A 113,608-nucleotide genomic window follows, 5' to 3' on the forward strand; every position below is an offset into this window, starting at 1 on the left:
TCAGCTCGGGGGTGCTCATGTCTCTCCCAGCAGTTTCTCGATGAATTCCCGCGACAGCCGGGGCGTGAGGGCCTGCGACCGGATGAGGTTGTAGCGCATCTCCAGGATCTGCACCTGCCTCGGATCGGTGATCAGCCCGCTGATGAGCTGAACCTCGTTGTGCCCGACGGTCTTTCCGTCCTTGAGCTTAAGGATGCGGTGTGAGCCACCGAGGCCCGCGTGCTCTTCCGCCTCCGTCGGCATGACCTGGATCTCGACATGCCGCAACTGGCTCAGCTCAAGCAGGTGTTCGAGCTGGCGTCGCAGGACCATTCTGCCCCCGGTCCGCCGCCGGAGCGTCGCCTCTTCCTGGACAAAGGTCAGCAGCGGAGCGGGGCGGCGGTCGAAGACCACCTGCCGGGCCATCCGAGCGGCCACCAGGCGCTCGATGTCGTCCTCCGCGTACGCGGGCCGCCGCTGTGCGTACAGCGCGCGGGCGTACTCCTCCGTCTGGAGCAGCCCGTGGATCACCACCCCGGCATACGCGCCGAGCTCGATCGCCTCCGCCTCCAGCTTCGCCAGGTCGCGGACCTTCCTCGGATACCGCGCCTCCTCCACGTCCTTCTTCATCGCCGAGACCTTGCCGTTCGCCCCGACGGCTGCGTCCGTTTTATCTAGGAACTCCGGCTTGGGAATGCGCTTCCCGCCCTCGACCTTGAAGACGAGGTTCTCGCTGTACCCGATGATCGAGCCCAGCTCGGCGGCGCGTAACCCGGCTTCCTCGCGCCACAGCTTGATCTGCCGGCCCACGGCCGCGATGACCGCGCCGGAGTCGTCCTCCAGGCCGAACTCCCGGTCCTCTTCGGTTCCGTCGATCATCTGCCGTCCCGCCTTCATCCCGTGCGCCCGCGCGGCGGGCACCGTACGTACGGGGACAGGCCTGTACACACCAGGGACAGTGACGGTCCGTACCCGTGTCAGTCCTTCTCAGCGTAGATACGGGCGGCCACGCTGAGTGACGTGAACCGAAAAATCACCCACCCGCGTGCACGCACCGGACAGTTCGCCGTGCAGCTCTCCGCCACCCGCCGGGGCGCCCGGCTCGCCCGCCTCCTCGCCACCGAGCAACTGCGTTCCTGGGGGCTGCCGCTGGAGGACGCGAGCCTCGTCATCGGCGAGCTGGCCACCAACGCGGCGCTCCACGGATACGTCCCCGGGCGCGACTTCCGCATCCTGCTCAGTGTGTACGGCGACGTGCTGCGGATCGAGGTCGCCGACACGCGGGGTGACCGCCTCCCGGAGAAGCGGGATGCGGGCGCCGACTCCGAGGGCGGGCGCGGGCTGTTGCTCGTCGAGGCGTTGTCGGTGCGGTGGGGTACGGAACACGGGCCGTTCCCGCGCAAGACGGTCTGGGCCGAGGTGGCGCTCACCGGATCGTGACGGTCGCGATCCGGTGGGGTGGGAGAGGTCGCCGGGAGCGTGGGGCACCGCGTCGCGGTCCGCCGCGACGCGGTGACCCACGACGTAAAGGCTTTTAAGTACTTGTCTTTGAGTACGGGAGAAATAACCCGACCCAACCCCCTGGTCACTCGCATGGGTGAAGTGTGCCAACCGGGCTGGATTTATGACCTGTTGGCGGGCATATGCTCACGTTGACCACAACATCAGACATTGAGACGGCCCCCGGCCGGGACTGGCATCCCGACCGAAGGCCTGACCAACGAGGAAGCGGAGACTTCCCGATGGATACCCAGCAGGTTAGCGCGCCCCCGCGCGCCCCGTCCGCCGGTGTCGTACACATCAACATCCGGCTCACCGACGGCTACACGATCATCTCCAACCGGCTCTCCCAGCACCGGGGCATGTCCCTGCTGGCGATCGGCCTCGGCACCCACATTCAGTCGCTGCCCGCCGGGCGGCGCGTCGGCGTCAAGGCGCTGGCCGCTATCTTCCCGGAGAGCGAGGTCCGTATCGCCGCCGCGCTACGGGAGTTGGAGCGGCACGGGTTTCTGCGCCGGACCCGGGAGCGCGGCTGCGGTGGCCGATTCGCCACGCGTACGGAGTCGTACAACCACCCGGAGGCGGCGGCCCGGGGCGCGGTGAGGGCGGTGCCGGAGGTCGCTCCTGTGCCCGTGCCCGTGGCCGTGACGGAAGCCGTGGCCGTGGCCGTGACGGAAGCCGTGCCCGTGTCTGAGCCCGTAGCAGAGCCCGCGCCCGTGCCCCGTCTCGTGCCGCCGCCCACCGCGCCCAAGCCGCCGCCCCGGCCGCTGCCCGTCCCGTGCGAGCCCAGCGCCGCGTTGTCCGCCGAGGCCGCGCGGCTGCTCGCCGGGCTGCACGTCGGCGCGCCCCTCTTCGTCCTCTCCGGGGCGGACGTGGAGCGGCTCACCCCGGGCGTCGCCGCCTGGCTGGAGCGCGGGATGCGGCCGGAGGCCGTACGGGCGGCGCTCACCGATGATCCGCCCGTACCCCTCCGGCACCCGGCGAAGCTGCTGCGGCACCGGCTCATCGCGCTGCTGCCGCCGCCCCGGGCCGCCGCCGTGCCCGTCGTGCCCCTCCAGACCTGCGACGACTGCGACCGCGCCTTCCGGTCGTCCGTGCCGGGGTGCTGCGGGGAGTGCCGCGAGATCCGTGCGTACGGCGGCGAGCCGTCCCTGCTCAGTGCGTGAGGTCAACGGCCCGCCGCCCAGCTCCCGTTCAGTCGATCTGCGCGCAGACGTCGGTCTTGGACAGCACCGCGCCGGTCACCGTCTTGACGCGGTCCGCGCTCCACTGGAGCTTGTAGGCGCCGTTGACCAGCCACATGCCCCGGGGCAGATTGCCCTCGCCCACGCCGAGCAGCACCGGGCCGAGGATGTGCCAGCGCTGGGCCCCGTCGGCGTACTCGTCGATCAGGGCGACACCGCTGGAGTCGGCGTCGTAATAGGCCCCGGTCTCCTTGTTCGTCACCCGGACCACGAGGTCGCCCTTGTAGATGCTGCGCGTCACGTCCTCGGCGGGCGCGGGCAGTTCGCGGCGGACGACCTCGTCCACGATGGGCTCGCCGTGGATGGGGAAGGCACACCGCTCTCCCGCCGGTACGTCCCACGGGTCCGAGGGGGCCGGTTCCCAGCCGGATCCCTGCGGAGCGGCCTTGGCCGGGGCCGCCGCCGCGACGGGGGCCGTGCCGAGCGCCACCACGGCCAGGCAGGCCGCGCCGAGAGCGCCGAGAACGATGCTGCGCATGTGAACTCTCCATAGGTCGGGATCGGGTGATCGGGTGATCGCGTGTTGCTCGTGGTGCTGTTCGTGCTGTGTTCGTGCTGTTCGCCGAAGGATGCTCCGGGGGGCTCACCAAAGACTCACCACGACGGACCCGCCACGACACAGGCGCAGATGTAGGCAAGGTCTGGCCTTGCGGGCGGCGGCAGTTGGATGCTTTGCCGATGGAATTCCAGTTGCTCGGACCCTTCGCCGCGCGGCACGGGGGGCGCCCCGTACTCGCGGGGCTGCGCCGCCAGGAGCGGTGCCTGCTGGCCGTCCTCCTCCTGGAGGCGGGCCGGACCGTACCCACCGGCCGGCTCATCGACCTGCTCTGGAACGGCGAGGCCCCGGCCGGGGCCCGTTCCACCGTGCACACGTACATCGGCAGGCTGCGCGCCTCCCTCGGGCCCGACGGCGTGCACCTGGAGACCCGCAACGACGGCTACTTACTCCGTGCCGACGACCATGTGATCGACACCCGGAACTTCGAGGACGGGGTACGGGAGGCCGCGGCGGCCGTGGACGACGAGGAGCGGGTGCGCCGCTACGACCGGGCGCTGGCGCTGTGGCGCGGCGAACTCCTCGCCGACGTCGCGGCCGACGCCCTGCGCGACCGGATCGGCCGGCGGCTCGCCGCGCTGCGGCTCTCGGCGGCGGAGGAACGCGCCCGGCTCCTGCTCTCGCTCGGGCAGTACGAGCGCGTCGCCGCCGAACTGCCCCCGCTCGCCGAGGAGCACCCCGAACGCGAACGCCTCGTCGCGGACAGCATGGTCGCCCTGCACCGCAGCGGCCGGTCGGCGGAGGCGCTCCAGCTCTACCGGGCCACGCGCAGCGCCCTGCGGTCCGCCTTCGACGCCGAGCCCGGCGAGGAGCTGCGCACCCTGTACGAACGGGTCCGCCGCGACGACCCGGCCCTGCGGCAGGCCGCGACGCCCACGTACGCCGTCCGGGTGCGCGGGGAGTGGCTGCCGTGGAACACCAGCGGCGATCCGGCCCTGGAGTTCTGCAACACCTACGCCGGGTGGGGCGGCGAACGGCGGGCCGGTTCGGAGTGGCTCTGCGGCTACCGCACGCTCGTGGTCTGGGCCGGGCACCTGGACCTCGTCGACGAACGTACGGTCGTCCGGCTGCTGCGCACCGCGGAGGAGCGGCCCGAGGAGGCGGGCGCCGTGCTGGCGGCGGCACGGGGGTTCCGGAGCGCGCTGTACGGGTGCCTCACGCAGGAGCCGGGCCCGGGTGGCGGCGGGGCCTTCGGCCGGGCCGCCGAGGTGATCCAGGAGGCCATGCGCCACGCGTCCTTCGTCCGGGGTGAGGACGGTCTCGGGCGCTGGAGACCCCATCCGGAGTCCGGGCTCCGGCTTCCGCTGTACGCCGTGGCCCAGCGCGCCGCGGACCTGCTCGCCCACCCGCGCCGCCTCACCGTCCGGGTCTGCCCGGGGAAGGACTGCGGGTGGCTCTTCCTCGACGCGGGCGGCCGCCGCCGCTGGTGCAGCATGGGCGTCTGCGGGCGGGCCGAGCCGGTGGGGGAGAGCCGGCGGGTGCCGTCGTGCTGAGGCCCGTGGAACCTTCCTGCCCAGGGTCTGCGAAAAAAGATGTCGGCGGCGTGTCGATCGGCGCCGGTCCCGTTCGTCGTCATCGTGTAGGGCGACCCGCACGGCGGGCGCGACACACAGGCGACAGGAGCCGATCATGAAGTACATGCTGCTGATCCACAGCGGGGCCGTCGACGAGCAGGGCGGTGCGCCCGAGTGCACCGTCGAGGACTGGATGGCCTACGACAAGGCCGTACGCGACGCCGGGATCCACGTCTCCGGGGAGTCGCTGGCCGATCTGGTGACCGCGACCACCGTGCGGGTCTCGCCGACGGGGGAGCGGACCGTGACGGACGGGCCGTTCGCCGAGACCCGGGAGCTGCTGGGCGGGTTCCTCGTGATCGACGTGCCCGACCTGGACGCCGCCCTCGACTGGGCCGCCCGCTGTCCGGGCTCGCGCGACGGCGGCTCGGTCGTCGTCCGGCCGGTCGCGGACTTCGGGGCCTGAGAACCGTGGCGGACGAGGACGCCCCGGCGGGGCAGGCCGGGGTCGCCGTCGAGGCGGTGTTCCGGGAGGAGCGCGGGCTGCTGCTCGCCTCCCTCGTCCGCCGGTTCGGCGACCTCGACCTGGCCGAGGAGGTGACGTCCGAGGCGATCGAGGCCGCCCTGCGGCACTGGCCCACCGAGGGCGTCCCCGCCCGGCCCGGGGCCTGGCTGCTGACGACCGCGCGGCGCAGGGCCGTGGACCGGCTGCGGCGCGACCAGGCGTACGCCGCCCGGCTCGCCGTCCTGCGGGCCGACGCGGAACGGGCGGAGGCCGTCGCGCCCGCGCCGGACGTCGCCGGTGAACTGCCCGACGACCGGCTCCAGTTGTTCTTCACCTGCACCCACCCCGCCCTCGCTGCCGAGGACCGCGCCGCCCTGACCCTGCGCTGCCTCGCCGGGCTCACCACACCGGAGGTGGCGCGCGCCTTCCTCGTACCGACGGCGACCATGGCCCAGCGCATCGTGCGGGCCAAGAAGAAGATCCGCGAGGCCCGCATCCCGTTCCGGGTGCCCGGCCCCGACGAACTGCCGGAGCGGCTGCCCGGAGTGCTCCAGGTCGTCTACTCGGTCTTCACGGAGGGGTACGCGGCCAGCTCCGGGCCCCGTCTCCAGCGGCTCGACCTGGCCGAGGAGGCGATCCGGCTGGCCCGGATACTGCACCGGCTGCTGCCCGCCGAGCGGGAGAGCGCCGGGCTCCTCGCGCTGCTGCTCCTGGTCCACGCCCGGCGCGACGCGCGGACCGGGCCGGAGGGCGAGCCGGTGCTGCTGGAGGACCAGGACCGGGGGCGCTGGGACCGGCCGATGATCGAGGAGGGGCGTGCCCTGGTCGTCCGGGCGCTGACCGGCGGACCGGCCGGGCCCTACGGGGTGCAGGCCGCCATCGCCGCCCTGCACGACGAGGCGGCGGACGTGGCGGGCACGGACTGGCCGCAGATCGTGGCCCTGTACGACGTGCTCCTCACGCTCACCCCGTCGCCCGTGGTGGCGCTCAACCGCGCCGTGGCGGTGGCGATGCGGGACGGACCCGAGGCGGGGCTCGCGCTGCTGGACGCGCTGGCCGAAGAGCCCCGGCTGCGGGCATACGCGCCGTACGCGGTGGCGCGCGGCGATCTGCTGAGCCGGCTGGGGCGGGACGGCGAGGCCGCCGAGGCGTACCGGGAGGCGCTGGAACGCGCGGGCACCGGGCCGGAGCGGGCCGCCCTGCGACGGAAGCTGGGGGAGTAGGGGGCGGTGTTGCCCGGCTCTACAACAGGACGAACACCACCGTCACCGCGAACGCCACCGCCAGCACCCCGTACAGGCCGGTCTTCCACTTCGGCATCTCGTACGTCTCACCGGCCAGGGCCGCCGCCCTGATCCTCGGCAGCTCCGGCTTGAGCGCCAGCACCAGCAGCGCCACGGCGAGCATCGAGGCGGAGAACATGATCAGCGCCTCCACCTCCGCGTGGTCGCGTACGCCGGCGGCGCCCAGGACGGTGATGCCGCCGAGGACGGGTGCGATCAAGGAGAGGAGCGTGGCCTTGCCGTTCCTGAAGGTGAAGTGGACCGCCGCGAGCAGCACCGCGGAGGTCGCCAGTGCCACGAGCCACCATTGCGCCGTCGTCAAGCTCTCTGCCTGCACGCTTCTTCTCCCGTCCGTTCAGTTGTCCAGTGTCCCGTGTGCGGTGCGGGTGGGCGGCGCCGTGTCCGGTGCCGCCCACCCGCCTCGATCAGCCCCCGGTCAGCTCCAGTTCAGCAGCCCGATGGCCGCCGTCGTGGTGTCCTCCAGGAAGCCGGACACCTTCATGCCGACGTCGTCCGCGATGCCCGCCAGGCTGCTGCCGACCTTCTTGGACACATGGGCCACGGCTCGGCCCTTCCCGAAGAACAGGGCGCTCAAAGCGAACGTGCCCAGATTCTTCTTGAAATCGTCCGTGCCCCAGCTCGCGATGACGTTCACACCGCCCGCCAGCAGGGAGACCCCGCCCGCGACGAGCGAGATGCCACCGAGGATCGCGGCCGCGCCCTGGCCGACGACCGGGATCCAGCCGACCGCCAGGGCCAGACCGCCCGCACCGGCCGAGATCGTACCGGCGATGGTGCTGACACGGCCGGAGTACTTGATCCACTGGTCCTTGGTCAGACCGAGGAACTCACCGTCCTCCTCCGCCTTGTTCTTGTCGTTGTCGGCGCTGTCGGCCGGGTTCTTGCCGCTCTGCGCGTCCTCCTTCGCCTTGCGTTCCGCGGCGGCCGCGGCGGCGGCGATCTCCTGCTGCCGCTTCTCGCGGGCGATGCGGTGCGCGTCGGAGGCGACCGCGGCCGCCTCCGACGCGTCCTTGCCCGCCTGCTCGGCGGAGGCGCGGGCGCTCGCCGCGGACTGTGCGGCGGAGGCGGCGGAGGCCTGGGCCCGGCCGGCGGAGGAGTAGGCCTGGTTCATGGAGTAGTTCGCGGCCCGGGCGGCGGACCGTGCCACCACGGCGGCGCTCTCGGCGCGCTGGGCGGAGGCGGCGGCACGCGCGGCCGAGGCGTCGGCCGCCTCGGCGTTGTTGCGCGCCTTGGTGGCCGCGTCCTCCGCGGCCTTGGCGTAGCCCTTGGCCTTGTCCGCCCAGTCCGCCGCCTCCTCGGCCGCCTGCCGGGCGTCAGCCGCCGCCTTGGAGGCGCGCGCGGCGTCCTCCAGGGCCCGCTGGGCGATCTGCGCGGCGTGCGCGATGGCGGCCCGGATCGCGGCGACGTGCGCCTCGGCGTCGTGGTCGAGGCGGGCGACGTTGAACTGGTCGTGCGCCACGAAGGACCGCCGCATGAGGGCGGACCCCTCCAGGACTACCTTGGCCGCCGAACGGAGGTAGGCCCCGCCCTCGTTGAGGATCTTGAAGACCTCGACGGTGTCGTCTTCCTTGACCGCCTCGACGTACTCCGTGCTCAGGAAGCGGAACAGCGCCTCCGGGCTGCCGTCGGCGAGGGCCGCCTCCGCCTTGGCCTTGACCGCGCGGCCGGGGTCCTGGCCGAGGATCGTGAAGATCTTGACGCGGTTCTCGGTGGCGGCCGAATCGGTCATGCCCGCTTCGAGGAACGCGCTCGCCGCGTCGGGGTCCTCGCTCTTCAGCGCCACATGCGCGCCGGCCGCGACATCCGGCGCCGCCATCTCGGCCAGGGCCAGGACCGTCTCGCGGTCGTCCTGCCGCTGGGCCGCCGGGCGGTCGACGTCGATCCAGTTGAGGATCTCGTAGTCGCCCGCCGCGAGGGCGAACTCCGCCGCCTGGCGCGTCCATGTCCCGTGGCTGTCGAGGAGTTTGACCGCCGCCTGGCGGCCCGTGGACACCGCCCGCGGCTGGTCCCCGGCGGTGAGGGCCTCCTGCGCCTGCGCGACGAGATCGCGGATCTCCTGCGCCATCTGGTCGTTCTGGGTGCGCTGGGTGGCGATCCGGTCCAGGGCCTCCTGCTCCTGGGCGGCCTTGAGGCGGGCCGCGACGATGCCGACCTCGGTGTCCTGCTCGATGCGTTCGGCCTCGGCCACGCGGGCCGCCGCCTCGACGTCCGTCGCCTCCTTGACGGCGTCGGCCGCGGTGTTGGCGGCCTTCACGGCCTCCTCGGCGAAGAGCCGGGAGCGCTTCGCGTACTCGATCGCCTGGCCGGCGTGCTTGGCCGCGTCCTCGGCGGCGTCGGCGGCCTTCTCGGCGTGCGCGGCGGCGGAGTTGGCCGCCTTGTGCGCGGCGGATGCCGCTGCCGCGGCCTTGTCCGCCAGCGACCGGGAGAGCGCGGCCGCCCGGGTGGCGCGGGCCGCCTGGGCGTTGGCGTCGGCGGCGGCCTCACGGGCCTTGCGGGCCTCGGCGGTGGCGGCGCCGGCGGCGTTGGCCGCGTCGGCGGATGCGCTGGCGGCGGCCGCGGCGTTGCCGGCCGCGGAGGCGGCGGCGGCACCCGCCGCCGAGGCCTGCGTGGAGGCTATGGAGGCCTGGTCGGCGGCCTTCGCCGCGGTGCGCGCCTTCGCTGCGGCGTCCCGGGCGCCCTTGGCCGCCGAGAGCGCGGCGGAGGCCTTGGAGGCGTCACCGGAGGCGGCGATGGCCGCGTTGTAGGCGCGGGAGGCCGCGCGGCCGGCCACGGCGGCCGCCGCTGCCGCCGCCTGTGCGGCGTTCGCCGCCCGCTGCGAGGCGGCCTGCGCGGACCGCGAGGCGCTGATCGCGGTCTGTGCCGCGCGGGCGGCCCCGCGTGCCGCGTCGGACGCCTTGTTGGCGGCCGCCGCCGACTTGCGTACGTCGTTCTGCGCGGCCTTGGCCTCGGCCGCCGCGATCAGCGCGGCCTCCTTGGCCTTGACCGCGGCTTCCTTCGCCTGCTCGGAGGCGGCGACGGCCTTGTCGGTCTTGAGCCGGGCCTGCTTGCCCTCGCGCTCGACGATCGACACGAGCTGGTCGATCGTGGCCGTTTCCTCGTCGCGCGCCCGGGCGATGTGCTGACCGGTGTTCAGGAACCACTGGATCGCCTTCGCGGACCCGTCCTGCAGCGCGCGCTGCGCGTACTCCTTCACCTGGGGCGAGGCGGTGGCGAGGATCTTGAAGACCTCGACCTGCTCGTCCTCCTCCTGGCCGTCGAAGCGGGTTTCCAGGAGGAACTTCTCCAGCGACTCCTGGGTGTCCGCGTTCAGCGCGGTGTTCGCACGGCTCTTGGTGCCCGTGCCGCCGCTCTCCATGACCCGGAGGACCTCGGCCCGGAGGTCGGTCTTGAGCGGCGCCAGATAGCCGTCCTTGAGGTAGGCGGCGATGGCCTCGTCGCCGCCGGACAGCGCCCGGCTCGCCGCCGTCTGGACGGACCGGCCCGCCCAGGCGAGGCCCTGGAACACGGCCACCCGGTTGTCCTCGGCCCTGGCCGGGGCGAGTTCGCCCGACAGGAACGCCGCGATCCGGGCGTCGTTGCCGAGCAGCGCGGCGGCGGCGGCCTCCCGTACGGCCCGGCCACCGGTCAGGTACGCCCACAGGACCTGGCCGCGGTCGGTGTCCGGGAGGTTGTCGGGCAGATCGGAGGCGGCGCCCGCGGCATACGCCGGGGCCCCGGACAGGACGAGCGATCCGGGTACGGCGGCGACGGCGGTCATCGCGGAGAGCGTGGTGAGGATGCGGCGTCTGCTCCACATGGTGGGTGGCACGACGGAATTCCTTTCGGTGTGGGAACGCTGGACGCGCCGCTCACTCGGGTGAGGGCGCTGATGGCGTTACGCACGGCGGCATGGCGGCACAGCCCCGCGGCTGTCCTGCCGTCGGCGCTCTTTCGGGGTGTGTGCCGGTCGCTAGCCGGAGGTGACGATCTCCACGAGCATGTGCTCGTGGCCTGCCGGGTCGGCCGTCTCGCCCACCGGGGCCCAGGAGTTGGCCGCCTCGACCACCCCGGACAGGGTGCACGCGGCCAGGGCGGACTTCAGTACGCGCCTTCTCAAAACCCCTCCTCGCATCACCGGAAGGTGTCCCGAGCCCCCTGCTCGTACCCCGCTGTCACCTTCCGGGTGGGCTCAGCCCAACAGCTGCCGCACCCGAAGGCAAGCAAGGCACGTACGGCATAGGCGACATGAGAGGAAGGGGAGTGTGAGCTTCACCACAATGCTGAAAAGGTTGTATGAAGATCAGCGTCGATCGCGTCACGAAGTATTCAAGAGGCCCGGAATCCGCCTTCCGGCCTTAGGGTGCCGTTATGTGCGGAATCGTGGGTTATGTCGGTGGGCAGTCGGCGCAGGACGTCGTCGTCGCGGGACTCAAGCGCCTCGAATACCGGGGCTACGACTCGGCGGGTGTCGCCGTTCTCGCGGACGGCGGGCTGGCCGCCGCGAAGAAGGCGGGCAAGCTCGTCAATCTGGAGAAGGAGCTGGGGGACCGGCCGCTGCCGGCCGGTCGGACCGGCATCGGACACACCCGCTGGGCGACGCACGGAGCGCCCACCGACGTCAACGCCCACCCGCACCTGGACAACGCGGGCCGGGTCGCCGTCGTGCACAACGGGATCATCGAGAACTTCGCCGCGCTCCGCCGCGAACTGACCGGGCGCGGGCACGCCCTGGAGTCGGAGACGGACACCGAGGTCGTCGCGCATCTGCTGGCCGAGGCGTTCTCGGCGGGCGGAGACCTCGCGGACGCGATGCGGCAGGTGTGCCGGCGGCTGGAGGGGGCCTTCACCCTCGTCGCCGTCCACGCGGACCAGCCCGACGTCGTCGTCGGCGCCCGGCGCAACTCCCCGCTCGTCGTGGGCGTGGGGCAGGACGAGTGGTTCCTCGCCTCCGACGTCGCCGCCTTCATCGCGCACACCCGCTCCGCGATCGAGCTGGGCCAGGACCAGGTCGTCGAGCTGAGCCGCGAGGGCGTCACCGTCACCGGCTTCGACGGAGAGCTCGCCGAGGTGCGCGAGTACCACGTCGACTGGGACGCCTCCGCCGCCGAGAAGGGCGGCTACGCCTCCTTCATGCTCAAGGAGATCGCCGACCAGCCGCAGGCCGTCGCCGACACCCTCCTCGGCCGGATCGACGGCGAGGGCGCGCTCCACCTCGACGAGGTGCGCATCCCGGACACCGAACTGCGCGAGGTCGACAAGGTCGTCATCGTCGCCTGCGGCACCGCCTTCCACGCCGGGATGATCGCCAAGTACGCCATCGAGCACTGGACCCGGCTGCCCTGCGAGACCGAACTGGCCAGCGAGTTCCGCTACCGGGACCCGATCCTGGACCAGCGCACCCTCGTCGTCGCCATCTCCCAGTCCGGCGAGACCATGGACACCCTGATGGCGCTGCGGCACGCCCGCGAACAGGGCGCGAAGGTGCTCGCCATCTGCAACACGAACGGCTCCACCATCCCGCGCGAGTCCGACGCCGTCCTCTACACGCACGCCGGACCCGAGGTCGCCGTCGCCTCCACCAAGGCCTTCCTCACCCAGCTCGTCGCCTGCTACCTGGTGGCGCTCTACCTCGGCCAGGTGCGCGGCACCAAGTGGGGCGACGAGATTCGTACGGTAGTGCGCCAGCTCTCCGCCGTCCCCGGCGAGGTCGACCGCGTACTGGAGACGATGGAGCCGGTGCGCGAGCTGGCCCGGTCCCTCGCCCACCACGACACCGTGCTGTTCGTCGGCCGGCACGTCGGCTACCCGGTCGCCCTCGAAGGCGCGCTCAAGCTCAAGGAACTCGCCTACATGCACGCCGAGGGCTTCGCGGCAGGCGAGCTGAAGCACGGGCCGATCGCGCTCATCGAACAGGGGCTGCCGGTCGTCGTCATCGTGCCGTCGCCGCGCGGGCGTTCGGTCCTCCACGACAAGATCGTGTCCAACATCCAGGAGATCCGGGCCCGGGGCGCGCTCACCGTCGTCGTCGCCGAGGAGGGCGACGAGGCCGTCGTCCCGTACGCCGACCACCTCATCACCGTCCCCGCAACGCCTACGCTGCTTCAGCCGCTGGTCGCCACCGTGCCGCTCCAGGTCTTCGCCTGCGAGCTCGCGACGGCCCGCGGCAACGAAGTGGACCAGCCGCGCAATCTGGCGAAGTCCGTGACCGTGGAGTGAACCGGGGCGCGCGTCCCGGGTGATGGGGATGGCGAGGGTGGGTTCGTGATCATCGGAGTCGGCATCGATGTGGCCGAGATCGAGCGGTTCGGCGCGGCGCTGGAGCGCACGCCCCAGTTGGCCGACCGGCTCTTCGTCGGGAGCGAGCTGACGCTGCCGAGCGGCGAGCGGCGCGGTGTCGCCTCGCTCGCCGCCCGGTTCGCCGCGAAGGAGGCCCTGGCCAAGGCGCTCGGCGCACCGGGCGGGCTGCTCTGGAGCGACGCGGAGGTCTGGGTCGAGGAGAGCGGGCAGCCCCGGCTGCGGGTACGCGGCACGGTCGCCGCCCGCGCCGCCGAACTGGGCGTGCGCGGCTGGCACGTCTCGCTCAGCCATGACGCGGGCGTCGCCTCGGCGGTGGTGATCGCCGAGGGGTGAGCACCCGCACGGCCGAACCGGTCGCCACGCCCCGCGGGGGTGGCGTCGGCCCGGGTGATCGCGGAGGGTTGGACCCATGCGACGTGCCTACAGCGTGGAGACCGTACGGGCCGCCGAGGCCGCCCTCATGCAGCGGCTGCCGGAAGGCGCCCTGATGCAGCGCGCCGCCGCCGGACTCGCCGTGGCCTGCGGCGATCTGCTGCGGCGCAACGGCCGGGTGTACGGGTCCCGGGTGCTGCTCCTGGTCGGCAGCGGCGACAACGGCGGCGACGCGCTGTACGCGGGCGCCCGCCTCGCCCGCCGGGGCGCGGGCGTGCGGGCCCTGCTGCTCGCCCCCGACCGGGCGCACCCCGGCGGCCTCGCCGCGCTGCTGGCGGCCGGCGGACAGATCGTCGACGGGCCGGACGGGCTCGGCGTGCTCGACCTCGTGGTGGACGGCATCACCGGCATCGGCGGGCGCGGCGGGCTGCGCGAGGACGCCGCCGAACTGCTGCACGCGGTGACCCGGGACCGTACGCCGGTCCTCTCCGTCGACCTGCCGAGCGGGGTGGAGGCCGACACCGGGGAGGTGCACGGCGACGCGGTCCGGGCGGACGCCACGGTCACCTTCGGCACCTACAAGCCCGGCCTCCTGATCGACCCGGCCGCCGAACACGCGGGGGCGCTGCGGCTGGTGGACATCGGGCTCGGGCCTGAGCTGCCCGAGCCGCCGGACCTGGAGGCGCTCCAGTACGCGGACGTCGCGGCGCTGCTGCCGGTGCCGGGCGCGGAGAGCGACAAGTACCGGCGCGGCGTCGTCGGTGTGGTCGCCGGGTCCGAGCGCTACCCGGGCGCGGCGGTCCTCGCGGTCGCGGGCGCGCTGCGCGGCGGGGCCGGGGCCGTGCGGTACGTCGGACCGGGCGCGGACGCGGTGATCGCCCGGTTCCCCGAGGCGCTGGTGCACGCGGGGCCGCCGTCGAAGGCCGGGCGGGTGCAGGCCTGGGTGGTCGGACCGGGGCTCGGCGACGGGCGGGGCGCGGAGGCGGCCGTCGCCGATGTGCTGGCCGCCGACGTGCCGGTGCTCGTCGACGCGGACGGGCTGCGGCTGCTGGACGCGGAGACCGTACGCACCCGGACCGCCCCGACCGTTCTCACCCCGCACGCGGGGGAGGCCGCCGCGCTGCTCGGCACGGCCCGCGAGGAGGTGGAGTCCGGGCGGCTCACCGCCGTGCGCGAACTGGCCGCCCGCTACCGCGCCACCGTGCTCCTCAAGGGCTCCACGACCCTGATCGCGGAGGCCCGCGACACCCCCGTACGGGTCAACCCGACCGGTACGTCCTGGCTGGCCACGGCGGGCAGCGGCGATGTGCTCTCCGGTCTGACCGGCTCCCTGCTCGCGGCCGGGCTCGCCCCGCGCGACGCCGCGTCCGTCGGCGCCTTTCTGCACGGGCTCGCCGCCCGGCACGGCTCGGACGGGGCCCCGGTCTCCGCGCAGGACGTCGCGGACGGCATCCCGGCGGCCTGGCGCGACGTGCGGGCGGGGTGAGCGGGGGCGATGGTGGAGAGCGTGAGTGAATCCGTACGCGTACGCAGGGCGTACGACCCGGTCGAGGACGGCGACGGCACCCGGGTCCTGGTCGACCGGCTCTGGCCCCGGGGCGTCTCCAAGGAGCGGGCCGCGATCGACGTATGGCTCAAGGACGTCACGCCGTCGGACGAGCTGCGCTCCTGGTACCACCACGACCGCGCGGACCGGCACGAGGAGTTCGTCGAGCGCTACCGCGCAGAGCTGGACGACCCGACGCACACCGAGGCGGTCGAGCAGCTCGTCGGCCTGGTGCGCGAGGGCGGCCCGGTCACCCTGATCACGGCGGCCAAGGACGTGGCCGACAGCCATGTCCCGGTCCTGGTCGACCACCTCAAGCATGTGATGAAACGTACATAAGCCCGGATACCGGCGTGCACTGCCCGGGAGGTGGCGGGTGCCTCTGAGAGACTGGGCGCGATGAACGAGACAGCGTCCCTGAGAGCCCGTGCCGAGATCGACCTCGCCGCGCTGCGCGCCAATGTGCGCGTCCTGCGCGAGCGGGCGGCCGGTGCGCAGCTCATGGCCGTGGTGAAGTCCGACGGGTACGGGCACGGGGCGGTGCCCTGCGCCAGGGCCGCGCGGGAGGCCGGGGCGACCTGGCTGGGCACCGCGACCCCGCACGAGGCGCTCGCCCTGCGGGCGGCCGGACTCGACGGCCGGATCATGTGCTGGCTCTGGACGCCCGGCGGCCCCTGGCGCGAGGCGATCGAGGCCGACCTCGATGTGTCGGTCGGCGGTATGTGGGCGCTGCGCGAGGTCGTCGCCGCCGCCGGAGCCGCGGGCCGCCCGGCCCGCGTCCAGCTCAAGGCCGACACCGGCCTCGGCCGGGGCGGCTGCCAGCCCGCCGACTGGCCCGAACTGGTCACCGAGGCGCTCGCCGCCGAGCAGGCCGGACGGGTCCGGATCACCGGCCTGTGGTCGCACTTCGCCTGCGCCGACGAACCGGGCCACCCCTCGATCGCCGCCCAGCTCGACGTCTACCGCGACATGGTGGCGTACGCCGAGAAGGAGGGCGTGGAGCCCGAGGTGCGGCACCTGGCCAACTCCCCGGCCACGCTCACGATCCCCGAGGCGCACTTCGACCTCGTCCGGACGGGCATCGCGATGTACGGCATCTCGCCCGCCCCCGAGCTGGGCACCTCCGCCGACCTCGGGCTGCGCCCCGTGATGACGCTCGCCGCGTCCGTCGCCCTGGTCAAGGACGCCCCGGCCGGACACGGCGTCAGCTACGGCCACCACTACCGCACGAGCACCGGGACGACCCTCGGCCTGATCCCCGTCGGCTACGCGGACGGCGTCCCGCGCCACGCGTCGGGCCGGGGCCCCGTCCTGGTCGGCGGGCGGCGGCGCACGGTCGCGGGCCGGGTCGCCATGGACCAGTTCGTCGTCGACCTCGACGGCGACCGGCCCGAGGCGGGCGCGGAGGCGGTGCTGTTCGGGCCCGGCGACCGGGGCGAGCCGACCGCGCAGGACTGGGCGGAGGCCGCCGACACCATCGCGTACGAGATCGTCACGCGCATCGGCACCCGGGTGCCCAGGGTGTACGTGAACGGGACGGCCGATCCCACCGATCCGGCCGATCGCACCGATCCGACCGGGGGCGGACAGCAGTGAGCGAGAGCAGCGCGGAGGCCGTGGTGGCCGCGACCGCGAACGTGGCCGGCGCGGCCGGTGCGGCGGGCTGGCGCCGGGCGGGGATCGCCGGGGCCGCGATAGGGGTGCTCGCCGCGGGCGCGGCGGCCGGGGTCGCCGTCGAGCGGCTCACCGTCGGGCGCGGCATGCGCAAGAAGGCCCGTCTCGCCCTGGACGCCACCGGGCCCTACGGATCGCTGCGCGGTACGCCGGGCCGGGCCGTCGCCGACGACGGCACCGAGCTGTACTACGAGGTCGACGAGGTGGAGGACGCGCAGGCGACGGCCGACGAGGGCGCCTCCGGCACCCGCCGCCGTCGCCTCTTCGGACGCCGGGCGCCCGCCCCGGTCACCGTCGTCTTCAGCCACGGCTACTGCCTCGGCCAGGACTCCTGGCACTTCCAGCGGGCCGCGCTGCGCGGTCTCGTCCGCTGTGTCTACTGGGACCAGCGCAGCCACGGCCGCTCCGAGCGGGGCCGGGCCCAGGCGGACGGGGTGCCGGTCGGCATCGACCAGCTCGGCCGCGACCTCAAGGCGGTCATCGACGCGGCGGCCCCCGAGGGCCCGCTGGTGCTGGTCGGGCACTCCATGGGCGGCATGACGATGATGGCGCTGGCCGACCAGTACCCGGCCCTGATCCGCGACCGGGTCGCCGCCGTCGCCCTGGTCGGCACCTCCGGCGGCAGGCTCGGCGAGGTCAACTTCGGGCTGCCGGTGGCGGGCGTGAACGCGGTGCGCCGGGTGCTGCCCGGGGTGCTGAAGGCGCTCGGCTCGCAGACGGAGCTGGTGGAGAAGGGCCGGAGGGCCACGGCGGACCTGTTCGCCGGGCTGATCAAGCGGTATTCGTTCGGCTCGCGGGACGTGGACCCGGCGGTCTCCCGGTTCGCGGAACGGCTGATCGAGTCCACCCCGATCGATGTGGTCGCCGAGTTCTACCCGGCCTTCACCGACCACGACAAGAGCGGCGCGCTGCCCGCGTTCCGGGACGTGCCGGTGCTGATCCTGGCCGGGGACAAGGACCTGGTCACCCCCAGCTCGCACAGCGAGGCCATCGCGGACGTCCTGCCCGACGCCGAGCTGGTGATCGTGCCGGACGCCGGGCACCTGGTGATGCTGGAGCACCCGGAGACCGTCACGGACCGGCTGGCCGACCTGCTCGTACGCAGCGGCACGGTGCCGGCCGCTAACGTTGGCGGACATGGAAGCACCGCACAACAGCCCGGCCGCTGAGACCGCTCCGGAACCCGCGGGGACGACGGCTCCCGAGGCCGTCGCCGTGACGCTCACCGTCACCTCCCCCGAACAGATGCAGGACCTGGGCCGCCGCCTCGCCCGGGTGCTGGCCCCCGGCGACCTGGTCATGCTCACCGGCGAGCTGGGCGCCGGGAAGACGACGCTGACCCGCGGCCTCGGCGAGGGCCTCGGCGTGCGCGGCGCGGTCACCTCGCCCACCTTCGTCATCGCCCGCGTCCACCCCTCCCTGGTCCAGGGCCCGGCCCTGGTCCACGTCGACGCCTACCGCCTCGGCGGCGGCCTCGACGAGATGGAGGACCTGGACCTGGACGTGTCGCTGCCGGAGTCGGTGGTGGTCGTGGAGTGGGGCGACGGCAAGGTCGAGGAGCTGGCCGAGGACCGCCTGCGGGTCCTCATCGACCGCGCGACCGGCGACACCGACGACGAGCGGCGCGAGGTGACCCTGGTCGGCATCGGGGCGCGGTGGGCGGGGCTGCGGGAGGACCTGGCGTAACGCCCGGTCCGTGACGTCAGGCTCTACCCTTCCCGACAAGCCGTCGGTAAATTGTTGCGCGGGGGACCGTGGTCGTGGTCACATGGGTACGAGACGTGGTTAGGTTTACCTAACCACGCCCTCCACCGGAGCACCCAGGAGGCATCCATGCCGACGCCCGAGCGCGCAGCGCGACCGCAGCCGCGACCGACTCCGTCCGCCCTGTCGATGAGAGACCTGCTGGCCTCGTGCGCCGCGGCCACCGCCGTCTCCACCCCGCCGAGCGGGGCGCGCAACGAGCCAGAGGAAACGGGCGCCGGTGACGCCCGCGGCGCGGTGCCCCCGCCGGCCAGGCGCGACGCCGCGTAACGGACCCGGCAGCGATCCGCCGGACGCCGCCCACGGACGGACGGCAGCGATCCGCCGGGCGCCGACTACGGGACGACAACGACCTTCGCGCCGACCGTCGCGAAGGTCCACATCGCGTTGCCGTCCGCGCGCTTCATCCGGACGCCGCCGGTCTTCGACGTCGGGTCCGGGCTGGCCATCGAGCCGTCCTGGGCCGCGCTGAAGCCGATCGCCACCTCGTCCACGTTCGCGAAGCGGACCACGTGCTCGATCGGGACGCCGTCCGAGCCCTGGACCGTGCCCGAGCGCGAGGTGACCTGGTGGACCCCGGGCGGCGGGCTGACGGGGCTCGGCATCACGGTGAAGGTGCGGATCGCCTTGTTGTTCTCGTCGACCAGCCACACCCGGCGGTCCTTCAGCGCGTACACGACGCGCTCGCCCTTGCCGGAGGCGGCCGGGACCGCCAGCGGGTCGGCCGGGGGCTTCGGCTTGGCGGAGGGCTGCGCCGAGGCCGCGGCGGACGTCTTCGGGCCGGGCGTGGACGCCACCGAGTCGGGGGCGTTCGCCGAGGCCTGGTAAGCGAGGAAGGCGACCGCGGCGACCGCCGCCGCAGTGAGCCCGGCCACGATTCCCGAGCTGCTCCTTGCCACCGTGAACTCCCCTTTCGGCGCCGCCTGCCGCATGTCGTACAAGCGTTTACGTCGTACCCGCGGATACCCGGTGACGGTAGCAGCAGCGCGTGCGCGGACCGGGACGCCGTACGGACGCCGTACCGCCGTCGGCGGAGCCGTAGGCTGTTTGCGTGCTCTTGCTCGCCATGGATACCGCCACGCCCGCCGTCACCGTCGCCCTGTACGACGGTACGTCCGTCATCGCCTCCTCCGGACAGGTCGACGCCCGCCGCCACGGGGAGCTGCTGCTGCCCGCCGTCGACCGGGTCCTCGCCGAGGCCGGGACGAAGCTCGACGCCGTGACGGACGTGGTCGTGGGCGTCGGCCCCGGCCCGTACACCGGCCTGCGGGTCGGCCTGGTCACCGCCGCCACCTTCGGCTCCGCCCTCTCCGTACCGGTCCACGGTCTGTGCACCCTGGACGGGATCGCGTACGCCGCCGGGCAGGAGGGCCTGGCGGGGCCGTTCGTCGTGGCGACGGACGCGCGCCGCAAGGAGGTCTACTGGGCGCGGTACGAGGACGCCCGCACCCGTACGGGCGAACCCGCCGTCGACCGGCCCGCCGACATCGCCGGAGCCCTCGCCGGGCTCCCCGTGGTCGGCGCGGGCGCGCGGCTCTACCCGGAGTCCTTCCCGGACGCGCGCGGCCCCGAGCACGTGGCCGCCGGGGCGCTCGCCGCGCTCGCCGCCGAGCGGCTGGCCGCCGGACAGGAGCTCCTGGAGCCGCGGCCGCTCTATCTGCGCCGGCCCGACGCCCAGGTCCCGAAGAACTACAAGGTGGTCACCCCGAAGTGAGCGCCGCCACCGCCGTACTGCGCGAGATGCGCTGGTGGGACATCGCACCGGTGCTGGAGCTCGAACACGCGCTGTTCCCGGACGACGCCTGGTCGCCCGGCATGTTCTGGTCCGAGCTGGCCCACGCCCGCGGCCCCGGCGCCACCCGCCACTACGTCGTCGCCGAGGAGACCGCCACCGGCCGGATCGTCGGCTACGCCGGGCTCGCCGCCCTCGGCGACCTGGCCGACGTCCAGACGATCGCGGTCAGCCGCGAGGCCTGGGGCACCGGCCTCGGCTCCGAACTCCTCACCGACCTGCTGAAGGCCGCGACCGCCTTCGAGAGCGCCACCGTGCTGCTCGAAGTGCGGGTCGACAACACCCGCGCGCAGAAGCTGTACGAGCGCTTCGGCTTCGAGCCGATCGGCTTCCGGCGCGGCTACTACCAGCCGGGGAACATCGACGCGCTCGTCATGCGCCTGACCATGCAAGAGCAAGCCGTGCACGAGCACGCACCAGAGACCGGGACTGAATGATGGCTGCCGACGAACCCCTCGTACTCGGCATCGAGACCTCCTGCGACGAGACCGGCGTCGGCATCGTGCGCGGCACGACCCTGCTCGCCGACGCCGTCGCCTCCAGCGTCGACACCCACGCCCGGTTCGGCGGCGTCGTCCCGGAGATCGCCTCCCGCGCCCATCTGGAGGCGATGGTCCCCACCATCGAGCGCGCCCTGAAGCAGGCGGGCGTCAGCGCCCGCGACCTCGACGGCATCGCCGTCACCTCCGGGCCCGGGCTCGCGGGCGCCCTGCTCGTCGGCGTCTCGGCCGCGAAGGCGTACGCGTACGCGCTCGGCAAGCCGCTCTACGGGGTCAACCACCTCGCCTCGCACATCTGCGTCGACCAGCTGGAGCACGGCCCGCTGCCCGAGCCGACGATGGCCCTGCTGGTCAGCGGCGGGCACTCGTCCCTGCTCCTGGCCCCCGACATCACCAGCGACGTCCGCCCGCTCGGCGCGACGATCGACGACGCGGCGGGCGAGGCCTTCGACAAGATCGCCCGGGTGCTGCATCTGGGCTTCCCCGGCGGGCCGGTCATCGACCGGCTGGCGAAGGAGGGCGACCCGAAGGCCATCGCCTTCCCGCGCGGTCTGACCGGCCCGCGCGACGCCCCGTACGACTTCTCCTTCTCCGGCCTCAAGACGTCGGTGGCGCGCTGGATCGAGGCGAAGCGCGCGGCGGGCGAGGAGGTGCCGGTACGGGATGTGGCGGCGTCCTTCCAGGAGGCCGTGGTGGACGTGCTCACCCGCAAGGCGGTCCGGGCCTGCAAGGACGAGGGCGTCGACCACCTGATGATCGGCGGCGGCGTCGCGGCCAACTCCCGGCTGCGCGCCCTGGCCCAGGAGCGCTGCGAGCGGGCCGGGATCCGGCTGCGGGTGCCGCGCCCCGGGCTCTGCACCGACAACGGGGCGATGGTCGCGGCGCTCGGCGCGGAGATGGTCGCCCGCAACCGGCGCCCCTCCGACCTGGAGCTGTCCGCCGACTCCTCGCTGCCGGTGACGGAGCCGCACGTCCCGGGGACCGCGCACGCGCACTCGCACGACCACGATCACGTGCACGAGATCAGCAAGGACAACCTGTACTCATGAGCGGCGACGCGACCATCGTCCTGATGTGGGAGGCCCGGGCCGTGGAGGGCAGGGGCGGCGAGCTCCTGGAGTGGGCCCGCGCCCGGGCCGCCGAGCTGGCCCGCGAACCCCGCCGCCGCGAACTCCTGCGCGCCCCGCAGGACCGGGTGCTGGTGATGACGTGGTGGCAGGACGCCTCGTACGCCGACGACCTGCCCGAACTCCCCGAGCCCGACGCCGCCCTGATCACCCGCCCGGTGCACCGCTGGCGCTTCGAGTCCGTGGGCTGAGCGGCGGAGCCCGCCGGGGGCCTCAGGCTCCCGCGCCCCGGGTTCCGCGCCGGATCAGGCCGTCCACGATCGCGTCCAGCTCCTCGACGGTCTCGTAGTCGGCGGCGTACTCCCGCCAGCGGTCCTTGACCCCGGTGAGCCGGGGCAGCTCCGCCGCGTCCTCCTCGGTGATCATCTCCGGGAAGAACTCCCGGCGCGAGGGGTTCTCCGCCCGGCGGGCCGCCGCCCTGCGGAAGACCAGGTCGCCGTAGACGTAACTCCAGATCGTCCGGTACGCCCGCACCGAGCGGGCCGGTGAGAGGCCGCAGGCGAGCGCGCAGTCGACGATCTCCTCCACCATCCACAGGGCGTTGCGGTCGGTCAGCTCGCCCAGCGCCAGGACGTCCAGCACCCAGGGGATCCGGCCGATGATGTCGTGCATGTGCGCGGCCACCGCCACGATCCGCTCGCGCGGGTCCTCGGGCAGCTCCGGGCGCGGGAACGCCGCCGCCGTGCCGGACAGGGTGAGCATCAGCAGCTCGTCCTTGTCCTGCACGTAGTGGTAGAGCGCCATCGGCGTACTGCCCAGCTCCTTCGCCACCCGCCGCATGGACAGCGCGGCCACGCCCTCCTCCTCGACGATGCGGCGCGCGGTGGCGACCATCACGGCCGGGTCCAGCCGCCGGGGCCGCCCCACTGGCCGCCCGGACGCCCCGGTCTTCTTCTTCGTGGTCTTCTTCTCGGTCTTCTCGCTGCCTGACACCTGGGCATTCTCCCCTCACGGCTCCCTCTCCGTACCGGCGCGTCTATTTTCTATACGTGTATGGTAATTCTCGATCGAGGGACACACCGAGAAACACATCGGGAAACACATCGTGGGGAAGGGGACGTCATGGGCGGGACGACGAAGGAACCGGGCGCGGGGGAGCGGCACGCGCGATGGCTGCTGGTGGTGGCGCTCACCGTGCAGTTCCTGGTGTCGCTGGACATGTCGGTGGTGAACGTCGCGCTGCCCGACATCCGCAGCGACCTCGGCTTCGGCGGTGACGGGCTGCTGTGGGTCGTGAACGCCTACGCCCTCGCCTTCGGCGGGCTCCTCATGCTCGGCGGCCGGCTCGCCGACCTGGCTGGCCCCCGCCGCGTCCTGACGGCGGGTCTGGTCCTGTTCGGACTGGCCAGCCTGGCGGGCGGTCTCGCCTGGTCGCCCGGTTCGCTGGTGGCGGCGCGCGCGGTGCAGGGCGTCGGCGCGGCGGCCCTCGCCCCGGTGGCGTTCGCCCTGATCACCCTCGCCTTCCCGGCCGGGCCCGCCCGGTCCAGGGCGCTCGGACTGTGGGGCATGGCGGGCGCGGCGGGCGGCGCGGTCGGGGTGCTGGCGGGCGGCGTGCTCACCGACGCGACCGGCTGGCGGTCCGTGATGCTGGTCAACGTGCCGATCGTCGCCTTCGCCCTGGCCGCCGCCGCGCGCACCGGCTCCGTCGGCGGGCAGCGGCGGACCGGGGCCCGGCTGGACGTCGCCGGGGCGCTGCTGGCCACGGCCGGGACGACGCTGCTGGTCCTCGGACTGGTGCGGACCTCGGACCACGGCTGGTCCTCGGCGACCACGCTCGCCTCCCTCGGCGCGGCGGTCGTCCTGCTGGCCGCCTTCGTCGCCGTCGAACTGCGGACCGCCTCCCCGCTGCTCCGGCCCGGCCTGCTGAAGGGGCGGCCGGTGCTGACCGCGAACCTGTTCTGTCTGCTGCTCGCCTCGGCCCAGTTCGGCGCGTTCTACTTCGTCTCGCTCTACATGCAGCTGGTCCTCGGATTCGGGCCGACCGCCGCCGGGTTCGCGTTCCTGCCCTTCTGCGTGGGCGTCGTCGCGGGCTCGGTCCTCGCCACCCGCGCGGTCGCCGTGCTCGGCATCCGGCGGCTGATGACGGTGGGCGCGACGCTGGCCGCGCTCGGGATGGGCTGGTTCGCGGCGACCGCCACGGTCGACGGCGGCTTCCTCGTCTCCATCCTCGGCCCGTCGCTGGTCTGCTCCTTCGGGATCGGCCTGTGCTTCGTCCCGCTCGGCACGGCCGCGACGACCGATGTGGCCCCCGGCGAGACCGGCATGGCCTCCGGGCTGCTCAACAGCTCGCGGCAGGTCGGCGGCTCGCTCGGCCTCGCGGTCCTGGTCACCATCGCCGCCCAGGTCACCGGCGGCTCCACCGGTCTCACCGAGCTGTCCTCGGGGTACGCGGCCGCCTTCTGGGCCGCCGCGGGCCTGCTGGCGGCGGCCGCGCTGGCGGCGTACGTCCTGCTGCCGGCGGAGCGCCGGACCGGGGCGGCGGGCCCGGCGGCCGTGGAGCCGGACAGCGGCGCGGCCGCCCGCTGAGCCCGTACGGGTGCGGGTCCGGGCGGGTCCGATGAGTTCGGGCGGCGGGCCGGGTCTACCTTCCACGACGTCCGGGCCGCCCGGCCCGGACGGGTGGACGGCCCGAGGAGCAGACCATGCAGAAGATCACCCCCTGTCTCTGGTACGACGGCCAGGCCAAGGAGGCGGCCGAGCACTACGTCGCGATCTTCGGCGGCGACTCCCGGATCGGGGACATCACCTATTACGGCGAAGAGGCCCCCGGCAGGACGGGTTCCGTGCTCACCGTCGACTTCCGGCTCGCGGGCCAGGACTTCATCGGGCTCAACGGCGGACCGCAGTTCCCGTTCACCGAGGCGATCTCGCTCTCCGTCGACTGCGCCGACCAGGCCGAGGTGGACCGGTTCTGGGCGGCGCTCTCGGAGGGCGGCGAGGAGGGGCCGTGCGGCTGGGTCAAGGACAAGTTCGGGGTCTCCTGGCAGGTCGTCCCGAACGAGCTGCAACGGCTGGTCACCGGCCCGGACAAGGAGCGGGCGCAACGTGTCGTCAAGGCCATGCTCGGCATGGGCAAGCTGGACGTCCAGGCGCTGCGCGACGCCTGACCGCATCGCGTCGGTAGTGTTCTGCGCATGCCACGCCGTGCCCCGCTGCCGCCCCCTCCGCCGCCCGCCGAGATCCGCTCCTGGCCCGACCGCGAGGCGATGCTCGCCGACCGGGCGGTGGTCCTGGGCGAGCTGGTGAAGATGCACGTGGGGCCGGGGCGGCTGGGGCTGCTGTGGATGTGGGCGGCGCTCGCCGCGATCGGCTGGAGCCTGGTGGGCACCGGGATCGTCATGTTCGAGCAGGCGATCGACCTGGTCGACTTCGTCAGCGTCATCGGCGGCGCCGTCAGCCTGGTCATCGGTGCGGCGGTCCTGATCCCGGCCGTCGTCTTCCTCTGCGTCGGCGTCTCCCGGGACCGGAAGGTCCGCACGCTGCTCACCGCCTGGGGCGCGCTGGCGCGCGACCCGGAACGCGACCGGCGGCTGCGGCTGCCCGGGACGAGCCTCACCTGGCTGCTGCTGTCGTTCGGCCTGGGCGCGGTGGGGCTGGCCCTGTGCGTCATCGGGCCCGCGAGCGCCCGGCCCGGCCGGGACACGTACGGGCTGGTCGCCCTGATGATGGGCCTCGGCATGGTCGCCTGGCTGACCGCGCTGATCGGCGCGGTCACGGCCCTGGCGCACCGCCGCTGGGTGGTGGGCGTCCTGATGGGCAGCGGGGCGGAGTCCAACCCCGGGGGTGCGGGGTCGGCGGCCGCGCCGGAGTCCGGGCCCGAACGCCCGCCCTATGTCCGCACCGGCGGGCCCGGCCACCGCTGATCCAGCCCGTCCGGCGTTTGAGGACGGAACCCTTCGCCTGGTGGGCGAGCCCCTTACGGGCCCCGTGGCAGGGGAGACCCTTGTCCGCACCCGGGACGTGCTCGACGGTTCCGTCCTCAAACGCCGGACGGGCTGGGTGGGCCCGCCGGACGGGCCGGGTGGGTCCGCCGGGCGGCGGTCGAAGCGCCCGGCTCACCCCAGCGGGTGGCCGATCAGCATCGTCGGAGCCCCCGCCACCCGGGTCAGGAACACCGTCACCGCGTTCGGTCCGGCGAGCTTCATCCGGCGGCGCAGCTCCTCCGGCTCGACCGCCGAACCGCGCTTCTTGACGGTCAGTACGCCGACCTCCCGCTCCCGCAGCAGCGCCTTCAGCTTCTTCATGTTGAAGGGCAGCCGGTCGGTGATCTCGTACCCGGCGACGTACGGGGAGGAGTACGGCTCGTCGCTCGTGACGTACGCGATCGTCTCGTCCATCAGCCGCCCGCCGCACCGCTCCACGATGTCGGCGACCAGATGGGCCCGGATCACCGCGCCGTCCGGCTCGTACAGATAGCGCCCGACCGGGCCCACCGGCGGGGCGGGCAGCGGGGCCGGGGCGGTCAGGGTCGCCCCGGAGGGCAGCAGCGTGGCCCGGAACGCACCGGGCGCGAAGCCCTCCCCGTACCAGAGCACCGCCTCCTTCACATCGCCGCCGTCCGAGATCCACTCGGCCTCCGCCTCCGGGCCGATCGCCTCGTGCGGGATGCCCGGGGCGATCTTCAGCGCCGCCCTCGGAGCCTTCAGCGCGGCGGCCGTCGCCCAGGACAGCGGCGGTGAGTACGCCTCCGGATCGAAGATCCTGCCCCGGCCGCCGCGCCGGGCCGGGTCCACGAAGACCGCGTCGTACGGGGCGGTGTCGATCTCCGTGACATCGGCGCACCGCACCTCGATCAGCCCGGCAAGGCCGAGCGCCTCGGCGTTGGCGCGGGCCACCTCGGCGGTCAGCGGGTCGCGGTCCACGGCCAGTACGGAGATCCCGGCGCGGGCCAGCGCGATCGCGTCGCCGCCGATGCCGCAGCACAGGTCGGCCACGCTCCGCACGCCGAGCCCGGCGAACCGGGCGGCGCGGTGGGCGGCGACCGAGGTGCGGGTGGCCTGCTCGACGCCGTTGGGCGTGAAGTACATCCGGTGGGCGTCCTCGGCCCCGAACTTCGCCACCGCCCGCTGCCGCAGCCGGGCCTGGCCGAGCGCCGCCGACACCAGCTCCGCCGGGTGCGTACGGCGCAGCCGGGTCGCGGTGGCCAGCTCGTCGGCGGGGTCGTGGTCGCGCAGAGCGGCCAGCAGCCGCTCGCCCTCGGGGGTGCGCAGCGCGGCGAAGGCGGCGCGCGCGGGGTCGTCGGACGGGGCGGCGGGGGTCGATGCGTTCACCCGGTCCATTGTGGCCGGTGTCCCGGTGTGGGCCGGCCGGGGGACGGCGCCGGTCCGCTCGCGGTGTCGGGGCCGGAGACGGGGCGACGGCTGGCAGGATGCGGCGCCATGCAGCTAGTACGACAAAACGAAAAATCAGCCATGAAGCGGCACAGATCGGGCGTCGTCGTGCTGGCGGCCCTGCTGGCCGCCGCCGTCGCCTCCGGATGCGCGGCGGAGACGGGCGCCAGCGGTACGGGAGCCCCCGGCGGACCCGCGAAGCCCGCCGCCGGCCAGCAGGGCGAGGCCGCCCCGCAGGCCGGTCCGGCCCGCGCCCTCGACACCTACGCGGAGGCGCTCAGGAAGAAGCAGGCCGCCCGGGCCGTCGCCGCGAAGAAGTGGGGCCTCGCCAAGACCCCGCTCGCGGCCCCCGAGCCGCCGAAGACGAAGCCGGTCATCACCACCCGCAAGGGCTTCGAGGTCCGGGACGACAAGGGGCTGCCGCCCGTCTTCACCACCGTCCCCACCAAGGAGAAGATCGTCTTCCTGACGATGGACGACGGGGCGGAGAAGGACCCCGAGCTGCTGCGGATGATGACCGAACTCTCCATCCCGTACAGCGCGTTCCTCAGCGACTACGTCACCAGCGACGACTACGGCTACTTCAAGAAGATGCAGCAGCGCGGGGTGACCATCAGCAACCACACCCTCAACCACCGCTATCTGCCCGGCCTCTCCTACGCCGAGCAGAAGCGGGAGATCTGCGGCCAGCAGGAGAAGATCCTCAAGCACTACGGGAAGCGGCCGACCCTCTTCCGCCCGCCCTACGGCAACTACAACCGCGACACGCTCGTCATCGCCAAGTCCTGCGGGATCACCGCCGTACCGCTGTGGTCCTCCGAGGCCTTCCCCGACCACATGGAGTGGCGCGAGTGGGACCGGGACCTGCACCCCGGCGACATCGTCCTCACCCACTTCCGGGGCAAGGGGGACTGGAAGGGCTCGATGCCCGACATGATCCGCCGGGTCATGAAGACCATCACGGACAAGGGGTACGCGGTGGCGAAGCTGGAGGACTACGTCTGACCGGAGCCCTTCCCCGCACACCGGCCGCGAATGCGCGCTCAGCCTCCGCTGCGCGCGCATTCGTCGTTGCCGCCGCCGCTGCGGCAGGGCGGGGAGTTCCAGGTGGGAGCCGGTTCCGGAGCCTCCCGGCCGCTTCCCTGCACGGCGGACGCCAGGACCGTGACGCCCAGCGCCACCGCGACCACCACCTGCGTCCCGCCGGACCAGTACCACCCGCTCCGCAGCAGCCCCACGGCGACGCAGGCGACCAGGAGGGTCAGGACGACCAGAACGACGATCGGCGTCCAGTCCGTGCCTGGGTCCGCGGGCGGAGGCGCGGACACCTTGCCCTCGGCCGCCCCGCGCGACCGCGCCAGGCCCCGCAGCCCCAGCCACAGCGCCAGCAGCGCACCGAGCGCCACCTCCGCGACCACCAGCAGCAGGCCCGCCAGCAGATCCGCGCACCCGCCCGGCTCCGGCGACTGCCGCCGCGATGCGGCTCTCTCGGCGGGGCGTCCCGGCAGGCGGCTCTCGGCAGGCGTCATCTCCGTACCGTCGTACGGAACACCGCGCTCCGTCCCCACGTTGTCCGGACGGTGACCCGACGGAGCCCTGATCGAGCCTCGATCGGGACGGCGCGAGGGTGGTGAATTGGCACTCCGCTTGACCGAGTGCTAATCGCGGTCATAGTCTCGGGTCTGGCACTCCCCACTGGAGAGTGCCAGCACCACCTTTGCGCGACAGGGCAGGTCCGGCACCCGCGACGACGGATCGGTCTGGTCGCCGCCCACAGACTGTTAAACCCCGTGAGATCTCCGAAGGGGGAGACCGGATCGTGTCGACCACCAGCTCCAAGGTTGCGATCAAGCCGCTCGAGGACCGCATTGTGGTCCAGCCGCTCGACGCCGAGCAGACCACGGCTTCCGGCCTGGTCATTCCGGACACCGCGAAGGAGAAGCCCCAGGAGGGCGTCGTCCTCGCCGTGGGCCCGGGCCGCTTCGAGAACGGCGAGCGGCTTCCGCTCGACGTCAAGACCGGCGACGTCGTCCTGTACAGCAAGTACGGCGGCACCGAGGTGAAGTACAGCGGCGAGGAGTACCTCGTCCTCTCGGCCCGCGACGTCCTCGCGATCGTCGAGAAGTAACTCACCCACGTTTGCTTGTGTTCTGCGCCCCTGGCCCCCTGCGAAATAACTAGCCGGGCGGCGAGGGGCGCAGTTCATTTTGAGAGGGATACAGCCCATGGCGAAGATTCTGAAGTTCGACGAGGACGCCCGTCGCGCCCTTGAGCGCGGCGTCAACAAGCTTGCCGACACGGTCAAGGTGACGATCGGCCCCAAGGGCCGCAACGTCGTCATCGACAAGAAGTTCGGCGCTCCCACCATCACCAACGACGGTGTCACCATCGCGCGCGAGGTCGAGCTCGACGACCCGTACGAGAACCTCGGTGCCCAGCTCGTCAAGGAGGTGGCGACCAAGACCAACGACGTAGCGGGTGACGGCACCACCACCGCGACCGTCCTGGCCCAGGCGCTCGTCCGCGAGGGTCTGCGCAACGTCGCCGCCGGCGCCTCCCCGGCCGCCCTGAAGAAGGGCATCGACGCCGCCGTCAAGGCCGTGTCCGAGGAGCTCCTCTCCACGGCCCGCCCGATCGACGACAAGTCCGACATCGCCGCCGTGGCCGCGCTCTCCGCGCAGGACACCCAGGTCGGCGAGCTCATCGCGGACGCGATGGACAAGGTCGGCAAGGACGGTGTCATCACCGTCGAGGAGTCCAACACCTTCGGTCTGGACCTGGAGTTCACCGAGGGCATGGCCTTCGACAAGGGCTACCTGTCCCCGTACATGGTGTCCGACCAGGAGCGTATGGAGGCCGTCCTCGACGACCCGTACATCCTGATCCACCAGGGCAAGATCGGCTCGATCCAGGAGCTGCTGCCGCTCCTGGAGAAGGTCATCCAGGCCGGCGCCTCCAAGCCGCTCCTGATCATCGCCGAGGACGTCGAGGGCGAGGCGCTCTCCACTCTCGTCGTCAACAAGATCCGTGGCACCTTCAACGCCGTCGCGGTGAAGGCCCCGGGCTTCGGCGACCGCCGCAAGGCCATGCTCGGCGACATCGCCACCCTCACCGGTGCGACCGTCATCGCCGAGGAGGTCGGCCTCAAGCTCGACCAGGCCGGTCTGGACGTGCTCGGCACCGCCCGCCGCGTCACCGTCTCCAAGGACGACACGACCATCGTCGACGGCGGTGGCAACACCGAGGACGTCAAGGGCCGCGTCAACCAGATCAAGGCCGAGATCGAGTCCACGGACTCCGACTGGGACCGCGAGAAGCTCCAGGAGCGCCTCGCGAAGCTGGCCGGCGGCGTGTGCGTCATCCGCGTCGGCGCCGCCACCGAGGTGGAGCTCAAGGAGAAGAAGCACCGCCTCGAGGACGCCATCTCCGCCACCCGCGCCGCGGTCGAGGAGGGCATCGTCTCCGGCGGTGGCTCCGCCCTCGTCCACGCCGTGAAGGTCCTGGAGGGCAACCTCGGCAAGACCGGCGACGAGGCCACCGGTGTCGCGGTCGTCCGCCGCGCCGCCGTCGAGCCGCTGCGCTGGATCGCCGAGAACGCCGGCCTGGAGGGTTACGTCATCACCTCCAAGGTCTCCGAGCTCGACAAGGGCCAGGGCTTCAACGCCGCCACCGGCGAGTACGGCGACCTGGTCAAGGCCGGCGTCATCGACCCGGTCAAGGTCACCCGCTCCGCCCTGGAGAACGCCGCGTCCATCGCGTCGCTGCTGCTCACGACCGAGACCCTGGTCGTCGAGAAGCCGGCCGAGGAAGAGGCCGACGCCGGTCACGGCGGCCACGGCCACTCCCACTAGTACGGCCCCGTACCTTCCGGTACGGCCGAGGCCCGGTACCCCCGTCGCTGGGGCACCGGGCCTCGGTGCGTTCCGGGCGGCCTACGCCCTGCGCGCCAGGTCGTCCGGGGTGACCGGGTCCGCGAACGGCAGCCCGCTCGCGTACCGCGCCACCTCGTCCAGCGCGCAGTCCGCCAGCCGGTGGATCTCGTCGCCCAGCGAACCCGCGACATGCGGTGTCAGCAGCACGTTCGGCAGGTCGTACAGCGGCGATCCGGGCGGCGGAACCTCCGGCTCCGTCACATCGAGCACCGCGTTCAGCCGCCCCGACACCAGCTCCGGCAGCAGCGCGTCCTCGTCGATCAGCGAACCGCGCGAGGTGTTGATCAGCGTCGTCCCGTCCGCCATCGCCGCGAGCTGGGCGGCACCGATCAGATGCCGGGTCGCGGGCAGCTCCGGCGCGTGGACCGAGACGATCCGGCTCCGGGCACAGAGCTCGTCCAGGCCCGCCTTCGCCGCGCCGAGCCGTGCCGCCGCCCCCGCGTCCACGTACGGATCGAAGAGCAGCACGTCCAGGTCGAACGGGCGCAGCAGCTCGATCACCCGGCGGCCGATCCGCGAGGCGCCCACGATGCCCACGCACCGCCGGTAGTTGCCGTGCCCCGCCAGCTCCGCCCGCCAGTCGTGCGGGGCGCGCAGCCGCCGGTAGCGGTGGGCGGCGGGCAGCACGTTCTTCCCGGCGAACAGGATCGCGGCCAGCGTGTACTCCGCGACCGGCAGCGCGTTGGCCCCGGCCGCCGAGGTGACCCGGATGCCCCGCTCCCAGCAGGCCGGGGTGATGTGGTGCTTGACGCTTCCCGCCGCGTGGACGACGGCCCGCAGCCGGGGTGCGGCGGCGAGGACGCCGGCGGTCAGCGGGGGCGCGCCCCAGCAGGTGATGAGCAGCTCCGCCCCGGCGAGCGCGGCCGCCACCTCGGGTTCCGGGTCGGTCAGCCGGTGCGCGACGAGCGCCGGGTCGGTGTCCACGAGCGCGGTGAGCCGCTCCCGTTGTACGGGGGTGAAGAGGCGGTCCGCGATGCCGGGGCCCATGGCGAGGAGGGCGGTGGGGGTGGGTGTCACTTCAGGCTCCCTGCGGTCAGGCCCGCCTTCCAGTGCCGCTGGAGCAGGACGAAGGCGATGATCAGCGGCGTGACGGCGAGGAGCGAGCCGGTCACGACCATCGGGTAGAACGCCGGGTCGGCGTTGGCGTTGCTGTGCCAGTTGTAGAGGCCCAGGCTCAGCGGATAGAGGTCCTTGTCCGAGAGCATCACCAGCGGCAGGAAGAAGTTGTTCCAGATCGCGGTGAACTGGAAGAGGAACACCGTCACGAACCCCGGCATCACCATCCGCAGGCCGACCGACCAGAAGGCGCGCAGCTCACCGGCCCCGTCGATCCGGGCGGCCTCCAGGACCTCGTCGGGTATGTAGCCCGCGCTGAAGATCCGGGACAGATACACGCCGAACGGGTTGACCAGCGCCGGGATCAGCACCGCCCAGTAGGTGTTGACGGTGCCGGTCTCGACCGCCAGCAGATACAGCGGCAGGGAGAGGGCGGTGGAGGGCAGCAGCACACCCAGCAGCACCAGGGCGAACAGCTTCTCCTTGCCCCGGAAGCGGTATTTGTCGAAGGCGTACCCGGCGGCGACGCTGACCAGCGAGCAGCCGAGCGCCCCGACGCCCGCGTACAGCAGCGAGTTGCCGTACCACCGGAAGTAGATGCCGTCCTGGTAGGACGTCAGCTCGGAGAGATTGTGTCCGAGGTCGAAGCCCTCGAAGGAGAGGACATCGCCGCCCAGCAGATTCCCGGCGTCCTTGGTGGCCGCCGTCAGCAGCCAGATCAGCGGGAACAGCGTGTACACGGCGGCGATCAGCAGGACGACGTTGACCGCCGTCTTCGACAGCCATCGGCCGGAGGTCATCGGCGTGCCTCCTTCCTGCGGTTGGCGAAGCGCGTGACGACGAAGGACAGGGCGGCGGCGACCAGGGCGATCAGGACGGACGCGGCGGCGGCGAGACCGTAGTCGTTGCGTTCGAAGGCGGCGCTGTACGCGTACATGTTCGGGGTCCAGGTACTGGTCACCGCCGAGCCCGAGCCACGGCTGAGGATCAGCGGTTCGGTGAACAGCTGGAGCGAACCGATGATCGTGAAGAGCAGGACCATCACCAGCGACGAGCGGATCAGCGGGAGCTTGATGGAGAAGGCGATCCGCCAGTTGCCCGCGCCGTCCACGGTCGCGGCCTCCAGCAGCGAGCGGTCCACGGCCTGGAGGGCGGCGTAGAAGATCACCACGTTGTAGCCGAGCCACTGCCACAGCGCGATGTTCACGATGGAGGGCAGCGTGCCCTCGGAGGAGAAGAAGTCGAAGCCGAAACCCCCGGCCTCCATGGCGGCGACGACCGGGCTGAGCTGCGGGGTGTAGAGGTAGATCCAGATCAGCGCGGCGATCAGGCCGGGGATGGCGTGCGGCAGGAACAGCGCCAGCTGGAAGAAGCGGCGGGCGCGGGCCAGCGCGGTGTCCAGCAGCAGCGCCAGCACGATCGCGCCGCCGCCCATCAGCGGGATGTAGAACGCGCAGTAGCCGAGCAGTACCCAGAAGCCGTCGCGGAACGCCTGGTCGCCCAGGGCCGTCGCGTAGTTGCCGAGCCCGTCGAAGACGGTACGGGGACCGTCGAAGCCCAGGCCGGACTGTTTCTCGGTGAAGAGGCTGAGCCAGAGCGCGTAGCCGACCGGGACGATCATCGCCACGGTGAACAGCGCGAAGAAGGGGGCCAGGAGCGTGCCCGCCGCCAGCCGGGTCCGGGCACGTGAGCCGATGACCTTCGGGGGGCGTCCCCCGGCGTCGCCGTTCATGAGCCCTCCGCCACCTTCAGGCCGCGCTTCCTCAGGTCGGCGACGGTGGCCTCATGGGCGCGCCTGAGCGCGCGCGGCAGCGTCGAGCCGCCGCCGACGACCTCGCCCAGCTCGTCGCCCAGCGCGGAGTTGGTCGCCCCCGGGCTCGGGCCCCACACCCAGTCGGGCCCGATGGACCTGCCCGCCTCCTCGAACAGCCCGTACAGGTCCTGACCGCCGTAGAAGCCCGTGTCGAAGGCCTTCCTCGCGATCGGCACCATGGCGGGGGAGGCGGGCAGGGCGCTCGATGTGCTCGCCCCGATCCGGGCGTTGATGGCGTCCTCGTGCGTCGACATCCACAGCGCGAACTCGACGGCGGCCGCCGTCCTGGTGCTGCCCTTGCTGACGGCGAACGTGGAACCGCCGATCATCCCGCTGGCCGGCCGGTCCGCCTCCTGGCTCGGCAGCCGTACCGCCGCCCACTTGCCCTTCTGCTCGGGCACGATGCCCGCGAGCACGCCCGCGCTCCAGGACGCCCCGAGGTAGCCGACGGTGGTGCCCTGCTTGAGGGAGCCGGTCCACTCGGGGCTGAACGAGGAGGCGGTGGAGACGAGCCGGTCGTCGATCAGGCCCTGCCAGTACGCGGCGGTGCGCTCGGAGGCGGGGTCGGTGGTGTCGATCCGCCAGGCGTCCGTCCCGGCCCGGAACCACTGCGCGCCCGCCTGCCACGCCATGGCCTGGAAGAACGTCGGGTCGTCGGGGAAGAAGGTGGCGATCCGGGTCTTCGGGGCGGCCTTCTTCACCTGCTCCGCCGCGACCCGGAAGTCGTCCCAGGTGGCGGGCGGTTCGATGGAGTGCTCGGTGAAGAAGTCCTTGCGGTAGTAGAAGATCTGCGGCGCGGCGTCGAAGGGGACGGCCCAGTTCTTGCCGCCGAGCGTCGTCATCTCGATCGTCTGCGGCAGGAACTTCTTCTTGACGTCCTCGGTCAGATAGGGGCTGATGTCCTGCAGCGACCCCTGGCTGACGAACGCGGACAGCTGCGGATACTCGATGGAGAGCAGATCGGGGGCGATGCCCGCCTTCACCGCGTTGGCGATCTTGGGGTAGCCGCCGAGACCGCCCGAGGGTATCTCCTCGAACTTCACCCGGATCGTGTCGTGGGTGGCGTTGAACGCGTCCACGACCTCCTGGGACCCCTTCGTCCACGCCCAGAAGGACACGGTCACCGGGTCGTCGGCGGTACCTCGGGCGCGGGAGTCGTCGGCGCCGCCGCACGCCGTGACGACGGCGAGAGCGGTGGCGGCGCCGACCAGCGCATGGACGGGACGGGACCAACTGCGGCTCACGGCATGGCTCCTGTACGGGCGGACGGTACGAGCTGGGTAGCCGCGATATTTCGATTCCGCCTGAGCGAAGTCAAGAGCGAAAGATTGAATGATCGAATAATGATCGATCCGGGAAGGGGTGAAGAGGGTCAGACCGCCGCAAGACGGTCGGCGTCGCCCGCCCCCGGCCGCCCGCAGGACTCCCGCACCCGCAGCGCCGGCAGCAGCGCCACCCGCCGCCGGGGCGAAGGCCCGTCCCCGCCCGGATACCGGGGCCCGGCCAGCCGCTCCACCAGCAGCTCCGCCGCGCTGCGCCCCACCTCCCGCTTGGGCGGGGCCACCGCGCTCAGCGGGGTGTCGGCCAGCGCCGCCACCTCGTCGTCGTACGTGATCAGCGCCAGGTCCCCGGGGACCCGCACCCCCAGCTCGGCCAGCCGGCGCACCAGCCGGATGGCCTCCTCGTCGTTGTGGACCAGCACCGAGCTCGCCCGCCCCTCGCGCACCGCGGACCGCACCGCCTGCGCCGACCGCTCGAAGAGCGCCGGATCACGGTCGGCGGAGACCGTCGCGATCAGCGGTTCCGTCCCGGCGAGGCCCAGCGCGGCCAGCGCCCGCGTGAACCCGGCCCGTACCGCCAGGGCCGTCGGGCTGTCCGAACGGGCCACCAGCATCGGCGTCCCGTGCCCCAGCCGCACCAGGTGCCGAACGGCGAGCAGCACCCCGTGCGCATGGTCCGAGCCCACCTGGTCCAGGCCCTCCAACGGGCTGCCGGGCGCGCCCTTCCGCTCCACCAGCACCTTCTCGCCCGGCAGCCGGGCTATCCACTCGCCGTACCGCTCCGGGTGGTCCGGCTCCGTCCAGCTCGGCGCCAGCAGCAGCCCCTGCGCCCCGGCCGCCAGCAGCCCGGCCGCGTGCGCGGCGTCGTCCTCGGGGCGGTAGTCGGTGACCCGTAGGATCAGCCGCGCGCCGAGCCGGGCGGCCGCCTCGTGGGCGCCCCGGATCACCTCGGCGAAGTAGTAGGCGGCGGCCGGGGCCAGCATCCCGATCACCGGGCCGCCGCCCGCCGGCGTACCGGCCGGGCCCCGGTCGGCGGGCCAGGACACCGAACCGTGCGCCCGCTCCAGCAGCCCCCGGGAGGCCAGCGCCTCGACATCGCGCCGGGCGGTGACCGTGGCGACGCCGAGCCGGTCCGCCAGATCGGAGACCCGTACGGTGCCGCGCTCGCGCACCAGGTTCAGCAGCCGGTCATGACGTTCAGCAGCACCTTCGCGCACGGAGACAGCCCCCTGGAGCAGAATGATCGAACCCTGAGCAACGGGCGATCATTCGATCACAGGGCGGCCGGACGCGGGAGGGGCGGGACCCACCCGTACCGCGCGTACCGGGGCGGCCGGACGCGGGAGGGGCGGAGCGACTCCCGTACCGCTCCTGCCCTACTGCGGGCCGTACTTGCGCCCCGTCCGCGAGGTCACCCCGCCGAGCAGCCCGCGCGGGGTCACCTTGACCAGCCCCATCAGCGCCTTGTAGCGCGGGTCCGGGATCGACACCGTCTTGCCCTTGGCCAGATCCGCCAGCGCCGAGGACACCAGCTTGTCCGCGTCCAGCCACATCCAGTTCGGGATGTTGTCCGTGCCCATCCCGGCCCGCTCGTGGAACTCCGTCCGTACGAACCCGGGGCACAGCACCATCAGCCGCACCCCCGAACCGGCCAGATCCCGCGCCGCGCCCTGGGTGAACTGCACGACCCACGACTTCGACGCCCCGTACGTACCGCGCGGCACGAACGCGGCGACGGACGCCACGTTGACGACCCCGCCCCGGCCCCGCTCCCGCATCCCGGCGACGGCCGCCGAGGTCAGCCGCAGCACCGCCTCGCAGTGCACCTTCAGCATCGTCAGCTCATCGGCCATGGACACCTCAAGGAAGCGCCCCTTGTTGCCGAACCCGGCGTTGTTGACCAGCAGATCGATCGGATGCGTGCGCTCCGCGAGCCGCTTCTCGACCGCCTCGATCCCGCCGTCCGTGGACAGGTCGGCGCTCAGCACCTCGGCCTCGATGCCGTGCCGGTCGTGCAGCTCCGTGGCCTGCTCGCGCAGCCGTGCGGTGTCCCGCGCCACCAGCACCAGATTGTGCCCCTGGGCCGCGAGCCGCCGCGCGAACGCGGCCCCGATACCCGCCGTCGCGCCCGTGATCAGTGCAGTCGTCATACGCGGCACGTTAGTGCCCCGCCCGGCCCGGGACGACACCCGCCCGGCCCGGCCGGGGGAGACCCCGCGGTCCGGGTCAGGGCGACCCCGGGGCGAAGGACAGCATGCGGGCCTCGCGCACGGGTTCGCGGTCCTCGTCGCCGCTCATGTGCGTCGAGGTCAGGACGAGCCGACCGTCGACGTAGGCCGTGTGCCCCATGGACATCTCGTACTCCCACTTCGCGGTCGCCACCGGGTGCTTCACGACGTTCGTCTCCGTGCCGGCACCGCGCGGGCCCATCAGGAAGGTCCGGCCCGGGCTGCTCGGTCCGGCCGCCTCGTAGATGAGCATCGACGTGCCGCCCTCCGCGCGCAGCGGATAGAGCCTCCGGAGCCGGTTGTCCTTGATCCCCCACAGGAACTTCCCGGTCTTCACGTCGTACGCGCCGACCTGGTCCTGGCCGCCCAGCATGATGAGGCCCTTGTCGACCGAGGCGCCCCGGCAGGGCTGGATCTCACCGCCCGACCCGGTTCCGGCGCACTCCTCGAAGCCCTTGTCCCGGGCGTCGAAGGTGACACGGTGCTTGCCCTTGGGGTCCAGGACCGTGATCCGCCAGTCGGACGTGGTGTCCTTGTCGTTGTAGATGGTGAAGACGACCGGATCCATGGAGATCAGACTGCCGAACCGCCAGCCGGTCTTCATCCGGTAACGCCACAGCACCTTGCCGGTGCCCGGGTCGAGTTCGCGCAGCTGGCCGTAGTTCTTGCCCCGCTCGACGGCGATCATGCACTCGGAGCTCACCAGGAGCCGGGCCGGGCCGCCCGCCACATCGTCGGGGACGCACTTGTCCTTGTTCTCCCGGGGGATCTCGTAGAGCTTGCTCCCGTCGGCCATCCGGTAGGTGATGGCCACCATGCCCCGGGCGACGGACAGGACATCGCCACTGATGGCGCTGTAGACGATGAACGCGCTCCGCTCGTCACCGGGCTCGTCGAGCTCCTTGTGCCACCCCTGCTTCCCCGTCTTCAGATCGATCATCTGCATCTGGTTGCAGAGATTGCTCCGCTCGTTGTCGGGCCGCTCGTTCCGGAAGACCACGACCTTGCCGTCGGGCGTCGGGTTGGCCGGTGTCTCGCACACGGCGGAAGGGAGCGTCACGGTCCAGACCTCGGCGCCGTCCGAGAGCCGGTAGGCGGTGACCTTCCGGTGCAGCGCCTGGACGGCGGTGTCACCGACGATCCACAGGTCATGGACGACGTTGATCTGCTTGGGCAGGTCGGTTTTGTCGTCGGCGATCCACGCCGCCGCCTCACCCGGCTTCCGTGCCGCCGCGACCTCTTCCGTCGTCGGAATGTGGCTCAGCTCCGGGGCGCCGGCCGCGGGCGTACCGGACGGGGACGCCGGTCCGGAAGGGCCGGGCGACTTCTTCGCCACGGGCTTCGTGGGCTCGTCCCGCCCCCGGTCGGTGATGGCGTACACCCCGCCCGCCACCACCACGAGCACCAGCGCGACGATCGCCGCGACGACCGGCCCCCGGCCGAACCATCGACGACGCGGCGGCGGGGGAGGAGGCGGTCCGTAGGCGTCAGCCGAGGCGTAGGGGTTGCCGGGAACGGGCTGCTGCGGGTCGGGCATGGTCTTCCCCCTGAGACGTGCCACGCGGCGCGAAAGCTGCTTCTCGGACGCAAGGTCCCTGGTGGTGGACGCGCCGCGGGCCGGTCCAGTTCCCGCTCAACGCCCCCGGACATCGCGAGGAGTGACGCCACGTCACCGAACCGGGGCGCCGTCCTCGTACGGGAGCGTCCCGCCCGGCCTCAGCCCTGCTGCGCGGCGTACTCCCGGGCCTTGCGCAGCGCCTCGGGGTGCAGCGCCTCCCCGGCGGCCAGCAGCAGGGGCAGCAGGGTGCGTTCGGTGGTCACGGCCCGGAACTGCAGGGCGGCGGTCACCTCGTGGCCGGGCCGGTGCACGATCTCGATGGAGTCGCCCGCGCGGACGGTCCCGGGCTCGATCACCCGCAGATACGCGCCGGTGACGCCCTGCTGGGTGAACCGCCGGACCCACCCCTTCTCGCCGAGATGGTGGGCGAAGGTCCGGCACGGAATGCGGCCCGAGGTCACCTCCAGCACCAGGTCCGCGCCCACCCGCCAGCGCTCGCCGATCAGTGCGCCGCTGACGTCGAGCCCCAGCGTCGTGAAGTTCTCGCCGAACGCGCCGTTGGCCAGTTTCCGGCCACCCAGCTCCCGCTCCCAGGCGTCCAGCTCCTCCCGGGCGAAGGCGTACACCGCCTGGTCGCTGCCGCCGTGATGGCGCAGGTCGCACACCGCGTCACCGGCGAGTCCGCTGCCGCCGACGCCCTTGGGACCGGGGTCGCCCACCTCGACCGGGCCCTCCACCGGTCGCTTGTCGATCCCGGTGAGCCCTCCGGGCCCGTCGGCCTGCGCGGAGTGGCGGGGTTGGCCGGTATTCACGGTCAGCAGCTTCATACGATCACGCTAGCCGCCCCCGATCCCAAAGGGCCACCTCATTAATTCGCCCCGCCTCCAAGATTTTCTTATGCTGGAGGGGTGATCGAAGCTCGCCACCTCCGTGTCCTGCGCGCCGTGTCCACCACCGGCTCGTTCTCCGCCGCCGCCCGCGAACTCGGCTGCACCCAGCCCGCCGTCAGCCAGCAGATGAAGGCCCTGGAAGCCTCCGCGGGCACCACGCTGCTGATCCGCACCGGACGCGAGATGCGCCTCACCCAGGCCGGCGAGGCGCTGGTGCGGCACGCCTCCGGCATCCTCGCGGGGCTGACCGCCGCCGAGGAGGAGGTGGCCGCCATCGCCGGACTGCGGGCCGGCCGGGTCCGGCTGGTCTCCTTCCCCAGCGGCAGCTCCACCCTGGTGCCGGGGGCGCTGGCCGCCCTGCGTGCCGAACACCCCGGGACCCGGGTGTCGCTCGTCGAGGCCGAGCCGCCGCGCTCGGTGGACCTGCTGCGCGAGGGCGACTGCGACATCGCGCTGGCGTTCCGTTACGGGGCGACCGGCGGCGAATGGGACGACCTGGTGGTCCGGCCGCTGCTCACCGACCGGCTGATCGGCCTGGTCCCGGACGGGCACCGGCTGGCCGGGGCGGCGAGCGTGTCCATCGGCGAGCTGGCCGAGGAGTCGTGGATCGCGGGCTGCCCGCGCTGCCGCCGGCAGCTGGTCGAGGTCTGCGAGGAGTCCGGGTTCACCCCGCGCATCGACTTCGCCACCGACGACTACCCGGCGGTGATGGGCCTCGTCGGGGCGGGGCTCGGGGTGGCGGTGCTGCCGGAGCTGGCCGTCGAGTCGGTACGCCCCAAGGGGGCCAGGGCGGTGCCGGTCGAGCCCGCGATCGAGCGGGAGATCGTCGCCCTGACCCTGCCGGACCTGGCCCGGGTCCCGGCGGTGGCGGCCACGCTGGACCAGCTGGCGCGGACGGCCGCGCGCTGAGACCGCGCGGGGCCGCGGCGCCCGCCGGGCCCCGCGGCCCACGGGCGGTGAGGGGTCCGGTCCCGCTGCGGCTGGTCGCGGGCCGGATGGCTGAAGGTGTCGAAGAAACGTTTCTGCGTTCAGTGACCGCGTACGGGTGTCAGGTGGCGCCGGGGCCGTTGGCGGAGGCCCCGGAGGGCGCCGCGGTGATCAGCCGGGTTCTGGCCCGGCCCATCAGCTCTTCGCGTTCGTCCTCCGTCAGGCCGCCCCACACTCCGTAGGGCTCCCTGACGGCCAGGGCGTGCGCCGCGCACTCGGCTCGTACCGGGCAGCGCATGCACACCTCCTTGGCGGAGGTCTCGCGGGCGCTCCGGGCGGCGCCGCGCTCACCCTCCGGATGGAAGAACAGGGAGCTGTCCACGCCTCGGCAGGCGGCGAGCAGCTGCCAGTCCCACAGGTCTGCGTTGGGTCCGGGAAGGCGGGAGAAATCTGCCATTGCTTGTCCCCTCGGAGCTGTGCTGCGTCGGAAGCGGCATCCTCGACCGTCTGTGATCGACGGCCTGCGGTGTTCGGACCGTCGGTGATCGGTGTGACCGAAGTCTCGACCGTACATCTACGGTGCTAGTAGATGTAAATATGACTGATTGCGAATCTAGCCACAGACACCCTCTAAAGGGAAGAAAAGCTGCCAAATAGGGCATGCCAGAGAGTGAAGATTCGGTTGACGGGTGAATCAACCGTGCCGTTCTCCTCCGTACACGGGCCTTCACGTAGAGTGCCGAACCCGACCGCCCGACCCGTAACTCTTTCGAGTGACCGTCGTTAAGAGAACGGATGCGGTTGACGGATATCCGGCTCGGGCACATGTCCGAGGGGGTCAACCGCACAGGTGACGACTTGTACCAGCCTGGAGGCTCAAGGTGACGCGCATCAGCTGCGGAGGACGGTCATGACATCCGTCCTCGTCTGCGACGACTCCCCGCTTGCCCGAGAAGCGCTCCGTCGCGCGGTGGCCACCGTGCCCGGCGTCGAGCGCGTGACGACGGCGGCCAACGGCGAGGAAGTCCTCCGCCGCTGGGGTGCCGATCGTTCGGATCTGATTCTGATGGACGTACGCATGCCCGGTCTGGGGGGTGTGGAGACGGTCCGGCGGCTGCTCTCCGCCGACCCCGGGGCCCGGATCATCATGCTGACCGTCGCCGAGGACCTGGACGGCGTCGCGCTCGCGGTCGCCGCCGGGGCCCGCGGGTATCTGCACAAGGACGCCTCGCGCGCCGAGCTGCGGGCCACCGTCACCCAGGCGCTGGCCGACCCGACGTGGCGGCTCGCCCCGCGCCGACTGCGGTCCGCCGAGATGGGGGCGGCCCCGACGCTCACCGCGCGCGAGATCCAGGTGCTCGAAGGCATGAGCCACGGCCGCTCCAACGCGGAGATCGGCCGTGAGCTGTTCCTCTCCGAGGACACGGTCAAGACCCATGCCCGACGCCTGTTCAAGAAGCTCGGGGCCTCGGACCGCGCCCATGCGGTGGCCCTCGGATTCCGCTGGGGCCTGGTCCGCTGACGACCGGCCCGGGCCGCGCCCCGTCCGCACACCGGCGGACGGGGTCACGGAGCGGGCCGCCGGTTCCACACCCCGTATCCGGGCGCCCGCACAGTGGTGCCATGTGACGCTTCCCGGCCGATGACGCATCCTTGAGTCGTGGAGTTCCTCAGGAACGATTCGGTCGAGCGGAAGGGGAGGGCGCAGGACATGACATCCGGCGCACCCGCTCATAACGCTTCGGTGCACAACTCGGGACGCGATGGAGCGGACCTGACGGCATCAGGGCACCATGGTCCGATGCGCGACGACGAAACCACGGTGATCGGTGCCCTCGTGCACCGGGCCGTCGACGGCGACGCGCAGGCCACCCATGATCTGCTGGCTCATGTACACCCCCTCGCCCTGCGCTACTGCCGCTCCCGGCTGAACCGCCTTCCCGGTGATGCTCGCCACTTCGTGGAGGACCTGGCGCAGGAGGTCTGCGTCGCGGTGCTGATGGCGCTGCCGCGCTACAAGGACACCGGCAGGCCCTTCGAAGCCTTCGTCTTCGCGATCGCCGGCCACAAGGTCGCCGACCTCCAGCGCGCCGCGATGCGCCACCCCGGGTCGACCGCCGTCCCCTCCGACGAGATGCCGGAGCGGCCCGACGACTCCCTCGGCCCGGAGGAGCGCGCCCTGCTCAGCAGCGATGCCGCCTGGGCCAAGAAGCTCCTCGCCAACCTCCCGGAGAACCAGCGCGAGCTGCTGGTCCTGCGGGTCGCGGTCGGGCTGACCGCGGAGGAGACCGGACAGATGCTCGGGATGTCGCCCGGTGCGGTCCGGGTCGCGCAGCACCGCGCGCTCAGCAGGCTCCGGGCGCTCGCGGAGCAGTAGCGACGCCCGTTCCGACCCTCGCCGGGGGCTCTGTAGGAAGCTACAGAACGGCCAAGTGATCTTGATCGTGGAATGAGACACCCGTGGAGCCCGTTAGCATGGACATCCGCACCGATCAAGGCCATTTGGGGAAGGTGTCATGACTGCAAACGTCGACGGAGTGCCCGAGAAATTCGCGACGCTCGGGTTGACCTACGACGACGTGCTGCTGTTGCCCGGCGCGTCCGAGGTCCTGCCCAACGCGGTCGACACCTCGACCCTCATCTCGCGCAACGTCCGGGTGAACATCCCCCTGCTGTCCGCCGCCATGGACAAGGTGACCGAGGCCCGCATGGCGATCGCCATGGCCCGTCAGGGCGGCGTCGGCGTGCTGCACCGCAATCTCTCGATCGAGGACCAGGTGAACCAGGTCGACCTGGTCAAGCGGTCCGAGTCCGGGATGGTCACCGACCCGATCACCGTGCACCCCGACGCCACGCTCGGCGAGGCGGACGCGCTCTGCGCGAAGTTCCGCATCAGCGGTGTCCCGGTCACCGACGCCGCGGGCAAGCTGCTCGGCATCGTCACCAACCGCGACATGGCCTTCGAGTCGGACCGTACGCGCCAGGTGCGCGAGGTCATGACGCCGATGCCGCTCGTCACCGGCAAGGTCGGCATCTCCGGCGTCGAGGCCATGGAGCTGCTGCGCCGCCACAAGATCGAGAAGCTGCCGCTGGTCGACGAGGCGGGGCTCCTCAAGGGCCTCATCACGGTCAAGGACTTCAAGAAGGCCGAGCAGTACCCGAACGCCGCCAAGGACGCCGAGGGCCGACTGCTCGTCGGCGCGGCCGTCGGCGCCAGCCCCGAGGCGCTGGAGCGCGCGCAGGCGCTCGCCTCCGCCGGGGTCGACTTCCTCATCGTCGACACCTCGCACGGCCACAACAGCAACGCCCTCGCCTGGATGGCGAAGATCAAGTCGAGCGTCGGCGTCGACGTCATCGGCGGCAACGTCGCCACCCGCGACGGCGCCCAGGCGCTGATCGACGCCGGTGTCGACGGCGTGAAGGTCGGCGTCGGACCCGGCTCGATCTGTACCACCCGCGTGGTCGCCGGCATCGGCGTCCCGCAGGTCACCGCGATCTACGAGGCCGCGCTCGCCGCCCGTGCCGCGGGCGTCCCGGTGATCGGCGACGGCGGCCTCCAGTACAGCGGCGACATCGGCAAGGCACTGGCCGCCGGCGCGGACAGCGTGATGCTGGGCAGCCTGCTGGCGGGCTGCGAGGAGTCGCCGGGCGAGCTGATGTTCATCAACGGCAAGCAGTTCAAGTCGTACCGCGGCATGGGCTCGCTGGGCGCGATGCAGTCCCGCGGCCAGGGCCGGTCGTACAGCAAGGACCGCTACTTCCAGGCCGAGGTCTCCTCGGACGACAAGCTCGTCCCCGAGGGCATCGAGGGCCAGGTGCCCTACCGAGGCCCGCTGGCCAACGTCCTCCACCAGCTCGTCGGCGGCCTGCGCCAGACCATGGGCTACGTCGGCGCCGCGTCCGTCGACCAGATGGAGAGCAAGGGCCGCTTCGTCCGGATCACCTCGGCGGGTCTCAAGGAGAGCCACCCGCACGACATCCAGATGACGGTAGAAGCACCGAACTACAGCAGGAAGTAACGCATCACCGCAGGTGAGGGGCGGACCGGAGTTCCCGGTACCGCCCCCAGGGCGCGCCCGGCGGATCAGGCCGGGGCCACGACGCCTGGCACGGCACCTCGCGGCGTTGCCGAAACGCCCGAATCGCTCCGCGATGAGGACGTTCCAGCGCCTTGCGATGCACCGCACCAGACGCCGCGGCCTGACCAGCCTGATCCGCCGGGCGCGCCCTGCTGTGCGTCGGGGATACTGGTCAGCGCAGACGTAGAGGGAAAGGCCACACATCGTGACTGAGATCGAGATCGGGCGCGGCAAGCGCGGCCGCCGGGCATACGCATTCGACGACATCGCCGTCGTTCCGAGCCGCCGCACCCGGGACCCGAAGGAGGTCTCGATCGCCTGGCAGATCGACGCCTACCGCTTCGAGCTGCCGTTCCTGGCCGCTCCCATGGACTCCGTGGTCTCCCCGCAGCACGCCATCCGGATCGGCGAGCTCGGCGGCCTGGGCGTGCTGAACCTGGAAGGCCTGTGGACCCGGCATGCCGACCCGCAGCCGCTGCTGGACGAGATCGCCGAGATGCCGGTCGAGTCCGCGACCCGCCGGCTCCAGGAGATCTACTCCGCCCCCATCCAGGAGGAGCTGATCGGGCAGCGCATCAAGGAGGTGCGCGACTCCGGCGTCGTCACCGCCGCCGCGCTCTCCCCGCAGCGCACCGCCCAGTTCTCCAAGGCGGTCGTCGACGCGGGCGTCGACATCTTCGTCATCCGCGGTACGACGGTCTCCGCCGAGCACGTCTCCGGCGCGGCCGAGCCGCTGAACCTGAAGCAGTTCATCTACGAGCTGGACGTCCCGGTCATCGTCGGCGGCTGCGCCACGTACACCGCCGCCCTGCACCTGATGCGGACCGGTGCGGCCGGTGTCCTCGTCGGCTTCGGCGGCGGCGCCGCGCACACCACGCGCAACGTCTTCGGCATCCAGGTCCCGATGGCCACCGCCGTCGCGGACGTCGCCGGCGCCCGCCGCGACTACATGGACGAGTCCGGCGGCCGGTACGTGCACGTCATCGCGGACGGCGGCGTCGGCTGGTCCGGCGACCTGCCGAAGGCCATCGCCTGCGGCGCCGACGCCGTGATGATGGGCTCCCCGCTGGCCCGCGCCACCGACGCGCCGGGCCGGGGCCGGCACTGGGGGATGGAGGCCGTCCACGAGGACGTGCCGCGCGGCAAGCTGGTCGACCTCGGTCCGGTCGGGACGACGGAGGAGGTCCTCACCGGCCCCTCGCACACCCCCGACGGCTCGATGAACATCTTCGGCGCCCTGCGCCGCGCGATGGCCACCACCGGCTACAGCGACCTCAAGGAGTTCCAGCGCGTCGAGGTGACGGTGGCGGACTCGCAGCACCGCCGCTGATCTCCCGTACGTACGGATACGGAAGGGCCCGGACCGTCACGGTCCGGGCCCTTCCGTATGGTCCCGCCGGGTGTCAGCCGGCCTTCTTGGCGCCACCGATGGCGGCGACCGCGGCGAGGCCGAGGAAGAGGTAGGTCATGAAGTCGGCCTCCTGCGACCAGGCTTCGGTCACGGTGTCGAAGTGGTCGCCGATGACCTCGGAGAACGGGATCTGCGCCAGGTCGGAGAGGACCATCGAGATGCCGACGAGCTGGCCGAGGTAGACGGCGCCGATCGAGAAGACCGCCGAGGCGGCGATGACCGCCGGGTTGGAGCCGCCGACCTTGCTCGCCGCGAAGCCGACCAGGAAGCCGACGCCGACCGCCGCGTAGCCGACCTCGCGCTCGATGGAGCCCGCGATCACGCCGTACAGGATGCCCGCGACGAGCGCCGCGCCGAGCGCGACCAGCACACCGAGCAGGACGTTGTTACGGGCCGGGGGCGCCGGGGTGAAGGGCGCGCCGCCGCCGAACGGGACGCCCTGGCCCGGCTGCTGGCCCGCGAACGGGTTGCCGGTCGGGGCCGGGGGCTGCTGGCCGTACGGGTTGCCGGTCGGCGCGGCGGGAGCGGGCTGACCCGGCTGGCCGGCGTACGGGTTGCCCTCGACGGGCTGACCGCCGTAGGGCTGCTGGGGCTGGTTCGGCGGCTGCACGGGCTGACTCACGGTGGAACTCCCCCTGGGGCGGCTGCGCACGAGTGTGCGTGGTGCGCACGTCTGTGCGCTCTGTGACGCCGCAGGGTAGCAGTACGCACAGGATTCGGTCACCGGCAATCTTTTTCGGCCGCCGCGCACCGCCCTCAGAGCCGGTGCGCGGCCCCCGCCGGAGTGGCTCCCCGGGTGTCCAGGAGGAGTTGGGCCTTGACCGCGAGGCCCTGGAGGTCGTAGGTGCGGTGCTGCTGGAGCAGGACGGTCAGATCGGCGGCGGCCGCCGCCTCGTACAGCGAGTCGGCGCGCGGGACGGGGCGTTCGCGCACCCGCCAGTCCAGGACGTGCGGGTCGTGGTAGCCGATCTGGGCGCCCATGTCCATCAGCCGGGTGGCGATCTCCCGGGCGGGTGCGGCCTCCTGGTCGGCGCTGTCCGGCTTGTAGGTGACGCCGAGGAGCAGGACGCGCGCGCCCCGGACGGACTTGCCGTGCTCGTTCAGGAGGGTGGCGCAGCGCTGGATGACGTAACTGGGCATCCGGTCGTTGATCTCCTGCGCCAGCGAGACCATCCGCAGCGGGTGTCCGGGCGTGCGGGTGCTGTAGGGCAGGCAGCCCGGGTCCACCGGGACGCCGTGGCCGCCGACGCCGGGTCCGGGGCGGAAGGGCTGGAAGCCGAACGGCTTGGTCTCGGCGCACCGGATGACGTCCCAGAGGTCGACGCCGAGGTCGTGGCAGAGCACCGCCATCTCGTTGACCAGCGCGATGTTGACGTGCCGGAAGTTGGTCTCCAGCACCTTCGTCATCTCCGCCTCGCGCGGTCCGCGGGCCCGGACGACCTTGTCCGTGAGCCGTCCGTAAAAGGCGGCGGCCGACTCGGTGCAGGCGGGGGTGAGGCCGCCGATGACCTTGGGGGTGGAGGCGTAGGTGTGGGTGCGGTTGCCGGGGTCGAGCCGGCTGGGGGAGCAGGCGAGGTGGAAGTCGCGTCCGGCGAGGAGCCCGGAGCCCTCTTCGAGGAGGGGGCGCAGGAAGGTCTCGGTGGTGCCGGGCGGCACGGCGGACTCCAGCAGCACGGTGGTGTGCGGGCGCAGCCGGGCGGCCAGGGCGCGGGCGGCGTCGCCGAGGGCGGTGAGGTCGACGGTGCGGTCGGGGCCGAGGGGGGTGGGGGAGCAGATCACGGCGGTACGGATCCGGCCCAGCTCGGCGGCGTCGGTGGTGGGCCGGAAGCCGCCGGAGAGCATGCGGCGGATCTCGGACGCGGTGAGGGTGCCCTCGACGGGGCTGCGGCCCGCTCCGAGCTCCGCGTAGGGGCGTGGGTCGGGGTCGTAGCCGACGGTGTCGATTCCGGCGGTGACGGCGGCCCGGGCGAGCGGCAGGCCGAGGTGACCGAGTCCGATGACGGCGAGGTCTGCGGGCATACAGGAAGACCCCCTAAGTGCGGAGAGCGAAGATCGCAACTGCTGTGGACAGCGCAATGTCAGACTAGGCGTAAATATGACCTATATGTCGCATTACGTGGTTCCGGACGCCCGGGTGTTGTCCACAGGCGGTGGCTGAACTCGGGGAGCGCGGACAGAATCGAGGGGTGGACACGGGCGGCCGGCCCCTCGGCCGGGTGGCACTCCCGTGTCCGACCACCCCGATCCACCGGGAGGCAGCAGTGAGGACAGCGACACTGGGACCCGCCGAGCGCACCGCCGCGCTCGCCGCCATGGCCGAGCGCGAACTGGACGTGCTGGTCGTAGGAGCGGGCGTGGTCGGCGCGGGCACGGCGCTCGACGCCGCCACGAGAGGCCTCTCCACCGGCCTGGTCGAGGCGCGCGACTGGGCGTCCGGCACATCGAGCAGGTCGAGCAAGCTGATCCACGGCGGCCTGCGCTATCTGGAGATGCTCGACTTCGCCCTGGTCCGGGAGGCCCTCAAGGAGCGCGGGCTGCTCCTGGAGCGGCTCGCCCCGCACCTGGTGAAGCCCGTGCCCTTCCTCTACCCCTTGCAGCACAAGGGCTGGGAGCGGCTCTACGCCGGCTCCGGCGTCGCGCTGTACGACGCGATGTCGGTCTCCTCCGGCCACGGCCGGGGCCTCCCCGTCCACCGCCACCTCTCCCGCAAGCACGCCCTGCGGGTCGCCCCCGCGCTGAAGAAGGACGCCCTCGTCGGCGCCCTGCAGTACTACGACGCCCAGATGGACGACGCCCGCTTCGTCACCGACCTGGTGCGCACCGCCGCGTCCTACGGCGCCCGGGTGGCGAACCAGGCCCGGGTCGTCGGCTTCCTCCGCGAGGGCGAACGGGTCGTGGGCGCGCTCGTACGGGACGTCGAGAGCGGCGAGGAGTACGAGGTCCGGGCCAAGCAGGTGGTCAACGCGACCGGCGTGTGGACCGACGACACCCAGGGCCTCATCGGCGAGCGCGGACAGTTCCACGTCCGGGCCTCCAAGGGCATCCACCTGGTCGTCCCCAAGGACCGCATCCACTCCTCGACCGGCCTCATCCTGCGCACCGAGAAGTCCGTCCTCTTCGTCATCCCCTGGGGCCGGCACTGGATCATCGGCACCACGGACACCGACTGGGACCTGGACAAGGCCCACCCGGCCGCCTCCAGCGCCGATATCGACTACCTCCTCCAGCACGTCAACTCCGTCCTGAACACCCCGCTGACCAGGGACGACGTCCAGGGCGTCTATGCCGGACTGCGCCCCCTGCTGGCCGGCGAGTCGGACGCCACCAGCAAGCTGTCGCGCGAGCACACGGTGGCCCACCCGGCCCCCGGCCTGGTCGTCGTGGCGGGCGGCAAGTACACGACGTACCGGGTCATGGCCAAGGACGCGGTCGACGAGGCGGTGCACGGACTCGACCAGCGCGTCGCCGCCTGCGTCACCGAGGACACCCCGTTGCTGGGGGCCGAGGGGTACAAGGCCCTGTGGAACGCGCGCGCCCGGATCGCGGCCCGCACCGGACTCCATGTCGCCCGGGTGGAGCATCTGCTCAACCGGTACGGCTCAATGACGGAGGAGATTCTGGAACTGATCGTCGCCGACCCCGTTCTGGGTGAACCGCTGCCCGCCGCCGACGACTATCTGCGCGGCGAGATCGTCTACGCGGCCTCCCACGAGGGCGCCCGCCATCTGGACGACGTGCTGACCCGGCGCACCCGGATCTCCATCGAGACCTTCGACCGGGGCACCCGCAGCGCCCGGCTCTGCGCGGAGCTGATGGCGCCGGTGCTGGGCTGGGACGAGGGGCGGATCGACCGGGAGGTCGAGCACTACGAGAAGCGGGTGGAGGCCGAGCGCGAATCGCAGCGGCAGCCCGACGACCTCACGGCGGACGCGGCCCGGCTCGGCGCACCGGACATCGTGCCGATCTAAGGGCGCCCTCTTCGGGGCCCGTCTGCCCGAGGAGCCCCGGACGGCGGCCACCGCCTGTTGCCTCCGGGGCAGTTGGGCCCCGCCGGTCCCGTGGGGCGGGGCGGCGGGGCGGTCCGGCCTGGACGGGGAGGCCGGGTTGGTAGGAGGCTGTGGGAGATTCCTCTACGAGCCGCGGCGCGGCGGACCCCGGACCCGGCACCAGGACCGGTCCCGGGGTGAGGGACAATGAACGCTCTGCCAGGGCGGGTTGATCGCAGAGGGGACGCATGTCGGAGGCGGAGCAGTCACGGGAGCCCCAACGGGACAAGAACGGTCGGCTCCTCGCGGGGCGCTACCGGCTCGGTGAGGTGCTCGGCCGGGGCGGCATGGGTACGGTCTGGCGCGCCGACGACGAGACGCTCGGCCGCACGGTCGCGGTCAAGGAACTGCGGTTCCCCTCGGCGATCGACGAGGACGAGAAGCGCCGGCTGATCACGCGCACCCTGCGTGAGGCCAAGGCGATCGCACGGATCCGCAACAACAGCGCGGTGACCGTCTACGACGTGGTCGACGAGGACGACCGCCCGTGGATCGTCATGGAACTGATCGAGGGCAAGTCGCTCGCCGAGGCCATCCGCGAGGACGGCACGCTGACGCCGAAGCGGGCCGCCGAGGTCGGGCTCGCCATCCTCGACGTGCTGCGCTCGGCGCACCGCGAGGGCATCCTGCACCGCGATGTGAAGCCGTCCAACGTGCTGATCTCCGAGGACGGGCGCGTCGTGCTCACCGACTTCGGCATCGCCCAGGTCGAGGGCGACCCGTCGGTCACCTCCACCGGCATGCTCGTCGGCGCCCCCTCGTACATCTCGCCGGAGCGCGCGCGGGGTCACAAGCCGGGCCCGCCCGCCGACCTGTGGTCGCTCGGCGGACTGCTGTACGCGAGCGTCGAGGGCTGCCCGCCGTACGACAAGGGCTCGGCCATCGCCACGCTCACGGCCGTGATGACCGAACCGCTCGACCCGCCCAAGAACGCCGGTCCGCTCACCGAGGTCATCTACGGGCTGCTCGCCCGGGACCCCGAGCAGCGCCTCGACGACGCCGGAGCACGGGCGTTGCTCAACGACGTCATCAACGCCCCCGACGTGCCCGCGCCGGCCCCCGCCGACTCCACCCAGATCATGGCCATCCCGCCGGCCCCCGCCGCCGACCTCCTCGTCAAGCGGACGCCGAAGCAGCCCAAGGCCCCGAAGCCGCCGAAGCAGTCCACCGGCTCGGGCGAGTCCGGCGAGGGCGCCCGCGACCGGCTGCGCGGAGCCCTGCGCTCCGTGCGCAACGCGAAGACCCCGGCCGTGGCGGCGGGCGCGGCCGCGGCGTCGGCGAGCTCTCCGGCCGCCGCCGCCACCGGTTCGCCCGTCGCCCCGCCCAAGCCGCCGTCCCCGCCCGGGACTTCCACCCCGGGCGCGCAGTCCGGCACGGCCACCCCGGCGGCCGGGAAGGGAGCCGTCGCGGCCCCCGCCGCCCCGAAGTCCACGGCGACGGCGAGTGCTTCCGTACCCGGGCAGCGCCCGCCCGCCACGCCCGCGTCCACGCGTGCCTCGATCACCGACGTGGTGCCCCGCCGCACCCTCGCGATCATCGCGGCCGTCGTCGCGCTGGCCATCCTCGGCACGATCCTCGCGCTCACCCTCGGCGACGGCGACGCGGACAAGGGCGGCAAGGACAACACCGCCGCGTCGGCCGGAGCCTCGGCCGGCGGCGCCGACGACAAGGGCGACACCGGCGGCGGTTCGGCCGGGGAGAAGGGCGACGGCCAGAAGGAGGGCCAGGGCAAGGAGGACGGCCGGGCCTCCGAGGACCCGTCCGGCGAGGGCTCCGACGACCCGAAGGGCGACGACCCCGAGGGCGACGAGGGCGACGGTCCGGGCGCGGGCGACTCCCTGCCCGCCGGCTACGAGAAGGTCACCGACACCCGGTTCCACTTCACCATGGCGATGCCCGGCGACTTCAAGCGCACGGGCATCGCGGGCACCAACTCCGGCGGCATCTACAACGCCGCGCAGGGCAGCTTCCCCCGGGTCCAGGTCGACTTCAACAGCTCGCCCAAGGACGACGCGGCGGCCGCCTGGCGCGGGGCCGTCGGCAGCGCCAAGGTCCTCAGCGACGGGTACAAGCACGGCAGCATAAAGAAGGTCGAGTACAACGGCTATCCGACCGTCGCGGACTGGACGTTCGAGCGCAACCACAACGGCGTCCGGGTCCGGGTGCTCAACCGCGGCTTCAAGGTCGACGCCAAGCGCGGCTACTCGATCATGATCAGCTGCAAGATCGACGAGTGGGACGGCGACGAGTGCCGGACGCTGCGCGAGACGGCGTTCGCCACGTTCACGCCCACGGACTGACCGCCGGGCGCGCCCGATCCGGGCCGGTGTGAAACGTTTGTGCGGGCCGGGTTGGCACGACCCGGCCCGTCGGCCCGTGTTGCCACGTATCGTAAGAGGCCGGAGACCGTACGCAGCCGGAATCACTGGTCAATTGCCCGCCAAATGACCGTAACTGACGGATACGTGCTCCTCTGACGGCCGGGGGAACAGCGCGCTCTGGGGAGGCGTCGTGGACGACTACGCGGGTCGGGTGCTTGCCGACCGCTACCGCCTTCCGCTGCCCCCGTCCGATGGGTACGAACTGGCCGAGACCCGGGCGTTCGACACCTACAGCGGCCAGGAAGTCCTGGTCCGCCAGGTGCCGTTGCCCGAGATCGTCGACGCGGAGGTGCTCGACGCCGACGGGCGGACCTCGGCGTCCGGACGTGCCACCGGGCGGGCGGTCCGCCGCAGCACGGACCCCGCGGTCCGGCGGGCGATCGAGGCCGCGCAGGCCGCCGCCCAGGTGCCCGACCACCCCCGGCTCGACCAGGTCTTCGACGTGTTCGCCGAAGCGGGTTCGCTCTGGATAGTCAGCGAGCTCGTCGCGGCCCGCCCGCTCGCCGCCCTCCTCGCCGAACGCCCCCTCAACCCCTACCGGGCCGCCGAGATCGGCTCCGACGTGCTCACCGCCCTGCGGGTGCTGCACGCCCACGGCTGGACCCACCGCAACATCACCGTGCGCACGGTCCTGGTCTGCGACGACGGCCGCGTCATGCTCACCGGCCTCGCGGCGGGCGCCGCCGAGGAGGCGCTCTGCGGGTACGCGCCCGAACCGCGGCCCGACACCGACCCGGTGGCCGCCCCGACGACGTACGGCATCCCGGCCGTCGAGCCCGCCCCGCCGAGGGAGCTCGGCGGTGCGTACGCGCTGCCACCGGCCAGGAGCGACGCGGACGCGGAGTACGCGGCCGTCCAGGAGTACGCCGAGCACGGGAGCGGCGAGGTCGACGGCGACGGCGGCGGTCAGGGGCGCGAGGGCCGGGAGTTTCCCGTTCCGCCGCTGCCGCAGGGGTACGCGCCGCACCGGGGCGACGCCCGGTACGACGACGGCCGGTACGACGACGGCCGGGGCGATGGTCGGTACGACGATCGGTATGACACCGGCCGGTACGACGAACGCCACGATCTGCCGTCGGGCCGCGAGGCCGGACCCGTGCCGGAGCAGCGCACCGACGGGCAGGAGATCGTCCCGCGCCCGGCCGCCCCCGCCGTCCCGTACACCGCCGTACCGCCCGCCGAGCCGGGCGCCGCGAGCGCCGCCCAGCTGCGGGCCGCCCGCGCCGGAGCCATCGCCGCCTACCGGGCGGGCGCGCGGGCCGCCGCCCGGGTCACCGAGGACCGGCAGCAGGCCGACCGCACCCCGGCGGACCTCACGAAGCCGCCGCGGCCCGGGGGCGATACCGCCCCGGAGGCCGGCAGCGCCGGATCCGTACCCGGCACCGGCACCACGGCCCCGGGCGCGGGCACGGACACCGGCACCGGCACCGGCGACACCACCACCGGCACCGCTCCCGACAGCACCACCACCGGCACCGGCGCCCTCCCCGTCCAGCCCCCGGCCCCCGGAGCCCCCGCCACGCCCCGGCTGACCGCCCCCTGGGGCAGCCCCGCCGACGACCCCTACGACGACGAGGACGACGAGGACGACGAAGAGGGCCCCCGGCCGCCCGGCCGGCGCGTCCACCTCGCGGGGACCTGGGACGACGGGCCCGGCGCGGGGCGGCCCGTCCCCGCCGGCGGCTCCGGCGCGGACGCGCTGCGCGCCGACTCCCGGCGGCCCGGACCGCCGGCCCCCGCTCCCAAGCAGCTCGCCCGCACCGCCCCGTCCCCGTCCCGGGCCTGGGAGGACGCCGTCGCGGGCGGCGAACCCGCCGACTACCGCGGCCCCACCACCCCGCTCGCCGCCGAACGCGCCCGTCAGGCACGGATCGCCGTGGTCGGAGCCGTCACCGAGCGCTGGGCCCCCGAGCAGGCGGGCCCGGTCCACGACAACTGGCAGCTCGCGCCCCCGATCGGCCCCTCCACCGACCTGTGGGCGCTCGGCGCGCTGCTCTACCGCGCCGTCCAGGGCCACGCCCCCTACCCCGAGGAGAACGCCGCCGAGCTCGTCCAGATGGTGTGCGGCGAGCCGCCCGCCTTCGCCGAGGAGTGCGGCCCGCTGCGGCCCGTCGTCGAGTCGCTGCTGCGCCAGGACCCCACGGAGCGGCCGGACTTCGAGGAGCTGCGCGGCTGGCTGCGCTCGCTGGTGCGCTCCGCGCCGGAGCCGGAGGCGGGCGCCGACGTCGTCCCGCTGCCCGCGCCCGACGCAACCCGGCTCCCCGTCGTCCGCCGCAGGGGCGAGCTGGTCCGCCGGCGCCGGGGCCGGTTCGGCGGCGGCGCCGCGCACGGAAAGCACCGGCAGGGGAAGCGTCAGCAGCCGCCCAAGCAGCGCGGCGGCAAGCAGCATGACCGGCACGACTCGTTGCTGCCGCCCGACCGGTCCGTGCGGATGCCCGTCGAGGCCTGGGAGGAGGAGCGTCCGGCCCGCGCGCCGCGTGCGCCCAAGGGGCCCCGGGTGCTGCGGGAACCGCCGCGCCGGGGCGAGGGTTCGTCCTCGCCGCGCAGTCTGGGCCGGCTGCTGCTCGTCCTGATCCTGCTGCTGATGGCCGCCGCCGTCGCGTACGCGGTGATGTTCCTGCCGAAGCAGGGGGAGGGCGAGGACGGCGGAGCGCCGGCATCGCCCACCGGCTCCGCCGCACCGCCCGCCGCCTCCGGCGGGCCCGAGCCGTCCGCCTCGTCGGACGGGTCGTCCGACGCCGGCTCGCAGCAGCCGCAGACCAGCCGGTCGGCCGTCGCGCTCGCCTCCGGCTACACGCTCCGCAAGGACGCGGAGGGCTTCGAGATCGGCGTACCGAAGGACTGGCAGCGCAGCCCCGCCAACGCGGACCGTCAGATCCGCTACGGCAGCGACGGGTTCACCCTGCTCGTGGTGCCCGGCCGGGACACGGTGAAGGCGGGCGGCAGCGATCCGCTGGACTACCAGCGGAACAAGGAGCCCGAGCTCCAGCCGTTCCGCGACTCCAGCTGGTCCTCCTCCTCCGGGCTGCGCCGGGTCGACGTCGGCCGGCAGGCCATGGCCGAGGGGCAGTTCACCTGGCAGGAGAGCGGCGGGCGTGAGGTGTACGTCCGTAATCTCGCGATGATCGTCGACGGCAGGTACCACGTCATCCAGGTCATCGGGCCGGAGAACGACCGCGACAAGGTCACCGAGATCTACGAGCAGGCCATCGCCTCGTACCGGGTCGGAGCCTGACCGCACGTCATCGTCACCGCGCCGCCACGGGCGTTGTGCGGTGTCGACAACCATCACAGTGCGGTCTCGTGGGCGATCCCCGGTTCCGCCTTTCCGTTCCGCCTCCGTAATCTGGCAAGCCGAGGAACGGGGCGGGGACATCACGTGGATCGATCACAGGGCACGGACGCGGGACTGGTGCTGGCGGGGCGCTACCGGCTGGGCGAGGTCCTGGGCCGGGGCGGCATGGGCAAGGTCTGGCGCGCCCACGACGAAGTGCTGCACCGCACCGTCGCCGTCAAGGAGTTGACCGCCGGGCTGTACGTCGCCGAGGCCGACCGGCTCGTCCTGCACGCCCGGACGCAGAAGGAGGCACGGGCGGCGGCGCGCATCACGCACCCCGGCGTCGTCACCGTCCATGACGTGATCGAGTACGACAACCGCCCCTGGATCGTCATGCAGTACGTCGACGGGCCCTCGCTCGCCGACGCGGCCAAGGAGAGCGGCGAGGTCGCCCCGCGCGAGGCGGCCCGCATCGGCCTGCATGTGCTGAGCGCCCTGCGCGCCGCCCACGGGGCCGGGGTGCTGCACCGCGACGTCAAGCCGGGCAACGTCCTGCTGGCCCGCGACGGTCAGGTGCTGCTGACCGACTTCGGGATCGCCGCGATCGAGGGCGACTCCACCATCACCCGGACCGGCGAACTGGTCGGCTCCATCGACTACCTGGCACCGGAACGGGTACGCGGCGGCGACCCGGGACCGGCCTCCGACCTCTGGTCGCTGGGCGCCACGCTGTACACGGCGGTCGAGGGCACCTCCCCGTTCCGCCGTACCTCCCCGATCTCCACCATGCAGGCCGTCGTCACCGAGGAGCCGCCCGCCCCGGTCAACGCCGGTCCGCTCGGCGCCGTGATCGTCGCGCTGCTCCGCAAGGACCCGGCCGACCGGCCCACGGCCGCCGAGACCGAGCAGATGCTGCTGGACGCCATGGAGGGCCGCGAACCCCGCGCGGCCCAGGCGCATGTGCCGACCCAGCGCTTCGGCGAGGACGCCCGCTACGGCTACCCGGACGCGAACGGCCCCGGCGGCGCGAACGGCTCCCGCCCCTCCGACGGCTCCGACGGCGCCACCGCCCGGCTGTCCGGCGCGGCCCCCGCCACGACCGCGCCGCCCGCCACCGGCCCGGACCACGCGCACCCGGCCACCGGCCCCGCCTCCGCCCCGGTGACCCGGCGCGCCGGATCCCGGTGGCGCACGGTGCTCGTCGTGGTCGTCGCCGCGGCCGTGCTCGGGGGCGCGGGCGGGCTGTTCGCGATGAAGTACGGGGACGGCTCGACCCCGGGCGGCACGGACGGCGGTACGTCCGCGGGCCGTACCCCGCCCGCGAAGCAGACCACCCCGGAGCCCACCGACCCCGCCCGGGGCGCACCGGAGATACCCGACGGCTGGCACCGGGTCGACGACCCGGCGGGGTTCAGCCTGGTCGTGCCGAAGGACTGGACCCGGCAGTACGAGAACGGCCAGATCGACTACACCCCGGACGGCGGGGCCCACCGGATCCGCATCAGCGTCGACCCGGACCCGGACTTCGACCATCCGTATCTCCATATGGAGAACATGGAGGAGCAGCTCTCCGAGCGGCTGCCGGGCTATCAGCGGATCGGGATGGAGAAGAACACCTTCCGCGACCGGCCGGGCGCCCTCTGGGAGTTCACCTGGAACGAGACCAAGGACCATCCGGGACTCCGGCACGGCATCGACCAGATGTACTACGGCTCCTCCGGCGGCCCCGAGTACGCGCTGTACCTCACCGCCCCGCAGGAGGGCTGGGAGGAGAGCCGGAAGAAGTTCGACATCATGCTGCGCAGCTGGAGCGCCCCGAAGACGTGACCGCGGGCGCCCGATGCCCGGCCCGGGTTGCTGTACGGTCACGGCTCTGCATCCGCCGGCCGCCCCCGGTGGTGCCCGGCCCGGCGCGTGAACCAGGATGGGCGCATGACAGATCACGGGGGACGGGCGAACGAGCCCACCAGCTACGGACTCCAGCCACCGCACGCACCGGGCGGCTCCGGCGCGCAGCATCCCGCGCCCCCGGCGTACATTCCTTCCCCGACCGCCCCGGCGAGCGCCCCCGACCATGCGGCGAACCGCCTCATCGGCGGCCGCTACCGGCTGCTGGCCCGGCTCGGGCACGGCGGGATGGGCACGGTGTGGCGGGCGCACGACCAGGTCGTCGACCGCGAGGTGGCCGTCAAGGAACCGCGCGTACCGGAACACCTCGGCGAGCGTGAACACAGCACCGTGCACCAGCGCATGCGGCGCGAGGCGCGGGCCGCCGCCCGGATCGACCACCCCTCCGTCGTCACCGTCCACGACGTGGTGGTCGAGGACGGCAAGCCGTGGATCGTCATGGAGCTGGTGCGCGGCCCGTCGCTCGGCGACCGCCTCCAGGAAGGCACCCTGGACCCCCGCGAGGCGGCCAGGATCGGGCTCGCGGTCCTCGACGCCCTGACGGCCGCCCACGCGATCGGCATCCTGCACCGGGACGTCAAGCCGGACAACGTCATGCTCGGCACCGGCGACCGGGTCGTCCTCACCGACTTCGGGATCGCCCAGGTCGAGGGCGAACAGCAGCTCACCGAGACCGGCGCGTTCGTCGGCTCGCCCGAGTACATCGCGCCGGAGCGGGTCCTCGGGCAGCGCCCCGGGCCGGAGTCGGACCTGTGGTCGCTGGGCGTCGTGCTGTACGCGGCGGTCGAGGGGATGTCCCCGTACCGCCGCTCGCACACCCCGGCCACCCTCCAGGCCGTGCTGTCCGCCGAGCCGCAGGTGCCCGCCCGCGGCACGGGCGCGTTCGGCACGCTCGTGATGCAGCTGCTCCGCAAGGACCCGGCCGCCCGCCCGCCGGCCGCCGAGGTCCGCCGGACGCTCCAGCAGCTGGCAGCCCCGGCCCCGGCGCCGGTGACCTCCCCGTACGGACCGGTCCCGGCGGGCGGTGGCGGCGGCAGCAAGTGGGTGCCGCCGGTGCTGCACCGCAACCGTGTCGCCCAGTTCGCCCTCGGCGGCGGGGCGCTGGCGGTGGTCGTCGCACTCGTGCTGGTCCTGCTGAACCCGTTCGCGGGCGACGGACCGCCCGAGAACTGGCAGATCAGGCCGGAGAACGAGGTCCTGTCGGCGGACGTGGCCGTGCCGGAGGAGTACAAGCGGGTCCAGGACGACGACGGCGAACTGGTCTGGTACGCCGACCCCAGCGGCGTCTTCGAGATCGACTTCTGGCACCGCGCCCCGAAGAGCGACGACACCACCGACGACAACCCCGGGGCCGACGCGGCGGCCCGCGAGGCGTACTACGAGAAGGGCGGGGCGAACACCACCCAGATGGAGGACGCCACCGTCACGTACAAGGACGCCACCCACCAGGGGCGGAAGGCGGTCGAGATGAGCACCGAATACACCCCGTACGCCTCCTCCGCCGACGACCCGGTGCGCTACCGCTTCCGGGAGCTGCTGATCCCCGGCGAGAAGGAGAGCGACCCCTACTGGCACGTGCGGGTGCGGATGCCCGCGAAGGGGCAGGCGGCGAAGGACGGCGACGCGATCTTCACCGAGGTCACCGAGGGGCTGAAGATCCACGCTTCCTGAGGGCGCCGGAAAATTCGCGCTCCCCGGGCGTCACGCACCGGACGCCGCCGGGCGGTCGGCCGTATAGCCACTGATCAGCGGTTATGTCGCCAGCGATCACTGGCTCGTTCGGGGCGGGCGTCGGACGGCGGTGGCGGGTCCTGTGAAAAACTGTTACCCACGGGTACCCAAAGGCTGCGGCTGGACATACTCTCGGCCTCATGACGGACTCGCAGGCCCCTGACGCCCCTCTCGGTACGAACCCCGTGGCGGTCGCCCCCGCCGGTGTGCGCACCGCCGCCGACGTGGTCACCCCTGAGGTGATCGCCCAGCTGACCCGTGGCGTCGTCGGGTCGGGCCGCACCGCCAACCACACCCCCTTCACCGGGGAGAAGCTGGCCGACCTGCCCGAGTCCACCCCCGAGGACGTGGCCACCGCCTTCGACCGGGCCCGCGCCGCCCAGCCCGTCTGGGCCGCCGTCCCCGTACGGCAGCGGGCCGCCGTCCTGCTGCGTTTCCACGACCTCGTCCTCAGCCGTCAGTCCGAGGTCCTCGACCTCATCCAGCTGGAGACCGGCAAGGCCCGTCTGCACGCCCACGAGGAGGTGCAGGCCGTCGCCGTCGCCGCCCGCCACTACGGGCGCAAGGCCGCCTCCTACCTCAAGCCCCGCCGCCACACCGGCGTCGTCCCGACCCTCACCAAGGTCACCGAGCTGCGCCAGCCGCGCGGCGTCGTCGGCCAGATCGCCCCCTGGAACTACCCGCTCGAACTCTCCGTCGGCGACGCCCTGCCCGCGTTCGTCTCCGGCAACGCCGTCGTGATGAAGCCCGACACCGAGACCGCGCTCACCGCCCTGTGGGCCCGTGACCTGCTGATCGAGGCCGGACTGCCCGCCGAGGTCTTCCAGGTCGTCCTCGGCGAGGGCCCGGTCGTCGGCCCCGAGGTCGTCGGTCGCGCCGACTACGTCTCCTTCACCGGCTCCACCCGCACCGGCCGCGAGGTCGCCGTCGGCGCCGCCTCCCGGCTGGTCGGCGTCTCCCTGGAGCTCGGCGGCAAGAACGCCATGCTCGTCCTGAAGGACGCCGACGTGGAGAAGGCCGCCGCCGGAGCCGTCCGCGCCTGCTTCTCCTCCGCAGGACAGCTCTGCATCTCCATCGAGCGGCTGTACGTCCACGAGTCGATCGCCGACGACTTCGTGCAGCGCTTCGCCACCCGCACCAAGGCCATGCGGCTCGGCAACGCCCTCGCGTACGGGGCCGACATGGGCTCCCTCGTCGGCGAACGCCAGCTGGAGACCGTCACCCAGCACGTCGACGAGGCCGTCGAGAAGGGCGCGACCCTCGTCGCCGGCGGCGTCGCCCGCCCCGACATCGGCCCGCTCTTCTACGAGCCGACCATCCTCGACGGCGTGGAAGCGCCGATGTCCGTCTGCTCCGAGGAGACCTTCGGGCCGGTCGTCGCCATCTACCGCTTCAGCGACGAGGACGAGGTGATCGCGCTGGCCAACGCCACCCCGTACGGCCTCAACTCCAGCGTCTGGACCACCGACTCCCGGCGCGGCCACCAGGTCGCCGCCCGGCTGCGCACCGGCACCGTCAACATCAACGAGGGGTACGCCCCCGCCTACGGCAGCGTCCAGTCCCCGATGGGCGGCATGAAGGAGTCCGGCCTCGGCCGGCGGCACGGCTCCGAGGGCATCCTCAAGTACACCGAGGCCCAGACCGTCGCCCAGCAGCGGCTGATCCCGCTCGCGCCCGCCTTCGGGATGGACGACGAGAAGTACGCCGCGTTCATGACCCGCAGCCTCAAGGCGATGAAGGCGTTCCGGCTGCGCTGAGCGCCCGCCGAAACGTCGTAACCCTGCCCTTTTCGTACCGAGGAGCGCCATGTCCCAGGACAGCCCTGCCCAGAAACAGCCCGTGAGCCATGTCCCGGCCGAGGACGACGCCGCGTACGACTACGACGTCCTGGTCGTCGGCTCGGGCTTCGGCGGCGCGGTGTCGGCGCTCCGGCTCACCGAGAAGGGCTACCGCGTCGGCATCCTGGAGGCGGGCCGCCGCTTCACCCCCGGCACGCTCCCCAAGACCTCCTGGGACCTGAAGAACTACCTCTGGGCCCCGGCGCTGGGCCTCTTCGGCATCCAGCGCGTCCACCTCCTCGGCAACGTCATGGTGCTCGCCGGGGCCGGGGTCGGCGGTGGGTCGCTCAACTACGCCAACACGCTGTACGTGCCGCCCGCCCCGTTCTTCGAGGACCGCCAGTGGGCCTCGATCACCGACTGGCAGGACGAGCTGAAGCCGTACTACGACCAGGCCCGCCGGATGCTCGGGGTCCGCCTCAACCCGACCATGACCCCCTCCGACATCCACCTCAAGTCCGCCGCCGAGGCGATGGGCGTCGGCGACACCTTCCATCTGGCCCCGGTCGGCGTCTTCTTCGGTGACGGCAAGGACGCCGACGGCACCGCGAAGGCCAAGCCGGGCGGCACCGTCCCCGACCCGTACTTCGGCGGCGCGGGCCCCACCCGCAAGGCCTGCACCGAGTGCGGCGAATGCATGACCGGCTGCCGCCACGGCGCGAAGAACACCCTCAACGAGAACTACCTCCACCTCGCCGAGAAGGCCGGAGCGGTCATCCACCCGATGACCTCCGTCGTCGGGATCACCGACGATCCCGAGGGCGGCTACCGGGTCCTCACCGTCCCCACCGACCGCCGCCGCAGGGCGAAGCCCACGAAGCTGCGGGCCCGCAAGATCGTCGTCGCGGCCGGCACGTACGGCACCCAGACCCTGCTGCACGCCATGAAGGACCGCGGCCTGCTGCCCCGGCTCTCCGCGAAGCTCGGCGAGCTGACCCGTACCAACTCCGAGGCGCTCGTCGGCTCCCAGACCAGCGACCGCCGCTACCGCAAGAAGCACGGCATCGCGAAGGCCGACTTCTCGCAGGGCGTCGCGATCACCTCCTCGATCCACCCCGACGACAACACCCACATCGAGCCCGTCCGCTACGGCAAGGGCTCCAACGCCATGGGCGCGATGTCGATCCTCCAGGTCCCCTACGGGGCCCACCGGGTGCGCGGCTGGCTCGCCAACATGGTCAAGCACCCCACCCTCGCCGCCCGTTCGCTCTCCAACCGCCGCTGGTCCGAGCGCACCATCATCGGCCTGGTCATGCAGTCGCTGGACAACTCCCTGACCACGTACCGCAAACCGGGCGGCATCGGAAAGGGCCTGCTCACCGCCCGCCAGGGCCACGGCGCGCCCAACCCGACCCAGATACCGGAGGCCACCCGCAGCGCCACCCTGCTGGCCGAGGAGATCAACGGCTTCGCCGGGTCCAACGTCGGTGAGCTGATGGGCACCCCGCTCACCGCCCACTTCCTCGGCGGCTGCCCGATCGGCGCGAGCGCGGAGGAGGGCGTCATCGACCCGTACCACCGCCTCTACGGCCACCCCGGCATCAGCGTCGTCGACGGCTCCGCGGTCTCCGCCAACCTCGGCGTCAACCCCTCGCTGACCATCACCGCCCAGGCCGAGCGCGCGATGTCCTTCTGGCCCAACAAGGGCGAGGCGGACCCGCGCCCCGAGCAGGACGCGGCCTACGAGCGGCTCACCCCCGTCGAACCGCTCGCGCCCGCCGTGCCCGAGGAGGCGTTCGGCGCGCTGAAGCTGCCGTTCCTGGGCCTGCCCGTGGTGCCGCCGAAGGGGACGACGGAGGCCGGGGCGGATGTGAAGGGCGTCGGGAACACCCCCGTGTCCCGTCCGTGACCGTGCCCCGGCGTCCGTGACCGTACCCAATCCGTGATCTTGGGGAGGGCAACTGTTCGGGGAGCTGCGCGGTCGAACCCGTACCGCGACATCTGTCACAGCAGCCACACAGCTCCAGCCGAGTCCCCGAGGTCACCGATGACACGCTGTTCCCCGCGAACCGTGCTGCACCGCGCAGCCGGCTCGCTCGCCGCCGCAGGCCTGCTGGCCGCCGCCTCGCTCACCGGGGCGGCCGCCCCGGCGCAGGCCGCCGAACTCCCGGCGCTCGTCCTCGGCGGCCCCGCCGAGACCGCCCTGTACCCGTACCCGGAGAGCGGTGCGCCGCCGCAGTCCACGGTCGGCTTCACCGTCAACAACCCGGGCGGGGACGAGAAGGACGACGAGTACGAGACCGAGTTCACCGTCACCTTCGACCTCAGCGGCATCGCGGGCGTCGCCGACACGGAGGTGAAGGACACCTCGGACTGCAAGATCACCGGCACGAAGGCGGTCTGCAAGGACTACGGCATCTGGGCCGGCCTCCGGGGCATCGACGACCTCCTCCTCTCCGCCGCCGAGGGCAGTGAGGTGGGCGACTCCGGCACGATCACGGTGACCGGACAGTCGAAGGGCGCGACCTTCACCCCGTTCACCACCAAGGTCACCATCGGCGGCCCCGACCTCATCATGGAACAGCTGCCCTTCAAGGAGCAGACGAACCCGGGCGACAAGCAGCAGGCCCCGATCACCTTCACCAACCGGGGCACCCGCGCCGCCGACGGCGTCCTCCTCAACCTGGTGTACTCCCGCGGCCTCGACATCCCCGAGCGCTACTCCAACTGCGAGTACACCGAGGACGACCCGGCCTCCCGCGGCATCGGCTGGACCACCGCCCTCTGCTCGGTCGAGGGCTCCTTCGAGGTGGGCGAGACGTACACCCTGGCGACCCCGCTGACCATCGAGGTCACCGACCGCGCCTACTACGACATGTTCGTCTACGGCATCCACGAGGACGGCGCCGCCCAGCGCGCCGCCCAGCGCGCGGGCGCCCCCTTCGAGCGCGGCTCCGGCAGCGTGCTGAAGGCGGTCCCGGCGAAGGCGAAGAAGAGCGCGCCCGCCGCCCGGGGCGGGGACCTCGACCCCTGGGACAACGAGCACGAGGCCGACTTCCGTACGAAGAACACGGCCGACTTCGTGGCGTACGGCGACAAGGTGGCCGGGGCCGAGGGCTCCACGGTCAAGGCCGAGATCGGCTTCCGCAACGAGGGACCGGCCTGGATCGGCTACATCCGTTCCGGCGAGGCCGTCGCCACCCTCGACTTCACCGTCCCGCAGGGCGCGACCGTCACCGCGAAGCCGGACCTCTGCCGCGCGGTGACCGCCGACGGCGGCCATCTGGAGGACCAGAAGAGCCCCGCGCCGCGCTACACCTGCACCACCACCCCCATCGTGAAGGACGGCGGCGGCCTCGACCTGCCGTTCGAGCTGCGGATCGACAAGGGCATGGTCGGTGCGGCGGGCGCGGTCACTGTCCGCAGCCCCTGGCTCGTGAACCCGAAGCTGCCGTTCGACCCGGAGACCGACAACAACACGGCGTACCTGATCCTGAACGGTGAGGGCGACGGCTCCGACTCCGGCGGTGCGACGGTCGGCGGCGACGGCGGCTCCGGCGAGCCGTCCACCCCGCCGACCTCCGCCCCGGACCCGGCGGAGAGCCCGTCCACTCCCGGCCCCTCGGCCTCCACCACGTCCGGTGGCGGCGCTGCGGGTACGACGGGTGGCTCCGGCGGCGGCCTGGCCTCGACGGGATCGGTCGCGCTGATCGCCTCGGGCACGGCGGCCGCGGCGCTGGCGGCGGGCCTGCTGCTGTTCACGGCGGCACGGCGACGGTCCGGCGCGCAGCACATCTGACGCCCGACCGACGAAGAGCGACACGGAGGGGGCGGAGGAGGGAACAGGCCTCCGCCGATACGTTCCGATGCGGCCGGCCCGGGCGTCCCCGGGCCCGGCCGCATATGGGGTGACCGGGCTGCTGTCCCCTGCGGACCGGTCACTTACGCCGGGTCGTGGTCCCACGACGCACCTGCAGTACGTCACACTTCCCGGCGGAGCCACGCGTGGTTTCCTACCGATGCCGCCCCTGGTTGGCACGGACATCAGGACCAACGAAGGCACCGCGCCCCCGGTCACGCGCCGTACGGGTGAGACGGGGTCCGAACGCAGATACGTCCCCTGTCCGGCAAGCGGAGAACCGTTCCCGCGGAGGGTCTTTCCGGAGGTCTTGCCGGGGCCTCACACCCGGCCGCGGCACAGCTCCAGGAGCGTCATCGCCAGCGCGGTGCCCGGCTTGCCCAGCGCGTCCCTGTAGTGGCCGAGCACGGCCGTCTCGCGGGAGAGGTTGACCCGGCGGCCGCCGGAGGTGATCCGGGCCTGCTGGATCACCGCCGAGACGGCCATCCGTTCCTGGACGAGGCCGATGATCCGGTCGTCGAGGGCGTCGATGCGCTCGCGGGCGCCGCCGATCAGGGCCGCGGCCTCGTCGGTGTGGGCGCCGGTGGCCGTGGTGGTGTCCGTGGCGGTGGTGGTGCTGCTCATGATGGTGACTCCTGATGGTCGGAGGCCACCCGGGGTGAACGGGCCCGGATACGCAGAACGCCCCGGGCCTGATGGCCCGGGGCGCCTGGAACGTTGCTTGTCAGTAGCTCAAGCAGCACGACCATGGCAGCCGGCGGGCCGGATGCCATAGGTAAAGACGAAGATCGTGTGCTGACGCATGGGCACAGTATGGCCCCGCTCCGGCGGCCCCGACAAAACGGCGCCCGGATCCTGAGACGCGGAGCCCCGCGCCCGGCCCGGCGGAGGGTGTGCGCACGGCCGGTAGAATCGGAAGAACCGACCCCCTTCACCACCGCCGGAAGGCCGCCCCGTGCCAGCAGCACCCCCCGCCGCCCCCGACGCCACGGCCGACGTGGTCCTCGTCGTCGACTTCGGCGCGCAGTACGCCCAGCTCATCGCCCGCCGCGTCCGTGAGGCCCGGGTCTACAGCGAGATCGTCCCGTCCACCATGCCGGTGGCGGAGATGCTGGCCAAGAACCCGCGCGCGATCATCCTGTCCGGCGGCCCCTCGTCGGTGTACGCGGAGGGCGCGCCGTCCCTGGACCGCTCGCTCTTCGAGGCCGGGGTGCCCGTCTTCGGCATGTGCTACGGCTTCCAGCTGATGGCCACCACGCTCGGCGGCACGGTCGACGACAACGGGGCCCGTGAGTACGGCCGTACCCCGCTGCACGTCACCAAGGCGGGCTCGACGCTCTTCGAGGGCACGCCCACCGAGCAGCCGGTGTGGATGTCGCACGGCGACGCCTGCTCGGCCGCGCCCGAGGGCTTCACCGTGACCGCGTCCACCGACGTCGTGCCGGTCGCCGCCTTCGAGAACGACGAGAAGAAGCTCTACGGCGTCCAGTACCACCCCGAGGTCCTGCACTCCACCCACGGCCAGCAGGTCCTGGAGCACTTCCTCTACCGCGGCGCGGGCATCGAGCCGAACTGGACCACCACCAACGTGGTCGAGGAGCAGGTCGCCCTCATCCGCGAGCAGGTCGGCGACAAGCGCGCCATCTGCGGCCTCTCCGGCGGCGTGGACTCCGCGGTCGCCGCGGCCCTCGTCCAGAAGGCCATCGGCTCCCAGCTCACCTGCGTGTACGTCGACCACGGCCTGATGCGCAAGGGCGAGACCGAGCAGGTCGAGAAGGACTTCGTCGCCGCGACCGGCGCGAAGCTGAAGGTGGTCGACGCCGAGAAGCGCTTCCTCGACGCGCTGGCCGGGGTCTCCGACCCCGAGCAGAAGCGGAAGATCATCGGCCGCGAGTTCATCCGCGTCTTCGAGCAGGCCCAGCTGGAGATCCTCCAGGAGGAGGGCCCCGAGGTCGCCTTCCTCGTCCAGGGCACGCTCTACCCGGACGTGGTGGAGTCCGGCGGCGGCACCGGCACCGCCAACATCAAGTCCCACCACAACGTGGGCGGCCTCCCCGACGACATCGAGTTCCAGCTCGTCGAGCCGCTGCGCCAGCTGTTCAAGGACGAGGTCCGCATGGTCGGCCAGGAGCTGGGCCTCCCCGAGGAGATCGTCCAGCGCCAGCCGTTCCCCGGCCCCGGCCTCGGCATCCGCATCGTCGGCGAGGTCACCAAGGACCGCCTGGACCTGCTCCGCGAGGCCGACGCCATCGCCCGCGAGGAGCTGACGGCGGCCGGCCTGGACCGCGACATCTGGCAGTGCCCGGTGGTCCTCCTCGCCGACGTCCGCTCGGTCGGCGTCCAGGGCGACGGCCGCACCTACGGCCACCCGATCGTGCTGCGCCCGGTCTCCTCCGAGGACGCCATGACCGCCGACTGGTCGCGCCTGCCGTACGAGACGCTGGCGAAGATCTCCACCCGCATCACCAACGAGGTCGCCGACGTCAACCGCGTCGTCCTCGACGTGACGAGCAAGCCGCCGGGGACCATCGAGTGGGAGTGACCCTCCCCGGGCTCGGCTGAGCCCCGGAGCCCCCCAGGCCAACGCCGATGCCGTCGCCCGTTCCGTCCGGGCGGCGGCGTCGTCGTATCCGGGCCGGGCCCGAATCCGGTGGCACGGCCCCCGGCTCCATGGAATGCTCGCTCCCCATGTCCGCCGAAGAAGTCCGCGCCATCATCTCCGCCCCCGGAAACGACCGCCTCACCTGGAACACCCCGCTCTCCGAGGAACACGCCGCCCGGCTGATCACCGCCTGCGACCCCGCTCCCGGTTCCCGGATCGTCGACCTCGGATCCGGCTGGGGCGAACTGCTGATGCGGCTTGTCGAGTCCGCGCCCGGCTCCACCGGGGACGCCGTCGAGACCGACCCGGACGCCGTGGCGCGCGGGCGGAAGCTCGCCGAGGAGCGGGGGCTCGGCGGCCGGGTGCGGTTCCACGGGACGCCGGCGGCCGAGTGGACCGAGGACGGCTACGACCTCGCCGTCTCCATCGGCTCCTCGCACGCCTGGCCCGGCACCACCCGTGAAGCCCTCACCGCGCTGGCCGCCACCGTGCGCCCCGGCGGGCGGGTCCTGTTCGGCGAGGGCGTCTGGCTCAAGGAGCCGACCCCGGCCGCGCTGGAGGGCATCGGGGCCGGGCCCGGGGACTTCGGCTCGCTGCTGGAGCTGATCCGGCTGGCGGAGTCCGTCGGGCTGCACGCGCTCCAGGTCACCGTCGCCGACGAGCGCGAATGGGACCTCTTCGAGTCCGAGGGCCCGATCGGACGCGGGCAGCGCTGGGCGCTGGCCAACCCGGACCATCCGCTGCACGCCGAGGTGACGGCCGAGATCGACGCCCGCCGCACCGGCTACTACGGCGGCTACCGCTCGTACCTCACCCTCGCCTACCTGGTGCTCGGCACCTGACCTGCGCCCGGAGGACGTCCCGCCTCTGGTCACCTGGCCCACCCGGCGGTAACTTCCGGTCCCGTACGCCCTGGGAACCCGAGGAGCCGCCATGTCCGAGCCGGTCGCCGTGCCCGCCCCCGCCCCGATCCCCGTCGACCAGCTCCAGTTCGCGATGCCGCCCGTGCACGCGTCCCCGGACGAGGAACGCGCGCACCGCAGGGAGCGACTGGCGGGCGCGCTGCGGCTGTTCGGGCAGCTCGGGTACGAGGACGGCGTCTCCGGGCACATCACCGTGCGCGACCCCGAGCTGGCGGACTGCTTCTGGGTCAACCCGTTCGGCGCGCCGTTCGCCGACATCGCCCCGCAGGACCTGATCCTCGTCAACGGCGACGGCCAGGTGGTCCGGGGCCGCTTCCACGTCAACCAGGCCGCGTTCGCGGTGCACGCGGCGGTGCACCGGGCCCGGCCGGACACCGTGGCCGTCGCCCACACCCACTCCGTCCATGGGCGGGCGCTCTCCGCGCTCGGGGAGCCGATCGAGCCGATCACCCAGGAATCCTGTGCCTTTTACGAGGACCATGCGCTGTACGACGCCTACTCCGGGGTCGTCGTGGACGAGGAGGAGGGCCGGCGCATCGCCGCCGCGCTCGGGCCGCACAAGGCGGTGATCCTGCGCAACCACGGGCTGCTGACCGTCGGCGGCTCGGTGGACGCGGCGGCCTGGTGGTTCCTCACGATGGAGCGCGCCTGCCAGGTCCAGCTGCTGGCGCGGGCCGCCGGGAAGCCCGTGCTCATCTCGCACCGGGACGCCGTCACCACCCGCGACCACCTCGGCAGCGACCTGGTGGCCTGGATCAACTACCAGCCCCTGTGGCAGCGGATCGTTCGAACGTTCTGACGACACCCGCCCCCGGGCCGCCCCGATGCACGGTCCGGCCGCCCGGTACGGCACAATTCGCGGATATCGCAAGTGAGTTGGCTGTACCGGGGCGGGAAAGGGCGTAATCCTCCGTGGCGTTGGACGAAGCAAGGACGAGCGGCACGCACGGCGGCGGCTGTACCTGCGGCGACTGCCCGCACGGAGCCCGTCGCGGACACCGGCGCGCGGTCGCCGCGTTCCTGGCCAAACGCGACGAACTGGCGGCCGGCAACGGGCTGCCCGCCGCCGTCGCCCAGTCCCCGTCCGCCTCCCGGCAGTGGGTCTCCGACGAGCTGACCGGATCCGCCCGTACCGTCGCCGAACGGGCCCGGGAGGCCGGTGACGCCTGGCTGCACCAGGTGTGGCGGGGCACGCTGTTCGCCGTCTGGGGCGCGGCCGGGGCGCTCCTCGTCGGGGCGAGCCTCACCGCGATCGGGGCCGGCTGGTCCACCGCTCGTACCGCCGGGCTGATCGCCGCCCTCGTCACCGCCGGGCTGCTCACCGCCGCCGCCCGGCTCCACCGCGCCCGGGGCGGCCTCCTCGCCCCGCTGATCGGTGAGGACAACCGGCTCTCCACCTCCCGGACGGTCGCCGCCGCCTGGGTGCTGCTCGCCGTCTTCGCCGTCCTCGTCCTCGCGCTGCAACTGGCCGGGGCCTCCGACCCGGACGACCGGGACGCGCTGATCGAGGGGCTCGACCTGGTGCGCTCCGCCGGGGTCGTGGCCGTGCTGGCGCTGGTGTGCGCGGTCGCCGTCGTCGTGCGCCGCGTGGTGACCGTACGGGTGCTGAACCAGCGGCTCCAGAAGCTGCGCGCGGACCGGCCGCGCGCCGCCGACCTGCTCACCGACGACTCGGGGCGCGGCTCCTTCACCGATGTGCAGTACGTGCTGGTCAGCGCCGTCGCCGTACTGTTCGCGGCGGTCCGCCTGGCCCGCCGCCCCGAGCAGCTGCCCGACCTGCCGTGGGGGCTCGCGCTGCTGGTGGCGGTCTCGGCCGCGACCTACTTCGCCGGGAAGTACGCGGAGGGCGGCCGGCCCGTCGTGCTCTCCGTCGTGCGGGCCCGGGAGGCCGGGGACCTGGACGGCGCGATCCGGACCGGCGACGACATCGAGATCCGGGGCGCGGGCTTCGTACCGCCCGGCGCGGGCGGCCCCGACCGGCTGGCCCGGCTCGTCGTACGGATAGGGACCGTCCATGTGCACGTCCCGCTGGTCCCGGTCGCCGGCGGCTTCGCCAACCCGACCGACACCGTCCTCACCGTGCCCGTCCCGGTCGAGGTCGAGCCGGGCACCGTGGACGTCCAAGTCGTCACCGCCGCCGGGGTCGAGACCAACCGCTGCCCGATCGACGTGACGGACTGACACCCGTCTTTCTTCCGCCGATCGCCCCGCGGCCCTGGTGAGCAGCGCCCCGAAGGCGTACGTATGGTCGAGGTGACGGGACTTCGGGAAGTAGGGCAGTGGTGATGAACGGTTATGGCGGCGGTTCGTACGGTCTGGGCGAGCGCAGGACGCTGCGGGAGCAGGCGGGCGCCTACGCCCTGCTGCCGCTGCGGATCTTCCTCGGCGTCACCTTCGTCTACGCGGGCCTCGACAAGCTCACCGACAGCGGGTTCCTGTCCGCGACCGGCACCGGATCCATCGGCGAGATGATGCGCGGAGTGCGCGACTCCTCCGCGATCCCCGCCCTCGTCGACCTGGCGCTCAAGAGCCCCGAGGGCTTCGGATACGCCATCGCGATCGGCGAACTCCTCGTCGGCCTCGGCACCCTCGTCGGCCTCTGGGCCCGGCTCGCTGCGCTTGGCGGCGCACTGATCTCGCTGAGCCTCTGGCTGACCGTGAGCTGGCAGGCCACCCCGTACTACTACGGCAACGACCTGCCCTATCTGATGGCGTGGCTGCCGCTGGTGCTCGCGGGCGCCACCGTGTTCTCCGCCGACGCCTTCCTCGCCTCGCGCCGCCGCCGGAGCATGTAGGCGGCCCAGGTCACCGTCGCGGCCAGCCACAGCCCGCCGAGGAACAGCGGAAGGAAGAACGTCCACGGGACCTCCCAGGCCCCGGCGGCGTCGGCCGCGTACCCGCCGGCCAGACCCAGCATCGCCAGGCCCGCCACCGCGCGGCCGGGCCGGAATTCATGACGCAGCACGGGTGACCTCCACCTGTCCGATGCCGACTTCCAGTTCCAGTTCGATCGTGCCGGCGGGTTTCGTGCCCTCGGGAGGCTTCAGCGTGCGGATGAACTCCAGGTCGTTGCCCATCGTGATGGCCTCGCGGGGTCCCCGGTCCAGCCGGATGTCCCCGAGACCCGCCTCGGCGCGCACCTTCACCGTCACGTTCGCCGGGACGACGACGGCCGCCCGGCCCGCCGCCACGTCGAGCCCCGTGCGCACGGTCTCGCCCTTGGGCACCTTCAGACCGGACAGGTCCAGCCGGGCGTCGCCCGTACGCAGCTCGTAGTGCGGCTCGACGGCGGCCACCGAGGCGGGCCGCCACTCCTGACGGTCCCACGAGGTGTCGATGTCCTTCGGCACCGCCGCGGCGCCCGCCAGCAGACCCGCCGTGATCATCGCCATCAGGACCGTGCCGAAGCCGGTCCGGCCCAGCACCGAGGCGATCAGCAGACCGAGCCCGAACACCGCGAGGGCGGCGACCAGACCGATCTGGAGCGCGGTGCCCAGCGGCTGGTGCTCCCAGCTCAGCCCGGTGCCGAGCCCGCCCGCCACCAGCGCCGTCAGGAAGACCGGGCCGCCGATGGAGCGCGGCCCGCGCGGAGCGGGCGACGGCCGGGGTGTACGGAACGGGGCGTCCGGCGTGGGCCGCCCGGCCTTCACATCGGCGCGCGCGGCATCGGCGTCCGCGTCCGGCGGCCCCCACAGATAGCCGGAGCCGACCGGCCCCGTGGTCCCGTCCTTGACGATCGGGTCCCGCCACCACGACGGGCCGCCGGGCGTCGGCGGGGCCTTCACCTCCGGCGGCGGTGTGCCGAGCCCGCCGGCGTGCGCGGGTCCGGGCGGGGAAGCCGGTGCGCCGGGCGGGGCGGCCGGGTCCTCCGGGGCGGCCGTCCGCCGGGACTGCGTCCATACGGAGAACCCGACGACCGCCAGCGTCAGCAACGCGGCGAACGCCAGCATGCCCCGGTTGTGCAGCATCGACAGGAAGAGACCGCAGCCGATCAGCGCCAGCAGCAGCGCCACCAGGGACGCCCCGTCGACCCGCCCCGACAGCAGCTTGCGCGCCTCGTTCTCGTCGTCGCCGTCCGCGGGCAGTAGCAGCCAGGCGAAGCCGTAGAAGATCAGACCGATGCCCCCGGTCGCCGACAGCACGCCGAGCACGATCCGGAAGATCACCGGGTCCACGTCGCAGTACCGGCCGAGTCCGCCGCACACCCCGGCGACGACCTTCTGTCGCGGGGTGCGCCGCAGCGTCGGCTTCGGCGCTTCGGGGGGCGCGACGCCGGGAGCGGCGTTGGAGGGAGCGGTCATGCCTCCATGGTGACGGGCCGGACCGCCCGCCGGGACCCGCGCCGACCCTGGACGGTCCCTGATATTGCCCGCGCCCGCCCCGGAAGGGCCGTCCACGACGGCCGTACAGCGCTGTTCCGCCTTGCCCCTACACGTAATCAGGGTCGCCTCCGGGGCCGACCCTGATGCCGCCCCGCGTCCGCGCGTGTGACGATCGGGGTATGCCAGCCGCCACCGCCCGAGCCGCCAGCTCCCTCGCCGCCGACCCGGAGGAGCCGCCGCTGCGCAAGCTCTACCGCAGCGCCGACGGCCGGCTCCTCGGCGGCGTCGCGCGCGGGCTCGCCGGGCACCTCGGGCTGCCGGTCGCCTGGGTGCGGTTCCTCTTCCTCGGGCTGTTCCTCACCGACGGCCTCGGCGCGGTGCTCTACGCGGTGTTCTGGATCGTCGTCCCGCTCGGCGTCGGGGGCGTCGACGCCCCGCGCTCGGTGTTCGAGACATCGACGGACGGCCGCCGCAAACTCCGTAAACCGGACAAGGGTCAGGTCTTCGCCCTGGTCGCCCTGACCGTCGGGGCCATCGCGTTCGTCGTCAACGTCGACATGGGCAGCGACGCCGACCGCTACATCTGGCCCACCCTGCTGATCGGCGCGGGCTCCGTCCTGGTCTGGCGGCAGGCGGACAACGCCCGCCGCGCCCGCTGGATGGAGACCGGCCGCAACCGCAAGCTGCTGCACCTGGCCCGCGGCCTCGCCGGAGTGGCCCTCGTCGGCCTCGGTCTCGCCGTGTTCCTGGTGGTGCGCGGATCGGCCGCCCAGCTCGGCAACGTCCTCACCGCGGCCATCGCCGTCCTCACCGGCATCGCCCTGCTCGCCGGCCCCTACCTCGTGCGGATGACCCAGGACCTCTCCGAGGAGCGCCTGATGCGCATCCGCGCCCAGGAGCGGGCCGAGGTCGCCGCCCACGTCCACGACTCCGTGCTGCACACCCTCACCCTGATCCAGCGCAACGCGGACGACGGCGGCGAGGTCAGACGCCTCGCCCGCGCCCAGGAACGCGAGCTGCGCAACTGGCTCTACAACCCCGAGGGCACCGGCAAGGACGAGGACGACGAGCCGGAGACCCTGGCCGAGGCGGTCAAACGGGCCGCCGCCGAGGTCGAGGACAAGCACGGCGTGCCCCTGGAGGTCGTCGTGGTCGGCGACTGCCCCCTCGACGACAAGCTGACCGCACAGATGCAGGCCGCGCGCGAGGCGATGGTGAACGCCGCCAAGTACGGTGGCGAGGGCGGCGCCGTGCAGGTCTTCGCGGAGGTCGAGGGCACCACGGTCTTCGTCTCCGTACGGGACCGGGGTCCGGGGTTCGACCTGGACGAGGTTCCCGGGGACCGCATGGGCGTACGAGAATCAATCATCGGCCGGATGCAGCGCAACGGCGGCAGCGCCCGGCTGCGTTCGGTGCCCGGCGGGGGCACCGAGGTCGAGCTGGAGATGGAGAGGGCGAGCGAATGACCGAGAACACCGAAGCCACCGGGGGCCCGGAGCGACGGGTACGGGTCGTGCTCGTCGACGACCACCGGATGTTCCGCACCGGGGTGCAGGCCGAGATCGGCCGCACCGAGGAGACCGGCGTCGAGGTGGTCGGCGAGGCCGCCGACGTCGACCAGGCGGTCACCGTCATCACGGCGACCCGCCCCGAGGTCGTCCTCCTCGACGTCCACCTCCCGGGCGGCGGCGGCGTCGAGGTGCTCCGCCGCTGCGCCCCCATGATGGGCACGGCCGAGAACCCGGTCCGCTTCCTCGCGCTGTCCGTCTCGGACGCCGCGGAGGACGTCATCGGCGTCATCCGGGGCGGTGCGCGCGGCTACGTCACCAAGACGATCACCGGCACCGACCTGGTCGACTCGATCTTCCGGGTCCAGGAGGGCGACGCGGTCTTCTCGCCCCGCCTGGCCGGCTTCGTCCTGGACGCCTTCGCCTCCACGGACGCCCCGCCGGTCGACGAGGACCTGGACCGGCTCACCCAGCGCGAGCGCGAGGTGCTGCGGCTGATCGCGCGCGGCTACGCGTACAAGGAGATCGCCAAGCAGCTGTTCATCTCGGTGAAGACGGTCGAGTCCCACGTCTCGGCGGTGCTGCGGAAGCTCCAGCTCTCCAACCGGCACGAGCTGACCCGGTGGGCCACGGCACGACGGCTGGTCTGAGCCGACCGTCGTTGCCGTCGTTCAGGCCCCGCCCGGCTCCAGCGAGATGTTGACCTTCTCGCCGATCCGGCGGTAGCCGATGCTCGCGTAGATCCTCTCGACGTCGGGGCCGCCCGGCTCCAGCCAGACGGTCCGGCAGCCCTGGCCGAGGGCCCTGTCCGTCAGCCAGGCGGAGAGCGCGGCGCCGACGCCCCGGCGGCGGAAGGGGGCGGCGACGGCGAGGCCGGCCAGTTCGCTGAGGCCGTCGACCGCGACCGAGCAGCCCCCGGCCCCGGCCGGGGCGCCGTCGAGGACGGCCAGGGCGGCGACCCCGTCGCCGGTGGCCGCCGCACGCAGCCAGTCGGTCATGCCCGGCTCGGGCTCGCCCTCACCGCCGAAGCCCCGGTGCTGGACGCGGGCGGCGTCGGTGAATTCCGCTTCGGTGGAGGGCACGGTGATGCGGAGGCCGTCGACCGGTTTCGGCGTCCGGAGGTCCCCGTGGCCGCAGGCCAGCAGCGGGGCCCGGTTCTCCACGGTGAAACCGGCGGCGAGCAGGGCCGGTTCGACCGCCGGGGCCCAGGCGGGCAGGAACTCCAGGCGGGGGAGCCGTTCGTGCTCCCGGAACGCGTCGACCAGGGCCGCCACGTCGTCCGCCGTGGGTTCCGCTTCCCGGTCGGGGATCGCGTAGTTGGCGTACTTCAGCTCCCAGTCCGGGTTGTGCCGGACGGTGAACGGGCCCACCCGGTAGTGGTCGGGGGAGCGCAGCGTGAGCGTACGGGCGTAGTCCTGGACGGCGTTCGCCATCGTCATACGGGAGTTCCTTCGGCGGGAGGTGAGGTCGGCGCCGGGGACTATGCCACCCGGGTCGCTCCGGCGAAAGGCATGTGGTCGATGGGCGCGATGCGGACCGGTGCTCCGGGGCGCGGGGCGTGGATCATCTGGCCGCCGCCGATGTAGAGGCCGACATGGCTGATCCCGGAGTAGAAGAACACCAGGTCGCCGGGGGCCAGTTGGGAGCGCGGGATGCGCTGTCCGGCGTTGATCTGGGTGTAGGTGGTGCGGGGCAGGCTGACGCCCGCCGCCTTCCAGGCCGCCTGGGTCAGGCCCGAGCAGTCGAAGGCGTTGGGGCCCGTCGCGCCCCAGACGTACGGCTTGCCGATCGCCCCGTGGGCGAAGGCGATGGCCTGCCCGGCGCGGGAGCCGGGAGCGGCGACCGGGCCGCTGCGGGCGGTGGAGCGGTCGGCGTGGGCCGGGCCGCCGCCGTGCCGGGCGTCGGCGGAGCGTTCGTAGGCGGCGCGCTCGTCGGCGGTCAGGGTGTCCAGCAGCCTGCGGGCGTCGGCCAGCTTGGTGCGGATCGCGGTGCGGTGTTCGCGCAGCTCGGTGCGGCGGGCGGCGAGGCGCTCGGTCTCCCGGTCGGCGGCGGCCTTGACGCGGGTGATCTGGGAGACCTGCCGCTTGATGTTCCGCAGCAGACCGCTCTGGCGGTCGCCCGCCCGGTCGAGGTAGGAGGCGCGCTGCAGATAGGCGTCGGGGTCGGAGGAGAGCGCCAGTTGCAGGGCCGGGTCCAGGGTGCCGCCGCGGTACTGCGCGGTGGCCAGCGAACCCAGGGCGTTGCGGGTGGTGTTGAGGCGGTCGGTGCGGCGGGCGGCCTCGTCGGTCAGGGCCTCGACCTCGCGGGTGGCGGCGGCCGCCTTCTCCTTCGCCCCGTTGTACTTCTCGGTGGCGACCTCGGCGTCGTGGTAGAGCCGGTCGACCTTCGCCCTGACCTGGTCGGCGGTGGGGGCCGGTTCGGCGGGGGTCGCGCCGGCCCCGGTGACCGAGCCCGCGGTGGCGGCTCCGGCGAGCGCCAGGGTGGCGGCGGTGCGGGCAGCAGGGCCGGTGAACGGGCGCTGCTTGGGTTTTCGGTGGGCTGACCTGCGGTGCGCTGCCACGGGGGCGGCATCCTTCCTGTCGGCTGGCCGCCGGGGGATACCGGCGGGTCCGTGAAGGACGCTAATCCGGGCGCGGAGAAAAGAGTCGCCATGACAGCTATTGCCCTGATGTGACGTTTCGCCGGTCACTCATGATCGAAGTGATCGGGGAGGGCGTGCCCCCCTGACGAGGAAGGCTTGCCTCACTGAAAGGTAAAACCTTGGCCATGGCTAGGCTCCCGAGCCATGGACGTACTCATCAATGTCTTCGTCGGCCTGCACATCATCGGCATCGCCTCCCTGCTGGGCGGCTTCCTGACGCAGATGAAGGCCATGGGGTCGGGGACCGCCCGGTTCACCCCCGCGATGCTGCACGGCGCGCTGACCATGCTGGTCACCGGCATGGCACTGGTCGGCCTCAACCAGGCCGACGACCAGACCGTGAACAACGTCAAGATCGGCATCAAGCTGGCGCTGCTGGTCGTGATCCTCGCCCTGGTCTACGTCAAGCGCGACGAGGAGAAGGTCGACAAGGGCGCGTTCATCGCGGTCGGCGCCCTCACGACCGTCAACATCTTCATCGCCACGGTCTGGACCTGAGGCCGGACCACCGGACCTGAGGCCGAACCACGGCCTTCCGGGGGCGGCCGCTCACCGGCCGCCCCCGCCCTGTGTCACGCCGGGCGCACGCTCCCGTAGATCGGCATGTAGTAGATCGACTCCTCGCGCACGTTCGCACCCGGCTTCGGGGCGTGGATCATCATCCCGTCGCCCTTGTAGATGCCCACGTGGCTGATGTCGTCGTAGAAGAAGACCAGGTCACCCGGCTGCAGGTCGGACGTGGCGACCCGGGTCCCGACCTTCACCTGGTCCCAGGTGGTCCGGGGCAGGGTCACACCCGCCTCCCGCCACGCCGCCTGCGTCAGCCCCGAGCAGTCGTAGCTGGAGGGGCCCGTCGCGCCCCAGACGTACGGCTTCCCGATCTGGGCGCGGGCGAAGGCCAGCACCTTCTCCGCCTTGGCGGCGTAACCGCTGCCCGTACCGGAGCCGGAACCCGAACCCGTGCCCGTACCGGAGCCGGAGCCCGTGCCCGAACCGCCGCCCGACTCCTTCGCGGCCTCCTCGCGAGCCTTCTCCTCCGCCTCGGCCCTCTCCTTCGCCTCGGCGGCCTGACGGGCGGCCAGCTTCGCCGCCTTCTCCTTGGCCTCGGCCTCCTTCTTGCGCTCCAGCTCCGCCAGCCGCGCCTTCTCCTCGGCGGTCAGCCGGGACAGCAGGCCGCGGGCCTCGGTGAGCTTGGTCTGCACGTCCTTCTTGCTGGAGGCGAGCGTGGCCTGCGTCTCGGTCAGCGTCTCCAGGCTCTTCACCGCCTCCGCGCGCTTCTTCGCCGCCGAGGCCTGCTGCGTACGGAAATCGGTGACGGCCTTCTGCTGCCGCTCCGTCGCCCGGTCCATCAGCCGGCTCTGGTCGAAGTACCCCTGCGGGTCGTCCGCCAGGAAGAACGTCGCCGTGGGCGCGATGCCGCCGCTGCGGTACTGGGCCGCCGCGTAGGAGCCCAGCGCGCGGCGCGCCTCGTTGATCTTCTCGGTCCGCTTCGCCACGTCCGCGAGCAGCGTGTCGACCTTCTTCTGCTGCGTGGCGGAGGCGGCCTTGGCCCGGTTGTACTCCTGGGTCGCGGTGCCCGCCTGCCGGTACAGGGCGTCGACCTTCTTCTGCACTTCCTCGATGGCGGGCTTCGGCTCCGCGGGCGCGGCCGTGGCGCTCTGCGTGGAGAGCAACGTCACGGAGGCCAGCGCGGCCGTCGTCAGCCCGACGGCGGGAGTGGTGGTGCGCACCTTCGTGCGCGGCTTGCGATGCGATGCCAAGACCGGCATCTCCTTCCGTGGACCGCCTACCGGGTTAGCTGTCGGGTTCGGACGGAACGGAAGGCTGTCCTACGGTCCGGATGCGAGGTCACGGACCGATTCACCCCGGTTCTGCGTGTGGGTCCCCGGTTCCGAACTGCCTGGAGGGCAGGACGGATTCGGCAGAGGTGTCCGTTAGGCGCGGTTCGCCTCAGGGAGGTACGGATCACCTGACCGAGCACGCTAGCCAACCCGTGGCACCGCTGGGAAGCACGATGAGCGATATGCCCGATACATTTTCGTGACCTTTTCGGATCGAGGGCTCCGCACCCCCTCCGACCGGGCACTTCTTCACGGAACGTGGACGTCCGCTCTCCGTGCGTAGGACCGGGGTCACCGCTTCCGGGCTTCGGCGGAAGGTTGTCAGTCCGGCCGCCTAGACTCGGTAGGCGATGAGCAGCCTCTTTGACGACAGTTTCCTGACCGGCCTCCAGCCCGCGGAGGACGGCCCCCCGCCGCCCCCCGAGGACCACGCGCCCGAAGCGGTGCCGGAGGGACTCTTCGAGGGCGTCTACGACGCGCCCCCGCCGCCCCGGGACGGGTACTACCGGGACGGTCACCCGCGCCCGGTGCTCGACTCCGCCGCGCTGCTCGACGGGCTGAACACCGAGCAGCGCGCCGCCGTCGTGCACGCCGGATCCCCGCTGCTCATCGTCGCCGGGGCCGGCTCCGGCAAAACCCGGGTGCTCACCCACCGCATCGCCCATCTGCTGGCCGAGCGCGGCACGCACCCCGGGCAGATCCTCGCGATCACCTTCACCAACAAGGCCGCGGGCGAGATGAAGGAGCGCGTCGAGCAGCTGGTGGGCCCGCGCGCCAACGCCATGTGGGTCATGACCTTCCACAGCGCGTGCGTCCGCATCCTGCGCCGCGAGTCGAAGAAGCTCGGCTTCACCTCGTCGTTCTCGATCTACGACGCCGCCGACTCCAAGCGGCTGATGGCCCTGGTCTGCCGCGACCTCGACCTGGACCCCAAGCGCTACCCGCCGAAGTCCTTCACCGCCAAGGTCTCCAACCTCAAGAACGAGCTCATCGACGAGGAGACCTTCGCCGGACAGGCAGCCGACGGCTTCGAGAAGACCCTGGCCCAGGCGTACGCGCTCTACCAGGCCCGCCTGCGCGAGGCCAACGCCCTGGACTTCGACGACATCATCATGACGACGGTCCACCTCCTCCAGGCCTTCCCGGACGTGGCCGAGCACTACCGCCGCCGCTTCCGGCACGTCCTCGTCGACGAGTACCAGGACACCAACCACGCCCAGTACACGCTGGTCCGTGAGCTGGTCGGCCCGGCCGGGGAGAACGACGCGCCCGCCGAGCTGTGCGTGGTCGGTGACGCGGACCAGTCGATCTACGCCTTCCGGGGCGCGACCATCCGCAACATCCTCCAGTTCGAGGAGGACTACCCCAGCGCCACGACGATCCTGCTGGAGCAGAACTACCGCTCCACGCAGACGATCCTCTCCGCCGCCAACGCCGTCATCGAGCGCAACGAGAGCCGCCGCCCGAAGAACCTCTGGACCAACGCCGGCTCCGGCGCCCGCATCACCGGCTATGTCGCCGACACCGAGCACGACGAGGCGCAGTTCGTCGCCGACGAGATCGACCGGCTCACCGACGCGGGCGACGCCAAGGCGGGCGATGTCGCCGTCTTCTACCGCACCAACGCCCAGTCCCGTGTCTTCGAAGAGATCTTCATCCGCGTCGGCCTGCCCTACAAGGTCGTCGGCGGCGTGCGCTTCTACGAGCGCAAGGAGGTCCGGGACGTCCTGGCCTACCTCCGGGTCCTCGCCAACCCCGAGGACACCGTCCCGCTCCGCCGTATCCTCAACGTTCCCAAGCGCGGCATCGGCGACCGCGCCGAGGCGATGATCGACGCCCTGTCGATGCGCGAGAAGATCTCCTTCCCGCAGGCGCTGCGCCGCGTCGACGAGGCGTACGGCATGGCCGCCCGTTCCTCCAACGCCGTCAAGCGCTTCAACACGCTGATGGAGGAGCTGCGCACGATCGTCGAGTCCGGCGCCGGACCCGCCGTCGTGCTGGAAGCCGTCCTGGAGCGCACGGGCTATCTCGCCGAGCTCCAGAGCTCCACGGACCCGCAGGACGAGACCCGTATCGAGAACCTCCAGGAACTCGCCGCCGTCGCCCTCGAATTCGAGCAGGAGCGCGGCGAGGAGGAGGGCGCGGGCACGCTCGCGGAGTTCCTGGAGAAGGTCGCGCTCGTCGCCGACTCCGACCAGATCCCCGACGAGGACGAGGACGGCTCCGGCGTCATCACGCTGATGACCCTGCACACCGCGAAGGGCCTGGAGTTCCCGGTCGTCTTCCTCACCGGCCTGGAGGACGGCGTCTTCCCGCACATGCGGGCCCTCGGCCAGACCAAGGAGCTGGAGGAGGAGCGCCGCCTCGCGTACGTCGGCATCACCCGCGCCCGCGAACGGCTCTATCTGACCCGGGCGGCGATGCGCAGCGCCTGGGGCCAGCCCTCGTACAACCCGCCCTCGCGGTTCCTGGAGGAGATCCCGGAACAGCACCTGGACTGGAAGCGCAAGGGCCCGATGGCCGCCCCCGCCGGACCGACCTCCGGCATCACGTCCTCGCTCTCCTCCTCCCGCGCCCGCACCGGCCCCTCGGGCTTCGCGACCCGGCGCTCCTCGGAGAAGCCGACGGTCACCCTGGTGGCCGGGGACCGGGTCACGCACGACCAGTTCGGGCTCGGCACGGTGACGGCCGTCGAGGGCTTCGGCGACCAGGCCAAGGCGACGGTCGACTTCGGCGACGAGCGCCCGAAGAAGCTGCTGCTGCGGTACGCGCCGGTCGAGAAGCTGTAGACGGGGAGACGGACGCGACGGACGTGAAAAAAGGGGCCCTCGGGCCCCTTTTTTCACGTGCTCGTCAGGTCAGGTCGGGTTGACGCCCTTGCTGCGCAGCCACACCAGCGGGTCGATCGCCGCGCCGCCGTCGGGCCGGACCTCGAAGTGCAGGTGCGGACCGGTGGAGTTGCCCGAGTTCCCGGAGTACGCGATGACGTCACCGGCCTTCACCGGACCCGAGCGGATCTTGGTGCTGCTGAGGTGGCAGTACCAGGTCTCGGTGCCGTCGGCCGCCGTCACGATCGCCATGACCCCGTAGGCGCTGTTCAGCTGGGTGCGTACGGTGCCGTCGGTCGCGGCCATCACCGGAGTGCCGTACGAGACGGGGAAGTCGATGCCCGAGTGCACGGACATCCAGTTGACGCCCGCCTGGCCGTAGTAGGCGCTCAGCCCGTGCTGCTTGACCGGCAGGACGAACTTGGGGCGCAGCGCCTCACGGCGTGCGGCCTCCTCCTCGCGCTTCTTCTTCTCCGCCGCCTGCCGCTCCCGCAGGTCGATGCGCTCCTGGGTGCGGCTCGCGCGCTCCCGGAAGTCGTCGCTGCCCTCGGAGAGCTGCGCCAGCTGGCTGTCCAGCTGGTTGTTGGCGGCGACCGGCTTGACCGTGCTGGGGTCGGCGACCGCCAGCGAGGTGGTCGTCTCGTCCTGCTTCTCCTCGCCGCCGGGCATCCCGCTGACCGAGGCCGCGGCGATGCCCGCGACGCTCATCACGCAGGCGGACGGCACCGCGACGGTCAGCAGGGCGGAACGCTTGGCGGGGGTGCGCCGGCGGGCCCGGTTGCGGGGTGCGGGGGCGCGGACGGCGGTGCGGTTCACGGGGTGCGGGGCGGGGAAGTCGTCCCCGGCGTCCTGCTCCCGGTCCGGCGCGACATCCGGCGCGGAGTCCGGTGAGAGGGCGGCGAACGCGGCGGTGGAGGACGGGTCGGCCGCCGGATCCTCGGCCGTTCCGTCCGGCTCACCCGGGGCCTCGGGCGCCGTCGCGTCGGCCGCATGCTGTTCGTGCTGCTGTTCGTACAGCGGGTACGACGTCTGTTCGGGTTCGTACGGGGTGTCCCCGGGCGTGGCGCCGGAGTTCCACGCGGTCGCGTCGTAGGCGCCCGTGTCGTAGGTCCCGCCGTCGTACGTCCCCGTGCCGTAGGCGCCGGTGGTGGCGTACGTGCCGGTGTCGGCGGCGACGGCCGCCGTGCCGTACGCGCCGATCGGATACGCCCCGGTCTCGTAGGCGTCCGCCCCGTAGGCGCCGCCGGTTCCGTACGCGGTGCCGGCCGGATACGCACCGGTGTCGTAGGCGCCCGTGTCGTACGTTCCGGTCTCGTACGCCTCCGTGGCGTACGGGGTCTCCGCGGCGTACGGGGTCTGCGCGCTGTACGCGGCGGTCGCCCACTGGCCGGTCAGGTCCTGGTCGGTGACCTGCTGCCAGGCCCCGGAGGTGTCCCACTGCTGCGGTTCCTGCTGCAGGGGCTGCTGTGGGGCCTGCTGCTGGGCCTGTTCCTGAGCGGCGTAGCCGTCGTAGGCGAAGGTCTGCTGTGCGCCGGTGTTCCAGGCGGAAGCGTCGTACTGGCCGCTGTGGTTCGGCTGTCCGGTCGCGTACGCGGTGTCGTAGCCGACGCCGTAGGTGGTGTCGCCGTATCCGGCGGCGGGGTGCCCCGCGTCGTAGCCGGTGTCGTGGCCGCCCGGAAGGGAGCCGAAGAGCGGGTCGGTGTCGAAGCTGCCGGTCGATCGGTCGTCGTACCCGACGTGCCCGGCGTGGGGGTGCTGGTCGTTCACCAACTTCTCTCTCGCCTCGGCAGCAGGACTGTTCTGGGTCCCGGTCAGGGGTGTCCCAGGGGGAAGCAGTGGCCGCGACTGTACCCGGCGGTATGTGAGGACGACAATCTTCGACAGGTTTTGCGTCCGCAGGAAACGGGCAATCGGCCGTCTTTCGGTGGACGACAGACGCAGCCTTGGCCCTACGTTCGAAAGATGTTCTATTTCAGGCCACGGAAGTCGCACCGGCGGCGGGCGCCGCGTCCTCTCCTGTCACCGGCGCATCCAGAGCCTCACGGATCGCGGCGGCCACCGTCGGGTGCACGGGCAGGGCGAGGTGCCCGATGCCGGTGACGCGTACGTTCACCGCGTCGAGATCGGGGTGGTCGACGCACGCCGTCCGGGTGGGGACCATCACCTGGTCCAGCTCGCTCCAGAAGCTCACGAACCGGGTCCGGCAGCCGGGGGCGGGGGCGCGCAGCTCCTCGATCACGGAGGAACCGGCGCGCATCTGCCGCACGATGGGGTGAACGCCCGCCCCGGGGGCGACGGCGGTGCCTCCGTGCGGCGTTCCGAGCGTCACCAGAGTGCGCACGCGCCGGTCGCCGCCGAGCCGCTGTACGTAATAGCGGGCGATCAGGCCGCCGAGGCTGTGCCCGACGATGTCGACCCGGTGGTGCCCGGTCCGCGCGCAGATCTCCTCCACATGCCGCCCGAGCAGCCCGGCCGCGGTGCGGATGTCGCGGGTCAGCGGGGAGTAGTTGAGGGATTCCAGGTGGCGGTGGTGGCCTTGTTCGTGGCCGTTCCGGATCAGCGCGCGGCGCAGGAGGACGAACACGGAGCGGTTGTCGATGAAGCCGTGCAGCAGGACGACGGGCGGCGGCGTGGCGACGGCCGTGACGGCAAGGTCGGTGGCGCTGCTGATGCCGCTGTCGGGTTCCGTGCCTGCCGGCCGGGTCGGCGGGCGGCGCTCCGGGGTGAGGCCGAAGGGGTAGACGGCCAGGTGCCCGGCGAGGACGACCAGCTCCAGCGCGGCGGCGCCGAGCAGCGCGGACGACAGCCGGGGCGGCCGGGGAAGTCGGGAGAGCAGAGGGAGGAGAGGGAGGGGTAGGGGGAGGAGCTTCACGGCCGACCTCCTGCACTGGCGCACGGGGGAGGCGGCTCCCGTCCCCGTACGCCCTCATGGGGGGCCGGCGCGAGCGGCGCCCGGCCGGTGACGGCCGGGCGACGTGGGGCCGTACCACCGTGCCGTGCGGCTGGCGGCGCGGTGGTACGGCGACCTCGTAGCGGCTCCCTCAGGGGGTGTGTCGTGCCGGTCCCCGCGCGGCCGGAACACCGCCTCGTACGGGGGACGGCGTCTGGCGAACATGTCCCACGTGTGATTTCCCCCTCCCCGCCTGCCGCGAAACTGCGGCTTGCGGGATGCTGTGGATAACGTTCGTTCACATCCCCGGCCCTTCAGGCACGGGAGACCAGGTGGAGGCAGTGATGGGTGTGACCGGTCCGATCCGTGTGGTGGTGGCCAAGCCGGGCCTCGACGGCCACGACCGCGGGGCCAAAGTCATCGCGCGGGCGTTGCGGGACGCCGGTATGGAGGTGATCTACACGGGTCTCCACCAGACGCCCGAGCAGATCGTCGACACGGCGATCCAGGAGGACGCCGACGCCATCGGCCTCTCGATCCTCTCCGGGGCGCACAACACGCTGTTCGCCAAGGTGATCGAGCTGCTGAAGGCCCGGGAGGCGGAGGACATCAAGGTGTTCGGCGGCGGGATCATCCCGGAGGACGACATCGCACCGCTGAAGGAGCTGGGCGTCGCGGAGCTCTTCACGCCGGGCGCGACGACGACCGAGATCGTCACCTGGGTCAACGCCAACGTCCGCCAGGCCGCCCAGGCCTGAACGCCGACCCCGGGGCGGGCCCGCTCGCACACGGGCCCGCGCGGGGCCGCTGCGCCTGCCTGACGCCGGGGCTGCTTCGGGCGGGCCGGAGCAGCGATGCGCGCCGGGCAGGGTGGGCCGGCGCCGCGCGCGTCTGGCCCCGGGGCGGCCGGGGCGGCCGCGGGCCGGTGGGCCGGGGCGACCGCGGGCCCGGGCGGCCGGAGGCCGGTGGGCTGAGGCGGCCCGACGTGCGCGTCCTGGTCAGGCCATCAGCTCCGCCTCCATCGTGGCGCGCAGCCGCAACGTGGAGACCAGGCGCTGGAAGGCCTCCGACCAGTAGCCGCCCGCTCCCGGTGACGCCCCCTCCTGCTCGTCCTGCGCGGCCGTCAGGACCTCCAGCCGGTCGGCCTCCGCCGGATCCAGGCAGCGTTCCGCGAGGCCCATCACTCCGCTGAAGCTCCACGGATAACTCCCGCCGTCCCGCGCGATGTCGAGTGCGTCGACCACCGCACGCCCGAGCGGCCCGGCCCAGGGGACCGTGCACACCCCGAGCAGCTGGAACGCCTCCGACAGGCCGTGCGCGGCGATGAACTCCGCGACCCAGAGGGCCCGTTCGTCCTGGTCCAGGATCGCGAGGAGCTTCGAGCGCTCGGCGATCGAGGCCGTCCCGGGGCTGCTCGCCGGGGGAGCCGAGGGGCGCCCGAGCAAGGCCCTGGCCCAGCGCGGATTCCGCTGCCGCACCGCCGCCCGGCACCAGGCGGCGTGCAGCTCCCCGGCCCAGTCGTCGGCGACCGGCAGGGCCACGACCTCCTCGGCCGGACGCCCGCCGAACCGCTGCTCCCAGACACCGAGCGGGGTGGCCTCCACCAACTGCCCGAGCCACCAGGACCGTTCGCCCCGGCCCGTCGGCGGCACCGCGGCGACGCCGTCACGCTGCATACCCGCGTCGCACTCGTGCGGCGCCTCCACGACGATGGAGACGGCGTCCCCCGTACGGTCGGGGCTGACGCAGGACATCGCGCGGGCCGCCATCCGGCCGGCGAGGGCCGACGCGGGCAGGGCGGACAGCAGTTCGGCGGCGGTGGCGCGCACATTGCGGCTGCGGTCGGACAGGGCCTGCTCCAGGAACGGCTCGTCGTCGGCCCCGAGCCCGGACCGCAGGGAGTCCAGGAACATCAGCCGGTCCTCCGCCCGTTCGGCCTGCCACGTGGTGGCGAGCAGGGCCAGCCCGGCGGCCGGATCCTGTGCCCGTACGGCGTCGAGCAGCGCGACCCGCTCCGCGAACAGCCCCTCCTCCCACAGCCGGCCCACCGCATCCGGGTCCTCGGTGTCGGGCCGGAGCGTGCCGCTCGCGGAGCCCCGCAGGGCGAACTTCCAGTCCGGGTTCAGTGCGGCCAGCCACAGACCGCGCGGCCCGGCGAACGCGAGCGCCTGCGGGCGCAGGTCCGTCCGGGCGCGGGCGGCGTCCAGCAGCGGCGGCAACAGGGCCGCCGGGGCGCGGAAACCCTTCCGGTTGGCGGTGGCCAGCCACTGCGGAATCAGTTCGGTGAGGTCGGGCGCGGTCCCGCGCCGCCCGCCGCCCGAGGGCGCGGCCCGATCGGCCAGCAGACGGGTGAGCCGGTGCCGGGCGGCCTCGGGGAGCGCCGGGCGCGGATCCGGGGCGGCTGGCTCGGGCCGGGCCTCCGGCACGGCGGGCAGCAGCCCGGCCCGCCGCCGCACGGTGTGCAGCGCGACGGCGTCCAGCAGGGCCGTCGGAGCGTCGGCGGCCGGTACGGGGTCGCCGCGCGGCGTCGGCGGCCGGCGGTCGGTCCCCAGGAGCGCCGAGGTGACCAGCTCCTCCCAGGGGAGGGAGTCGACCGATCTGGACGCGGACGGGGACGGGGATGCGGATACGGATGCGGGAGTGGTGCTGGTGCTGGTGCTGGTGGTGCGAGGCATCTCTACCCTCCGGTGGGGGTGGTGGGCGGGCGGAACGGTGGGTGGTGAGCGTCGGATGGTGGGTCTCCGGGCGCGGGTCGCCACGTGCCGGTCGCCGGTCGTACGGTCGTCCGGCCGTCGCCTCAGACCAGTTGGACGACCGAACCGCCCGTGGTGAGCCCGTCCTCCTCCCGCTCGCCCGGGTCCCAGGCCGCGAACGGGTCGAAGCCGCGGTGGCCGATCTCGCCGAACACGGTGACCGGGCCGCCGCCGGACAGGGCGACGAGCTTCCACAGGCCCGGCCGGGACAGCGCGGCCGGGGCGATCGGCAGCGCGGACCCGGCGTGTGCGTCGGCCACCTGCCAGCCGTCCTCGGACGGCACGGGTATGACGTCGCGCAGGGTGACCGGGCAGGCGTCCAGCCAGGGGTCCTCGCGCAGGGCGGTGCCGTAGACGGCCGGGGCGGCCGCTGCGGCGATGCCCGGCGGCGGGCCGGCCGGGGCCGCGGTCCCGAACTGCTCGCCCAGCTCCGCGCGGAGCTGCCCGCCGCCCGGATACGGCGTCAGCTCGGCGTCGATCGTGGCCCCCACGGGCAGCGCCTGTGCCGGGGAACGGCCCGCCGCGCCGAACGACAGCAGCAGAGCGGTGCGGCCCGACTCCCGCCCGTACAGCCAGATCCGCCGGGCGACGATCCTGCCGTCCGGGGTGTCGTACTGCGCGAGGACCAGCCAGTGGTCACGGACCGGGGCGCCCTCGGCGGACATCGGCAGCCCCACTCTCGTCCGCACCGTCGCGGCCAGCGGGTCCGGCAGCCGCTCCCGGCCGAGCCAGGCCGCATCCAGCAGATGGAGCAGGCCGCACTCCTCCAGCAGCCGGACCGGCCAGCCCGGACCGGACCCGGTGATCGCTCCCAGCTCCCGCACCCGGGCCGCGAGACCGGGGGCCTGGGCGTCGACCATGCGGGCCGCGGTCTCCTCCCACAGGCCGTAGCCCGAGCGGTCGGTCGCGGCGAGCCCGCCGCGCAGCAGGTCGGCCAGACGCTGCTCCAGCTCCTGGGCGCCGCCCGTGACCCGCTCGGCGCGGCGCTCCGCCCGCTTCCTGGCGGCGGCGTCGGCGGGCCCCCGCGTGGTGCCGCCGCCCGCCGCCCCGGCCTGCTCCGCCGCCCGTCCGCGCCGGCCCTCGATCCAGGCCGCGGCCCAGTCGGCCGGCTCGCCGGGCCGGCACGCGGCGTCGTCGGACGCCAGGAGCAGCAACAGCCCCAGTGCGTGCTTGCACGGGAACTTCCGGCTCGGGCAACTGCAGGAGCAGGCCGGGCCGGTGGTGTCGACCACCGTCCGGTACGGCGTGCTCCCGCTCCCCTCGCACAGCCCCCACACCGCGCCCGCTCCGTCGCGGCCCGTGCCGGACCACGGGCCGGCCGTACCGAGTCGCGTACCCGCCTTGCGTGATGCTTCGTCAGGAGCCAGCGCCAGCACCTGCTCCACCGACCAGCGCGCCACCGGTCCACCGGTGGGCGAGGGTTCTCCCCCGTGAGATAGCAGCATGTCCCCGACGGTAGGCGGCACCACTGACAATCCCCTCCGACCTGCGGTCAGGGCCTGTTGTCAGTGGCATGGTGCACGGTGGAACCAGATCAGGTCGACCGATCTGGAGGGGGATCCATGACCGTGCCCGAAACCACCGCGGCCATCGAGCCGGAGGCGGGCGCCGAGGCGCTCCGCCCGCACGCCGAGGACGCGTTCGCCGACGAGCTGAAGGCACTGGCGGCCGCCGACGACCGCCCGAGGCCCGCCCGTTGGCGGCTGTCGCCCTGGGCCGTCGCCACCTATCTGCAGGGCGGCACCCTCCCGGACGGGACGGTGATCACGCCCAAGTACGTGGGCCCGCGCCGCCTGGTCGAGGTGGCCGTGACCACGCTCGCCACCGACCGGGCACTGCTCCTGCTCGGCGTTCCCGGTACGGCCAAGACCTGGGTGTCCGAGCACCTCGCCGCCGCCGTCAGCGGTGACTCGACGCTGCTCGTGCAGGGCACCGCCGGGACGCCCGAGGAGGCCGTGCGCTACGGGTGGAACTACGCCCAGCTGCTCGCCCACGGCCCCAGCCGCGAGGCCCTGGTGCCCAGTCCGCTGATGCGCGCGATGTCCGAGGGCATGACCGCCAGGGTCGAGGAGCTGACCCGTATCCCCGCCGATGTGCAGGATTCGCTCATCACGATCCTGTCCGAGAAGACGCTCCCCGTGCCCGAGCTGGGCCAGGAGGTCCAGGCCGTCCGCGGGTTCAACCTCATCGCCACGGCCAACGACCGGGACCGCGGAGTCAACGAGCTGTCCAGCGCGCTGCGCCGCCGGTTCAACACCGTCGTGCTGCCGCTGCCCGCCACCCCGGAGGCCGAGGTCGACATCGTCTCCCGGCGTGTCGACCAGATCGGCCGCTCGCTCGACCTGCCGGCCGCGCCGGAGGGCCTGGCCGAGATCCGGCGCGTGGTCACGGTCTTTCGCGAACTGCGCGACGGGGTGACCACCGACGGGCGCACCAAGCTCAAGTCGCCCTCCGGCACGCTCTCCACCGCGGAGGCGATCTCCGTCGTCACCAACGGCCTCGCCCTCGCCGCCCACTTCGGCGACGGCATTCTGCGCCCGGGCGATGTGGCGGCCGGCATTCTCGGCGCGGTCGTCCGGGACCCTGCGGCGGACCGGGTGGTCTGGCAGGAGTATCTGGAGACCGTGGTCCGCGAACGGGACGGCTGGAAGGACTTCTACCGCGCCTGCCGCGAGGTATCCGCATGACGAGCCCCGCCACGACCGGGGCGGCGGTTCCGGGTTCCCGCGCGGCCGTCGGGCCCTGGCTCCTCGGGGTGCGGCATCACGGTCCCGGGTCCGCCCGCGCGGTCCTCGCCGCGCTCGCGGCGGCCCGCCCGGCGGCCGTCCTCATCGAGGGCCCGCCCGAGGGCGACGCGCTGCTCCCGCTCGCCGCCGACCCGCAGATGCGTCCTCCCGTCGCGCTGCTCGCACACGCCGTGGACGATCCGGGACGTGCCTCCTTCTGGCCGATGGCCGCGTTCTCGCCGGAGTGGGTGGCCATCCGCTGGGCCCTCGACCACGACGTCCCGGTCCGCTTCATCGACCTGCCCGCCGCCCACTCCCTCGCTCTGGAGGAACCCGCGCCGGGGGAGCGGGCGGCGGACGAGGTCACACCGGTCGTCGACCCGATCCGGGTGCTCGCCGAGACTGCCGGATACGACGACCCCGAGCGCTGGTGGGAGGACGCCGTCGAGCACCGCTCACCGGGCGGGGGAGCACCCGCCGGAGCAACGCCCGCCGACGGAACGCCCGGTGACGCGCTCGCGCCGTTCGTCGCGCTGGCGGAGGCCATGAGCGCTCTCCGCGAGGCGTACGGCGACGGCGGGCAGCCCCGGGACGCGGTGCGCGAGGCGTACATGCGGATCCAGTTGCGTACCGCGCGCAAGGAGTTCGGTGACGGCGTCGCCGTCGTCTGCGGCGCCTGGCACGTGCCCGCACTCGCCGCGCGGACCACCCTCGCCGCCGACCGCGCCCTGCTCAAGGGACTCCCGAAGGTCAGGACCGACCTGACCTGGGTGCCGTGGACCCACCGCCGGCTGGCCCGGCACAGCGGATACGGCGCCGGGATCGACTCGCCCGGCTGGTACGGGCACCTCTTCGACGCGGCCGACCGGCCCATCGAGCGCTGGATGACCAAGGTCGCCGGACTGCTGCGCGCGGAGGACCGGTTCGTCTCCACCGCCCATGTCATCGAGGCCGTCCGGCTCGCCGAGACCCTCGCCGCCCTGCGGGGCCGCCCGCTGGCGGGGCTCGGCGAGACGACCGACGCGGTGCGGGCCGTCATGTGCGAGGGGTCCGACGTCCCGCTCGCCCTCGTCCGGGACCGGCTGATCGTCGGCGAGACCCTCGGAGAGGTGCCGGATGCCGCCCCGGCCGTCCCGCTGCAACGGGACCTGACCCGCAGCCAGCGCACCCTGCGGCTCAAGCCGGAGGCGTCGGAACGCGAGCTGGACCTCGATCTGCGCAAGGAGACCGACGCCGCCCGCAGCCGCCTCCTGCACCGGCTGCGTCTCCTCGGCATCGGCTGGGGCGACCCGGTCGCGGGGCGGGGCAGCACCGGCACCTTCCGGGAGAGCTGGCGGCTGAGCTGGGAGCCGGAACTGCACGTCCGGGTCGCGGAGGCGGGCGTATGGGGCACCACGGTGCTCACCGCCGCCACCGCGAAGGCCGAGTCGGGGGCCGCGGCGGCGACCGCGCTGGCCGACGTCACCGCACTCGCCGAACACTGCCTCCTGGCCGGACTGCCCGACGCGCTGCCCGTCGTGATGAAGGCCCTCGCCGACCGGGCCGCCCTCGACGCGGACGTCGGCCACCTCGCGGACGCGCTGCCCGCCCTGGCCCGCTCCCTGCGGTACGGGGACGTGCGCGCCACGGACACGGCGGCGCTCGCCGAGGTCGCCGCCGGACTCGCCGAGCGGATCTGCGTCGGCCTGCCGCCCGCCTGCACCGGCCTCGACGCCGACGGGGCCGAGGCGCTGCGCCGTCAGATGGAGGCCGTGCACGGCGCGATCGGGCTGCTCCTCGCCGGACCGGCCCCCGCCGAAGGGCTGCGGGAGCGCTGGGACGCCGTCCTGCACAAGCTGGCGGCCCGGGACGCGGTCGCCGGGATCATCCGGGGCCGGGCCACCCGGCTCCTCCTGGACGAAGGACGCCTCGCGGAGGACGAGGCGGCCCGGCTGATGGGCCTGGCGCTCTCGCCCGGCACCCCGCCCGCCGACGCCGCCGCCTGGATCGAGGGGTTCGTCGGCGGTGCCTCGGGCGGCGGCATGCTGCTGGTCCACGACAAGCGGCTGCTCGGCCTCGTCGACGCCTGGCTGACCGGCGTCCCCGCCGAGATGTTCACCGATGTGCTGCCGCTGCTGCGCCGCACGTTCTCCGCGTACGAACCGGGCGTACGGCGCACCCTGGGCGAGCTGGTCCGGCGCGGGCCCGCCCCCGAAGGCGCCCGCCGGGCCGACACCGACCGGGTGCGGGCGGGCTTCGGATCCGGTCTCGACCAGTCCAGGGCCGACGCGGTGGAGCCGGTGCTGCGCCTGCTGCTCGGCCGCACACCCGAGCCCACGGAGGCGGCCGTATGACGACGACCGGGAGGACGGACCCGATGGCGGAGACGACACAGCCGCCCGACGCCGAACGGCTGCGGCGCTGGCGGATGGTGCTCGGCGCGGACAGCGCCGACAGCACCGGACACGCCCTCACCGGCCAGGACGCCGCGATGGACGGGGCGTTGAACGCGCTGTACGGAGGCGGCGCGGGGAAGAAGCCCGGTGGCCGGGGCACCGGTGGCCGTACGGCGGGGCTCGGCGCGTCCGCGCCCTCCGTGGCCCGCTGGCTCGGCGACATCCGGACCTACTTCCCCAGCTCCGTGGTCCAGGTCATGCAGCGCGACGCGATCGACCGGCTCGGCCTGGCGGCCCTGCTCCTGGAGCCGGAGATGCTGGAGGCGGTCGAGGCGGACGTCCACCTCGTCGGCACCCTGCTCTCGCTCAACAAGGCGATGCCCGAGACGACGAAGGAGACCGCACGCGCCGTCGTCCGCAAGGTCGTCGAGGACCTGGAGAAGCGTCTGGATAGCCGCACCAGGGCCACCCTCACCGGCGCCCTGGACCGCTCGGCGCGGATCAGCCGGCCGCGCCACCGCGACATCGACTGGAACCGCACCATCCGTGCCAACCTCGCCAATTACCTGCCCGTGCCGGGAAGTACGGAGGGCAGGGGCACGATCGTTCCCGAGCGACTCATCGGCTACGGGCGCGCCTCCCGGTCCGCGAAGAAGGACATCGTCCTGTGCGTCGACCAGTCGGGCTCGATGGCCGCGTCGGTCGTCCATGCCTCCGTCTTCGGCGCGGTGCTCGCCTCCATGCGCACCCTGTCGACCCGCCTCGTCGTCTTCGACACGGCGGTCGTCGACCTCACGGACCAGCTCGACGACCCGGTCGACGTCCTCTTCGGCATCCAGCTCGGCGGCGGCACCGACATCAACCGGGCGCTCGCCTACTGCCAGTCGAGGATCACCCGCCCCGCGGACACCGTCGTCGTCCTCATCAGCGACCTCTACGAGGGCGGCATACGCGACGAGATGCTCAAACGGGTCGCCGCGATGAAGGACTCCGGTGTGCAGTTCGTGACGCTGCTCGCCCTCTCCGACGAGGGCGCACCCGCCTACGACCGCGAGCACGCGGCGGCGCTCGGGGCGCTGGGCGTACCGGCGTTCGCCTGTACGCCGGACCTCTTCCCGGACGTCATGGCGGCGGCGATCGAGAAGAGGCCACTGCCCATACCGGACAAGGAGACCCAACAGTAACCAGGGACTTGCGTGACCCCCACGGGCTCGTGCAAGCATCGACCCGTCGGTCGCGGAGGGCCGCATTCCGCCGTCCGCGTACCAGGGAGGAGCCACCGAGGTGACCACGACCACCGCTGCCCGCGCAGCCGTCGACCCGCGCCCGGCGCGGGGTACGGCGGGGCGTCGCGCGGTGCGGGTGGGGCTGTTGGTGGTGTTCCTCGGTGGACTGCTGGCCCTGGGGATCCTCGCGGGCGGACGCGCGGAGGCGCAGGAACGTCCGGACCCGGGCCCGCTCACGTCCTCCGTCGCCGACGCCGTGCCGGACGCCGGGCCGGACGCTGTGCCGGATGTCGTGCCGGAGGGTGCGGCCTCTGAGACCGCCGCCCGTAAGGCAGTCGAGCCGGCGATCGAACCGACCGCCGAGCCGGCCGCCGAGCCGGTCCTCGAACCGGCCACCGAGCCGGTGGTCGAGCCCGCCGTCGACCCGGTGGCCACAGCGGCCGATCGGGCCGCGGAGCAGACAGCGCAACAGACCGCGCAACAACGGGCGGCAGCACAGCAGGGACAGCAGGCCGTACGGGAGTCCACCGCCACCGTGCCCGCCCGGGTCCGCGACGCCGCGGCCGTGGGCGCGGGAGATGCGGGCGACGCCGTGGAGCGGGTCGCCGGGGAGGTGCGGCCGCTGGTGCCGGACCTGCCGGGGCTTCCCCCGCTCTTCTCCGTGCTGCCCGTGCCCGGCGGTGGACCGGACACACCCGGCGCTCCGTCACCTTCCGCGCCGGGCACCGGCCGTGACGCCGAGGGCGGCACCACGGAGCCGGGCGACGCCGCGGCGGACACCTCCGACGGGTCCGCCGAACACGAGGCCGGCCGGGGCATCCCGGCACCGTTCTCCGCCCCGGCGACCCCGGCCGCTCCGGACGGGTCCGGTACGCCGGGCGCCGGGCACGTACGGAGCCCCGCGCCCACGCCGGCGCAGGACCGGGCGCCGTTCGACCCCTGCGGCGACCTCGCGCGTACGGCGACGGCCGATGTCCAGGGGCCGCGCGGCGGCGACCTGCACGCGGTCCCGGCCCCGGGCGGTCCGCACGCCGCGCTCGTCCGGGGCGCCGGTCTCCCGGCGACCGCCGCCCCGATACCCGACAGATCCGGCGAGATCCTCGAATTCCCCGGCTAGGGCAGGCCGTTCCCCGCCTCGACCTGCCGCGCGGGGGCGGAACAGGTCTGCCCGCGTCCGGACTTCTCCGGACTGCCGAACACCTTCGAAGGATCTGACACACCCATGCACAAGAACATGCGCCGATCCATAGCCATCGCCGCCACCGCCACCGGAATGTGGGCGCTCGGCACCGCCGCGGCGAGCGCGGACGAGCTGCCCGTGTCCGTACCGCTCTCCACCCCGGACCTGGCGGCCGAGACCCCCGACGCGACGGAGATCGTCGAGGACGTCAAGGACACGGCGGCCGTCAAGGACGTCACCGACTCCAAGGTCCTCAAGGGCGCGAAGGCCGTCACCGACGCCAAGGACGCCGAGGCCCTCAAGGACGTCAGGGGCATCGACGCCGCCGACGGAGTCAAGGACACGCTGACGGAGGCCGGGAGCGAGGCCGCCGGTGCGACCGACGTACGGGACCGCCTTCCGTCCCAGGTGCGCGCGCCGCAGACGCCGGAGGTCCCGGACCTCGGTGACGTACAGCAAGTGCCCGAGAACGTGCGCGTCCCCCAGGTCCCCGCAGCGCCGGCCGACGAGATCGACTACCTCTTCGGGCCGATCGAGCAGATCCCCGGCTACGCGCAGAACCAGGCTCCGGCCGCCGTCCAGAGCGCGCTGACCGAGGCCGGGCCCGTGGTCGGGCAGACGTCCGACTCCGTCCTGCCGCCGCTCGCCGCCGGTGCGGTCGATGCCGCGCTGCCGGTCGTCGGACAGGCGGTCGGCGACGTCGGCACGCTCGCCCGGGGTGTCCTCGGTGAGGTCGGGCCGTTCGCCCAGGGGGTCGTCGGCGATGCCGCCGTGCCCTTCGCGCAGGGCGTCACGACCCAGGTCCAGCCGCTGGCCGAGGGCGTCGGGCGGCAGGTCCGGCCGTTCGCGGGCGGGGTGGCGGACACGGTCCGCGAGGACGCCCGCCCCGCCGTCGGCCACGCGGCCACCGGCGCCCAGGGCGTCACCTCGGTCACCCCGGCCTTCGTGACGGACGCGCTGCCCGCGCAGTAAGGACAGCGCGGGAGGCGGTGTCAGCGGGAACACGATGCACCGCACCGGAGTACGCGGCCCAGGGGGACCCGGGCCGGGTGCTCCGGCTCCTGCCCCGTCTCCGTACAGCCTCTTCGAGGGCCCCCTCCGGCTCCCGGCTCACCCCGGCCGGGAGCCGGAGGGGCCACCCTCTGTGACCGTTATCACCGCTCAGGTGTGATCTGCGATTTAGGGTCACACGGGGCTCGGGGATAACCTGCCGGATGGACATGCCGCGTACTCGGACACCGTGTACGCCTCCCTAGTGACAGCGCAGTCACGTTGCCCTTCGCGGCACGCCCACGCAGAAGAACGAACCGCGATACCACTAAAAGGGACGGACGCGCGTGGACCTGTTCGAGTACCAGGCGAGGGACCTCTTCGCCAAGCACGGTGTACCGGTGCTGGCCGGTGAAGTCATCGACACGCCTGAGGCAGCCCGCGAGGCGACCGAGAAGCTGGGCGGCAAGTCTGTCGTCAAGGCGCAGGTGAAGGTCGGCGGCCGCGGCAAGGCCGGCGGTGTCAAGCTGGCCGCCGACGCCGACGAGGCGGTCGCCCGGGCGACCGACATTCTCGGTATGGACATCAAGGGCCACACGGTCCACAAGGTGATGATCGCCGAGCTGTCCCCGGAGATCGAGGCGGAGTACTACGTCTCGTACCTCCTCGACCGCACCAACCGCACCTTCCTGGCCATGGCCTCGGTGCAGGGCGGCATGGACATCGAGGAGGTCGCGGAGAAGACCCCCGAGGCCCTCGCGAAGGTCCCGGTCGACTCCAACTCCGGCGTCGACATCGTCAAGGCCCGCGAGATCGTGGCCCAGGCGAAGTTCCCGGCCGACGTGGCCGAGGGTGTCGCCGAGGCCCTGGTCACCCTGTGGAAGACCTTCGTCGCCGAGGACGCGCTCCTCGTCGAGGTCAACCCGCTGGTGAAGACCAAGGACGGCCGCATCCTGGCGCTGGACGGCAAGGTCTCGCTCGACGAGAACGCCGACTTCCGCCAGCCGGAGCACGAGGCCCTCGAGGACAAGGCCGCAGCCAACCCGCTCGAGGCTGCCGCCAAGGCCAAGAACCTCAACTACGTCAAGCTGGACGGCGAGGTCGGCATCATCGGCAACGGCGCCGGCCTGGTCATGTCGACCCTGGACGTCGTCGCGTACGCCGGTGAGAACCACGGCAACGTGAAGCCCGCCAACTTCCTCGACATCGGTGGCGGCGCCTCCGCCGAGGTCATGGCGAACGGCCTGGAGATCATCCTCGGCGACCCGGACGTCAAGTCCGTCTTCGTCAACGTCTTCGGTGGCATCACCGCGTGCGACGAGGTCGCCAACGGCATCGTGCAGGCGCTCGCGCTGCTCGAGTCCAAGGGCGAGAAGGTCGAGAAGCCGCTGGTCGTGCGTCTCGACGGCAACAACGCGGAGCTCGGTCGCAAGATCCTCTCCGACGCCAACCACCCGCTCGTGCAGCGCGTGGACACCATGGACGGCGCGGCCGACAAGGCCGCCGAGCTCGCCGCGGCTGCGAAGTAAGGACGAGGGACTCCACACCATGGCTATCTTCCTCACCAAGGACAGCAAGGTCATCGTCCAGGGGATGACCGGCGCCACGGGCATGAAGCACACCAAGCTCATGCTGGCCGACGGCACCAACATCGTCGGTGGCGTGAACCCGCGCAAGGCGGGCACGTCCGTCGACTTCGACGGCACCGAGGTACCGGTCTTCGGCTCCGTCGCCGAGGCGATCGAGAAGACGGGCGCCAACGTCTCCGTCCTCTTCGTGCCGCCGGCGTTCTCCAAGGCCGCCGTCGTCGAGGCGATCGACGCCGAGATCCCGCTCGCGGTCGTCATCACCGAGGGCATCGCCGTTCACGACTCCGCCGCGTTCTGGGCGTACGCGAACGAGAAGGGCAACAAGACCCGGATCATCGGCCCGAACTGCCCCGGTCTCATCACCCCGGGCCAGTCCAACGCCGGCATCATCCCGGGCGACATCACCAAGCCCGGCCGCATCGGTCTCGTGTCCAAGTCCGGCACGCTGACCTACCAGATGATGTACGAGCTCCGTGACATCGGCTTCTCCTCCGCCGTCGGCATCGGTGGCGACCCGGTCATCGGTACGACGCACATCGACGCCCTCGCGGCGTTCGAGGCGGACCCCGACACCGACCTCATCGTGATGATCGGCGAGATCGGCGGCGACGCCGAGGAGCGTGCCGCCGACTTCATCGCGAAGAACGTCACCAAGCCGGTCGTCGGCTACGTCGCGGGCTTCACCGCCCCGGAGGGCAAGACCATGGGCCACGCCGGCGCCATCGTCTCCGGCTCCTCGGGCACCGCCCAGGCGAAGAAGGAGGCCCTGGAGGCCGCCGGCGTCAAGGTCGGCAAGACGCCGACCGAGACCGCCAAGCTGGCGCGCGAGATCCTCGGCGCCTGACGCAGGCCGCGCAGACGCGCGTACGCGTACGAACGGCGCGGGCCCGCACCCCCTTCTCACTCAGGGGTGCGGGCCCGCGCCGTTTCCGGCATCTGTGCGCCGGTATCACCGCGCTTGCGGAACCAGCCGCTCCGGGCCGTGCGCCAGCTGCTCGCTCAGCGACTTCTGCAGCTTCAGATCCTGCGCGGTGAGCTTCTGCGGACCACCGCGCGGCGGTACGCCCCCGACCCGTTCGGCGGGGGAGATCGGCTGCTCGTAGTGGGTGGGCGCGGTGTGCAGGGTCAGCCCGGTCACCGCGATGAGCAGGGCGACGCCCGCGATGGCGGCCCGGGTCCACAGCCTGGCCTTGTTCTCGCTGCCGGTGCGCACGGCACGGGCGGGCTGCGGTACGGGTACGTGCTCGGCGCGTGCGAGGCCGCCGAGCCGGTCGTGCAGCAGGGCCGACTGTTCGGCGGGCGATGCGGCGGCCGTCAGTTCGGGAAGCCGCTCGGCGACGGCGGCGCGGGCGGTCATCAGCCGGCCCGCCGCGGCCGGGGTGCTGGCCTCCGTCTCGGCCGCCGTCTCCGGCAGATCCAGGCCGACCCCGTCGTACAGGAGCAGGGTGCGCCGGTAGGCCGGGGGCAGGTCGAGCAGCGCGTCGAACAGCGCGCGCTTGCCCGGCTCCGTGGGCGGGGCGTCGGGGTGCCGGTGCGTGCGGCGCAGCCGGTGCCAGGGAGACATGGCGTACTCGTACGCCGCCGCGCGCACCCAGCCGGCCGGGTCGCGGTCGACGGCGACCTCGGGCCAGCGCTGCCAGGCCAGTTCGAAGGCGCGCTCGACGGACTCGCGGGCCAGGGCGCGGCGGCCGGTCAGCAGATAGGTCTGCCGGACCAGGCCGGGGGCGGTGCGGGTGTACAGCTCGTCGAACGCCTCGGCGGGCGAGAGAGGCCGCTCGCCGGGCGCTCCCGCCTCGGCCCCGGCCTCGGCGTCCGCCGCTTCGTCCGGGGGCTGGGCCGGGGCCTCCGGGGCGGCTTCAACGATGGCCGCCGGAGCCGCCGGAGCCGCCGGAGCCGCCGAAGTGGCCGAAGTGGCCGAGGCCGGGGCGGTCGGAGCCGGGGCGGTCGTGGGTGCCGGGGGCGCTGCCGGTACCGGGGGCGCTTCCGGTTCGGGCGCGATCAGCTTCGCGTACAGCGCGCGCTTGCGTCCGCGCGGGCTCGTGCGCCCCGTCTCCCAGGAGCGCACGGTGGCGCGCGTGACACCGACCGCCGCCGCCACCTGATCCTCGCTCAGCGATTTCGCCTCGCGCAGTCTGCGGCGCTCCTTGGGGGAGGGCAGCGGCGGCGCGGCGGCCTCGTCGGTCGTGCTCCGGGTCATGGACGACCCCCGGCAGCGCCGCACTGGGTGAAAAAGTACATAAACGTATATTGAGCGACACGGCGGCTCTTCGCGCGTTACGCGGGATAAGCGCGTGTCGTTGGGAGCATGGGCCGCGTGACCCAAATGACGCAACGCAGCCCGAAGGTGACGGCCGAGCGGAACCGCACCCTCGACCTGGCCTCCGCCCTGGTGCGGGGCGCCGTCGCCGCCGGGCTCGGCCTCGGGTCGCTGACGGTGCTGGTCATGGTGGTGTGGATCAGCTCCCCGTACCCGGACAGCGGACCGGGCGGGGCGCTGCGCGCGGCCGCCGGGGTGTGGCTGCTGGCCCACGGCGCCGGACTCGTACGGCCCGACACCCTGAGCGGCGTTCCCGCCCCCGTCGGCATGGTGCCGCTGCTGCTCGTGCTGGGCCCGGTCTGGCTGACGCACCGTGCGGCGCGCGATGCGGCGGAGCAGGAGGAGGGGCGGCCCAAGCCTTCGCAGGCGGGCGCGTTCTGCGCGGTGACCGCCGGTTATCTGCTGGTCGTGGCGGGTGCGGCGGCCTACGCCCGGGGCGGTTCGCTGCGCGCGGACCCGGACACGCTGGTGTTCCCGGTGGCGCTGGTGGTGGCCGGTGCGGCGGCGGCCGGGGTGTGGACGGCGGCCGGGCGGCCGTTCGGTCCGCTGCCGTCCTGGTCGCCCCTGGCGCTTCAGGAGGCGTTCGCGCGGACGCTCTTCCGCAACCGGGCCGGGACGGCGTGCCGTTCGGCCGCGGTGGGCGTGACGGTGCTGCTCGGCGGCGGTGCGCTGCTGGTCGCGGTGGCGCTCGGCCGGAACGCGGCGGTGGCCCAGAACGACTTCCTGGCGCTCGCGGGCGACTGGTCGGGCCGGTTCGCCGTGCTGCTGCTGGCCGCCGCACTCGTGCCGAACGCCGCGCTGTGGGGCGCCGCGTACGGGCTCGGGCCCGGCTTCTCGCTCGGTACGGAAGCCACCGCCACCCCGCTGGGCCTCGACGGCACCCCGGCCGTGCCCCACTTCCCGCTGCTGGCGGCCGTACCGGACCAGGGTCCCGGCACCCTGCTGACCGGGGCGGCCGTGGCGGTGCCGGTGGCGGCCGCGCTGGCGGTCGCCTGGTTCACCGTACGCAGGGCGGCCCCGGCCGACGCGCCGCGCGCGCGGGCGTGGAGCCCGCGCGAGACGGTGCTGGTCACCCTGCTCGCCGCGCTGGGCTGCGGCCTGGCGACGGCGCTGCTCACGGCGGTGGCCGGCGGGCCGCTGGGCACCGGGGGGCTGAGCGCGTTCGGCCCGGTGTGGTGGCTGACCGGTCCGGCGGCGCTGGCGTGGACCGCGGTCGTCGGCGTACCGGCGGCCCTGCTGCTGCGGCTGTGGCGGCTGCGCACCCCGGGCTGGGCCTGGCGCAGGGACGTGGACACGGAGGGCGGGGACCCGGACGTGGACGGGGACGTGGCGGAGGTGGAGGAGCCCGCGGAGGCGGCGGACCAGGAGGAGGCCGTGGGGCGTCCGCGCCGCTGGTGGGCGCCGTGGCGTGGGCGGGGCGGCGCGGCGGACGAGGAGGCGGACGAGGCCGCCGACGCGCGGCCGGGCCGTTCCGCGGACCCGGCCGCCGCGACGGATGCCGCTCCAGGCGCTGTTCCGGCCCCCGGCCCGGCACCCGGATCGGCCTCCGGCGCGCTGCCGGGCGGGGCGGCGGGCCGGGAGGACACGGGGTTCGAGCCGTACGACTTCCTGCCGACCGACCCCTGGCACGGGAAAGACCTCAGGGAGGCCCGGTGGGCCTCCCTGAAGCGGGGCTCCGGCGGCCTGATGGCCGACTTCCCCGCCGATCCCGCCGCCGACCGCCGCACGGACCGCCCCACGGCGGAGCCCGACGGCCCGGGCGCTACTCCTTGACGCCGAAGAGCGGTTCCAGCGGCTTCGGCAGCTGGTCGTTGCAGGCCAGCGCGGCCGTCTTGGTCAGGGCGTCGTTCACGCAGGTGTAGTAGTCGCGGTAGACGAGCTGCACGGTGTACGTCGTGGCGACGATGAGCAGCGCCAGCAGGGCGGCCACCAGGCCGCCGACGGCCGCCGTGGTCTGCTGCCTGCTGCTGATGCCCTGTGCGGTGGCCAGGGGCGAGGCGGGCGAGGGCCCGGTGGGCGCGGTCCCGGAGCCGCCGCCCACCGTGGCGCCAGTGCCAGTGCCAGTGCCCGTGCCTGCGCCCGTCCCGGAGCCGGAACCGGTCCCGTTCCCGGTCCCGGAGGCTTCCCCGGCCGTCCCCGTACGGTCCGTCGCGGAGGTGTTCTTCAGCGGGGTGCGGAGCGCGCTGATCGCCCAGTACGTCGAGAGCGCGCCCAGCAGCAGTGCGATCTCGGTGAAGTCGAACAGGGCGAAGAAGAGGGCCCAGATACCGCCGAGCACCGCGTAGCGGGCGCGCCGCTGTGCGGGGTCGGTGGGGTCCCAGCGCATTCCGCCCGGACCGCCGCGTTCGGCTCCGCCCCGGCCGGGTCCGCCGGAGCCGTTCCCGCCGGGGCGGCCGCCGAAGCCGCCGTCGCCCCGGCCGGGCTGCTTGTTGCTCCACTGGCTGCCCCAGGCCGGGCGGTCGCCGGAGGAGCCGTCGCCGTTCCCGTCGGAGCCGCCGTTCCCGTTCGAGCCGTCGGATCCGTTCGACGCCGAGGGGCGGCGCGGCTGCCACGGCTGGTCCGGGCGGTCCGCGGGCGGCGCGGCGAACGGGTTGTCCTCCTGCGGCTTCCCGGCGGAACCGGTGGCCGAGGAAGAGTCCGGGGCGGAGGAGTCCGGCGAAGAGGACTGGCGTTCCCGCATCAGCAGAGGGGACCGCTCGGGCAGGGGGAGGCGGAAGGCGGTGCGACGGCGTCGGTCCGGCATGTGGTGAACGTCTTCCCCATCTCGTCATGTCCGCCCGAAGGACGGTTCGTCCGCCCGGTGGACGGCTCGCTGTCCCCTGACGCTACCTCCCGGTCACGCCCCCGTCCCGTGGGGGCTGTCGGGTGTGCCGGTATCGTTGCTGACGGTCGGCCCGTTCGTAGGGTTCCCCGTATCGGGCGAAGCGATACTTTCGTACGACCCTACAAAGAGCGCATCGAGCATGCCGCACCCGCGTCACCCGTGCGGCCATCACGTGAGAAAGGGCCCCGACGTGGCCTCCCCGCCTTCCCCCGCCGTTCCCGCCCGGCTGGTCGTGCTGGTCTCCGGATCAGGTACGAATCTCCAGGCGCTCCTCGACGCCATCGGCGACGACCCCGAGGGGTACGGGGCGCGGATCGTCGCGGTCGGCGCGGACCGCGACGGGACCGGCGGCCTGGAGCGTGCCGAGCGGGCCGGAATCCCCACGTTCGTGTGCAAGGTCAAGGACCACGCGACGCGTGCGGAGTGGGACGCGGCGCTCGCCGCCGCCGTCGCGGAGCACCGCCCGGACCTCGTCGTCTCGGCCGGTTTCATGAAGATCGTCGGCCCGGCGTTCCTCGCCGCGTTCGGCGGCCGGTTCATCAACACCCACCCCGCCCTGCTGCCCAGCTTTCCCGGTGCCCACGGAGTCCGTGACGCGCTCGCGTACGGCGTGAAGGTCACCGGGTGCACCGTCCACTTCGTCGACGACGGCGTCGACACCGGTCCGATCATCGCGCAGGGCGTGGTCGAGGTGACCGAGGAGGACACCCCGGAGGGCGAAGCCGCTCTCCACGAACGCATCAAGGAAGTCGAGCGCACGCTGCTCGTCGAGGCCGTGGGGCGGATCGCCCGTGACGGCTGTCGCATTGAGGGACGAAAGGTTCATCTCGGTCATGTCGGTGAATAAGCCCATCCGCCGCGCCCTGGTCAGTGTCTACGACAAGACGGGGCTCGAAGACCTCGCCCGCGGTCTGCACGAGGCGGGCGTCGAGCTCGTCTCCACCGGCTCCACCGCCGGGCGGATCGCCGCCGCCGGAGTGCCGGTCACCAAGGTCGAGGAGCTCACCGGCTTCCCCGAGTGCCTGGACGGCCGCGTCAAGACGCTGCACCCCCGCGTCCACGCCGGCATCCTCGCCGACCTCCGCCTGGACGCCCACCGCGAGCAGCTCGCCGAGCTGGGCGTCGAGCCCTTCGACCTGGTCGTGGTGAACCTCTACCCGTTCAAGGAGACCGTCGCCTCGGGCGCCTCCGACGACGAGTGCGTCGAGCAGATCGACATCGGCGGCCCCTCGATGGTCCGCGCCGCCGCCAAGAACCACCCGTCCGTGGCCGTCGTCACCAGCCCCGAGCGGTACGCCGACGTCCTCGCCGCCGTCAAGGACGGCGGCTTCGACCTCACCGCCCGCAAGCGGCTCGCCGCCGAGGCCTTCCAGCACACCGCCGCCTACGACGTGGCCGTCGCCTCCTGGTTCGCCGACGACTACGCGGCCGCCGACGACTCGGGCCTCCCGGAGTTCCTGGGCGACACCTTCGCCCGCAAGAACGTCCTGCGCTACGGCGAGAACCCGCACCAGCCCGCCGCGCTCTACACCTCCGGCGACGGCGGTCTCGCCGAGGCCGAGCAGCTGCACGGCAAGGAGATGTCCTACAACAACTACACGGACACCGACGCCGCCCGCCGCGCCGCCTACGACCACGCCGAGCCCTGCGTCGCGATCATCAAGCACGCCAACCCGTGCGGCATCGCCATCGCCGACGACGTCGCGACCGCGCACCGCAACGCGCACGCCTGCGACCCGCTCTCCGCGTTCGGCGGCGTCATCGCCGTCAACCGCCCGGTGACCGTCGAGCTGGCCGAGCAGGTCGCGGAGATCTTCACCGAGGTCATCGTCGCCCCGGCCTACGAGGACGGCGCCGTCGAGGTGCTGGCCCGCAAGAAGAACATCCGCGTGCTGCGCGCCCCCGACGCCCCGGCCGCCGCGTTCGAGGTCAAGCCGATCGACGGCGGTGCGCTGCTCCAGGTCGCCGACCGCCTCCAGGCCGACGGCGACGACCCGGCCAACTGGACGCTCGCCACCGGCGAGGCGCTCTCCGAGGCCGAGCTCAAGGAGCTGGCCTTCGCCTGGAAGGCCTGCCGCGCGGTCAAGTCCAACGCGATCCTGCTCGCCAAGGACGGCGCCTCGGTCGGCGTCGGCATGGGCCAGGTCAACCGCGTCGACTCCGCCAAGCTCGCCGTCGAGCGGGCGGGCGCGGAGCGGGCGGCCGGTTCGTACGCCGCGTCCGACGCCTTCTTCCCCTTCCCCGACGGCCTGGAGATCCTCACGGCCGCCGGTATCAAGGCCGTCGTCCAGCCCGGCGGATCCGTCCGCGACGAGCTGGTGACCGAGGCCGCGAAGAAGGCGGGCGTGACCATGTACCTCACGGGCACGCGCCACTTCTTCCACTGACCGGACCCGCGTTTTCCGGCGGCCGCACCCCGACCCCGGGGTGCGGCCGCCGCCGTGTCCGTCGTACGGAACGCGCTCGCCGCTCTGTTCTAATGACACGGCCGTATCCGATGAACGGCCGTGGAAATCCCTAGCGGGGGCAGTCACCGTGCTTGAGCTGAACAAGAGTGGAACGGACCGGCCGGGACCGGGCCGCCTGCCCGCCCAGGGGCCGGGGCCGGACGCCCGCCCGGCCGGCGATGCGCCGCGTACGGGCGACACCGCCGCCGAACGCGTACCCCTGCGCCCGTACCTCATCGCCGGCGCCGTCCTGTGCGCGCTCTACTTCCTCTACGCGTACTTCCAGTACAGCCGCTTCGGCTCGCCCTCCTGGGACCTCGGGATCTTCGAGCAGGAGGTCAGGGCGTACGCCGGGTTCGACGCGCCGGTCGTCGACATCAAGGGCCCCGGCTATCTGATCCTCGGCGACCACTTCTCCCCGATCGTGGCGCTGCTGGCCCCGCTCTACTGGCTCTGGCCGTCGGCCGAGGCCCTGCTCTTCGCCCAGGCCGCGCTGTTCGCGCTGGGCGCGGTCATCGTCGGCCGCACCACGCAGCAGCTCCTCGGCGGACGCTCCGGGCTCTGCGTCACCGTCGCGTACGGGCTCTCCTGGGGCATCCAGGAAGCGGTGAAGGCCGACTTCCACGAGATCGCCTTCGCCGTGCCGCTGCTGGCCCTCGTCTGCCGGGCGCTGCTCCTGAAGCGGTACACGGCCGCGCTCCTGTGGTCGCTCCCGCTGGTCCTGGTCAAGGAGGACCTCGGCGCGACCGTCGCCGTCGTCGGCTTCCTGCTCTTCGTGTACGGGCGCCGCCTCCAGGGCGCGCTGCTCGCCGCCTTCGGGGTCGCCGCCTTCGTGGTCACCCTCATGGTCCTCATCCCGGCGGCCAGCAGCGCGGGGACGTACGACTACTGGCAGAAGATCGACAAGAACGGCGAGCAGGACGTCTCGATGCTGGACTCCGTCCTCGGCGTCCTCGACTCCTCCGTCAAGATCGAGATGCTGGTCTTCCTCATCGGCATCACCGCGTTCATGGCGCTGCGTTCACCGCTGACGCTGCTGATCGTCCCCACGCTCGGCTGGCGGCTGCTCTCGCAGGACAGCAACCACTGGGGCATGGTCTGGCACTACAGCGCGATCCTCATGCCGGTGCTCTTCCTCGCCATGGCCGACGGCGTCCGCCGCAGCCGCGACTCGCAGCGGCCCTGGCTCGCCTCGTACGCGAAGGTCGCCGTGCCCGTCGCGGCCGCGATCGCCATCGCGATGACCCAGCATCTGCCGCTGCGCGATCTGCTGCGCCCGGAGACCTACCGCACCGACGACGCCCGCAGCCAGGCGGCCCGGGCGGCGCTGGACGCCATCCCGGCCGGGTCGCGGGTCGAGACGGACATCACGCTGATGGCCCACCTCACCTCCGACCGCACCGTCTACTGGGTCGGCGGAGCCCCGGGCACCGCACCCGACATCGTCGCCATCAACCTGGACTTCGGCTGGTCCCGCCCGATCCAGGACCCGGTGGCGTACGCCGAGCAGCTGCACCCGGAGGCGCGCTACCGGCTCAAGCACCGGGGCGGCAGCTTCGTGGTGATGGAGCGCACGACGCCGGAACCGGAAGAGATCCCGGGCGTACGCAAGGACTGAACGCCGGGCACGGACGAAGGCCGCACCCGGCGACCGGGTGCGGCCTTCGTCCGTACAGGGTGCTGCGGGTCAGTTGGCCTTGACGACCACGGACGAGCAGACCTTGTCCGCGAACGTCTGCTTCTTCTCGTCCCAGAGCGGCCACAGCCAGCCGATGTAGCAGGCGAGGCTGTCCAGCACGTGGGCCAGCCGGCGCACGAAGGCCATGCCGAAGCCCAGCGGACGGCCGTCGGCCTCGCGCAGCACGCGGATGCCCACGGCCTTCTTGCCGATCGTCTGGCCGGTGGTGCCCTCCTGGTACAGCTGCCAGACGGCGAGACCGATCAGCGCCACGAAGCCGAGCAGGACGAAGATCGCACCCCCGGAGTCGCCCATGGCCCCGCCGATGCCGCCGAGGATGAAGTAGGGGACGCTGACGACGAGGCCGTCGATGATCAGCCCGCCCGCCCGCAGACCCCAGTGGGCCAGCTCCGGCATGCCGCCGCCGTAGCCGGGCTGCTGGCCGCCGTACCCCGGCTGCTGCGGGTAGGCCCCGTACGGCTGGCCGGGCTGCTGGGGGTAGCCCGGCTGCTGCTGCGGATAGCCGTAGCCCTGCTGCGGGACGCCCTGCGGAGCCTGCTGCGGGTAGCCGTAGCCGGGCTGCCCCTGCGGCTGGCCCTGAGGCGGCTGGCCGGGCTGCTGCCCGTACGGGTTGTTCGGGTCGCCGAAGCTCATAAGGGGTGTTCCTTCAACAGACGTGTGGGGACGAGATGGCCACACGGAGGAAGGACATCGATCAGCGGCCCGCCCCCCGTACAACCGCGGCCTTCATCGTTATAAGCGGGACCCGCGTTTGTCCAGTCACGGGCCCCGGAAGTTGTGCAAGTGCAATCTCCGGTACGGGGGTGGCACCGGCAATTGGTATGCGGGCGGGGTCATCCGCGAGGATGGGCCCATGACTGCCCAGATTCTCGATGGCAAGGCCACCGCTGCCGCGATCAAATCCGATCTGACCGTCCGTGTGGCGGCCCTCAAGGCCCAGGGGATCACTCCCGGCCTCGGAACCCTGCTCGTCGGGGACGACCCGGGCAGCCGGTGGTACGTCAACGGCAAGCACCGTGACTGCGCCCAGGTCGGCATCGGCTCCATCCAGCGCGAACTTCCCGACACCGCCACGCAGGAGGAGATCGAGGACGTCGTCCGGGAGCTCAACGCCAACCCGGAGTGCACCGGTTACATCGTCCAGCTGCCGCTGCCCAAGGGCATCGACACCAACCGGGTCCTGGAGCTGATGGACCCGGCGAAGGACGCCGACGGGCTGCACCCGATGAGCCTCGGCCGTCTCGTCCTCAACGAGACCGGCCCGCTGCCCTGCACCCCGCAGGGCGTCGTCCAGCTGCTGCGCGCGCACGGCGTGGAGATCAACGGGGCGCACGTCGTGGTGGTCGGACGCGGTGTCACCATCGGCCGGTCGATCCCGCTGCTGCTGACCCGTAAGACGGAGAACGCCACGGTGACCCAGTGCCACACCGGCACCCGGGACCTCTCCTCGCACCTGCGCCAGGCCGACATCATCGTCGCCGCCGCCGGGGTGCAGCACCTGATCAAGCCCGAGGACGTCAAGCCGGGCGCGGCCGTGCTCGACGTCGGCGTCAGCCGGGACGCGGACGGCAAGATCGTCGGCGATGTGCACCCGGGGGTCCGCGAGGTGGCCGCCTGGGTGGCCCCGAACCCCGGTGGCGTCGGCCCGATGACCCGTGCGCAGCTGCTGGTCAACGTGGTCGAGGCGGCCGAGCGGGCCGCCTCCGAGGCCGCCGACGCCGCCGCCGCGGGCTGACCGCCCGGATCCGGAGGGAACCCCATGGGTGCTGGTACGAGTCCGGCCGAGGACGAGGCTTCGGGCAGGGCCACCACGGCCGACGCCGACGCCGTGGTCGCCGGGCGGCCCCGCCGGTCGCGGCGGTTCCCCCGGTTCACCCGGGACACCGCCCGCCCCGAGGGCGGTGGCCGGGCGGCGTCCGGCGACGCGCCCGCCCCGGCCCGGCAGTGGCCCCTGCTCACCGTGCTCTGCGCGGCGGGCATCGGCCTGCTGATCGTGGTCCTGGACCCGTTCGACCAGGCGTTCCGCGTCGGCACCATCCTGATCGGCGGCGCGCTGATCGGCGGTGCCGTGCTGCGCTGGGTGGTGCCGTCGGTCGGGATGCTGGCCGTACGTTCCCGGTTCACCGACCTGGTCACGTACGGGCTGATGGGCACGCTGATCGTGCTGCTCGCGCTGGTCGCGCAGCCCGAGCCGTGGCTGGACGTCCCGATCCTGGAGGACGCGGTCCGCTTCACGATCCGCTAGGCGGATCCGCCCGGAGCGCCGGACCGTGGTGCCCGTCCCCACCCCCGAGGAGGGACGGACACCACGGCGGAACGGGGCCACCGGGCAAGAAGCCCCGGTATGCGGCGAGATGGGAGGCCTTGCCCCGTCCGGACTCCAGCGTCATGGACATGAAAGGCCGGAACAAGCGCTCACTGTGGCCTGTGGCACGGAAGTGACCATTCCGGCACGGTGTGATCGCCGCGCAACGATGGCAGACTGTCACGGCACACAGAGCGGCACGGAGCAAGCAGGCAGAGCAGTGGCCGGAACAGTGATCGGGGCGCGTGAAGATGCGTACCCCGTCCCGAATGCTCCCGTGCGCCCCCTCGTCAGGAACTGACACCCTGGTTCCGCGCATCCTCGTGGGTAGTCCGGTTGACGGTCCGGTACGGACGGACAACGGACGGACCGGGGGAGGCGCGGGTCGGGGGACCCGGCGCAGCGGGGTACAGCAAGCACGTCCGGGGGACATGAGGGGGGAAACGCGATGCCTCGTTGGAAGGCACTGCCCGAAGAGCTCGACCCGCAGATCAGGGAGTTCGCCAGCCAGCTGCGCCGACTCGTCGACCGCAGCGGACTGAACATCAACGCGGTGGCCGACCGCACGGGTTACAGCAAGACGTCCTGGGAGCGGTATCTCAACGGGCGGCTGCTCGCCCCGCGCGGGGCCGTCGTGGCGCTCGCCGAGGTGACGGGCACCCCGCAGCACCACCTCACGACCATGTGGGAGCTGGCGGAGCGCGCCTGGAGCCGGGCCGAGATGCGTCACGACATGACGATGGAGGCCATCAGGATCACCCAGGCCCGGGCCGCGCTCGGCGAGCTGGGCCCGACGGCTCCCGGCGCCCCCGACGCTCCCGGAGGCGGCCGCTCCGGCCGGTCCTCCACCGGGGGCCGGCACAGCGCGTCCGGATCCGGCGCGCGGGTTCCCGCCGCGGGCGGCCCGGCCGGTACGGACGCCCCGCCCCGCGACGCCTACGGCAAGGACCCGTACGGCAGCGGGGCCCATGTGCCCGGCGACGACGACACGCGCCGGCTCACCGTCCCCACCCAGCGCGGCGCCGCCCCGCACCCGGTCCGCCACCAGGAACGGCCGTACGACGGCGGGCCGCACCAGGCCGGGCGGCGACCGGAGCGGAACACGGCGGAGCACGGCAGCGGAGGCTCCGGCCGGAATCCGGGCGGCACCGGACCGGGCAAGGCGCCCGGCGGCCGGCGGAAGGGCGCCATGCTCGCCGTCGGAGCCGTCGGCGCGCTGATCGTCGTGGTCGGCGCGGTGCTGCTCGCCCCGGGCGGCGACGAGGCCGCCAAGGCCACCCCGCCCCCGTCGGCGGCCCCCACCACGGCCGCTCCCGAGCTGCCCGTGGGCGTCGAGTGCAGCGGTGCCGACTGCACCGGGCAGGACCCCGAGGCGATGGGCTGCGGCGGCGAGTTCGCCCGTACGGTGGCCAGCGCCGTGGTCGGCGGCAGCAAGGTCGAGGTCCGCTACAGCAAGGTCTGCTCCGCCGCCTGGGCCCGGCTCACCGAGGCGGCGATCGGCGACACCGTGCAGATCACCGGGGCCGCGGACCCCCAGAACGGCGAGGTCATGGGGGACACCGACGCGTACACCCCGATGGTCGCGGTGAAGAAGGCGTCCGACGCGAAGGCCTGCGCGACGCTCACCTCCGGCACGAAGGGGTGCACCGACCCGGGCGAGTGACACGGTCCCGGGCCGCCGCACGGCCGCACGCGTCGCCCGCGCGTGCGGTGCGTGACCGTTTGTGTGCGGTGCCACAGGGGGCCGGGCGGTCCGGCCCGGCCGGGTCCGATAGCCTGGCCGCCGGATATCTCTTCACGTCAAGATTCGTCGGAAGACGCGTCGGGGCGCGAGGAGGTCTCCTGCACCAGGGTCCGGCACCAGGGGCCGGGACCCCCACCGCCAGCTGTCTAACGGAGACCGCCATGACCCGCACTCCCGTGAATGTCACCGTGACCGGCGCAGCCGGCCAGATCGGCTACGCGCTGCTCTTCCGCATCGCCTCCGGCCACCTGCTCGGCCCGGACGTGCCGGTCAACCTGCGCCTCCTGGAGATCCCGCAGGGCCTCAAGGCCGCCGAGGGCACCGCCATGGAGCTCGACGACTGCGCCTTCCCGCTGCTGCGCGGCATCGAGATCACCGACGACCCGAACGTCGGCTTCGCCGGTGCGAACGTCGCCCTGCTCGTCGGCGCCCGCCCGCGCACCAAGGGCATGGAGCGCGGCGACCTGCTCGCCGCCAACGGCGGCATCTTCAAGCCGCAGGGCAAGGCCATCAACGACCACGCCGCGGACGACATCAAGGTCCTCGTCGTCGGCAACCCGGCCAACACCAACGCGCTCATCGCGCAGGCCGCCGCCCCGGACGTACCGGCCGAGCGCTTCACCGCGATGACCCGCCTGGACCACAACCGCGCGATCTCGCAGCTGGCCGCCAAGACCGGCGCCGCCGTCTCCGACATCAAGAAGCTGACGATCTGGGGCAACCACTCGGCCACCCAGTACCCGGACATCTTCCACGCGGAGATCGCCGGCAAGAACGCCGCCGAGGTCGTCAACGACGAGGTGTGGCTGGCCGACACCTTCATCCCGACCGTCGCCAAGCGCGGCGCCGCGATCATCGAGGCCCGTGGCGCGTCCTCCGCCGCCTCGGCCGCCAACGCCGCCATCGACCACGTGCACACCTGGGTCAACGGCACCGCCGCCGGCGACTGGACCTCGATGGGTATCCCGTCGGACGGCTCCTACGGTGTCCCCGAGGGCATCATCTCCTCCTTCCCGGTCACCACGAAGGACGGGAAGTACGAGATCGTCCAGGGCCTGGACATCAACGAGTTCTCCCGTGCGCGCATCGACGCGTCGGTCAAGGAGCTCACCGAGGAGCGCGACGCGGTCCGCGAGCTCGGCCTCATCTGATCCGCACCCCGCACGCCGCACCACACCGAGCGCCCCCGGCAGCAGTCGCTGCCGGGGGCGCTCGCGCGTGGTCAGCTCTTGAAGTCACCCGGCGTGTAGTGGCCCGGGGCCAGCCGGCCGGTGACGCCGAAGCGGTTCCAGGCGTTGATCACGGTGATGGCCGCGATCAGCTGGGCCAGCTCGGTCTCCTCGAAGTGCTTGGCGGCCTTCGCGTACACCTCGTCCGGGACGAAGCCGTCGGTCAGGACGGTGACCGCCTCGGTCAGGGCGAGCGCCGCCAGCTCCTTCTCGGTGTAGAAGTGCTGCGACTCCTCCCAGGCGCTGAGCTGCACGATCCGCTCGGCGGACTCGCCCGCCGCGAGCGCGTCCTTGCTGTGCATGTCCAGGCAGAACGCGCACCGGTTGAGCTGCGAGGCCCGGATCTTCACCAGCTCCACCAGGGCCGGGTCCAGGCCCTTCCGGGCGGCGATGTCGAGCCGGATCATCGCCTTGTAGACGTCGGGGAGGAGCTGGGAGACGGAGATCCGGGCCGGGTGCTCGGGGGCGAGGTCGGCGGGGGCGTGGTGGTGTCCGTGTGTCGAGGTCATGAGGACGACGCTACGGTCCCGATGGCACCCCGGTATGGTCCATTGCCATGACGGATTCCTGGGCCACTTTCGGCGCGGACCTGCATCTGGAACCGGTCGGCCAGGGGCTCCGCAGCGGGCTGATGGAGGCGCTGCGGGAGGCGGTGCGCACCGGCCGGCTGACGCCCGGCACCCGGCTGCCGTCCTCCCGGGTGCTCGCCGCCGATCTGGGCGTCGCCCGCAACACGGTCGCCGACGCCTACGCCGAACTGGTCGCCGAGGGCTGGCTCACCGCCCGCCAGGGCTCGGGCACCCGGGTCGCCCGGCGGTCCGCGCCGCGCCGGAAGGACCCGGCGGCGGCCCCCGCCCGGCCGGCGCGGTCCGGAGCCGGGTACAACCTGAAGCCCGGCTCGCCGGACCTGTCGGCCTTTCCGCGCACCGCCTGGCTCAGGGCCGCCCGCAAGGCGCTCACCGCCGCGCCCGACGAGGCCTTCGGCTACGGCGATCCGCACGGCCGCCTCGAACTGCGCACGGTGCTGGCCGAGTATCTGGCGCGGGCGCGCGGGGTGTACGCCGATCCGGAGCGCATCGTGATCTGCTCCGGCTTCGCGCACGGGCTGTCGCTGCTGGGCCGGGTGCTGCGCGGCCGCCGGGTCCGGGACGTCGCCGTCGAGTCGTACGGCCTCGACCTGCACCGGGACCTCCTCACCGAGGCCGGGCTGCGCACCCCGTGCCTGCCGCTGGACGAGCACGGGTCGCGCACCGGCGAGCTGGCCGCGCTGCGCGGCGCGGGAGCGGTGCTGCTGACCCCGGCGCACCAGTTCCCCACCGGCGTACCGCTGCACCCGGACCGGCGGGCCGCCGCCGTCGACTGGGCCCGGTCCACCGGCGGGCTGATCCTGGAGGACGACTACGACGGGGAGTTCCGGTACGACCGGCAGCCGGTGGGCGCGCTCCAGGGCCTCGATCCGGAGCGAGTCGTCCATCTCGGCACCGCCAGCAAGTCGCTGGCCCCGGCGCTGCG

The 113,608-nt window shown here is 73.0% G+C and carries 97 protein-coding genes and 1 riboswitch (2 of these 98 running past the window's edge); of the genes, 62 read left to right on the forward strand and 35 right to left on the reverse strand.

The features are described 5' to 3' along the window. A protein-coding gene (locus ACSMXR_RS22810) for a DUF397 domain-containing protein (protein WP_381852246.1) crosses the window boundary here: on the reverse strand, positions 1–19 show its beginning. Its footprint begins 173 nt before the window's first position; the window shows 19 of its 192 coding nt (coding positions 1–19); it begins with the start codon at positions 17–19; its stop codon lies beyond the left edge, outside the window. Continuing rightward, a complete protein-coding gene (locus ACSMXR_RS22815; RefSeq protein ID WP_266487033.1) occupies positions 16–858 on the reverse strand; it encodes a helix-turn-helix domain-containing protein in 843 nt (280 codons plus the stop codon). Before ACSMXR_RS22815 ends, ACSMXR_RS22810 begins: the two co-directional genes overlap by 4 nt. A gap of 141 nt (positions 859–999) precedes the next feature. Between ACSMXR_RS22815 and ACSMXR_RS22820 the strand changes: the two genes are divergently transcribed. Together ACSMXR_RS22820 and ACSMXR_RS22825 are read left to right on the forward strand one after the other, a co-directional pair. Next, positions 1,000–1,419: an ATP-binding protein gene (locus ACSMXR_RS22820; RefSeq protein ID WP_473169793.1), complete on the forward strand. Its 420-nt coding sequence runs from the start codon at positions 1,000–1,002 to the stop codon at positions 1,417–1,419. 302 nt (positions 1,420–1,721) lie between these two features. After that, complete coding sequence (locus ACSMXR_RS22825; RefSeq protein ID WP_473169794.1) at positions 1,722–2,645, forward strand: hypothetical protein; 924 nt, start codon at positions 1,722–1,724, stop codon at positions 2,643–2,645. A gap of 28 nt (positions 2,646–2,673) precedes the next feature. Here ACSMXR_RS22825 and ACSMXR_RS22830 read toward each other — a convergent pair whose 3' ends face one another. Then, the gene (locus ACSMXR_RS22830) at positions 2,674–3,201 is read right to left on the reverse strand and encodes a hypothetical protein (RefSeq protein WP_137232456.1); all 528 of its coding nucleotides are present in this window, start codon (positions 3,199–3,201) and stop codon (positions 2,674–2,676) included. 200 nt (positions 3,202–3,401) lie between these two features. Here ACSMXR_RS22830 and ACSMXR_RS22835 point away from each other — a divergent pair, with 200 nt between their 5' ends. The 3 genes from ACSMXR_RS22835 to ACSMXR_RS22845 all read left to right on the forward strand — a co-directional run bounded on the left by ACSMXR_RS22835 (position 3,402) and on the right by ACSMXR_RS22845 (position 6,521). Then, entirely contained in the window at positions 3,402–4,772 is a 1,371-nt protein-coding gene (locus ACSMXR_RS22835) for a BTAD domain-containing putative transcriptional regulator (protein WP_473169795.1), read from the forward strand. A 136-nt stretch (positions 4,773–4,908) separates the two neighbouring features. Then, on the forward strand, positions 4,909–5,259 hold the full coding sequence (locus tag ACSMXR_RS22840) for a YciI family protein (RefSeq protein ID WP_030084361.1): 351 nt from the start codon (positions 4,909–4,911) through the stop codon (positions 5,257–5,259). Positions 5,260–5,264: 5 nt separating this feature from the next. Continuing rightward, positions 5,265–6,521: an RNA polymerase sigma factor gene (locus ACSMXR_RS22845; protein ID WP_473169796.1), complete on the forward strand. Its 1,257-nt coding sequence runs from the start codon at positions 5,265–5,267 to the stop codon at positions 6,519–6,521. A 19-nt stretch (positions 6,522–6,540) separates the two neighbouring features. Here the strand turns inward: ACSMXR_RS22845 and ACSMXR_RS22850 are convergent, their stop codons facing one another. The 3 genes from ACSMXR_RS22850 to ACSMXR_RS22860 all read right to left on the reverse strand — a co-directional run bounded on the left by ACSMXR_RS22850 (position 6,541) and on the right by ACSMXR_RS22860 (position 10,698). Then, the gene (locus ACSMXR_RS22850; protein ID WP_137232453.1) at positions 6,541–6,879 is read right to left on the reverse strand and encodes a hypothetical protein; all 339 of its coding nucleotides are present in this window, start codon (positions 6,877–6,879) and stop codon (positions 6,541–6,543) included. 138 nt (positions 6,880–7,017) lie between these two features. Beyond that, a complete protein-coding gene (locus ACSMXR_RS22855) occupies positions 7,018–10,410 on the reverse strand; it encodes an ALF repeat-containing protein (RefSeq protein ID WP_473169797.1) in 3,393 nt (1,130 codons plus the stop codon). A gap of 141 nt (positions 10,411–10,551) precedes the next feature. Beyond that, positions 10,552–10,698 carry a hypothetical protein gene (locus ACSMXR_RS22860; RefSeq protein WP_473169798.1) on the reverse strand — a complete coding sequence of 49 codons (147 nt, stop codon included), beginning with the start codon at positions 10,696–10,698 and terminating at the stop codon, positions 10,552–10,554. Positions 10,699–10,949: 251 nt separating this feature from the next. Here ACSMXR_RS22860 and glmS point away from each other — a divergent pair, with 251 nt between their 5' ends. The 8 genes from glmS (at position 10,950) to ACSMXR_RS22900 (ending at position 18,504) form a co-directional block, all read left to right on the forward strand. Then, positions 10,950–12,797, forward strand: a complete 1,848-nt coding sequence (gene glmS, locus ACSMXR_RS22865) for a glutamine--fructose-6-phosphate transaminase (isomerizing) (RefSeq protein WP_137232451.1) — start codon at positions 10,950–10,952, stop codon at positions 12,795–12,797. 45 nt (positions 12,798–12,842) lie between these two features. Further along, positions 12,843–13,211 (forward strand): holo-ACP synthase, encoded by a 369-nt coding sequence (locus tag ACSMXR_RS22870; RefSeq protein WP_103507544.1) that lies wholly within the window; start codon positions 12,843–12,845, stop codon positions 13,209–13,211. Positions 13,212–13,287: 76 nt separating this feature from the next. Beyond that, a complete protein-coding gene (locus ACSMXR_RS22875; RefSeq protein ID WP_473169799.1) occupies positions 13,288–14,736 on the forward strand; it encodes an NAD(P)H-hydrate dehydratase in 1,449 nt (482 codons plus the stop codon). Positions 14,737–14,745: 9 nt separating this feature from the next. Next, positions 14,746–15,135: a DUF488 domain-containing protein gene (locus ACSMXR_RS22880; RefSeq protein ID WP_473169800.1), complete on the forward strand. Its 390-nt coding sequence runs from the start codon at positions 14,746–14,748 to the stop codon at positions 15,133–15,135. 60 nt (positions 15,136–15,195) lie between these two features. After that, positions 15,196–16,392 (forward strand): alanine racemase, encoded by a 1,197-nt coding sequence (alr, locus tag ACSMXR_RS22885; protein WP_473169801.1) that lies wholly within the window; start codon positions 15,196–15,198, stop codon positions 16,390–16,392. Then, complete coding sequence (locus ACSMXR_RS22890; RefSeq protein WP_376186883.1) at positions 16,389–17,639, forward strand: alpha/beta fold hydrolase; 1,251 nt, start codon at positions 16,389–16,391, stop codon at positions 17,637–17,639. The genes alr and ACSMXR_RS22890 overlap by 4 nt, the downstream gene beginning before the upstream one ends. Continuing rightward, on the forward strand, positions 17,608–18,156 hold the full coding sequence (gene tsaE / locus ACSMXR_RS22895; RefSeq protein ID WP_137232446.1) for a tRNA (adenosine(37)-N6)-threonylcarbamoyltransferase complex ATPase subunit type 1 TsaE: 549 nt from the start codon (positions 17,608–17,610) through the stop codon (positions 18,154–18,156). The genes ACSMXR_RS22890 and tsaE overlap by 32 nt, the downstream gene beginning before the upstream one ends. A gap of 147 nt (positions 18,157–18,303) precedes the next feature. Next, the gene (locus ACSMXR_RS22900) at positions 18,304–18,504 is read left to right on the forward strand and encodes a hypothetical protein (protein ID WP_473169802.1); all 201 of its coding nucleotides are present in this window, start codon (positions 18,304–18,306) and stop codon (positions 18,502–18,504) included. A 65-nt stretch (positions 18,505–18,569) separates the two neighbouring features. Here the strand turns inward: ACSMXR_RS22900 and ACSMXR_RS22905 are convergent, their stop codons facing one another. Next, complete coding sequence (locus ACSMXR_RS22905) at positions 18,570–19,166, reverse strand: hypothetical protein (protein WP_170994546.1); 597 nt, start codon at positions 19,164–19,166, stop codon at positions 18,570–18,572. A gap of 134 nt (positions 19,167–19,300) precedes the next feature. On the opposite strand from ACSMXR_RS22905, the gene tsaB reads away from it, so the two are divergent. Genes tsaB through ACSMXR_RS22925 form a run of 4 tightly spaced genes read left to right on the forward strand, consistent with a single transcriptional unit; the run spans position 19,301 to position 21,844 of the window. After that, on the forward strand, positions 19,301–19,948 hold the full coding sequence (tsaB, locus tag ACSMXR_RS22910) for a tRNA (adenosine(37)-N6)-threonylcarbamoyltransferase complex dimerization subunit type 1 TsaB (protein WP_137232590.1): 648 nt from the start codon (positions 19,301–19,303) through the stop codon (positions 19,946–19,948). After that, the gene (rimI, locus tag ACSMXR_RS22915; RefSeq protein WP_030084389.1) at positions 19,945–20,463 is read left to right on the forward strand and encodes a ribosomal protein S18-alanine N-acetyltransferase; all 519 of its coding nucleotides are present in this window, start codon (positions 19,945–19,947) and stop codon (positions 20,461–20,463) included. The genes tsaB and rimI overlap by 4 nt, the downstream gene beginning before the upstream one ends. Continuing rightward, the gene (gene tsaD / locus ACSMXR_RS22920) at positions 20,463–21,575 is read left to right on the forward strand and encodes a tRNA (adenosine(37)-N6)-threonylcarbamoyltransferase complex transferase subunit TsaD (protein ID WP_473172432.1); all 1,113 of its coding nucleotides are present in this window, start codon (positions 20,463–20,465) and stop codon (positions 21,573–21,575) included. The genes rimI and tsaD overlap by 1 nt, the downstream gene beginning before the upstream one ends. Then, on the forward strand, positions 21,572–21,844 hold the full coding sequence (locus tag ACSMXR_RS22925; protein WP_364888872.1) for a hypothetical protein: 273 nt from the start codon (positions 21,572–21,574) through the stop codon (positions 21,842–21,844). The genes tsaD and ACSMXR_RS22925 overlap by 4 nt, the downstream gene beginning before the upstream one ends. A 22-nt stretch (positions 21,845–21,866) precedes the next feature. Here ACSMXR_RS22925 and ACSMXR_RS22930 read toward each other — a convergent pair whose 3' ends face one another. After that, positions 21,867–22,586, reverse strand: coding sequence for a TetR/AcrR family transcriptional regulator (locus tag ACSMXR_RS22930; protein WP_137232441.1), 720 nt, complete (start codon positions 22,584–22,586; stop codon positions 21,867–21,869). Between the two features lie 129 nt (positions 22,587–22,715). Here ACSMXR_RS22930 and ACSMXR_RS22935 point away from each other — a divergent pair, with 129 nt between their 5' ends. The 3 genes from ACSMXR_RS22935 to ACSMXR_RS22945 all read left to right on the forward strand — a co-directional run bounded on the left by ACSMXR_RS22935 (position 22,716) and on the right by ACSMXR_RS22945 (position 25,516). Continuing rightward, positions 22,716–24,179: an MFS transporter gene (locus tag ACSMXR_RS22935; RefSeq protein ID WP_376186888.1), complete on the forward strand. Its 1,464-nt coding sequence runs from the start codon at positions 22,716–22,718 to the stop codon at positions 24,177–24,179. 116 nt (positions 24,180–24,295) lie between these two features. Then, positions 24,296–24,760 (forward strand): VOC family protein, encoded by a 465-nt coding sequence (locus ACSMXR_RS22940; RefSeq protein WP_103509682.1) that lies wholly within the window; start codon positions 24,296–24,298, stop codon positions 24,758–24,760. Positions 24,761–24,787: 27 nt separating this feature from the next. Continuing rightward, positions 24,788–25,516, forward strand: coding sequence for a hypothetical protein (locus ACSMXR_RS22945; protein ID WP_473169803.1), 729 nt, complete (start codon positions 24,788–24,790; stop codon positions 25,514–25,516). A gap of 192 nt (positions 25,517–25,708) precedes the next feature. Here the strand turns inward: ACSMXR_RS22945 and ACSMXR_RS22950 are convergent, their stop codons facing one another. Continuing rightward, positions 25,709–26,932, reverse strand: coding sequence for a THUMP-like domain-containing protein (locus ACSMXR_RS22950; RefSeq protein WP_473169804.1), 1,224 nt, complete (start codon positions 26,930–26,932; stop codon positions 25,709–25,711). A gap of 132 nt (positions 26,933–27,064) precedes the next feature. Here ACSMXR_RS22950 and ACSMXR_RS22955 point away from each other — a divergent pair, with 132 nt between their 5' ends. Beyond that, entirely contained in the window at positions 27,065–27,988 is a 924-nt protein-coding gene (locus ACSMXR_RS22955) for a polysaccharide deacetylase family protein (RefSeq protein WP_473169805.1), read from the forward strand. A 38-nt stretch (positions 27,989–28,026) separates the two neighbouring features. Here ACSMXR_RS22955 and ACSMXR_RS22960 read toward each other — a convergent pair whose 3' ends face one another. Continuing rightward, positions 28,027–28,512: a DUF6234 family protein gene (locus ACSMXR_RS22960; RefSeq protein ID WP_473169806.1), complete on the reverse strand. Its 486-nt coding sequence runs from the start codon at positions 28,510–28,512 to the stop codon at positions 28,027–28,029. 290 nt (positions 28,513–28,802) lie between these two features. Between ACSMXR_RS22960 and groES the strand changes: the two genes are divergently transcribed. Both groES and groL read left to right on the forward strand, forming a co-directional pair. Further along, positions 28,803–29,111 carry a co-chaperone GroES gene (gene groES, locus ACSMXR_RS22965; protein ID WP_030084405.1) on the forward strand — a complete coding sequence of 103 codons (309 nt, stop codon included), beginning with the start codon at positions 28,803–28,805 and terminating at the stop codon, positions 29,109–29,111. Between the two features lie 97 nt (positions 29,112–29,208). Next, on the forward strand, positions 29,209–30,834 hold the full coding sequence (gene groL / locus ACSMXR_RS22970; protein WP_103509686.1) for a chaperonin GroEL: 1,626 nt from the start codon (positions 29,209–29,211) through the stop codon (positions 30,832–30,834). A gap of 81 nt (positions 30,835–30,915) precedes the next feature. Here groL and ACSMXR_RS22975 read toward each other — a convergent pair whose 3' ends face one another. The 8 genes from ACSMXR_RS22975 to ACSMXR_RS23010 all read right to left on the reverse strand — a co-directional run bounded on the left by ACSMXR_RS22975 (position 30,916) and on the right by ACSMXR_RS23010 (position 39,677). After that, positions 30,916–31,902, reverse strand: a complete 987-nt coding sequence (locus ACSMXR_RS22975) for a hydroxyacid dehydrogenase (protein WP_381792132.1) — start codon at positions 31,900–31,902, stop codon at positions 30,916–30,918. Positions 31,903–31,928: 26 nt separating this feature from the next. Then, positions 31,929–32,771 (reverse strand): carbohydrate ABC transporter permease, encoded by an 843-nt coding sequence (locus ACSMXR_RS22980; RefSeq protein ID WP_218525054.1) that lies wholly within the window; start codon positions 32,769–32,771, stop codon positions 31,929–31,931. Continuing rightward, the gene (locus ACSMXR_RS22985) at positions 32,768–33,703 is read right to left on the reverse strand and encodes a carbohydrate ABC transporter permease (protein ID WP_364888851.1); all 936 of its coding nucleotides are present in this window, start codon (positions 33,701–33,703) and stop codon (positions 32,768–32,770) included. The genes ACSMXR_RS22980 and ACSMXR_RS22985 overlap by 4 nt, the downstream gene beginning before the upstream one ends. Then, complete coding sequence (locus tag ACSMXR_RS22990) at positions 33,700–35,028, reverse strand: ABC transporter substrate-binding protein (RefSeq protein ID WP_218525052.1); 1,329 nt, start codon at positions 35,026–35,028, stop codon at positions 33,700–33,702. Before ACSMXR_RS22990 ends, ACSMXR_RS22985 begins: the two co-directional genes overlap by 4 nt. Before the next feature lie 128 nt (positions 35,029–35,156). Beyond that, entirely contained in the window at positions 35,157–36,281 is a 1,125-nt protein-coding gene (locus ACSMXR_RS22995; RefSeq protein ID WP_381790330.1) for a substrate-binding domain-containing protein, read from the reverse strand. A gap of 159 nt (positions 36,282–36,440) precedes the next feature. Beyond that, positions 36,441–37,214, reverse strand: a complete 774-nt coding sequence (locus ACSMXR_RS23000) for an SDR family NAD(P)-dependent oxidoreductase (protein ID WP_137232431.1) — start codon at positions 37,212–37,214, stop codon at positions 36,441–36,443. A gap of 76 nt (positions 37,215–37,290) precedes the next feature. After that, positions 37,291–38,829 carry an outer membrane protein assembly factor BamB family protein gene (locus tag ACSMXR_RS23005; protein WP_473169807.1) on the reverse strand — a complete coding sequence of 513 codons (1,539 nt, stop codon included), beginning with the start codon at positions 38,827–38,829 and terminating at the stop codon, positions 37,291–37,293. Between the two features lie 179 nt (positions 38,830–39,008). Then, on the reverse strand, positions 39,009–39,677 hold the full coding sequence (locus tag ACSMXR_RS23010) for an MOSC domain-containing protein (protein WP_218525048.1): 669 nt from the start codon (positions 39,675–39,677) through the stop codon (positions 39,009–39,011). 81 nt (positions 39,678–39,758) lie between these two features. Between ACSMXR_RS23010 and ACSMXR_RS23015 the strand changes: the two genes are divergently transcribed. Next, entirely contained in the window at positions 39,759–40,649 is an 891-nt protein-coding gene (locus tag ACSMXR_RS23015; protein ID WP_030084425.1) for a LysR family transcriptional regulator, read from the forward strand. Between the two features lie 139 nt (positions 40,650–40,788). On the opposite strand, the gene ACSMXR_RS23020 is transcribed toward ACSMXR_RS23015, so the two are convergent. Then, the gene (locus tag ACSMXR_RS23020) at positions 40,789–41,124 is read right to left on the reverse strand and encodes a WhiB family transcriptional regulator (protein ID WP_103536351.1); all 336 of its coding nucleotides are present in this window, start codon (positions 41,122–41,124) and stop codon (positions 40,789–40,791) included. A 453-nt stretch (positions 41,125–41,577) separates the two neighbouring features. Between ACSMXR_RS23020 and ACSMXR_RS23025 the strand changes: the two genes are divergently transcribed. From ACSMXR_RS23025 to ACSMXR_RS23040, 4 genes are all read left to right on the forward strand, one after another. Next, positions 41,578–42,189 carry a response regulator transcription factor gene (locus ACSMXR_RS23025; RefSeq protein WP_003948568.1) on the forward strand — a complete coding sequence of 204 codons (612 nt, stop codon included), beginning with the start codon at positions 41,578–41,580 and terminating at the stop codon, positions 42,187–42,189. Between the two features lie 279 nt (positions 42,190–42,468). Beyond that, positions 42,469–43,044 (forward strand): sigma-70 family RNA polymerase sigma factor, encoded by a 576-nt coding sequence (locus tag ACSMXR_RS23030; protein ID WP_030084428.1) that lies wholly within the window; start codon positions 42,469–42,471, stop codon positions 43,042–43,044. Between the two features lie 139 nt (positions 43,045–43,183). Continuing rightward, positions 43,184–44,686: an IMP dehydrogenase gene (guaB, locus tag ACSMXR_RS23035; RefSeq protein ID WP_030084431.1), complete on the forward strand. Its 1,503-nt coding sequence runs from the start codon at positions 43,184–43,186 to the stop codon at positions 44,684–44,686. A 265-nt stretch (positions 44,687–44,951) separates the two neighbouring features. Then, complete coding sequence (locus ACSMXR_RS23040) at positions 44,952–46,076, forward strand: GuaB3 family IMP dehydrogenase-related protein (protein WP_137232429.1); 1,125 nt, start codon at positions 44,952–44,954, stop codon at positions 46,074–46,076. 73 nt (positions 46,077–46,149) lie between these two features. Here the strand turns inward: ACSMXR_RS23040 and ACSMXR_RS23045 are convergent, their stop codons facing one another. Next, entirely contained in the window at positions 46,150–46,779 is a 630-nt protein-coding gene (locus tag ACSMXR_RS23045) for a hypothetical protein (protein ID WP_364888833.1), read from the reverse strand. 134 nt (positions 46,780–46,913) lie between these two features. Continuing rightward, a complete protein-coding gene (locus tag ACSMXR_RS23050; RefSeq protein ID WP_137232428.1) occupies positions 46,914–48,176 on the reverse strand; it encodes a nucleotide sugar dehydrogenase in 1,263 nt (420 codons plus the stop codon). 242 nt (positions 48,177–48,418) lie between these two features. Between ACSMXR_RS23050 and ACSMXR_RS23055 the strand changes: the two genes are divergently transcribed. The 8 genes from ACSMXR_RS23055 (at position 48,419) to ACSMXR_RS23090 (ending at position 65,077) form a co-directional block, all read left to right on the forward strand. After that, on the forward strand, positions 48,419–50,125 hold the full coding sequence (locus ACSMXR_RS23055) for a glycerol-3-phosphate dehydrogenase/oxidase (protein WP_473169808.1): 1,707 nt from the start codon (positions 48,419–48,421) through the stop codon (positions 50,123–50,125). Between the two features lie 266 nt (positions 50,126–50,391). Then, the gene (locus tag ACSMXR_RS23060) at positions 50,392–52,503 is read left to right on the forward strand and encodes a serine/threonine-protein kinase (protein ID WP_137232426.1); all 2,112 of its coding nucleotides are present in this window, start codon (positions 50,392–50,394) and stop codon (positions 52,501–52,503) included. Positions 52,504–52,714: 211 nt separating this feature from the next. Further along, positions 52,715–55,819 (forward strand): protein kinase, encoded by a 3,105-nt coding sequence (locus ACSMXR_RS23065; protein ID WP_137232425.1) that lies wholly within the window; start codon positions 52,715–52,717, stop codon positions 55,817–55,819. A 144-nt stretch (positions 55,820–55,963) separates the two neighbouring features. Further along, positions 55,964–57,688: a serine/threonine-protein kinase gene (locus ACSMXR_RS23070; protein ID WP_473169809.1), complete on the forward strand. Its 1,725-nt coding sequence runs from the start codon at positions 55,964–55,966 to the stop codon at positions 57,686–57,688. A gap of 105 nt (positions 57,689–57,793) precedes the next feature. Beyond that, entirely contained in the window at positions 57,794–59,440 is a 1,647-nt protein-coding gene (locus tag ACSMXR_RS23075) for a serine/threonine-protein kinase (protein ID WP_473169810.1), read from the forward strand. A gap of 200 nt (positions 59,441–59,640) precedes the next feature. After that, complete coding sequence (locus ACSMXR_RS23080) at positions 59,641–61,257, forward strand: succinic semialdehyde dehydrogenase (protein ID WP_218525044.1); 1,617 nt, start codon at positions 59,641–59,643, stop codon at positions 61,255–61,257. A 49-nt stretch (positions 61,258–61,306) separates the two neighbouring features. Then, positions 61,307–63,187 (forward strand): GMC oxidoreductase, encoded by a 1,881-nt coding sequence (locus ACSMXR_RS23085; protein ID WP_473169811.1) that lies wholly within the window; start codon positions 61,307–61,309, stop codon positions 63,185–63,187. A 138-nt stretch (positions 63,188–63,325) separates the two neighbouring features. Then, complete coding sequence (locus ACSMXR_RS23090) at positions 63,326–65,077, forward strand: peptidase (RefSeq protein ID WP_473169812.1); 1,752 nt, start codon at positions 63,326–63,328, stop codon at positions 65,075–65,077. 381 nt (positions 65,078–65,458) lie between these two features. Here the strand turns inward: ACSMXR_RS23090 and ACSMXR_RS23095 are convergent, their stop codons facing one another. After that, positions 65,459–65,761 (reverse strand): chorismate mutase, encoded by a 303-nt coding sequence (locus tag ACSMXR_RS23095; RefSeq protein ID WP_098025327.1) that lies wholly within the window; start codon positions 65,759–65,761, stop codon positions 65,459–65,461. A 331-nt stretch (positions 65,762–66,092) separates the two neighbouring features. Here ACSMXR_RS23095 and guaA point away from each other — a divergent pair, with 331 nt between their 5' ends. The 5 genes from guaA (at position 66,093) to ACSMXR_RS23120 (ending at position 71,457) form a co-directional block, all read left to right on the forward strand. Further along, positions 66,093–67,679: a glutamine-hydrolyzing GMP synthase gene (gene guaA, locus ACSMXR_RS23100; RefSeq protein WP_006126969.1), complete on the forward strand. Its 1,587-nt coding sequence runs from the start codon at positions 66,093–66,095 to the stop codon at positions 67,677–67,679. A 146-nt stretch (positions 67,680–67,825) separates the two neighbouring features. Beyond that, complete coding sequence (locus tag ACSMXR_RS23105; RefSeq protein WP_473169813.1) at positions 67,826–68,581, forward strand: SAM-dependent methyltransferase; 756 nt, start codon at positions 67,826–67,828, stop codon at positions 68,579–68,581. A 91-nt stretch (positions 68,582–68,672) separates the two neighbouring features. Further along, the gene (locus tag ACSMXR_RS23110) at positions 68,673–69,461 is read left to right on the forward strand and encodes a class II aldolase/adducin family protein (RefSeq protein ID WP_137232417.1); all 789 of its coding nucleotides are present in this window, start codon (positions 68,673–68,675) and stop codon (positions 69,459–69,461) included. Positions 69,462–69,574: 113 nt separating this feature from the next. Continuing rightward, on the forward strand, positions 69,575–70,843 hold the full coding sequence (locus ACSMXR_RS23115; RefSeq protein ID WP_137232416.1) for a hypothetical protein: 1,269 nt from the start codon (positions 69,575–69,577) through the stop codon (positions 70,841–70,843). 104 nt (positions 70,844–70,947) lie between these two features. Next, a complete protein-coding gene (locus tag ACSMXR_RS23120; protein WP_137232415.1) occupies positions 70,948–71,457 on the forward strand; it encodes a DoxX family protein in 510 nt (169 codons plus the stop codon). On the opposite strand, the gene ACSMXR_RS23125 is transcribed toward ACSMXR_RS23120, so the two are convergent. Both ACSMXR_RS23125 and ACSMXR_RS23130 read right to left on the reverse strand, forming a co-directional pair. Continuing rightward, a complete protein-coding gene (locus tag ACSMXR_RS23125; RefSeq protein ID WP_030628728.1) occupies positions 71,364–71,627 on the reverse strand; it encodes a hypothetical protein in 264 nt (87 codons plus the stop codon). The two genes, ACSMXR_RS23120 and ACSMXR_RS23125, sit on opposite strands and share 94 nt — an antisense overlap. Next, the gene (locus ACSMXR_RS23130) at positions 71,614–72,963 is read right to left on the reverse strand and encodes a PspC domain-containing protein (protein ID WP_473169814.1); all 1,350 of its coding nucleotides are present in this window, start codon (positions 72,961–72,963) and stop codon (positions 71,614–71,616) included. Before ACSMXR_RS23130 ends, ACSMXR_RS23125 begins: the two co-directional genes overlap by 14 nt. Before the next feature lie 200 nt (positions 72,964–73,163). Between ACSMXR_RS23130 and ACSMXR_RS23135 the strand changes: the two genes are divergently transcribed. Continuing rightward, positions 73,164–74,450 (forward strand): PspC domain-containing protein, encoded by a 1,287-nt coding sequence (locus ACSMXR_RS23135; RefSeq protein ID WP_473169815.1) that lies wholly within the window; start codon positions 73,164–73,166, stop codon positions 74,448–74,450. Then, positions 74,447–75,142: a LuxR C-terminal-related transcriptional regulator gene (locus ACSMXR_RS23140; protein ID WP_137232412.1), complete on the forward strand. Its 696-nt coding sequence runs from the start codon at positions 74,447–74,449 to the stop codon at positions 75,140–75,142. Before ACSMXR_RS23135 ends, ACSMXR_RS23140 begins: the two co-directional genes overlap by 4 nt. Positions 75,143–75,163: 21 nt before the next feature. Here the strand turns inward: ACSMXR_RS23140 and ACSMXR_RS23145 are convergent, their stop codons facing one another. Continuing rightward, positions 75,164–75,931 (reverse strand): GNAT family N-acetyltransferase, encoded by a 768-nt coding sequence (locus ACSMXR_RS23145; RefSeq protein WP_473169816.1) that lies wholly within the window; start codon positions 75,929–75,931, stop codon positions 75,164–75,166. Positions 75,932–75,972: 41 nt separating this feature from the next. Further along, positions 75,973–77,052, reverse strand: coding sequence for a C40 family peptidase (locus ACSMXR_RS23150; RefSeq protein WP_473169817.1), 1,080 nt, complete (start codon positions 77,050–77,052; stop codon positions 75,973–75,975). A gap of 225 nt (positions 77,053–77,277) precedes the next feature. Between ACSMXR_RS23150 and ACSMXR_RS23155 the strand changes: the two genes are divergently transcribed. Continuing rightward, on the forward strand, positions 77,278–77,631 hold the full coding sequence (locus ACSMXR_RS23155) for a hypothetical protein (protein WP_473169818.1): 354 nt from the start codon (positions 77,278–77,280) through the stop codon (positions 77,629–77,631). Positions 77,632–77,705: 74 nt separating this feature from the next. Here the strand turns inward: ACSMXR_RS23155 and ACSMXR_RS23160 are convergent, their stop codons facing one another. After that, positions 77,706–78,902: a C40 family peptidase gene (locus ACSMXR_RS23160; protein ID WP_218525034.1), complete on the reverse strand. Its 1,197-nt coding sequence runs from the start codon at positions 78,900–78,902 to the stop codon at positions 77,706–77,708. Then, a riboswitch (cyclic di-AMP (ydaO/yuaA leader) is annotated at positions 78,901–79,067 on the reverse strand. Its footprint overlaps the gene before it by 2 nt. 257 nt (positions 79,068–79,324) lie before the next feature. Here ACSMXR_RS23160 and pcrA point away from each other — a divergent pair. Beyond that, positions 79,325–81,763 carry a DNA helicase PcrA gene (pcrA, locus tag ACSMXR_RS23165; protein WP_381852141.1) on the forward strand — a complete coding sequence of 813 codons (2,439 nt, stop codon included), beginning with the start codon at positions 79,325–79,327 and terminating at the stop codon, positions 81,761–81,763. Between the two features lie 69 nt (positions 81,764–81,832). Here pcrA and ACSMXR_RS23170 read toward each other — a convergent pair whose 3' ends face one another. Beyond that, positions 81,833–83,569: a M23 family metallopeptidase gene (locus ACSMXR_RS23170; RefSeq protein ID WP_473169819.1), complete on the reverse strand. Its 1,737-nt coding sequence runs from the start codon at positions 83,567–83,569 to the stop codon at positions 81,833–81,835. A gap of 205 nt (positions 83,570–83,774) precedes the next feature. Continuing rightward, positions 83,775–84,674: a lipase family alpha/beta hydrolase gene (locus ACSMXR_RS23175; protein ID WP_473169820.1), complete on the reverse strand. Its 900-nt coding sequence runs from the start codon at positions 84,672–84,674 to the stop codon at positions 83,775–83,777. Between the two features lie 362 nt (positions 84,675–85,036). Between ACSMXR_RS23175 and ACSMXR_RS23180 the strand changes: the two genes are divergently transcribed. Further along, entirely contained in the window at positions 85,037–85,450 is a 414-nt protein-coding gene (locus tag ACSMXR_RS23180; RefSeq protein ID WP_003966859.1) for a cobalamin B12-binding domain-containing protein, read from the forward strand. A gap of 240 nt (positions 85,451–85,690) precedes the next feature. Here ACSMXR_RS23180 and ACSMXR_RS23185 read toward each other — a convergent pair whose 3' ends face one another. After that, entirely contained in the window at positions 85,691–87,367 is a 1,677-nt protein-coding gene (locus tag ACSMXR_RS23185; RefSeq protein ID WP_473169821.1) for a DUF5691 domain-containing protein, read from the reverse strand. A 122-nt stretch (positions 87,368–87,489) separates the two neighbouring features. Then, positions 87,490–88,890 (reverse strand): SWIM zinc finger family protein, encoded by a 1,401-nt coding sequence (locus ACSMXR_RS23190; RefSeq protein ID WP_473169822.1) that lies wholly within the window; start codon positions 88,888–88,890, stop codon positions 87,490–87,492. Positions 88,891–89,007: 117 nt separating this feature from the next. On the opposite strand from ACSMXR_RS23190, the gene ACSMXR_RS23195 reads away from it, so the two are divergent. The 7 genes from ACSMXR_RS23195 to sucD all read left to right on the forward strand — a co-directional run bounded on the left by ACSMXR_RS23195 (position 89,008) and on the right by sucD (position 98,375). Next, positions 89,008–90,132 (forward strand): ATP-binding protein, encoded by a 1,125-nt coding sequence (locus ACSMXR_RS23195; RefSeq protein WP_103507284.1) that lies wholly within the window; start codon positions 89,008–89,010, stop codon positions 90,130–90,132. Beyond that, positions 90,129–92,504: a DUF5682 family protein gene (locus tag ACSMXR_RS23200; protein WP_473169823.1), complete on the forward strand. Its 2,376-nt coding sequence runs from the start codon at positions 90,129–90,131 to the stop codon at positions 92,502–92,504. The genes ACSMXR_RS23195 and ACSMXR_RS23200 overlap by 4 nt, the downstream gene beginning before the upstream one ends. Further along, the gene (locus ACSMXR_RS23205; RefSeq protein WP_473169824.1) at positions 92,501–93,730 is read left to right on the forward strand and encodes a vWA domain-containing protein; all 1,230 of its coding nucleotides are present in this window, start codon (positions 92,501–92,503) and stop codon (positions 93,728–93,730) included. The genes ACSMXR_RS23200 and ACSMXR_RS23205 overlap by 4 nt, the downstream gene beginning before the upstream one ends. A 100-nt stretch (positions 93,731–93,830) precedes the next feature. After that, entirely contained in the window at positions 93,831–94,889 is a 1,059-nt protein-coding gene (locus ACSMXR_RS23210) for a hypothetical protein (protein WP_473169825.1), read from the forward strand. Positions 94,890–94,994: 105 nt separating this feature from the next. Next, positions 94,995–95,924 carry a hypothetical protein gene (locus tag ACSMXR_RS23215; RefSeq protein ID WP_473169826.1) on the forward strand — a complete coding sequence of 310 codons (930 nt, stop codon included), beginning with the start codon at positions 94,995–94,997 and terminating at the stop codon, positions 95,922–95,924. Positions 95,925–96,289: 365 nt separating this feature from the next. Then, complete coding sequence (gene sucC, locus ACSMXR_RS23220; RefSeq protein WP_030084500.1) at positions 96,290–97,471, forward strand: ADP-forming succinate--CoA ligase subunit beta; 1,182 nt, start codon at positions 96,290–96,292, stop codon at positions 97,469–97,471. A 19-nt stretch (positions 97,472–97,490) separates the two neighbouring features. Further along, a complete protein-coding gene (sucD, locus tag ACSMXR_RS23225) occupies positions 97,491–98,375 on the forward strand; it encodes a succinate--CoA ligase subunit alpha (protein WP_030084502.1) in 885 nt (294 codons plus the stop codon). A gap of 105 nt (positions 98,376–98,480) precedes the next feature. On the opposite strand, the gene ACSMXR_RS23230 is transcribed toward sucD, so the two are convergent. Continuing rightward, the gene (locus ACSMXR_RS23230; protein ID WP_473169827.1) at positions 98,481–99,728 is read right to left on the reverse strand and encodes a helix-turn-helix domain-containing protein; all 1,248 of its coding nucleotides are present in this window, start codon (positions 99,726–99,728) and stop codon (positions 98,481–98,483) included. A 126-nt stretch (positions 99,729–99,854) separates the two neighbouring features. On the opposite strand from ACSMXR_RS23230, the gene ACSMXR_RS23235 reads away from it, so the two are divergent. Continuing rightward, on the forward strand, positions 99,855–101,621 hold the full coding sequence (locus tag ACSMXR_RS23235) for a cell division protein PerM (RefSeq protein ID WP_473172433.1): 1,767 nt from the start codon (positions 99,855–99,857) through the stop codon (positions 101,619–101,621). Here the strand turns inward: ACSMXR_RS23235 and ACSMXR_RS23240 are convergent. After that, a complete protein-coding gene (locus ACSMXR_RS23240) occupies positions 101,611–102,591 on the reverse strand; it encodes a hypothetical protein (RefSeq protein ID WP_473169828.1) in 981 nt (326 codons plus the stop codon). The two genes, ACSMXR_RS23235 and ACSMXR_RS23240, sit on opposite strands and share 11 nt — an antisense overlap. A gap of 271 nt (positions 102,592–102,862) precedes the next feature. On the opposite strand from ACSMXR_RS23240, the gene purN reads away from it, so the two are divergent. The 3 genes from purN (at position 102,863) to ACSMXR_RS23255 (ending at position 106,737) form a co-directional block, all read left to right on the forward strand. After that, complete coding sequence (gene purN / locus ACSMXR_RS23245) at positions 102,863–103,519, forward strand: phosphoribosylglycinamide formyltransferase (protein ID WP_376188208.1); 657 nt, start codon at positions 102,863–102,865, stop codon at positions 103,517–103,519. Then, positions 103,506–105,059 carry a bifunctional phosphoribosylaminoimidazolecarboxamide formyltransferase/IMP cyclohydrolase gene (gene purH / locus ACSMXR_RS23250; protein WP_137232393.1) on the forward strand — a complete coding sequence of 518 codons (1,554 nt, stop codon included), beginning with the start codon at positions 103,506–103,508 and terminating at the stop codon, positions 105,057–105,059. The genes purN and purH overlap by 14 nt, the downstream gene beginning before the upstream one ends. A 148-nt stretch (positions 105,060–105,207) precedes the next feature. Then, positions 105,208–106,737 carry a DUF2079 domain-containing protein gene (locus tag ACSMXR_RS23255; RefSeq protein WP_473169829.1) on the forward strand — a complete coding sequence of 510 codons (1,530 nt, stop codon included), beginning with the start codon at positions 105,208–105,210 and terminating at the stop codon, positions 106,735–106,737. Positions 106,738–106,806: 69 nt separating this feature from the next. On the opposite strand, the gene ACSMXR_RS23260 is transcribed toward ACSMXR_RS23255, so the two are convergent. Then, positions 106,807–107,451: an RDD family protein gene (locus tag ACSMXR_RS23260; protein WP_381790261.1), complete on the reverse strand. Its 645-nt coding sequence runs from the start codon at positions 107,449–107,451 to the stop codon at positions 106,807–106,809. Between the two features lie 220 nt (positions 107,452–107,671). Here ACSMXR_RS23260 and ACSMXR_RS23265 point away from each other — a divergent pair, with 220 nt between their 5' ends. The 4 genes from ACSMXR_RS23265 (at position 107,672) to ACSMXR_RS23280 (ending at position 112,018) form a co-directional block, all read left to right on the forward strand. Beyond that, entirely contained in the window at positions 107,672–108,553 is an 882-nt protein-coding gene (locus ACSMXR_RS23265; RefSeq protein ID WP_030084515.1) for a bifunctional methylenetetrahydrofolate dehydrogenase/methenyltetrahydrofolate cyclohydrolase, read from the forward strand. A gap of 24 nt (positions 108,554–108,577) precedes the next feature. Continuing rightward, positions 108,578–109,063 (forward strand): DUF3017 domain-containing protein, encoded by a 486-nt coding sequence (locus tag ACSMXR_RS23270; RefSeq protein ID WP_473169830.1) that lies wholly within the window; start codon positions 108,578–108,580, stop codon positions 109,061–109,063. Positions 109,064–109,571: 508 nt separating this feature from the next. Further along, a complete protein-coding gene (locus tag ACSMXR_RS23275; protein WP_473169831.1) occupies positions 109,572–110,786 on the forward strand; it encodes an XRE family transcriptional regulator in 1,215 nt (404 codons plus the stop codon). A gap of 242 nt (positions 110,787–111,028) precedes the next feature. Next, positions 111,029–112,018 carry a malate dehydrogenase gene (locus ACSMXR_RS23280; RefSeq protein WP_030084520.1) on the forward strand — a complete coding sequence of 330 codons (990 nt, stop codon included), beginning with the start codon at positions 111,029–111,031 and terminating at the stop codon, positions 112,016–112,018. Positions 112,019–112,089: 71 nt separating this feature from the next. Here the strand turns inward: ACSMXR_RS23280 and ACSMXR_RS23285 are convergent, their stop codons facing one another. Then, entirely contained in the window at positions 112,090–112,605 is a 516-nt protein-coding gene (locus tag ACSMXR_RS23285) for a carboxymuconolactone decarboxylase family protein (protein ID WP_137232388.1), read from the reverse strand. Between the two features lie 47 nt (positions 112,606–112,652). Here ACSMXR_RS23285 and pdxR point away from each other — a divergent pair, with 47 nt between their 5' ends. Next, positions 112,653–113,608: the 5' portion of a MocR-like pyridoxine biosynthesis transcription factor PdxR gene (gene pdxR / locus ACSMXR_RS23290; protein ID WP_137232387.1), read on the forward strand. Its footprint extends 445 nt past the window's final position; the window shows 956 of its 1,401 coding nt (coding positions 1–956); it begins with the start codon at positions 112,653–112,655; its stop codon lies beyond the right edge, outside the window.

The organism is Streptomyces sp. DSM 106670, assembly GCF_055792845.1.

Excerpts from the sequence above, each read along its gene's own strand:
- ACSMXR_RS22815 (WP_266487033.1), bottom strand. The coding sequence starts at position 858 with ATGATCGACGGAACCGAAGAGGACCGGGAGTTCGGCCTGGAGGACGAC.
- ACSMXR_RS22825 (WP_473169794.1), top strand. The coding sequence starts at position 1,722 with ATGGATACCCAGCAGGTTAGCGCGCCCCCGCGCGCCCCGTCCGCCGGT.
- ACSMXR_RS22830 (WP_137232456.1), bottom strand. The coding sequence starts at position 3,201 with ATGCGCAGCATCGTTCTCGGCGCTCTCGGCGCGGCCTGCCTGGCCGTG.
- ACSMXR_RS22835 (WP_473169795.1), top strand. The coding sequence starts at position 3,402 with ATGGAATTCCAGTTGCTCGGACCCTTCGCCGCGCGGCACGGGGGGCGC.
- ACSMXR_RS22840 (WP_030084361.1), top strand. The coding sequence starts at position 4,909 with ATGAAGTACATGCTGCTGATCCACAGCGGGGCCGTCGACGAGCAGGGC.
- glmS (WP_137232451.1), top strand. The coding sequence starts at position 10,950 with ATGTGCGGAATCGTGGGTTATGTCGGTGGGCAGTCGGCGCAGGACGTC.
- ACSMXR_RS22875 (WP_473169799.1), top strand. The coding sequence starts at position 13,288 with ATGCGACGTGCCTACAGCGTGGAGACCGTACGGGCCGCCGAGGCCGCC.
- ACSMXR_RS22880 (WP_473169800.1), top strand. The coding sequence starts at position 14,746 with ATGGTGGAGAGCGTGAGTGAATCCGTACGCGTACGCAGGGCGTACGAC.
- alr (WP_473169801.1), top strand. The coding sequence starts at position 15,196 with ATGAACGAGACAGCGTCCCTGAGAGCCCGTGCCGAGATCGACCTCGCC.
- tsaE (WP_137232446.1), top strand. The coding sequence starts at position 17,608 with ATGGAAGCACCGCACAACAGCCCGGCCGCTGAGACCGCTCCGGAACCC.
- ACSMXR_RS22900 (WP_473169802.1), top strand. The coding sequence starts at position 18,304 with ATGCCGACGCCCGAGCGCGCAGCGCGACCGCAGCCGCGACCGACTCCG.
- ACSMXR_RS22905 (WP_170994546.1), bottom strand. The coding sequence starts at position 19,166 with ATGCGGCAGGCGGCGCCGAAAGGGGAGTTCACGGTGGCAAGGAGCAGC.
- tsaB (WP_137232590.1), top strand. The coding sequence starts at position 19,301 with ATGGATACCGCCACGCCCGCCGTCACCGTCGCCCTGTACGACGGTACG.
- tsaD (WP_473172432.1), top strand. The coding sequence starts at position 20,463 with ATGGCTGCCGACGAACCCCTCGTACTCGGCATCGAGACCTCCTGCGAC.
- ACSMXR_RS22925 (WP_364888872.1), top strand. The coding sequence starts at position 21,572 with ATGAGCGGCGACGCGACCATCGTCCTGATGTGGGAGGCCCGGGCCGTG.
- ACSMXR_RS22935 (WP_376186888.1), top strand. The coding sequence starts at position 22,716 with ATGGGCGGGACGACGAAGGAACCGGGCGCGGGGGAGCGGCACGCGCGA.
- ACSMXR_RS22940 (WP_103509682.1), top strand. The coding sequence starts at position 24,296 with ATGCAGAAGATCACCCCCTGTCTCTGGTACGACGGCCAGGCCAAGGAG.
- ACSMXR_RS22945 (WP_473169803.1), top strand. The coding sequence starts at position 24,788 with ATGCCACGCCGTGCCCCGCTGCCGCCCCCTCCGCCGCCCGCCGAGATC.
- ACSMXR_RS22950 (WP_473169804.1), bottom strand. The coding sequence starts at position 26,932 with ATGGACCGGGTGAACGCATCGACCCCCGCCGCCCCGTCCGACGACCCC.
- ACSMXR_RS22955 (WP_473169805.1), top strand. The coding sequence starts at position 27,065 with ATGAAGCGGCACAGATCGGGCGTCGTCGTGCTGGCGGCCCTGCTGGCC.
- ACSMXR_RS22960 (WP_473169806.1), bottom strand. The coding sequence starts at position 28,512 with ATGACGCCTGCCGAGAGCCGCCTGCCGGGACGCCCCGCCGAGAGAGCC.
- groL (WP_103509686.1), top strand. The coding sequence starts at position 29,209 with ATGGCGAAGATTCTGAAGTTCGACGAGGACGCCCGTCGCGCCCTTGAG.
- ACSMXR_RS22975 (WP_381792132.1), bottom strand. The coding sequence starts at position 31,902 with ATGGGCCCCGGCATCGCGGACCGCCTCTTCACCCCCGTACAACGGGAG.
- ACSMXR_RS22980 (WP_218525054.1), bottom strand. The coding sequence starts at position 32,771 with ATGACCTCCGGCCGATGGCTGTCGAAGACGGCGGTCAACGTCGTCCTG.
- ACSMXR_RS22985 (WP_364888851.1), bottom strand. The coding sequence starts at position 33,703 with ATGAACGGCGACGCCGGGGGACGCCCCCCGAAGGTCATCGGCTCACGT.
- ACSMXR_RS23000 (WP_137232431.1), bottom strand. The coding sequence starts at position 37,214 with ATGACGACTGCACTGATCACGGGCGCGACGGCGGGTATCGGGGCCGCG.
- ACSMXR_RS23005 (WP_473169807.1), bottom strand. The coding sequence starts at position 38,829 with ATGCCCGACCCGCAGCAGCCCGTTCCCGGCAACCCCTACGCCTCGGCT.
- ACSMXR_RS23010 (WP_218525048.1), bottom strand. The coding sequence starts at position 39,677 with ATGAAGCTGCTGACCGTGAATACCGGCCAACCCCGCCACTCCGCGCAG.
- ACSMXR_RS23020 (WP_103536351.1), bottom strand. The coding sequence starts at position 41,124 with ATGGCAGATTTCTCCCGCCTTCCCGGACCCAACGCAGACCTGTGGGAC.
- ACSMXR_RS23025 (WP_003948568.1), top strand. The coding sequence starts at position 41,578 with ATGACATCCGTCCTCGTCTGCGACGACTCCCCGCTTGCCCGAGAAGCG.
- ACSMXR_RS23030 (WP_030084428.1), top strand. The coding sequence starts at position 42,469 with ATGCGCGACGACGAAACCACGGTGATCGGTGCCCTCGTGCACCGGGCC.
- guaB (WP_030084431.1), top strand. The coding sequence starts at position 43,184 with ATGACTGCAAACGTCGACGGAGTGCCCGAGAAATTCGCGACGCTCGGG.
- ACSMXR_RS23050 (WP_137232428.1), bottom strand. The coding sequence starts at position 48,176 with ATGCCCGCAGACCTCGCCGTCATCGGACTCGGTCACCTCGGCCTGCCG.
- ACSMXR_RS23060 (WP_137232426.1), top strand. The coding sequence starts at position 50,392 with ATGTCGGAGGCGGAGCAGTCACGGGAGCCCCAACGGGACAAGAACGGT.
- ACSMXR_RS23075 (WP_473169810.1), top strand. The coding sequence starts at position 57,794 with ATGACAGATCACGGGGGACGGGCGAACGAGCCCACCAGCTACGGACTC.
- ACSMXR_RS23080 (WP_218525044.1), top strand. The coding sequence starts at position 59,641 with ATGACGGACTCGCAGGCCCCTGACGCCCCTCTCGGTACGAACCCCGTG.
- ACSMXR_RS23085 (WP_473169811.1), top strand. The coding sequence starts at position 61,307 with ATGTCCCAGGACAGCCCTGCCCAGAAACAGCCCGTGAGCCATGTCCCG.
- ACSMXR_RS23090 (WP_473169812.1), top strand. The coding sequence starts at position 63,326 with ATGACACGCTGTTCCCCGCGAACCGTGCTGCACCGCGCAGCCGGCTCG.
- ACSMXR_RS23095 (WP_098025327.1), bottom strand. The coding sequence starts at position 65,761 with ATGAGCAGCACCACCACCGCCACGGACACCACCACGGCCACCGGCGCC.
- ACSMXR_RS23105 (WP_473169813.1), top strand. The coding sequence starts at position 67,826 with ATGTCCGCCGAAGAAGTCCGCGCCATCATCTCCGCCCCCGGAAACGAC.
- ACSMXR_RS23110 (WP_137232417.1), top strand. The coding sequence starts at position 68,673 with ATGTCCGAGCCGGTCGCCGTGCCCGCCCCCGCCCCGATCCCCGTCGAC.
- ACSMXR_RS23120 (WP_137232415.1), top strand. The coding sequence starts at position 70,948 with ATGAACGGTTATGGCGGCGGTTCGTACGGTCTGGGCGAGCGCAGGACG.
- ACSMXR_RS23130 (WP_473169814.1), bottom strand. The coding sequence starts at position 72,963 with ATGACCGCTCCCTCCAACGCCGCTCCCGGCGTCGCGCCCCCCGAAGCG.
- ACSMXR_RS23135 (WP_473169815.1), top strand. The coding sequence starts at position 73,164 with ATGCCAGCCGCCACCGCCCGAGCCGCCAGCTCCCTCGCCGCCGACCCG.
- ACSMXR_RS23140 (WP_137232412.1), top strand. The coding sequence starts at position 74,447 with ATGACCGAGAACACCGAAGCCACCGGGGGCCCGGAGCGACGGGTACGG.
- ACSMXR_RS23145 (WP_473169816.1), bottom strand. The coding sequence starts at position 75,931 with ATGACGATGGCGAACGCCGTCCAGGACTACGCCCGTACGCTCACGCTG.
- ACSMXR_RS23155 (WP_473169818.1), top strand. The coding sequence starts at position 77,278 with ATGGACGTACTCATCAATGTCTTCGTCGGCCTGCACATCATCGGCATC.
- ACSMXR_RS23160 (WP_218525034.1), bottom strand. The coding sequence starts at position 78,902 with ATGCCGGTCTTGGCATCGCATCGCAAGCCGCGCACGAAGGTGCGCACC.
- pcrA (WP_381852141.1), top strand. The coding sequence starts at position 79,325 with ATGAGCAGCCTCTTTGACGACAGTTTCCTGACCGGCCTCCAGCCCGCG.
- ACSMXR_RS23180 (WP_003966859.1), top strand. The coding sequence starts at position 85,037 with ATGGGTGTGACCGGTCCGATCCGTGTGGTGGTGGCCAAGCCGGGCCTC.
- ACSMXR_RS23185 (WP_473169821.1), bottom strand. The coding sequence starts at position 87,367 with ATGCCTCGCACCACCAGCACCAGCACCAGCACCACTCCCGCATCCGTA.
- ACSMXR_RS23190 (WP_473169822.1), bottom strand. The coding sequence starts at position 88,890 with ATGCTGCTATCTCACGGGGGAGAACCCTCGCCCACCGGTGGACCGGTG.
- ACSMXR_RS23195 (WP_103507284.1), top strand. The coding sequence starts at position 89,008 with ATGACCGTGCCCGAAACCACCGCGGCCATCGAGCCGGAGGCGGGCGCC.
- ACSMXR_RS23200 (WP_473169823.1), top strand. The coding sequence starts at position 90,129 with ATGACGAGCCCCGCCACGACCGGGGCGGCGGTTCCGGGTTCCCGCGCG.
- ACSMXR_RS23205 (WP_473169824.1), top strand. The coding sequence starts at position 92,501 with ATGACGACGACCGGGAGGACGGACCCGATGGCGGAGACGACACAGCCG.
- ACSMXR_RS23215 (WP_473169826.1), top strand. The coding sequence starts at position 94,995 with ATGCACAAGAACATGCGCCGATCCATAGCCATCGCCGCCACCGCCACC.
- sucD (WP_030084502.1), top strand. The coding sequence starts at position 97,491 with ATGGCTATCTTCCTCACCAAGGACAGCAAGGTCATCGTCCAGGGGATG.
- ACSMXR_RS23230 (WP_473169827.1), bottom strand. The coding sequence starts at position 99,728 with ATGACCCGGAGCACGACCGACGAGGCCGCCGCGCCGCCGCTGCCCTCC.
- ACSMXR_RS23235 (WP_473172433.1), top strand. The coding sequence starts at position 99,855 with ATGACGCAACGCAGCCCGAAGGTGACGGCCGAGCGGAACCGCACCCTC.
- ACSMXR_RS23240 (WP_473169828.1), bottom strand. The coding sequence starts at position 102,591 with ATGCCGGACCGACGCCGTCGCACCGCCTTCCGCCTCCCCCTGCCCGAG.
- purH (WP_137232393.1), top strand. The coding sequence starts at position 103,506 with ATGTCGGTGAATAAGCCCATCCGCCGCGCCCTGGTCAGTGTCTACGAC.
- ACSMXR_RS23260 (WP_381790261.1), bottom strand. The coding sequence starts at position 107,451 with ATGAGCTTCGGCGACCCGAACAACCCGTACGGGCAGCAGCCCGGCCAG.
- ACSMXR_RS23265 (WP_030084515.1), top strand. The coding sequence starts at position 107,672 with ATGACTGCCCAGATTCTCGATGGCAAGGCCACCGCTGCCGCGATCAAA.
- ACSMXR_RS23270 (WP_473169830.1), top strand. The coding sequence starts at position 108,578 with ATGGGTGCTGGTACGAGTCCGGCCGAGGACGAGGCTTCGGGCAGGGCC.
- ACSMXR_RS23275 (WP_473169831.1), top strand. The coding sequence starts at position 109,572 with ATGCCTCGTTGGAAGGCACTGCCCGAAGAGCTCGACCCGCAGATCAGG.
- ACSMXR_RS23280 (WP_030084520.1), top strand. The coding sequence starts at position 111,029 with ATGACCCGCACTCCCGTGAATGTCACCGTGACCGGCGCAGCCGGCCAG.
- ACSMXR_RS23285 (WP_137232388.1), bottom strand. The coding sequence starts at position 112,605 with ATGACCTCGACACACGGACACCACCACGCCCCCGCCGACCTCGCCCCC.